The organism is Leifsonia sp. GW821-FHT13C05 (genome assembly GCF_058806515.1).
Genome location: NZ_JBXAPT010000008.1, coordinates 1 through 85,316, shown reverse-complemented (window position 1 = coordinate 85,316; position 85,316 = coordinate 1). Strand labels below are relative to the sequence as shown.

Sequence of the window (85,316 nt, the reverse complement as noted above, 5' to 3'; positions counted from 1 at the left end):
ACGCCCCCCCCCCCCCCCCCCCCCCCCCCCCGCCGGGATGGTGTTACGGAGTCGTTCCGCAGGCTCCGGTCGTGGCGCCGTTCGTCTGGTCGATGTGGAACTTGGTACCCGTCTTGCCGACACCGTCGATGCAGAATGCCGTTGCAGACGCAGCGGGCGAGGTAGCAAAGGCGATCGACTGGGTGTTGTCACTCACCGTGAATCCATACGTGGTGAGGGTGCCATCCGTGAGCGAAGGGGCGGCAGCCGTTGACCCCTTGTCGGTGTAGTACGCGACCACGGCGGTCTTGGCGTTCGCCAGGTCGGACTTGACGCCCGCGTCCTTGGCGTTGTTCTGGACCCCGATGTAGATCGGGATGGCGATGGCGGCCAGGATGCCGATGATGATGACCACCACGAGGAGCTCGATCAGGGTGAAGCCCTTCTCGTCCTCTTCGAGCAGGCCCTTGCGGCGAGCGTTCAGCTTGCCCATGAGTCGGAAGTACATTGCAGTTTCCAATCGGTCGGGTAGTGCGGGTCGGGGAGCGTTTGCGAGTGCCGCTCCGGTGATGACCATAATTCCCAGGAGATTTTGAGAAACATCCCACATTTGGGGGGTTTTCAGTCAGATTTCACCCCAGTGTAGGGGGATAAAACGCGTGGAAACCCCTGGTCGGGGGTCACTACTTGACGGCGGAGGCGATGCTGAAAATGGGCAGGTAGAGGGCGACGACCATGCCGCCGATGATCACGCCGAGGAAGGCGATCATGAGCGGTTCGATCATCGCGGTGAGCTGTTCCGTCGCCGCCTCGACCTCCTGCTCGTAGAAGTCGGCGATCTTGTCGAGCATGGATTCGAGCGAGCCGGCGTCCTCGCCGACCGCGATCATCTGCGTCACCATCGCGGGGAACACCGGCTGTTTCGCCAGTGGGGCCGCGATCGACTCGCCCTGCCGCACGGACTCGGCGACCTCCTCCAGGGCGTTCTGGATCACCCAGTTGCCAGAGGTCTCCCCCACGATCCTGAGGGCTTGCAGGATCGGCACACCCGCGCTGATCATGTTGGCGAAGTTGCGGCTGAAGCGCGCGATGGCGATCTTCTTCAGCAACGAGCCGAAGACGGGCAGCTTGAGCTTGACCGGATCGACCTTGCGCCGCACGGACTCGTCGTTCTTGTGCCTGCCCCACCAGACCGCGAAGACGATGCCGCCCACGACCAGCACCGGCGCTATCCAGACCATCGCGTGCGAGAGCTGCACCAGGATCTCCGTGGGCAGCGGGAGCTGGCTGCCCATGCTGGAGAACATCTTCTCGAAGATCGGGACGACGAACAGCAGCATCACCACGACGGAGACGACCGACATCAGCAACACGATCACCGGGTAGGTCAGCGCCGACTTGATCGAGGACTTGAGCTTGACCTCCTTCTCGAAGTTCGACGCGACCGCTTCCAGCGCGTCGTCGAGGAAGCCGCCCGTCTCGCCGGCGCGCACCATGTTGATCATGAGCGGAGGGAACAAGTCAGCGTGCTTGCGCATCGCCTCGGACGTCGAGACGCCGGACTCCACCTGATCCCGCACCTCGGAGAGCACGGCCTGCAGCTTCTTGTACGGCGTCTGCTCGGCCAGGATGTTCAGGGTGCGCAGCAGGGACAGCCCGGAGGCGATCATGGTCGCCATCTGCCTGCTCATCACGGCGAGCTCTTTGAGCTTCACCCCCGAGCCGAAGCTGATGTTGATGTCGCGGTTGAGTCCCGTGCCTCCCGGGGACTCGGCGATCGACACGGGCGAGAGGCCCATCGTCCTGAGCCGGGCTGCGACGGCGGCCTCGCTCGTCGCATCCACCCGGCCTTTGACGATCTTGCCGTCGGCGTCTCTGCCCTTGTACGCGTATGCGGTGCTTGCGGGCATGGCTCTACCTCACGGTTCCTGAGTATGTGTCGCCGAAGTCCGGCCCGCTGGATGCGATGGCCATCGCCGAGGAGTCTGTCGGAGACTCCGCGCGCTGGATGAGCCTGGTGATGCCCTCCACGTCGTGGGCCTTGTCCATGGCCGCCTTGCGGGTGATCTGGCCGGAGTTGACGAGGTCGGCGAGGTGCTGGTCCATCGTGCGCATCCCGGAGTCGCGGCCTGCCTGCATCATCGAGGCGATCTGGTAGGTCTTGCCCTCGCGGATGAGGTTGGCGACCGCGGGGGTCATCATCAGGATCTCGGTGGCCACCACGCGGCCGCGGCCGTTCGCCCGCTTTACCAGGGTCTGGCAGACCACACCCTGCAGGGTGGCGGCGAGCTGGGCGCGCACCTGGTCCTGCTGGTGCGGAGGGAACACGTCGATGACGCGGTCGATGGTCTGCGGCGCATCCTGGGTGTGCAGGGTGGCGAAGACCAGGTGGCCGGTCTCGGCGGCGGTGAGTGCGACGGAGATGGTCTCCAGGTCGCGGAGCTCGCCGATCAGGATGACGTCGGGGTCCTGGCGCAGGACGTGCTTGAGGGCCGCACCGAAGCTGTGGGTGTCGTGCCCGACCTCGCGCTGGTTGACGATCGACTTCTTGTGGGTGTGCATGAACTCGATCGGGTCCTCGACCGTCACGATGTGGTCTGCGCGCGTGGTGTTGACCAGGTCGATGAGGGCGGCGAGGGTGGTCGACTTGCCGGAGCCCGTCGGGCCGGTGACCAGCACGAGACCGCGCGGCAGTTGCGAGAACGAGCCGACGGCATCCGGGACGCCCAGCTCGTGCAGCTGCTTGATCTCGGTCGGGATGAGTCGGAACGCGGCACCGACGGAGCCGCGCTGCTGGTAGACGTTGACGCGGAAACGGGAGTTGGCGGAGATGGTGAACGCGAAGTCGAGTTCGAGCTCCCGGTCGAAGACTTCGCGCTGCCGGTCGGTGAGGAGACTGGTGAGCGCCGCCCTGGTGCGGTCGTGGTTCCATGGGGTCACGGAGCCCGCCGGCCGCAGGCTGCCGTCGACGCGCACCATCGGCGCCGTCCCGACGGTGACGTGCAGGTCGGACGCGCCCTGGTAGACCACCTCGTGCAGCGCCGCAACCAGCTCGGCGTCCGCGCGTTCGAGCGCTTCGCGCTCCACGGCGGTGAGCGTCTCGTCGATCGGCTCCGGCTCGTGCGGGTGCAGGGCGACGGGAAGCACGGGCTCGGGGAGCGGGTCGGCGGCGCGACGCCCGGACGGGACGAGCCGCTGCACCGGATACGCGTCGTCGACCACGGGGAACGGGACGGTGGGAAGCGGCACGGCGACCGGCGGGGCGACGACCGGCGGCGCGACCGGCGGCGCGACCGGCGGCGCCAGTACGGGCGGCGGCAGCAGCGGCGTGCCATCCCCCGGCGCCCAGCCTCCGGCGGTCGAGCCCGGTGGGGTCACCGGGATCTCGTACACCGGCTTCTGCTCCGGCGGGGGAAAGCCGCCCCAACTCGTGTCGTTGCTCGCATCCGATGCCATGAGCCCTCCTAGGCCACCACTCGCAGGATCTCTTCCACCGAGGTCAGGCCGAGTCTGGCCTTCTCCCAGCCGTCTTCGCGCAGGGTGAGCATCCCCTGCTCCCGTGCCGCCCGGCCGATCTCGGCGCTGGATGCCCGGCCGACGGCGAGCCGCTCGATCTCCTCGCTCACCGCCATCACCTCGTGCACGGCGATGCGGCCGCGGTAACCGGTGTTCGAGCAGGTGGGGCAGCCGACGGGCACGAACACCTGCGGCGGCTGCTGGTCGGCGGACACGGGGAATCGGAGCCGCTGCAGGTCGTCGACCGAGTAGACGGCCGGCTGCTTGCAGCGGTCGCAGAGCCTGCGCGCGAGACGCTGGGCGACCACGCAGTCCAGGGCGGAACCCACCAGGAACGGCTCGATGTCCATCTCGGTGAGGCGGGTGACGGCGCTCGGGGCGTCGTTGGTGTGCAGGGTCGACAGCACGAGGTGGCCGGTCAGCGACGCCTCGATGGCGATCTGCGCCGTCTCGTGGTCGCGGATCTCGCCGAGGAGGACCACATCCGGGTCGCTGCGCAGGATGCTGCGGAGCGCGCTGGCGAACGTGAGCCCCGCCTTCGGGTTGACCTGCACCTGGTTGATGCCCGCCATCCGGTACTCCACCGGGTCCTCGACCGTGATGACGTTGATCTCCGGTCGCGCGACGGCGTTGAGCGTCGTGTACAGCGTGGTCGACTTGCCGGAGCCGGTCGGGCCGGTGACCAGGATCATCCCGTACGGCTTCGAATAGGAGGCTCGGTACGTCTCGAAGTTGCGCTCCAGCAGATTGAGGTCGCGCAGCGTCATCCCGGTGTTGGTGTTGTCCAGGATGCGCATGACGACCTTCTCGCCCCACACCGTCGGCAGCGTCGCGACGCGCAGGTCGATCTGGCGGCCGCCGTGCACGACCGACATGCGACCGTCCTGCGGTTTGCGTCGCTCGGCGATGTCGATGTCGCTCATGATCTTGAGGCGCGAGATGACACCGTTCTGGATGCTCTTGGGCGCGCTCTGCATGGCGTGCAGCACCCCGTCGATCCTGTACCGCACGCGCACGTCGTGCTCGGCAGGCTCGATGTGGATGTCGGAGGCGTGATCCTGGATGGCCTGGCTCACCAGCAGGTTCACGAACCGGACGATGGGGGCGTCGTCGTCGCTCGACTCAGCGATGGTGAGGCTGGAATCGTCCGGGGTCGCCGACTCCTCCTCGAGCGTGGTGGTGAGGTCGCTCAGCTCGTCGTCCGCGCGGATGTACCTGTCGATCGCGGTGAGCAGGTCGCCGAGCTCCGCGACGGCGGGGGCGACGTTCATCCGGGCGGCCGCGCGCACGTCGTCGATGGCGAACACGTTTCCCGGGTCGGCCATCGCGAGGATCACGGTGCCGTCGGCGGTCCCGATCGGCAGGACGGAGTGGCGGCGGCAGATCGCGCCGGTCACCAGCGAGACGGCGGTGCGGTCCACCGGGTAGTCGCCGAGCTCCACGAACGGGAGGCCGGACTGGGCTGCGCGGGCGCGGGCCAGCTGCATCGCGCTGATGGCGCCGCGCGCGAGCAGGTCGCGCACAGCGGCCTCATCGGCTGTCGGCTCGCTCGTCACCGTGTCGAGATACTCGATCGGCAGATGGCCGTGCAGGATCAGGATTTCCGTCATCGACGCCACGGGAGCCTCCTCGCAAGGACGATGCCGGGGCGGGTCGGGTGTCTCGGCAGATGCGGCGGTACTGCAATATCACTTCTTCGGGTGAAGCGATGTCACACTATTCGCGCGTGTCACACACGCACCACTCCCACCTACAGGTGCCACACACCTGGGGGTCAGACGAAGTTCAGCGGCGGCGGATGTCCGCGCGCCGCGAAGCGAGGTAGACGAGGACGCCCGCGACGACCGCGGAACCCATCGTGGTGATCCAGAACGGCAGCGTGCTCGCGGCGTGGCCGGTCGTGGCCTGCACGATCCCGACCAGGAAGCTCCCCACGGCGACGACCAGCAGGGCCACCGCGACACCGACCATCGCGCGGCCGGTCGAGTCGGTGTATTCGAGGAGGTGACGCCACATGCATCCATTGTCGCGCATCCCTTTGGGTCGGCCGTCCACCCCCGCAAACGAGGACGGCCCCCGGTGCCGAAGCACCGGGGGCCGTCCGTCGTACGGAATCGCTTAGTTGTACGTTCCCGGGGTGTAGTCGTCCGAGCTGAAGCTGTCGAAGTCGACGAAGCTCAGGTCGTTCTCGCTGAAGGCCGAGTCGTCGGCGAAGATGCGGTTGGGGTACCGCTCCGCCTTCGCCTCTTCCGTGGCCTCGACCGTCACGTTGCGGTAGCGAGCCAGGCCGGTACCGGCCGGGATCAGCTTTCCGATGATGACGTTCTCCTTGAGGCCGATCAGCGGGTCGGACTTGCCCTCCATGGCCGCCTGCGTCAGGACGCGGGTGGTCTCCTGGAAGGACGCGGCCGACAGCCACGACTCGGTCGCGAGGGAAGCCTTGGTGATACCCATGACCTCCTGGCGAGCCGACGCGGTCTTCTTGCCCTCGGTGAGAGTGGCGCGGTTGACCTCGTTGTACTTCGAGCGGTCGACCAGCTCGCCGGGCAGCAGGTCGGTGTCGCCGTGCTCGACGACGGTGACCTTGCGCAGCATCTGGCGGACGATGACCTCGATGTGCTTGTCGTGGATCGGAACACCCTGCGAGCGGTAGACGCCCTGCACACCACCGACGAGGTGCTTCTGCACCTCACGGACGCCCTTGACGCGAAGAACTTCCTTCGGGTCGACGGCGCCGACGATGATCTGCGTTCCGAGCTCGACGTGCTGGCCGTCCTCGACGAGGAGGGTCGAACGCTTGAGCACCGGGTAGACGTGCGGCTCGTCGCCGTTGTCCGGGGTCAGGATGACCTTGCGGCTGCGCTCCGTGTCCTCGATGGTGATGCGTCCTGCTGCCTCGGCGATCGGGGAAGCACCCTTGGGGGTACGAGCCTCGAACAGCTCCTGCACGCGGGGAAGACCCTGCGTGATGTCGTCAGCGGATGCGGAACCACCGGTGTGGAACGTACGCATGGTCAGCTGGGTTCCGGGCTCACCGATCGACTGGGCCGCGATGATGCCGACGGCCTCTCCGATGTCGACGAGCTTTCCGGTCGCGAGCGAGCGGCCGTAGCAGGCTGCACACACACCGACGGCCGACTCACAGGTGAGCACAGAGCGCACCTTGATGTCGGTGACACCGGCGGCGACCAGCTTGTCGATGAGGACGTCTCCGACGTCGTCACCGGCCTTCGCCACGACGGTTCCCTCCGGCGAGACAGCGTCGGCGGCGAGGGTACGGGCGAACACCGAGTTCTCCACGTTCGCGTCGCGCACCAGCACGCCGTCGGCGCCGGCCTCGGCGATCGGAAGGTCGAGACCCTTGGTCGTGCCACAGTCGTCCTCACGGATGATGACGTCCTGCGACACGTCCACCAGACGACGCGTCAGGTAGCCCGAGTCCGCCGTACGGAGAGCCGTGTCGGCCAGACCCTTACGGGCACCGTGCGTCGCGATGAAGTACTCCGCCACCGACAGACCCTCGCGGTACGAGGAAATGATCGGACGGGGGATGATCTCACCCTTCGGGTTGTTCACCAGACCACGCATACCGGCGATGTTGCGCACCTGCAGCCAGTTACCACGGGCACCGGAGGTGACCATGCGGTTGATGGTGTTGTCCGCCGGGAAGTTGGCGCGCATGGCCTCTGCGACCTCGTTGGTCGCTTCGGTCCAGATCTTCACCAGTTCCTGACGACGCTCGAGGTCGGTCGTGAGACCCTTCTCGAACTCGGCAGTGACCTTGGCGGCCTTCTTCTCGTAGCCGGCGACGATCTGCGGCTTGTTCGGCGGCGTCAGGATGTCGCTCAGCGACACCGTCACACCGGACCGGGTGGCCCAGTAGAAACCGGCGTCCTTGATGCGGTCCAGCGCTGCTGCGACCTCCACCTTCGGGTAGCGCTCCGCGAGGGCGTTGACGATCGACGAGATCACGCCCTTGTCAGCGACCTCATCGACGAACGGGTAGTCCGCCGGCAGCGCCTCGTTGAAGAGGGCGCGGCCGAGGGTCGTCTCGACGATGGCGGTGACACCCTCGGTGCCGGTCTCGTTCGCGTCGGAGGGCACGTAGTCCTCGAGACGGATCTTGACCTTGGCGTTGAGGTGCAGCGAACCCTGGTCCTTGGCGAGGATCGCCTCGGAGACCGACGAGAACGCGCGCCCCTCGCCCTCGGCGCCTTCGCGCACGGTGGTGAGGTGGTGCAGACCGATGATCATGTCCTGCGAAGGCAGGGTGACCGGACGGCCGTCCGACGGCTTCAGGATGTTGTTCGACGCGAGCATCAGGATGCGGGCCTCGGCCTGAGCCTCGACCGACAGCGGCAGGTGGACAGCCATCTGGTCGCCGTCGAAGTCCGCGTTGAACGCGGCACACACGAGCGGGTGCAGCTGGATGGCCTTGCCCTCGACGAGCTGAGGCTCAAACGCCTGGATGCCGAGACGGTGCAGGGTGGGTGCACGGTTCAGCAGCACGGGGCGCTCGCGGATGATCTCCTCGAGCACGTCCCAGACCTGCGGACGCGAACGCTCGACCATGCGCTTGGCCGCCTTGATGTTCTGAGCGTGGCTCAGGTCGATCAGGCGCTTGATCACGAACGGCTTGAACAGCTCCAGCGCCATCTGCTTGGGCAGACCACACTGGTGCAGCTTGAGCTGCGGGCCGACGATGATGACCGAACGGCCGGAGTAGTCGACGCGCTTTCCGAGCAGGTTCTGACGGAAACGACCCTGCTTGCCCTTCAGCATGTCGCTGAGGGACTTGAGGGCACGGTTGCCGGTGCCGGTGACGGGACGACCGCGGCGGCCGTTGTCGAACAGTGCGTCGACGGCCTCCTGCAGCATCCGCTTCTCGTTGTTCACGATGATCTCGGGAGCCCCGAGGTCGAGCAGACGACGCAGACGGTTGTTGCGGTTGATCACGCGGCGGTACAGGTCGTTCAGGTCGCTGGTCGCGAAGCGGCCACCGTCGAGCTGCACCATCGGGCGCAGCTCCGGCGGGATGACCGGGACGACATCCAGGACCATCGCAGCAGGCGAGTTGCCGGTGGCGAGGAACGAGGAGACGACGCGCAGACGCTTGATCGCGCGGATCTTCTTCTGTCCCTTGCCGTTCGCGATCTGATCGCGGAGCAGCTCGGCCTCAGCGGCCAGGTCGAACGCGAGCAGGCGACGCTTGATCGCCTCGGCTCCCATGTACGCCTCGAAGTACAGCCCGAAGCGGTCGACCAGCTCGTTGAAGTCCGCGTCCTCCGGCTTGAGGTCGCCGACCTTGAGGGTGCGGAAGGACTCCCACACGCGCTCGAGACGGGCGATGTCCTCGTCGTAGGACTTGCGGATCTGGCCCATTTCCTTCTCGGCCGTGTCCTTGACGCGACGCTTCTGGTCGGCCTTGGCGCCTTCCTCCTCCAGTGCGGCGAGGTCGGTCTCCAGGCGCTGCAGACGGTCCGCGATGCGGCTGTCGCGCTGGTCGGACAGGGTCTTGATCTCGAGACGGAGCTCGTTCTCAAGGCCGGGCATGTCGGCGTGACGGCCCTCTTCGTCGACCTCGATCACCATGTATGCGGCGAAGTAGATGACCTTCTCGAGGTCCTTCGGCGCCATGTCGAGCAGGTAGCCGAGGCGCGAGGGAACACCCTTGAAGTACCAGATGTGGGTCACGGGAGCAGCGAGCTCAATGTGGCCCATGCGCTCGCGGCGGACGGAGGACTTGGTGACCTCCACGCCACAGCGCTCACAGACGATGCCCTTGAAGCGCACGCGCTTGTACTTACCGCACGAGCACTCCCAGTCACGGCTCGGCCCGAAGATCTGCTCTCCGAAGAGGCCGTCCTTCTCGGGCTTCAGCGTGCGGTAGTTGATGGTCTCGGGCTTCTTGACCTCGCCGTACGACCAACGACGGATGTCGTCAGCAGTGGCCAGGCCGATACGCAGTTCATCGAACGTTGTTGCGTCGATCAATTTTCCTTCTTTCCTGGAAAAAGTGTGTCAGTAGGTCTGGCGGCTTAGATCTCGTCGATCGACGACGACTCGAAGCGCGAGGAGATGTTGATGCCGAGCTCTTCCGCAGCGCGGAACGCTTCGTCGTCCGCGTCGCGCAGGCTGACCTGCTGGCCGTCGGCCGAGAGCACCTCGACGTTCAGGCACAGCGACTGCATCTCCTTGATGAGGACCTTGAAGGACTCCGGGATGCCCGGCTCCTGGATGTTCTCGCCCTTGACGATTGCCTCGTAGACCTTGACGCGACCGAGGATGTCATCCGACTTGATGGTCAGGAGCTCCTGCAGAGCGTACGCGGCACCGTATGCCTCGAGCGCCCACACCTCCATCTCACCGAATCGCTGTCCACCGAACTGCGCCTTACCACCGAGCGGCTGCTGGGTGATCATCGAGTACGGTCCGGTCGAACGCGCGTGGATCTTGTCGTCGACCAGGTGGTGCAGCTTCAGGATGTACATGTAGCCGACCGAAACGGGGTCAGGGTACGGCTCGCCGGAGCGGCCGTCGAACAGCTGGGTCTTGCCGGAGCCGCCGATGAGTCGGTCGCCGTCGCGGGTGACGGTGGTCGAGTCGAGCAGACCGGCGATCTCCTCCTCCTTGGCACCGTCGAACACCGGGGTGGCGACCTTGGTGTTCGGGGCGGCGGAGAACGCAGCCTCAGGGAGCTCTGCAGCCCACTTCGGCTTGCCCTTGACCTCCCAGCCGTTCTTCGCGATCCAGCCGAGGTGGATCTCGAGGACCTGACCGAAGTTCATTCGACCGGGGACACCCAGCGGGTTGAGGATGACGTCGACCGGGGTTCCGTCCGCGAGGAACGGCATGTCCTCGACCGGCAGGATCTTGGAGATGACACCCTTGTTGCCGTGACGGCCGGCGAGCTTGTCACCAGCGGTGATCTTGCGCTTCTGGGCGATGTAGACCACGACACGCTGGTTGACGCCGGAGCCGAGCTCGTCGTCGCCGTCCTGCGAGTCGAAGACCTTGACACCGATGATCGTGCCCTCTTCACCGTGGGGAACCTTGAGCGAGGTGTCGCGCACCTCGCGGCTCTTCTCGTTGAAGATCGCGCGGAGCAGACGCTCCTCGGCCGAGAGCTCGGTCTCGCCCTTCGGCGTGACCTTTCCGACCAGGATGTCGCCGGGGCGAACCTCGGCGCCGATGCGGATGATGCCGCGCTCGTCGAGGTCGGCCAGGAGGTCCGGGCTGACGTTCGGCAGGTCGCGGGTGATCTCTTCCTTGCCCAGCTTGGTGTCGCGGGCGTCGACCTCGTACTCCTCGATGTGGATCGAGGAGAGGGTGTCGTCCTTCACCAGGTTCTGGCTGAGGATGATCGCGTCCTCGTAGTTGTGACCCTCCCACGGCATGAACGCGACGAGCAGGTTCTTGCCGAGCGCCAGCTCACCGTTCTCGGTGGCTGGGCCGTCGGCGATGACCTCGCCTGCTTCGATCCTGTCGCCCTCGGAGACGATGACGCGGTGGTTGTACGACGTGCCCTGGTTGGAGCGGTCGAACTTGCGCAGGTAGTAGGTCTTCGTGCCGCCCTCGTCGAGCTGGATGGTGACGGCGTCAGCCGACACCTCCGACACGACTCCGGCCTTGTCGTTGATGAGCACGTCACCGGCGTCGATGGCCGCGTAGCCCTCCATACCGGTTCCGACGAGCGGGCTCTCCGAACGGACGAGCGGCACAGCCTGACGCTGCATGTTCGCACCCATGAGGGCGCGGTTCGCGTCGTCGTGCTCGAGGAACGGGATGAGCGAGGTCGCGACAGAGACCATCTGGCGCGGCGACACATCCATGTAGCCGATCTCGTCTGCGGGGATCAGGTCGACCTCTCCACCCTTCTGACGTGCCAGGACGCGGTCTTCCGCGAAGTGGCTGTCAGCGGTCAGCGGAGCGTTGGCCTGGGCGACGATGTAGTCGTCCTCCTCGCTCGCCGTGAGGTAGTCGATCTGGTCGGTGACCTTGCCGCCGACGACCTTGCGGTACGGCGTCTCGATGAAACCGAACGAGTTGATCCGCGCGAACGATGCGAGCGAACCGATCAGACCGATGTTCGGGCCTTCCGGGGTCTCGATCGGGCACATGCGGCCGTAGTGCGACGGGTGGACGTCACGGACCTCGACGCCGGCGCGCTCGCGGCTCAGACCACCGGGGCCGAGGGCCGAGAGGCGGCGCTTGTGGGTCAGACCCGCGAGCGGGTTGTTCTGGTCCATGAACTGCGACAGCTGGCTCGTTCCGAAGAACTCCTTGATCGCGGCGACGACGGGGCGCACGTTGATCAGGGTCTGCGGCGTGATGGCCTCGATGTCCTGCGTGGTCATGCGCTCGCGGACGACGCGCTCCATGCGGGACAGACCCGTGCGGACCTGGTTCTGGATGAGCTCGCCGACGGCGCGGATGCGACGGTTGCCGAAGTGGTCGATGTCGTCGACGTCGAGACGGATCTCGACCGGCTCACCGTTGCGGACGCCGTTGAAGGTGGTGCGGCCGTCGTGCAGCGCGACGAGGTACTTGATCGTGGCCAGGATGTCCTGGACGGTCAGCACGGAGTCGCTGAGCGGGGCGTCGAGCCCGAGCTTGCGGTTGATCTTGTAACGGCCGACCTTCGCGAGGTCGTAGCGCTTCGGGTTGAAGTAGAAGTTGTCGAGGAGCGCACGCGCAGCCTCGGCAGCGACCTGCTCGCCCGGACGCAGCTTGCGGTAGATGTCCTTGAGCGCCTCCTCCTTGGTGAGGATGGCGTCCTTCTCGAGCGTGAGCTCGATCGACTGGTACCCGGCGAACTCCGAGAGGATCTCCTCGGAGGTGAGGCCGAGGGCCTTGAGGAACACCGTGACCGACTGCTTGCGCTTGCGGTCGATGCGGACACCGACCTGGTCGCGCTTGTCGATCTCGAACTCGAGCCATGCACCACGGCTCGGGATGACGCGTGCCGAGTAGATGTCCTTGTCGGACGTCTTCTCGGGCGTGCGCTCGAAGTAGACGCCGGGGCTGCGGACGAGCTGCGACACGACGACACGCTCGGTGCCGTTGATGACGAAGGTGCCCTTCTCGGTCATCAGGGGGAAGTCGCCCATGAAGACGGTCTGCGTCTTGATCTCACCGGTGAGGTGATTCATGAACTCGGCTTCGACGTAGAGAGGAGCGGAGTAGGTCTTACCCTTCTCCTTGCACTCGTCGATCGAGTACTTCTTCTCTTCGAGGAAGGGGTTGGTGAAGGAGAGCTGCATCGTCTCACCGAGGTCTTCGATGGGAGAGATCTCCTCGAAGATCTCCTCGAGACCGGTGTTGCTCGGCAGATCCTGTCGACCCTGCTCCTGGGCTTCGGCGACGCGAGCCTTCCACGCGTCGTTTCCGACCAGCCAGTCGAAGCTCTCGGTCTGCAGTGCGAGCAGATCCGGAACGGTGAGGGTGTCAGTGATCTTTGCGAACGAGAGACGAGATGCGTTTCGTCCGTTCTTGGGTGTCTTGTCAGTGTTGGTTGCGTTGCGCGCAGCAGCCAAGGAAATAACCTCCGTGGGCCCCGTCGGGCCTCAGTTACTGTCTGTCAGTGTGTGTACTGTATGGACGAGAACTCCCAGGGGATCGTGCTGGCGCCCATCTGACCTGTGAACCAGGCCCAGGCGCGCACGGAAGATAAGCAAGGCCGACCGCAATATGAAGGCAGATGTTTGTCTGGGAGCGCAAAAGACAACTATATGTCAAATGGACGCGCCGTGTCCACTCTTTTCTTGACCCGACGCGCATCCTTGCGGTATAACCCGCGAAGGCTCTGCGATATTTCCGCGGAACGACGCGGATTTAGCCCGTCGGAAGCGAGTCGACCGTCGCCAGAATCGCCTCTTCGCGCGACCGCGGAGACCAGCCGAGCACCCGTTCCGCCTTGGCAGCGGACGCCCGGCGCACCACGCCGACGTCCGGGAGCGACCCCCGCACGGTGCGGCTGAACGGCGCCAGCGCCTTCAGTGCCCAGTCCGGCATCGTCTTGGTCGTGATGCGGGCTCCGCCTTCTCCGAGGTGGCCCCGGATGAGGAGGGCGACCTCCTGGGCGCTCATCACGTCGCCGGAGATGGCGAGGAAGCGCTGACCGGCCGCCTCCTGCCTGGTCATCGCGAGCAGGTGCAGCGCCGCGACGTCGCGCACGTCGACGATGCCGAAGCTGACGTTCGGCAGGCGAGGGAGCCGCCCATCCCGAACAGCCTTGATCAGCTGGACCGAGCTGGAGTAGTCGTGGCCGAGCACGGGACCGAGGATGCCGACCGGGTTGACGGTCGCCAGTTCGAGCGCCACTCCCTCGCGCTGGACGAAATCCCAGGCGGCGCGCTCGGCGAGCGTCTTGGACTTCACGTACGCGCTCACGGGAACGCCGCTGTCGAGGTCGGTCCAGTCGTCCTCGGTGAACGGGCGGTCCGTCGGCGGGTGGCCGTAGCCGATCGCGGCGAACGAGGAGGTGAGCACGACCCGCTGCACGCCGGCATCCCGTGCGGCACGCAGCACGCGGAGGGCGCCGTCGCGGGCGGGGACGATCAGCTCGTTCTCGTCCTTGGGCTGCGTCGCCGGGAACGGGGAGGCGACGTGCAGCACGAAATCGCAGCCGGCGATGGCCTCCGGCCAGCCGGTGTCGGCGGTGAGGTCGGCGACGGCGAAGGTCAGCCTGTCGCCTCCCGCGTCCTCCAGGCCGCCCGCGACCAGTTGCGAGCGGACGTCGGCGGCACGAGCCGGCGTGCGGATGGTCGTGCGCACCTCGTATCCGGCCTGCAGCGCCTGCAGCACGCAGGTGGCGCCGACGAAGCCGGAGCCTCCGGTGACGAGCACTCGTTGTGTCATGCGGCCCATCCTCCCCCAGAATCTAGGAACGGACGAGGGCGATTACCTGAGCGCGGTCGCGAACTGCCAGCTTGGCGAAGATCGCGTTGATGTGCGTCTTCACCGTGGCGACGCTGACGAACAGCGTGGAGGCGATCTCGCCGTTGCTGAGGCCGTCTGCGACGAGGGCGAGCACATCCACCTCCCGTTTCGTCAGTGTCGGGAAGCGGACGGAGAGCGAAGGTACCGGCGCCGGCGCTGCGGAGCCGGTCAGGCTGTTGACGAGCAGCGCGCCGACCTCGGGCGCGAACGTCGACTGGCCGCGGGCGACGGCCCGCACGGCGGCCGCGAGCTCCGCGCGGCCCGCGTCCTTGGTGAGGTAGCCGCGGGCACCAGCGCGCAGGGCGCCGAGGATCGACTCGTCGTCGGCGTACGTGGTGAGCACCAGGATCGCCGTTCCCGGTGCGTCGCGCACGATCCGCTCCGTGGCGGCGACCCCGTCGACGCCGGGCATGCGCAGGTCCATCAGCACCACATCCGGATGCTCGGCCACGGCGAGCGCGAACGCACGCTCCCCGTCCTCCGCAGCGCCGACGACCTCGATGTCCGGCAGCAGGCCGAGCACGGTGACGAGGCCGTCGCGGATGATGGCCTGATCGTCCGCGACGACGACGCGGATCCGGGGTTCGTCGGTCATGAGAGCCTCGCCTCCACGGTCACGGTGAAGCGGTCGCCGACGACACCGGCCGTCGCAGCACCACCGAGCGGGAGGGCGGCGACGCGTTCGCGCATCCCGTCGAGGCCGTGCCCTCCTCCGGTCGCCGCGAGTTCGCCGACGTCATCGGAGAGCGGGTTGGAGACGGTGAGGCGCACGCGACCACTCTGCCAGTCGATGTCGGCGCGCACCGGCTCGCCCTGCGCGTGCTTGCGCGCATTGCTCAGCGATTCCTGCAGGGCGCGCTGCAGTGCGGCGCCCTGGGCGGCGGTGAGCTCGGCCGGCTCGCCGTGGGTGGTGAGGTCGACCACGCCGCCGAGGGAGCGGTGGGCGGCGAGCAGGTCGTCGACCGCCGCCGCGAAGGCCGCTGGCTCGACGACCATTCCGGATGCGCCGCTCCCCGCTGGATCGCGCAGCGCGGCGACCGCGCGCCTGGCCTCGCTCAGCCCGCTCGCGGCGAGCGCTCGCGCGTCGGTCACCCTGGCTGTCGCGGCCGCGGTGTCCCCCGCTTCGAGGAGGGCCTCGACCGCATCCAGCTGGATGACCAGCCCGCCGAGGCTGTGCGCGAGCACGTCGTGCAGGTCACGGGCGATGGCGACGCGGGCCGCCTCCTCGCGCATCTCGCGTTCGCGCTCCTGCAGCAGCGCCGCCTGCTCCTCCGACTGGCGGAACTGACGGCGGCTGAGCCCGGCGAACACCGCGAGCACCACGCCGCCCATCATGGCGAGCACAGCGCCGACGCCCGTTCCGAACGGCACGGCGCCGGCGGCGACGAGCGCCAGCGTCACCACGGCCAGACCGAATCCCTCCAGAACCGGCCGACGCGGAGCGCCGACCGTGGCGAGCACGGCGATGGCGGCCGGGACGACGGAGAGCCCGTCCGACGGGGCTGCGACGAGTCCGCCGGCAACGGCGGCGACGACCAGAAGCGCCGTCTCCCCGGCGCGGACGCCCGCGAGCGCGATGGCGCCGCGTGCCACCCAGGCGGCGTCCGCGATCAGAGCGAGGACCAGCACCCAGACCGGCCGCTCCGCCGAGTGCGACACGATCAGCGAGAACCCGATGGCCAGCGCGCCGACGAGGTTCAGCGCGAAGGCCAGCGGGCTCTGCTGTCTGGGCGGGTTCACGATCCCATCATGCTGCGATTCGGGTCCGCGGCGTTGACGGTGGCCGCAGCGTGGCGGCCGAGCCGCTGGGCGAACACCGCGGTGCGCGCCGCCCGGTTGGCCGCGAGCATGAGCAGGATGACGCCGGTGGACGCCGCCAGGTGCGATCCGGCCATCCCGGCCAGCACGTCGATGCCGACGCGGACGACGATCACGAGCACCCAGAGCGCGAGCCCCCACGCACCCGTGCGCGACTCGTAGGTCGCCACGTCCCTGCGGTCCTTGCCGATGTCGATCGGCTCCGGAAGCAGCCGGAAGTGGGCGATGGCCCCCATCCACGCTCCGATGCCCAGCGAGATCGCGAGCTCGACGACCAGGACGCCGATGTCGAGAGCAGTGAGCGCGGTCGGCTTGGTGGTCTGCGCGATGAGGACGAGGCCGATGATGCCGAAGATCGCGGGGCCTCGCCACATGCGGCCGAGCGAGACAGGCCGCCAGGTCATCTGCCGGAAGCCGATCCAGCCGATCGCCGCGACGATGAGAAGAGCGTTTCCGAGCATTTGGATGGTCATGACCGGCCTTTCGTGAGCGTGTGGCGCCGGGAGGTTCCCGGCACTGTTCCAGCGTGCTGCGCGGGCCGCGCATCCGGCACCGCCCGTGGGTGGAGATGCGGGTGGAGATCAGGCGGGGGTCGGGCGGGACGGCGGGCGCGACTAGGGTGGATGCCGTGCCAGAGAACCCGTCCGTCGTGCTCAAGGAGAGCGGTTACCTCGCGACGATCGAACCGGACAGGTTCGTGCCGGGTTCGTACCAGCTCGTGGTCGACGGCACGCCCCAGTCGCACGTGAACCTCGACGACCCCTCCCAGCTGTTCTTCGAGTACGTGCAGCGGATGGGGAACGTCATCGACCTCATCGGCGATCCTGGCGAGCCGATCACCGCCGTGCACCTGGGAGCCGGGGCGCTGACGCTGCCGCGCTACATCGCGCACACCCGGCCGGGTTCCCGCCAGCAGGTGGTGGAGCTGGAGAGCAACCTCGTCGACCTGGTGCGCGAGAACCTGCCTCTCCCCCGCTACGCGCAGGTGCGCATCCGGCACGGGGACGCCCGCGAGGTGGTCGGCAAGCTGCCCGCCGGGCTGCGCGGTTCCGTCGACCTGCTGGTCATCGACATCTTCAGCGGCGCCCGCACGCCCGCACACGTGACGAGTGTGGAGTTCTACCGCTCGGCCGTCTCCCTGCTCGCCCCGGACGGGATCGTGCTGGTGAACGTCGCCGACGGTCCCCCGCTGTCGTTCGCCCGCAGCCAGATCGCGACGCTCGGCGCCGTGGTGGAGAACGTCGCTGCGCTGGCCGAGACGCAGGTGCTCAAGGGGCGGCGGTTCGGCAACGTGGTGCTGGTGGGCTCGAACGCCTCCCTGCCCCTCGACTGGCTGCCGCGCCTGCTGGCGAGCGGGCCGCATCCGGCCAAGGCGGTGGCCGGGGCCGAGCTGAAGACGTTCGCCGGGAAGGCGCCGATCGTCACGGACACGACGAGTGTGCCGTCTCCTCCCCCTGCACGCAGCATCTTCCAGACCGGGACACGGCGGGACTGACGCCCCGACCGACCGCGTCAAGCGTGCCGGAAGGTGACGGCCTGGCCGGGCCGCAGCTGCGCGAAGGCGTCGAGCGAGGTGTCGGCGACGACGGCGATCACCGGATAGCCGCCCGTGACGGGATGGTCGGCGAGCAGCACGGTCGGCCTGCCGTCCGGCGAGACCTGCACGGAGCCTGCGACCATCGGCTCGCTCGGCAGCTCCGCGGGGTTCGACCGTTCCAGCAGCGGCACGGGATGCGCATCCACCCCGGCGGCGTGCGCCGGGCGACGCGGAGGGTCGAGCCGCGCGCCGACCCGGTTGCTCGCCGCGCTCAGCCGCCACTCCGCGGTGTAGAACGCGTCGATGGCCGCCGGCGTGAACCAGTCGGCGCGGGGGCCGGGATGGGCGCGCACCTCCACCACGCCCGCCACCGGCTCCGCGACGGGCACGAAGTCGAGCAGGGGCACCTCGGCCCGTGGATGCTCGCCCATCGGCAGCACGTCCCCCGCCAGGACGGGCGCCGGCCCGAGGGCCGAGAGCAGGTCGGTGGAGCGCGACCCGAGCACGGGCTCGGCGATGACGCCGCCGCGGACGGCGAGATAGCTGCGCGCGCCGACCGCCGGCGGGGCGATCCGCAGCACGGCACCGGCTTCCGCGTGCTGCGCGAGGTGCGGATCGACGGGCACGCCGTCGAGCGTGTTCGGCCCGGCTGCGCCGGTCACCGCGAACCAGGCCGGTGCGTCGAACCGGGCGGTGAAGCCGCCGAACAGGATCTCCAGGCCGGCGCATCCAGCGTCGTTGCCGAGCAGGCGGTTGCCGAGCGACAGCGCTGCCCTGTCGAGCGCGCCGGACGGGCTGACGCCCAGGTGCGAGAGCCCGGGCCGTCCTCTGTCCTGGACGACGGTGAGCGGGCCCGGCTCGATGACGACGATACTCACGGCGCCTCCACGAACCGGACGACCGTGCCGGGCGACAGCAGCGCCGGGGTCTCGGCGGCCGCATCCCAGACGGTCGCGGTGGTGCTGCCGATCAGCTGCCAGCCGCCGGGACTCGACCGCGGGTACACGCCGCTGAACTCGCCGGCCAGGCCGACCGCGCCGGCGGGGACCGCAGTGCGCGGGGTCGCACGGCGGGGCACCACGAGGCGGTCGTGGTCGGTCACCAGATAGCCGAAACCGGGCGCGAAGCCGCAGAACGCGACCCGCCAGGTGGAGCCGGTGTGCAGCGCGACGACCTCGGCGGGGCTCATCCCGAGCAGGGCGGCGACCTCGGCCAGGTCGTCGCCGTCGTACCGCACGGGAAGCTCGACGGCGCTCCGGTCTCCTGTGGCCTGTTGGTCGGGGACGGCGTGCGCCAGCCAGTTCGCCGCGACGCTGAGCGGCAGTACGGCCGGGTCGACGGCGACGCCGATCGTGCGCGCGGCCGGCACCAGTTCGACGACCCCGGCCGGGCGGGTGCGCTCGAGCGTGCCGTAGAGGGCGAGCACCCCATCCAGGTCGTCGAGCTCGGCCAGCAGGGCACTGTCACCGTTCGGGAGCACGCGCACGGTCATCTCCACGCCTCCACGCGCACGCCGGCGTCGGTGAGTGCGGCCCGGACGGCGGCGGCCATCGCGACGGCGCCCGGGGTGTCGCCGTGCACGCAGAGCGAGTCGACGCGCACCTCGATGTCCGTGCCGTCGGCGGCGACGACGCGGCCGTCGAGCGCGAGGCGCACGGCGCGCTCTGCGATGGCGGCGTCTCCGGAGAGGACGGCGCCCGGCTCGGTGCGCGGCACCAGGGTGCCGTCGGCGCGGTAGGCGCGGTCGACGAACGCCTCGTTGACGAAGCGGAGTCCGGCATCCCGTGCCGCCTCCGCGATGGCGGAGCCGGCGAGACCGAGGATCGGGAGGGACGGGTCGAAAGCGGCGACCGCGCTCGCGACGGCGCGCGCCTGCTCCCGGTCGGTGACGATGCGATTGTAGAGGGCGCCGTGCGGCTTCACGTACGAGACGCGCGTTCCGGCGACACGGGCGATGCCGCTCAGCGCGGCGAGCTGGTACAGCGTCTCGTCATGCAGAGTGCCGGGTTCCACCTCCATGCTGCGGCGGCCGAACCCGGCGAGGTCCCGGTAGGAGACGTGCGCGCCAAGGGCGACGCCCTGCTCGGCGGCGAGGCGGCAGGTGGCCAGCATCGTGGATGCGTCACCCGCGTGGAACCCGCATGCCACGTTGGCGCTCGACACCAGTCGCAGCATGGCGGCGTCGTCGCCCATCCGCCAGGCGCCGAACGACTCGCCGAGGTCGCTGTTGAGGTCGATCGAACGTTCCACCCCTCCATTGTGCCGGGTGGTCGCTCGCGCAGCCATCGAGGTCAGGCGGAGGCGGGCGGGGTGGAGGCGGCGGCGCGGGCGCGGTGGGCGCGGACCTTGGCACGGTTGCCGCAGCGCTGCATCGAGCACCAGCGGCGGTTGCCGGAGCGCGAGGTGTCGAGGTAGACGAGGTCGCAGTCGTCGGCGGAGCACTCCCGGATGCGGCCGTCCGCCTCCGCGGAGAACAGCCGGACCGCATCCCGGGCGATGGTGCTGAGCGCCTGGTGCGGCCGCGCGTTCGTCCTGCCCGCCTGACGGCCGCCGCCCGCCAGCACGGGAGGGATGTCCGGGGTCGCCGCGAACAGGTTGACCACGTCGACGTCGTCGGGGCCGAGCGCCGCTCCGCCGCTCTGCTGCCTGGCGAGGCGGCCGATCGCGGAGCCGAGCGCCGACGCATCCCGGAACTCCCGGTCGCCCGCCGTCGGAGCGACCTCGGGGAAGCGGGTGGTCAGCCAGTCGTTCAGTTCTTTGGCATCATGGACTGTCTGCCATTCGCCGCCGTCCCGGTCGAGTCCGCCGGTGTACGAGAAGTCGAGCGCGAGCGATCCGGAGTCGAACCAGAAGTGCTGGCCGTCGGAGGAATCCATCCACTGCCCCGTGCCGCCGGTGAGTATCGCTTCGATCGCCATGTAACCAATATAGTCGGTTACTGTACCCTGGATGCGATACTGAGCGGATGGCCGCCACCCGCCCCGACCCCACGCACACCATCGACGGCAGCATCGTGCGCCTCCGCCCGCTGACGCGCGAAGACCTGCCGGACCTCTTCGACGCCATCGGGCATCCAGAGGTGTTCGCTGGAGGCTGGGGAGGCGGCCCTGCCGCATACCGGGACACCTACGAGGAGTGGCACGAGTTCATCTCGAACTACCTGCAGTGGGGCGCAGGCAACGTGACCGTCGTCTGCCTGCGCCAGGACGGCGACCGGGTGGTCGGGACAACCACGCTCGGCGACTTCGACCTCGTGAACGAATCGGCTCACATCGGCTGGACCGCGTACGCCCCGGAGGTCTGGGGCACCCTCGTCAACGCCGAGACCAAGCGTCTCCTGCTCGGCGCCGCCTTCGACAACGGCTTCGAGCGGGTCAAACTGCAGGCCGACGTGCTCAACACGCGCTCGCGGGCGGCGATCGCACGCCTCGGCGCGACGCCGGAGGGGATCCTGCGCCACATGCAGCGTCGCGCGGACGGGACCTGGCGGGACACCGCCGTATTCTCGATCCTGCGCGAGGAATGGCCGGAGGTGCGGGCCGGACTGGATGCGCGGCTCGCGGGAGCGGGCACAGGCACAGCTACCGGCACCGGCACCGACCGCTAAGCGCGCCCGGGCAGCTCGCTGCTCATCCCCTGCTCGCTCGCGGCCGACGCGGCCATCCTGCGCTGTGCAGGGGAGACCTCTCTGTGCTGCCACGAGATGAGGTTCGCCGCGTCGAAGCGGCGCGAGCACGCTCCGCAGGCGAGCGCTCTGGCCGGCTTGCGGTATCGGTAGTGCGTGTGGCCGCGCGGGCAGGTGCCGACCCACGGCGCGAGGTCGTCGGCGATGGCGCCGCCGTGCAGGCGTTTGCCCTCGTAACCGAGGTCGATCGCGGTGGAGCGCCAGCGCGGGCCGTGACCGGCGCGAGAGCCGGCAAGGGCGTGCGCGACCTCGTGCAGGAGGATCTGGTGGATCTCGTCGTCGTCGTACCGCGCCGCCAGATAGCGGGAGACCGTGATGCGCTTGGCCGTGTAGTTGCAGAGCCCGGCCCTGGTCTTCGCGTTGTCGAAGTCGAACGTCCACACGGCGGGGTCGAGATGCAGAGCGATCAGCGCGTTCGCCCAGCGCCTGACCCGCTCGAGATCAGCCATCAGCGCCCACCGAGAGGGGGATGCGCACGACAGCCGGACAACTCATATCAGAATCCTACGCGCGTTCCCCGCGGTCGTTCCAGGGCGGCGTCAGCGTGCGCGGTCGGACGACGGAGCGGACGACTCCGGCGGCTCGGGCGCGCGGTTGGCCGCATCCGGGCCCCGGCGCTCGGAGGCCGCGGCGGCCGCTTCGTCGCGCGCACCGCGGTTGGCGTCGGCGAACGACTTGACCACGGCGACCGCGATCAGCGAGCTCTCGATGTCGGCCGGAGACGCCCCCAGCTTCTCCCGCAGGAACACGGCGGCGGTCACGTCGGCGAGCGCGTTGTCGTACTCCTCGGCGTCGAAGTAGGCCTTGCCGCGGTTCTGCGTTGCGAAGGCTTCGAGGGCCGTCCACTCGTGCGCGTGGGCCTCGTCGACGCATCCCGTCAGCTCGGTGATCGCCTCGTCGAGCTTGCCCTGGAACTGCAGCACCTGCGCCCTGCGCACCCTGGCGCCGAGCAGCTGCTCCCTGTCGCCGGTGAACCTGGCCTGGCGCACGGCCTCGTTGCCGACCTGCATGGCCTCGTCCAGCCTGCCGAGCAGACGGAGCAGCACGGTCTTCTCGTTGAGCGCGCTGAGACTGCGCAGGCCGCCGAGTTCGTCGAGCCTCAGGCCGGCCGCGCGCAGGTCGACGCGCTCGCGCAAAGTGGTCGGGTCGTAGCCGAGGATGATGCTCAGGGTTCTGCTCCAGGTCGTGTAACCATCCCAGACTAACCCGAGAGGCGGATCAGCCGGGGTGCTTCACCGATTGCGCAGGGATGAGGGTGACCTGCACGAGCCTGTCGTCGCCGGGACGCGGGTCTCCCCTGCCGTCGGTGTTGTTCGTCAGCAGCCACAGCGTGTCGCCGTGCGCCACCGCATCCCGCAGCCGCCCGAACGTGCCGTCGAAGAACGGCTTCACGGTGACCGGGGCGTGGCCGTCCGTCGTCCAGATGGTCCAGAGGCGCTGCCCGCCGAGCCCGGCCAGGAAGAGGGTGTCCCCCACGACGGCCAGTCCGCTCGGGCTCGCCACGTCGGTCGGCCACTGGAAGACGGGATCCGTGTACTTCGGATCTCCGCCGATTCCCTCCACGTTCGGCCAGCCATAGTTGGACCCCGGCGTGATGATGTTCAGCTCGTCCCAGGTGTTCTGCCCGAACTCGCTCGCCCACATCGTCCCCCGCGAATCCCAGGCGATGCCCTGCGGGTTGCGGTGCCCGTACGACCAGACCGGCGATCCGGGGAACGGGTTGTCGCCCGGCACGCCGCCCTCCGGCGTGACCCGCAGGATCTTGCCGCCGAGGGATGCGACGTTCTGCGCGTTCGCGGGGTTCGAGGCGTCGCCGGCGGTGATGTAGAGCATCCCGTCCGGTCCGAACGCGATCCGGCCTCCGTCGTGGTTGGACGCCTTCGGGATGCCTGTGACGACGTTCTCCTGCGTGCCGAGCGCGTAGCTTCCCGGCACGCCGGTGACGGGCATCCGCACGACGCGGTTGTCGTCGGCCGTCGTCTCGTATGCGTAGAGGAACTTCGGCGCCTCCTCGTCCTGCACGGCCAGGCCGAGCAGTCCGCCCTCTCCGGAGTGCACGACTCCGGCGACGGTGCCGATCGTGCGCGTCCCGCCCTGCGGCAGGCGTTCGAGCACGGTGCCGCTGTCGCGTTCGCTGATCAGCACCGAGCCGCTGCGCAGCGGGACGACGGACCACGGAGCGACCAGCCCCTTTTCGAGATCCACGGTTTCGCCGGACGGCTCCCATGGGATCGCGGCGACCGCCGGGATGCTCCGCGTCGGCGACGGGCGAGGCTCAGGTGTCCGGGTGGTGGACGGCGGAGGAACGGGGGCAGGGGCGGTGCAGCCGGTGAGCGCCGTCGCGACGGCCAGCCCGGCTGCGAGCAGCGTCACGGTGAGTCTGTTCATCGCTCCGCCTCCCTCCCGAACGCGCGGACCGCCAGGGCCGTTGGGTCATGGTAACCCCACGGTCCTGGCGGTCGATCGGAGCGCTACGCCTGCCCGCGCCTGCGGCGGCTCACGAAGGCCGCGCCGATCAGCAGGAGGATGGCACCCCATCCGGCGACGAGGAGGTAGTCACCGGCCGATCCGGTTGCCGCCAGTCCACCGGCGGTGGTGCTGGGGGCCGGAGCGGGCACCGACGTGAACGTCGGCTGAGGCGTCGTCGTCGGCTTCGGCGTGGGCGTCGGCGTGACGACGGGACCGGTCGGCTCGCCGGGGCCGGCCGGGTCGACCGGCTTGTTCACGACCACCTGGGAGCAGGCGGCGTCCGGCAGACCGGAGCAGGTGCCACCCGTCGTCGGCGGCTTCCACGGCCCCACCGGCGGCGTGCTGACGGTCGCGATGTTCGCGTACGTCCCCGCGGCGGCGAAGGTGAGCGTGACGTGGACGTCGATGGATGCGCCCTTCGCCAGCAGCGGGATCGCCCAGCTCACCACACCGCTGCCTTCGGTGCCGCCGTGGTCGGCGGAGACGAACGTCGACCCCTTCGGCAGCGTGTCCGTAATAGTGAAGGCGGTCGCGTCGAGCGCGCCCTGGTTGGTGACCGTGATGGTGTACTGGACCGCGTCCTTCTCCATGACGCTCAGCGCCTTGGCGGTCTTGGCGATCGACAGCGCCCCGAACTCGTAGGTGTTCGTGATCGTCGCGGTCTGGGCGGCGGGGACGGCACCCGCCTGCTCGGTGGAGAGCACGTGGACGGTGCCTCCCGCGATCGAGCGGTCCGCCTCGCCGTAGCTGCCTGGAGCCCCGTGCTCGGCGACCGTGCAGTCCGCGCCGAGCGGGATGCCGTCGATCCGTGCGGTGAGGCCGGTGGCCGTCGCGAGCGTGAGCTGCGCCGCCGCCCCGAGGTCGACGGGCGCACCGGCCACCGTGCAGGCGACATCGGCGACGAACTGCGCGGGGGCGGACGATGCCGCGGAGCCCGTGACGATCTTGTCGACCTGCAGCGGACCGGTGACGATGGTCACACCCGCCTTGACGGGAGCGCGGCGCACCGTGCCTCCACCGGTCAGTGCTGCGGTCGCACCGAACTGGTTCCACGCGAAGGAGGGGGCGGACGCCATCGAGACGGGCGCCCCATCCGGAGCTGCCGAGGTCGCCGGGCGGTTCACCGTGCGGTAGGTCGCACCGACGGTCGCGCCGGGGGCGAGGGTGCCCGCCGCCGTCGTGCTGAAGTCGAGCGTCACGCGGAGGCCGGTGACGGCCGACCAATCGCCCGTGAACGCGGTGGACGGCGTCCACTCGGAGGCCACGGGGTTGGCGGAACAGGTGGGGTCGCTCGGCCAGGCGGTCGCTCCCGCTCCGACGCAGACGTCGGGAGCAGTGGTGACCTCCCACGTCACGGTCGTGCCTGTCGGCGCGTCCGCCACCAGGCCGTAGCCCTGATCGAACACCGGCCGGTAGGTGGAGCCACGGGCGGCGCCCGTGGCGAGCATCCTGTCGCCCGGGGTCGGCAGCGGCTCGACGAACACGAGGGCGTCGTAGGTGACGGTGCCGCTGTTCATCGCACGCAGGCGCCACTGGTCGGTTCCGCCGACGACGGTGTTCGCCGCGCACGGCGAGACGAAGTATCCGTCGGCGTCCGGGGTGCAGGTGGCGGACGGGCTGGACGGGTTGACAGCACCGGAGACGATGCCGCCGACCACGTCGCCCTTCACGCCCTTGCTGGTGTACAGCGACGGGCCGGAGATCGGCTGGACGTAGTTGCTCGTGCCGCAGGCGGTCGCGGCGAGACCGGAGAGCGTGCCCTGCCCGTTGCCGGACGTGTTGGTGCACGCATCCAGAGTCTGTGCCGTCGTGACCGAGAAGCTGTTGACCGCCTGCTGCGAGCCGGTGAGGCCCGGCTGCAGCACGAGGTTCAGCTGCACGGTGAACCGCTCGCCGGGCGACATCCGCGCCCCGCCGGCCGGCCAGGAGAGCGCGAGCTCTCGCGTCGCGGTGTCGAAGCCGGTCGCCGGCGTCACGGAGAGCGTGCCTCCCGGCGTCGTGCCGAAGGTCGGCGCCTCGCCGTCCCAGGCCAGGGAGGCCGGGAGGGTGTCGACGAGTTTCGTCACGTCGACGAACCCGGTGCCGGTGTTGGCGAAGGTCAGCGTCCAGCCGCCCGGGTCGCCCACGCTCACGGTGTGGATGCCGTTCTCCGGCGTCTTCGACACGTCCAGGCTGTGCGTGCCGGTCAGGAGCGCGATGCTCGCGGTGGCGTCCGCCGTCCTGTCGGCGTACACGGCCGGGTTGTCCGTCCGGTGCGTGAGAGCCGTCACGGTGTCGTCCACGGTGCTCGGGAACACGGTCGGCGAACCGTCGACGGACGCATCCCGCAGCTGCACGTGCAGGATGGCCGTCGCGGTGAAGTTCGCCGGCACGGCGGTGCGGCTGAACAGGTCGCCGTCCGCCCTGCTGAACACGAACCGGATGCCCGTGATCTGGTCGAGCGCGGTGGTCGGCAGGGACGCGGTCGCGGCGGTCGTGCCCGCGATCCAGGTGGAGGTGCCGCCGGTCTGCACGTCGACGCGCACGCGGTCGGCGCCCGCCGGCAGCGTCACGTCGCCCGCGGAGAGGCCGGTGAGCGCGAAGCGGTTCCAGAACCCGGAGTCGGTGTCGGTCAGCGTCACCTGGTGCGTGGCGGCCGTCGCCTGACCCTGGGTCGCTGTGAGGGTGACCGCGACCGGCGTGTGCCTGTCCTTCTCCAGCACCGACGGCGCGGAGAAGCTCTTGGCGGCCGTCACGTCGAGCGTCGCGGTCGTGAGCGTCAGGCTCGCGGTGTCGCTGTCGTTCGGCTGCGAGCCCTGACCGCTCGGGTAGAGCACGGGGTCGTAGCCCTGCGCGAAGGCGGCGTTGTCGACCCGGAAGGCCTTCACCTCTGCCGACGCGTCGCTGCGCTGGGTCACCCTGACCTGCGTGCTCAGCGTCATCACGAGGTTCTGGCCGCTGACGATCGTGCCTCCTCCTGTCACGGGATTCGTGCCCTGGTAGACGACGCTGACGCCGACCACATCCAGCAGGTCGGCGGGCTGGAGCCCAGCCGCCTGGGTCATCGACACCCTCGTGGTACTGAGCGTGCCGTCGGACGCGCGGTGCCACAGCGTCACCTGCGAGGCGACCGGATCGACCTGGGCGGAGGGTGCCGTGAAGCGGATCCTGGTGAGGGTGAGCCGCTCGAACGGGTTGGCGGTGCTGTAGCTCGCGGCGGCGAACGGGTCGGCCGACCAGGCGTTCGCGGCGGAGAGGCAGGCGCCCATGGATCCGCTGTCGCACGGCGACGGGTCCGTCACCCTGATGTACGAGGCGCGGGCGGCGGCGGCGTTCTTCGCCGTGATGGTGAAGTCGTTGGTCGGGTATGCGGACGGGTCGACGTCGCCGGCCTTGGGCACGACCATCGTGGAGCGCTGGCTCGTCTTCGCGACGTCGACGAGCGGCGGCTGGTCGATCAGCGCGAGGTTGTCAGCGGCGTCGACGGGGCCGACCGGGGTTCCGTTGTGGACACCGGACGCCGAGCTGCGGTTCCAGATCGTGCCGGCCGTCGAGTCGTTGAGGAGCGTGTCCGCGGAGGCGAACGGATCACTCGCGGCGGAAGGGTCGCGGAGCAGGTTACGCAGCTGCCAGACCAGGCCGAAGCTGCGGGACTGGCCGAAGGCGACCGTGGCGATGCCCGAGCCGGCCGGTGGTGCGGCCGGGTCGGTCGCCGTCGCTCTGGCAGGGTCGTTCGGGATCACGGTGATGCGCACGCCGGTGGTGCCGCTGAGCTCCGCGGGGGTGAGCGCGTATCCCTTGAAGCCGGTGCCGTTCATCCAGGTTCCGCCGGGTGCAGGGACGAGGTTCCATGCGCCGTCGTGGTAGAGGCGGATCTCGCTGACCGCATCCCATTTGAGCAGGGGCTGCGACGCGAAGCTGACCGGTGCGATGCTGACGAGGTCGAACGCCTGGAACACGGTCTGCGCCGGGTCGGCCTCGTTCGACGCGGGGTCGGAGATGGTCACCGAGCTGTATCCGGTGTCCGTGACGCCCCAGGAGAGCACCGTGCCCGCCTGCTGGCCGGACTGCGACGGCAGTTCGGTGAGGTCACCGGTGAGGTCGGGCTTCGTCCACTTCTTGGCGGTGCCGAGCGAACCGGAGCCGCTCTGGCTCTGGATCGCGGCGGTGGCCGTCGCGGTCAGCACCGGGCTGACGACGGGCGGCGCTCCGGCGATGACGCCGGAGGCGTGCGAGCTCGCGAGGTTCTGAGAGGTGCTCTTCGGTCCGTTGGCGACCGACGTGGAGCCGCTACCGTCGCGGAGGGCGGCGCGCGCCTGCGCGGTGATGTTCGGGCTCACCGTCGTGCCCTGCCCGAATCCGGCCGGGTTGGCGAAGGTGAAGCGCAGCCCGGTGATGCTGCCGACGAGCCCGGTGGGGAGAGCGGCGCTGTAGTTCGTCGCCGCGGTGGTGGCATCGACCACGGTGAACACCGAGTAGGTGGCGCCCCCATCGGTCGAATACTCGACCGTCAGCGTCGAGCCGAGCGGCACCTGCGTCGGTGCGATGGCGATCGGGTTGAACGCGTTGAAGAAGTCGTCTGCACGGCCGGAGCGCCAAGTGTCGTCGACCACGATGGTGTTCGGACGCACGTACGCGGAGTCGGTGGAGGTCGTCGCCGGCAGCTTGGCCACGACCGTCGAGCCCGGCGAGACCGCGCCGGAGGGCGCGATGGACTTCGACAGCTTCAGCGAGATCTCCGGGAAGAAGACCTTGAGCGGCGCCGTCGCCGTCCTGTTCGCCGTTCCGGCGGGATTCGTGCCGGTGACCGTGACGGTGTTCGTCACGTCGGTGGGGCTGTCGTTCTGCGCGACGTAGTCGGCGGCGGGAGCGATCAGGAACTGCGCGCTGCCGATGGCACCGACGGCGACGGCCCCCGTGTACGCCAGCTCGAAGCCGGTGAGGTGGGCGCCGGTCGGTGCGGCGGGCGCGACAGGGGTGGCGCCGTCGGCGAACGGTGCGGACACGCTGCTGCCGTCCGAGAAGATCCAGACGACGGAGGCGCCGGTCGCGCCGGACGGGTATGACAGCGGGGCGGCGAAGCCGCCGAAGCCGAGCGACGCGGTGAAGAAGTCGCGGTCGCCGAGCGTCAGCGTGCTCAGCGGGCCGTTCGAGTCGTTCTTGCCGGTGATCGTGGCGGTCGCGGTCGTGCCTGCCGGGATGCGGCTCGGCGCGATGGTCTTGCCCGCGCTGACGAGCACCGTGAGGCCGCCGACGGTGAACGGAGCCTGCGCGGTCTTGGAGACCGGCGGCTTGCCGGGCACGGTGACGATGCCCGTGAACTTGTTGGTGACCGTCGCGCCGCCGACGAGCGAGGCGGCGGTGCTGCGGTTGACCGCGCGCTGTGCGACGGAGACGGCGACGCTGCCCGCTGCCCCGTTGGCCGCGAGCGTGGTGCCCGTGCTGCTCGAGTACGTGAAACGGAGACCGGCCACGTTCGCTGCTGCGACGCCGGAGGGGAGCTGGATGTCGGCCACCGCGGTGGGGGGACCCGTCTGCCACTTCCACGCGTGGGAACCGCTGTCGTACACATACGCGTCGACCTGCACGAGGTCGGCGCCCGCGGGCAGGGTGACGGCGCCGAAGCCCGCGAAGTCGACGATCGCGAACGGGTTGGCCGCGTCGAGGGAGGCCGCGCCGTCCTGCGCGACCGTCGGGTCCTGCACGGACAGCGTCGCGGCGGGGACGTTGGAGGTGTTCTGGCTGGTCAGCGTCACGGTCGAGGTCGCGCCGGGCGCGAACTGCTGGTTCGCCGGGGCCCAGGTCTTCCCGACCTTCTCGTCCACCGACACCGGGATGCTCACGGTCACGTCGGCCGAGCCGCTGTCGTCGGGGGCGGTGCTCGACGTGCCGAGCGCGGTGTTGGTGACCTTCACGCCGTTGTACGCCCAGTCCGGCGCGAGGTTCTGCGGCGCCTTGAGCGTCACCGTCACGCGGTACGTCCCTCCCGCGGGGATGCCGACGCCCCCGGCGACCTGCTCGGTGAAGAGCACGGTGAGCACGCACGAGGAGGTGACCGTGTTCGTGCATCCGGTCAGCGACTTGGTGAAGGGCTTCGAACTCGGGGAGACGCTCGTGTCCAGGATGCTGAACCCGGCGAACTCGGCGGGGAGTGCATCCACCAGCTTGGCGTCGAGGCAGTCGTTATCGTCGCAGCCCACCATCACGGTGTACGTGAACTCGGACCCGTTCGTCACCGCGACCGCCGCCTTGCCGTCGACGGACTTGTCGACGGACAGGGAGGCGGTCGCGGCGAACGCCGGCCCCGCCAGCACACTCCCGCCCACCAGGGCGACGACGAGTGCGACGGAGACGGCACCGAGGCGCTTCAGCCTGCTGAGGGCGAGAGCGCTGCTGTCTCGGTGCTTTGCTGTGGTGCTGAACGGAATGCGGGCATGACGGAAGGCACGACGAATCACAGAATCGGGTTTCTGAGTACGCGGAAGCCGGGTAAGCACGCGGTGAGCACGATCGGGTCAGCTCACACGGCGCGACCCCCGGTTCGGGTTCCGGGAGTTTCTTCCGCCCTTCATGTATATCCACTCAGGCGGGGTGGGTGGAAGCACCTTTGTACCCCACTTTATGGGTACAGTCCCCAAAAATGAGGACACCGCCGGGGCATAGCCCTGACGGTGTCCTCTGATCCGAGCGGTCGGTCAGTCGACCACCTTCACGTCCTTCCAGAACGCGACGTAGTTGCTGTAGTCGGAGCCGACGCGGTCGAACGAACTCGGGTACGGGTTCGGGTAGCTCCACGCGCGGTCTTGCAGGAGCGTGTCGCCGTCCTTCACGGAGAAGTACTGGCACTCGCCCTTCCAGGGACAGGTGTACGGGGTGTCGCTCTTCTCCAGCAGGTCGGCGTTGACGCTCGCCGGCGGGAAATACCAGTTGCCTTCGATGCGGACGAGCTCCGACTCGGGAGCCTCGGCGATCACGGTGTCGTTCAGAACAGCTTTCATGGGTTGAAACCTCCTGCTGGGGCGAACGCGGCGCGGGGACGGATCATTCCGTGCCTGACGGGCCTCGCAGGATCGTCACGTCGTTCACGGTGTCCACATGGCCGGCCGGGGCGATCTCCGCGGGCGTCCTGCCTGATGCAACGTGCTCCTGACCGGACGCCGACGCGGTGAGCAGGTGCGCGACGGCGCCGCGCAGACCGGTGAACGCGGCACACGCCGCCGCGGCCTCCGGAGAGCTGTAGTCGATGCCGACGGCGGCGAGCGCATCCACGATCGCCCCTGCCGCGAGCTGGTCCTCGACGGCGAACCGCACGTCACCGGATGCGGTGGTCCCTCCCGCTGCGACGATCGCGACCATCGCGCGGCGGCCGAGCCGCACCTGCTCGGCGATGATCCACGCGGCGACGGCCGAAGCGGTGGTCAGGCCGCCGGCGACGACCGCGGCGGACTCGGGGATGTGGGGCAGCGCATCCCGTGCTGTCGCGTGCTGGTCGGCGCCCACCGGAGGGAGCACGTCGACCCAGACCACGATGTCGGCGTCGGAAGCGACCGTGGCGAGGCCGTCGTGCGCCCAGTCGAAGCGGAGCTGGTACTTGGCCTGCGCGTGGGCGGGGGATGCGGTGGTTGCGGCGGTAGTGGTGGTGGCTGTGGATGCGGTGGCGTGCTCGGTCACCGGGACATCGTAGCCCGGCGCGCGAGCGGTTTCGCGTGTGGGTCGTCCGGTGACGGACGGCGCATCTGACGGCGGATCAGCTCGAAGTCGTGGCGGGTGATCTCGATCAGCCCACGGCGCAGCTGGTAGCCCCAATCCGGCTTGTCCCTGGTGAAGTCGAGCACGGGCAGCAGGGGCCGGATGGGCGTCGCCTCCGCCTCGTGCTCCCAGTCGACGCGACGGCGCCACGGCTTGAAATCGCCGGCGGGACCGCGCATCGACGGACCCTGGGTGGTCTGGTAGACGTCGTCGTCCGCGATGCGGCCGATCGCGGTGAACTGCTTGAGCGGCTCGCCGTCCGGGAACGTGGTCTTGGGCGAGTAGTAGACGAAGCCGTCCGCCGCGCTCATGCGTTCGAGCGGCGCCTTGGCCCCGTGGTTGACCTGCGCGATGCCTGCGGCGACCCCGCGGAGCACATGGTCCTGCTGCACCACTCCCAGCCAGTACCGGATCGCCATGCTCCAGTTGTAGCGCACACCTCCGTCAGAGCCGCGATCAGCCGCGCACAGCCGCTCACACCGGCGACTTATCCACAGATTCTGTGCCTCGCTCGACGGGCGGGAGGCGCTCCCGCGAGACTGGCACGGAAGAAAACCTCCGCCGATGTCGATTCCGGGCCCGGTCGCTCGACGTGGAGGTGAGGGGCGCAATCGCCCACGGCACACGGCGGGGAATCGCCGGTCAGAGAAAGAGACAGCCATGAAGTACATGCTCATCCTCACAGCGGACGAGACGACGGAAGCGGGCGGCACCCCCAGCGAGGACGACCTCAACGCGATGGGCGCTTACAACGACGAGCTGGTCAAGGCGGGCGTGCTGCTCGCTGGCGAAGGTCTGCACCCCAGTTCGGAAGGCGCGCGCGTCGAGTACGCGGGCGACGAGCGCACGGTCGTCGACGGACCGTTCACCGAGAGCAAGGAGCTCATCGCCGGGTTCTGGATCATCCAGACGGCGAGCAGAGAAGAGGCGCTCGAATGGGCGCGCCGCATCCCGCTCACCACGGGCAGCGTGCAGGTGCGCAAGGTGTTCGACGTTGCCGAGTTCGACCAGGACAACGTCTACGTGCAGAAGGAGAAGGCCTGGCGCGAGGCCGGCGGAGAGCCCAGGACGGCGTAACGGGATGGGGGATGTGGGCGGCGAGGCGGCGCGCACCGTCGAGGCGGTGTGGCGGATCGAGTCGGGCAAGCTGGTAGCCGTGCTCACCCGGCTGGTCGGCGACGTTGGCTTGGCCGAGGAGCTGGCCCAGGATGCGCTGGTCGCCGCCCTGGAGCAGTGGCCGCAGTCCGGCGTGCCTCGCAACGCCGGAGCCTGGCTCACCGCCGTCGCCAAGCGCAGGGCGATCGACGGCTGGCGCAGGCAGGAGCGCCTGGGCGACAGGTACGCGCAGCTCGCCCACGATCTGGAGACGGAGCGCGGTGCAGACGATCCGGCCCTGCTCGCCGAGGAGACCATCGACGACGACCTGCTCCGGCTCGTCTTCATCTCCTGCCACCCCGTCCTCACCAAGCCGTCGAGGGTGGCGCTCACCCTCAAGCTGCTCGGCGGCCTGTCCACCGACGAGATCGCCCGCGCCTACCTCGTGCCGCCGCCCACCATCGCGCAGAGGATCGTCCGCGCAAAACGCACCCTCAGCGCCGCGCGGGTTCCGTTCGAGGTGCCGGACAGGTCCGAGTTCGCGGCCAGGCTCGGTTCCGTCCTCGAAGTGATCTACCTGATCTTCAACGAGGGCTATGCGGCGACGGCCGGAGACGACTGGATGCGCCCCAGTCTCTGCCAGGAAGCCCTCCGGCTCGGCCGCGTCCTCGCCGAGCTCACCCCGCGCGAGCCCGAGGTGCACGGGCTGGTGGCGCTGATGGAGTTCCAGGCGTCCCGGCTCGGCGCCCGCACCACCCCCGCCGGCGAGCCCGTGCTGCTGCAGGACCAGGACAGGTCGAAATGGGATCGCATCCTGATCACCAGGGGCGTCGAGGCACTGCGTCGCTCCGAGCGCCTGGACCGCGGCCGCGGGCCGTACGCCCTGCAGGCCGCCATCGCCGCCTGTCACGCCACGGCGCCGACAGCGGAGGCGACCGACTGGGAGGAGATCGTCGCGATCTACGGAGCGCTCGCCGAGCTGCAGCCGAATGCGGTGGTTGAGCTGAACAGGGCGGTGGCGCTGTCGATGGCGTATGGACCGGAGGCAGGCCTGGACGTGGTCGACCGGCTCGTGATCGACGGGGCGCTCAGCAGCTACCACCTCCTGCCGACGGTGCGGGCCGACCTGCTCTTCCGCCTCGGGCGGCTCGCGGAGGCCGAGCGGGAGTTCGAGCGGGCGGCGGCGCTCACCGGGAACGAGCGCGAGCGGACGCTGCTGCTGGCGCGGGCGGAGGAGTGCCGACGCGGCAAAGGGTGAGAGCCGAGGGGTGAGACGCGCGCGGGATGCGCGACACTGGGGAGATGAGGGTCCTGCTGAAGTTCCTCCTCGATTGCGATCCGGATGCGGCCTGGCGCGCACTGCAGAGTCCGACGGCGTTCCGCGAGGTCGCCCTGCCGTGGGTCGACTTCCGCTCGGACGAGCCTGCCGGGTTCCCCACCGTGTGGGGGAACGGCGAGCACCGCGTGGCCGTGCGGGCCTTCGGGGCGTTCACCGTCGGCACCCAGGCGATCCGGCTCAGCATCAGCGAGGTGGGTGATGCCGCTGCATCGGTGGGCGGCGATGCCGCCGCGCCGGTGCGCATCCTGAGGGACACCGGTGGCGGCACGGGCGGGCTGCTCTCCGCCATGCCGCACCTCGACCACCGGATGGCCATCGCTCCCGACCCGGCAGGGCCGGACGCGGACGGTCGGCTGAAGACGCTCTACCGGGATCAGCTGATCGTGAAGGCCGGGGTGCTCACCCCGCTGGCCTGGTACACGATGTGGGCGTTCTGGCAGTGGAGAGGGATGCGGCTGCGACAACTCGCGCCGACGTGGGCGTACGACCCGCCGGCGCGAGAAAATGAGGCGTCGGAAGGTCCGGCGGCAGAGCGGGAGGAACAGGCATGACGATCGAGACACCGCAGGCGGCGAAAGCCGTCACCGCCGTGCAGACGGCCGACTGGCGGCGGCGCGTGTTCGGGATGTACGCGTCCGTGCGCAGGATGGCGGCGACCGACCCCGCCACGGCTCACGCCCACTGGATCTCCTGCCGCAACGACCTGTTCTCCTCGCATCCGGCCACTCCCCTGCTGCCGGAGGACAGGGACACGTTCACCGGGCTCCCCGTCGTCCCGTACGACCCGGAATGGCGGTTCGAGCTGCCGATCATCCCCGCCGAGGAGCCGCGGAGGATGGATGTGGAGACCGGCACGGACGGCGTCGTGCCGTTCGAGCTGCTCGGCGCCGTGCACGTGCCGTTCGCCGGGTCGCTCGACGTGTGGCGGCTGTCGTCGTACGGCGGAGGGATCTTCGTCCCGGTGAAAGACGCGCTCGCCGGAAAGCCGGGAGGCACGTACGGCGGAGGGCGCTACCTGATCGACACCGTCAAGGGCGCCGACCTGGGGATCGACGCCGACGACGAGGCCACCCTGGTGCTCGACTTCAACTTCGCGTACAACCCGTCCTGCGCGTACGACCCGGCGTGGGCGTGCCCGCTCGCGCAGGCGGGGAACACCCTCGCGGTCGAGGTCCCGGTCGGCGAGCGGTACACCGGCGAGCACTGAGCGGCCGGGCGCCGCCGACTACGCCCGCGTCACCAGCGTGAGCCGTTGTGTCGGGCGCGTCATCGCCACGTACAGCGACGCAGCGCCGCGCGGGGTTTCGCCGGCCAGCGCATCCGGGTCGGCCAGCACCACCGCGTCGAACTCCAGGCCCTTCGCCTCGTAACCGGTGAGCACCGCGATCGGCTTCGACAGCCCGGCCGCCCCTCTGGCCGCCTCGTCGCCGAAGCGGCGCGTGACCGCGTCGGCCACCGCATCCACCGTCGTCGACGTCGCGATCACCGCCACCGTGCCGGAGGCGTCGATGCCGCGGTCGTGCCCGACCGCGTCCGCGACAGCGTCCGGGAGCGCGTCGGCCGCGGCGGCCACCCTGCGGATCGGCCAGTCGCCCTCGCGCACAGCGCGCGTCGGTGTGATCGGCAGACCGGCCTGCGTCGCCAGCGCCTCCGCCTCCCGCGTGATCTGCGCGGGGGTGCGGTAGTTGACCGTCAGCTCCTCCAGGCGCCACGCGTCCTTGAACGACGGGCGCAGCGCCTCGTCCCAGCTCGTCGCACCGGCGGCCGATGCCACCTGGGCGATGTCGCCGACGATCGTGAACGACTTCATCGGGCAGCGCCGCACCAGCATCCGCCACTGCATCGGAGACAGCTCCTGCGCCTCATCCACCACCACGTGTCCGTACGTCCACAGCCGGTCGGCCTCCGCGCGCTCGGCCGTCGTGCCGGTGTCCTCGCGTTCGGCGAAACCGTCGGCCAGCTGCTCCGCGTTCACGAGGCCCTGCACCCCCATGTTCCGGATGGCCGCCTTCGCGTTCTCCACATCCCGCTTCCTCTGCCGCTCCCGCTCGCGCGCTCCGGCATCCGGACGCCCGGGGAAGTCGCCGAGCAGGTCGGCCGCCTCGTCGAGCAGGGGAACGTCCGACACCGTGAACCGGCCGGTGCGCTCGCGGAACAGGGCGGCCCGCTGCGCGTCGGACCAGCGCGGCGTCAGCTCGGCGAGCCAGGCAGGCCGGGAGTACAGGTCTTCGAGGAACTTCTGCGGGGTGAGCGGCAGCCAGGCGGTGTTGAGCAGCACCCGCACGTCGTACGACGTGCGCAGGTCTTCCCGAAGCACCTTGAGGTCGGCATCGTCGATGGTCGAGCCGCCAGCCCTCAACTGCGCGGCCAGCAGCTCGACGAGCTCGCCGAGCGCGTGCTTCACGAACGTGACCCTCGCCACGTTGTGCGCCTTGCCCGTGCGCTGGGCCCGGGAGATCGCGCGCTGGATCAGCTCGGGCTGCACGGTCAGCCGCTCGTTGTCGACCAGCACCACCTGCTCGGCGTCCGGCGCTTTCTGCCGGGAGCGCACAGCACGCGACAGCAGCCGCACCATCTGCACGGAGCCCTTCAGCTTCGCAGCCTCCGGCTCGTCGTCGCCGCTCGCCTCCACGCCGGGGAACATGTCGCCGAGGGTGCGCAGCACCACTCCCGTCTCACCGAGCGACGGGAGCACCGCCTCGATGTAGCGCAGGAACGCGGGAGACGGACCGACGACGAGCACACCGGATGCGCTCAGCCGCTGCCGGTTCGCGTACAGCAGGAACGCTGCCCGGTGCAGAGCCACTGCCGTCTTGCCCGTGCCAGGGCCGCCCTGCACCACGAGGGCCCCGCGCAGGTCCGACCGGATGATGCGGTCCTGCTCCGCCTGGATGGTCGCGACGATGTCGTGCATCCGGCCGGTGCGCTGGGCGGTGAGCGCAGCGAGCAGCGCGCCCTCCCCCTGCACCTGCCCGCTGTCCGCGTCCTCCCCGTCGAGCAGCGCCTCGTCGAACACCTCGTCGTCGACGCGGACCACCTCGCGGCCCGTCATCGTCAGGTGCCGTCTGGCGCGGACGCCCATCCGCTCGTTCGCCGTCGCCTGGTAGAAGGCGCTGGCCTGCTGGGCGCGCCAGTCCACGAGCAGCGACCGCTGCTCGTCGTCGCGCAGCCCGATGCGGCCGATGTAGCGGTGGGCGGTGCCGTCGACCGGCTGTTCGAGCAGCAGCCTGCCGAAGACCAGGCGGGAGTCGACCTCGCGCAGCTGGGTCAGCTGGTCTTCGTAGAGCCTCGCGAACGCATCCCGCTCGCTCCGCGCCTGGTGGTTGCTCCCGACGCTCTCACGCCGCACACGGGTGAGCCGATCCTCGGTTTCCGCTCGGAGCGCATCCAGTCGCTCATACAGTCCGGAGACCACGGCGCGCTCACGTTCGAGTTCCGTTTCCTGCACGCAGACCACCCTCTCGATTCGGGCCGATAGTCTACTTCCTCCGGCCGGGAAGTCGCCTGTGCCGAGTTCCCAGCCTGATCCGGTAGGCTTTCAGTACTTGCGAGTCCGTGTCGGACTCCCTGCGTCGCAGAACGCACCACGCACAGCGCCGGGCATCAGCCCCGCCTGCGTCACTTTCTACGGCGAACGATCGTGCCGCTCGGCACCTTCGCCACTACTGCCCCGAACCCGCATCGACAGGATGCGCGGGGTCCTGATGCCCGAAAGGCACCACCTTTGTCTCAGAACACTTTCGCCGGTCTCGGCGTGCCCGCCCCTCTCGTCGCCGTGCTCGCAGCCGACGGCAAGACCGAGCCGTTCCCGATCCAGGCAGACACCCTGCCGGACACCCTGGCCGGCCGCGACGTGCTCGGCCGCGGCAAGACCGGGTCCGGCAAGACCATCGCCTTCGCCCTGCCGATGGCCGCGCGCCTCGGCACCAAGCTCGCCGGCGGCAAGCGTCGCGCCGGCCGTCCCCTCGGCCTCGTCCTCGCCCCCACCCGCGAGCTCGCCACCCAGATCTCCGCCACGATGCAGCCGCTCGCCGACGCGTACGGCCTGAAGACCACCACGATCTTCGGCGGCGTCTCCCAGCAGCGCCAGGTCGCAGCCCTGAAGGACGGCGTCGACATCGTCGTCGCCTGCCCCGGCCGCCTCGAAGACCTGATGAAGCAGGGCTTCGTCTCCCTCGACGCCGTCGAGATCACCGTGCTCGACGAGGCCGACCACATGGCCGACCTCGGCTTCCTGCCGGTCGTCACGCGCATCCTGGACAAGACGCCCACCGGCGGCCAGCGCCTGCTGTTCTCGGCGACGCTCGACAACGGCGTGGACAAGATCGTCAAGAAGTTCCTCAGCAACGAGGTGCTGCACTCGGTCGACGACGCGAACAGCCACGTGGATGCGATGACCCACCACGTCTTCGAGGTCGACTCCCTCGAAGCCAAGAAGGACCTGGTCGAGAAGCTCGCGTCCGGCGCCAGCCGCCGCATCCTGTTCACCAGGACCAAGCACCACGCCAAGAAGCTGGCCAAGCAGCTGACCGCATCCGGGATCCCGGCGGTCGACCTGCACGGCAACCTGTCGCAGGTGGCCCGCGACCGCAACCTCGCCGCGTTCGGCGCAGGGGATGTGCGCGTGCTCGTCGCGACGGACGTCGCGGCCCGCGGTGTGCACGTCGACAACGTCGAGCTGGTCGTGCACGTCGACCCGCCGATGGAGCACAAGGCGTACCTGCACCGCTCCGGCCGCACGGCCCGTGCCGGCAGCTCGGGCGACGTGGTGACGGTCATGCTGTCGTCGCAGAAGTCCGACGTGAAGACGCTGCTGCGCAAGGCGGCGATCGACGCGGCGCCCCAGGCGGTCACCGCGACTTCGGCCGCTGTGGTCACGCTCGTCGGCGAGACGGCCGCGTACGTGAAGCCTGCTCCGAAGGAAGCCGTGCAGCAGCAGCGCGGCGGCGGCCAGTCGCAGGGAGCGAACGCGCAGCGCAAGCGCGCCCAGCGCGACGGCTCGGGAGCTGACGGCGAGCGCGGCGGTCGTGGCGGCGGTCGTGGTCGTGGCGGACGCGGCGGCGACGCTGCACGCGGCGACGGCGGACGCGGACGCGACGGCGGCCAGGGCCGCGACGGCCAGGCTCGCGACGGCCAGGCTCGCGACGGGCGCGCATCCGGTGAGGCCGGGCGTCCGCGCCGCGACCGCTCAGGACGCCCGGCCGGCGCAGGCCGCGGAGCCGCAGCGACCACGTCGCACGGTTCCGGCTCGGCCTCGGCCGGCGGCCAGCGCAGCGGCGGCTCCGGCAACGGCGGCCAGCGCTCCGGTGGTTCCGGCAACGGCGGCCAGCGCTCCGGCAACGGCGGCGGCCTGCGCGTCGGCAGCCTCGTCGGCGGCAGCACCCAGCGCGGCAACGGCCCGCGCCGCGCGCGCGGCTAGTCCGCGGCTAGTCCCACCAACCCCTCATCACTCGAGCCCAGGGTTCTCGCCTCACGGAGGCGAAGATCCCTGGGCTCGACTGCGTTCGGCGCCGGTCAGGCGGGCGTCAGCGACTCGATGCCGCGGAGCACGCCGTCCATCAGGAACCTGTAGCTGCGGTCGAGGTCATCGGGGAGGCCGAAGCCGCCGCCGAGTTCCAGGGTGACGAAACCGTGGATGGCGCTGCGGAGCATCCGGAGGGCGTCGACCGTGCTGTCCTCCGGCAGGTCGAACGCGCGGAGGGCCGCCGTCAGGACGGCGAGCGCCTCTGCCGCCCGCTGCGCGAGCTCGGCGTCCGCGTCGTCGCCGAGGCGCGGCGCCACCTGCGTGGCCGCGTACCGCCCGGGGTGCGCGTGCGCGAAGGCGCGCATCGCGTCCGCCGCCGCGTGCAGGGCGTCGCCGCCCGAGCGTCCGATGGTCGCCGCCGCGAGCATCCTGGTCAGCTCGGCGACGGACTCGGTGGCGACCAGGCGGCGGAGGTCGTCGAGCGACGAGACGTGCTTGTAGAGGCTCGGCACCGCGACGCCAGCGCTGCTCGCGACGGCCGCCAAGGTGAGGCGGTCGAACCCGGCCGCGCCACCCGCATCCACCAGGTCGAGGGCGACGGCGGTGACCGCCGCCCGCGAGAGTCCCGCCCTAGGCACGGGCGGCCCAGGCAGCGGTGACCGCGTTCGCGCCCTGCTCGGACCCGTCGCGGAGGCGGGCGAGGAAGTCGACGGTCTGCGGCACGGTGATGTCCGGCCGCGCTGCGTGCGGGTAGTGTCCCGATTCGCCCACCAGCACAGTGGTGGCGCCGATGGATGCGATCCACGCGGCCTCGGCCACCGGGTCCTTGTAGTCGGGGTCGAGTTCGCCGACGAACGCGAGGATCGGGGCGTGCACCTCCGGCAGCCGGGGTTCGACCACCGAGTGGGTGAGTTGCAGGGTGAGGCGACGGAACGACGACAGGCGGCCCGGCTCCTTCATGTTCGTCTTGATGGCGGCGACGTGCTCGCCCAGCCACGGGGCCTGGCGGCCCTTGTTCAGCGTCGAGCGGTAGTAGCCGGACCACATGGATGCACCCCACGGCGCCGCGAACAGCACGCGGTACATCCCGTGGATCGACGCGACGGCGAAGGCGCTCATGGCCGGGTCGCGCAGGAGCGGGCCGTACAGGGCGAGCCCGGCGACCGCATCCGGTCGCTCGGCCGCCGCCCACGCCGCAGCTGCCGCTCCCATCGAGTTGCCGAGGATGACGGCCGGGCCGCCGAGCTCGTCGATGAGGGCGATGATGTCGCGGCCGGTGGCGATGTCGCCGAACTCGCGGAAGGTGGTGTCGCTGTCGCCGTGCGCCCGCAGGTCGGTGACGGCCACGCGGTATCCGGCGTGGACGAGCGGGCCGACGAGCTCGCGGTAGCTGGAGCGGAGGTCGCCCATGCCGGGCACGGCGACGACGAGCGGGCCGGAGCCCTCGACGGTGTAGCTCACGCGTCCCTCGGGGCGCTGGAGGAAGTGGACCTCACGAGCGATGGAAGTGTTCATAGCCGTAAAGCTAATACCATTAGCTGAAAAGTGCAACCCTCTTGTTCATTTGAGTAATTCTCATATAATCTGGCCGCGAACGGGGGCATTATGTCCATGTGGTCCGAGTTTGCTGAACGTCACCCCGAGATAGCGGAGCCGGTCTACTTTCTCGACGACTTTCTGCGCACACCTCCGACGCGAGACACCGGAGTCCTACCCTTTCCGGAAGACGGGCGCTGGGGAAATGTCCGTAGATACGCTTACGGCGCTGGGGCCTGGGTGCATGAGGACGAGGTCTTGCCTGTGGTCTTCGTGTCCTCGAAGTACGTCGGCGAGGGCCTCACGCCGCTGGAAGAGTCTCCCGTCGGCGAACTCCTCTCAGTGTCACGTCTTGATTCCCGCGTCTTCGCAGTGGGCATCGAGCCGCCCCGTCTCTTCGGCGGTCCGGTGCCAGGGGCGCGCATCAGTGTCGGAATGCGTAATGGGATGTCCGGAACGCTCGCTGTGCGGGACGGAGTTCCAGGTTTTCTGACCGCAGGGCACGTCGCCCCCGACATCGGCGCGCTGGTGCGCGACCTTTCCGGAACCGCGATTGGGATCGTCCGAGATTCGCGGTCCCTCGGCAACGACTCGCTCGACCCGGCGGCAGACATCGCCTTCATCGAATGCGACGCAGACACTGTGACCCGCACACCTCGGCTTCTACGGACGCTGGCCGAGCGGGATGCGGTCGCTTACAGCGGCCTTCGGGGTCCCGTAAACACCTGGATTCAGGCACTCTCGCCGAATTTCTTAGTCGACAGAACACGTGCAGGCTGGGCGGAGATCGCCATGACGGGCGATCCCGTCGCAAACGAAGGCGACTCCGGAGGTCCTGTCTTCTCTGAGGACGGCACCCTCGCTGGGCATGTGGTAGGTGGCACGAAGTCGAGCTACACCCTCGTGCAGGAAGCAGCGTTCCAGCTCGATGCGATCAGAGCCATAGCAATCGATTAGGAGCAACACATGACTGACAACATCACCAACGTGATTGCCTGGTTCTCGATGATCGCCGCCTCCATAGTCTTTGTGGCTGCAGTCATCGACCTCGTGACGACATGGTCGGGCAGGCAGAAAGCGACGAACGCCGTGGCGGCAGGATCCGAGAAGGTGAAGGACATCGCGGAAGCGACGCCGGGCAGCGAGAAGGCGAAGGAGTACGCAGGGATCGACTTCAAAGGCAGTTGGGAAGCTCTGGGAAGCCTTGCCACCGCACTGAAGGACCTCGATCGGTCGTCCAGACTCTTCATGCTGTCTCTCGCTTTCCTCGCCGTGGCGGGGGCGACCGTGGGATTGCAGGCCATCGGGACGGGACTCGCCGGCATCGGTTCCTGAGCGCAGAATGCACCTGGAACAGCGGAGAGAACTGGAGTAATCCCCGCGATCTACGCGGTTGCAACCCTGGTCGAACCCGGGACGACTGAGCAAATCGTGGCGAACATCAGATCGGCTCCGCCACATCCGGGCCGACGATGAGCACAGGGCAGCGCGCGTGGGACGCGCAGTGCACGCTCACCGAGCCGAGCAGAGCCTTGGTCAGCCCGCCCCTCCCCCGGCTTCCGAGCACCAGATACGACGCCGTGCGGCTCGCCTCGACGAACACCGCACCCGGATTCCCCGGCTGCGCCCGCGTACTGAACCAGTCCGGCGGCTTCGCGCCGAACGCCGCGGTCGACGCATCCTGGGCGTTCCGCAGCGCCACGCTGTGCGGCGACGACTCGGCATCCGGGTAGTACGCGTCGTACATGGAGGTCGACGGCTGCCAGACGGCGACGGCTTCGAGCGGCCGGCCGAACCTCTCCGCCAGGATGACCGCCTCCCTGAGCGCCGCCAACGCGCCGGTGGAACCGTCGATGCCCACCAACACGGGCCCGTGACCGTGGCCGCGATCGTTCATGGCACTCTCCCTCACCCGTCGAGAAGTCCCGCGCCTCATTGTCCACCCCCGCCCAGCGGACACCCAAGGACGTTTGTCCGGCGTGACAAGCCGCGCTGGGGTCATCCCTCCGATGGACACGGTTGCATCCGCGGCCGGACTCGGAGGGGCCGGTGCGGACGCGAGGCTGGTGGGGAACCGAAAGGACCGCACCGTGCGTCTCAGAAACCTCCTCGTCGCCGTGACGGCCGCGACCATCGTCGTCGCCATCGCCGGATGCTCCTCCCCGGGCATCCACTCGGGCGCCGGCTCGCTCGGGGCGGCGCCTCAGCTGCCGTCCGCGGGGTCTGGGTCGGGCGCAGGCTCGGGCTCGGCGCAGCTCGGCCAGGACGACGGGTACATCCCCACCGGCGAGACCGTCGCGCTCACCGACGACGTCCCCGCCGTGACCCGGCTCGACCCCCGGCTGCTGGAGGCGCTGGACAGGGCCGCGACGGCGTCCGCCGACCGCGACGTGACCCTCACCCTCACCGACGGCTGGCGCAGCGAGCGCTACCAGCAGACCCTCTTCGACGACGCCGTGCAGAAGTACGGCAGCGAGGAGGAGGCGAGCAAGTGGGTGAAGCGGGGAGACGAGTCGAAGCACGTGCGCGGCGAGGCGGTCGACATCGCGACGGCCGACGCGATGGACTGGCTCACCCGGTTCGGCGGGGAGTACGGGCTGTGCCAGGTCTACGCGAACGAGGCGTGGCATTTCGAGCTGACGGCCGACAGTGACGGGGTGTGCCCGGCGCAGCTGCCGGATGGGACGGCCGGCTGACGGCTCGGCGAACGCCCGCGGAATTCTCGCCCCCGCCCTTCCGGTGCGCGCATACAGGGCCGTATCGTCGGACGTGGCAGCACCGTCGCCGTCGTCCTGCAGCGAGTTCGCACAGCACCGAACCCAAGGAGATCGCACATGCCGTACATCACCACGTCCGACGGAACACAGATCTACTACACCGACCAGGGCGAAGGGCAGCCGGTCGTCCTGAGCCACGGCTGGCCGCTCAGCTCCGACGCCTGGCAGGTCGAGCTCAAACTCCTCGCCGACAACGGCTACCGGGCCATCGCGCACGACCGCCGCGGTCACGGGCGCTCGTCGCAGCGTACACCGGCAACGACATGGATACCTACGCCCGCGACCTCGCCGAGCTGGTCGAGCAACTCGACCTGCACGACCTCGTCGTGATCGGCCACTCCACCGGCGGAGGCGAGGTGGTGCGCTACGCCGCGCAGCACGGTGTCGGCCGCGTGACGAAGGTCATCACCGCTGGCGCCGTCCCGCCGATCATGGTCAAGTCGGACAGCAACCCGGACGGCACCCCGATCGAGGTCTTCGACGAGATCCGCGCCGGCGTGCTCAAGGACCGCTCGCAGTACTACCTCGACCTCGCCGTCCCGTTCTACGGTGCGAACCGCGACGGGGCGGAGGTGTCGGACGGTGCGAAATACGACTTCTGGCGCCAAGGGATGCTCGTCGGCCTGACCGCCGCGTACGACTGCATCAAGGCGTTCTCGGAGACCGACTTCACCGACGACCTGAAGGCGCTGGATGTGCCCATCCTCATCGCCCAGGGCGACGACGACCAGATCGTCCCGATCGCCGACGCGGCGCACAAGTCGATCGACCTCGTCTCCCACGGCACGCTGAAGGTGTATCCGGGCGCCCCGCACGGCATCTACGGCGCGTACCAGGAGGCTCTGGACAAGGACATCCTGGCGTTCATCGCCGGCTGACCGCCCGCCCTCAGGTGTGGGGGCCCTCCTGCGCCTCGACAATCTCCAGCCAGTTCCCCGGCACACGCCCAGCTGGGCCGGGGACCGGCTGCGAGTCCGGCCTGCTGGTCGGCGGCGCGAGCCGCGGCCCGTCGGCGAACTCCTGCGCGCTGTAGTCCCAGAACCAGTCCTCGCCGGGCTCGAAGCTCTGGATGTATCGGTGCCCCGTCTGCTCGGCGTGCGCGGTGGCGTGCCGGTTGATCGAGTCGTCGCAGCAGCCGATGTGCCCGCAGGTCGCGCAGCGGCGGAGGTGCACCCACCAGCTGCCGTCGCGGTCGCACTCCACGCATCCCGTGCCGGATGGCGGGACGTCCTGGTGGATTCCGGTGTCTCCCGCGCCCGTCGTGTCGCTCATGCAGCAGCCCTCCGTTGTGTCAGATGCGTCAGACCGGGTCAGACGATGCGCCCCACGGACGCCAGCGCGGCCTTGAGCAGGATGCCCCTGCCGCCCTCCATCTCTTCGCAGACCGAGGGGGACACCGCTTCCTCCGGGGTCATCCAGGTGAGTTCCAGCGCGTCCTGCCGCGGTTCGCAGGTGCCGGTGACCGGCACGACGTACGCCAGGGAGACGGCGTGCTGCCTGTCGTCGGTGAACGGCGTGACGCCCGGCATGGGGAAGTACTCCGCCACCTGGAACGGGATGGGACTCGCCGGCAGCTGCGGGAACGCCATCGGGCCGAGGTCTTTCTCCAGGTGCCGGAACAGCGCCTCACGCAGCGTCTCCCCGTACATCACCCGGCCGGACACGAGGGTGCGCGTCATCTCACCCACCGCGTTGGCGCGCAGCAGCACGCCGAGCTCCGTCACCTGCCCGAGCCCGTCCACCCGCACGGGCACCGCCTCCACGTACAGCAGCGGGAGGCGCCTGCGCACCTGCTCGAGCTCGATATCGCTCAGCCACGCCGGGCCCTGCTGGCGACCGTCGTCGGGCAGCGGGTCTGGGGTCGGGTCCGGGGTGCGTACGCTCATGCACCGATCCTACGGAAACGCCGGATGCTCGGGCACCCTTCCACCGGATGCTGTGGAAAAGACACGAGATTACCGCCCTGTGCAGAAACCACCCGCATCCCCGCGCCAGAATGAGGCATGCCCTTCCCGACACCCGACCTCCGCATCGACAGGGACGCCGTGCTCTGGTCCGCGTCGGAACGCGACAGAGCCGGCCGGCCGCTTCTCGTCCTCCTGCACGGCTACGCCTCCGACGAGGCCGACCTCTTCGGCATCTCCGCCTATCTCCCGCTGGAGCCGGTGATCGCCTCGGTGCGCGCGCCCATCCCCGAGGGCCAGGGGTTCGCCTGGTTCTCCCGGTACACCAACATGCCGGGCGACCCGCTCGCCGCCAACGCCGACGCAGCGGCGGCAGCCGTGCTCGACTGGCTCGACGAGCAGCCGCAGACCCCGACAGGCCTGCTCGGCTTCTCCCAGGGCGGCGCGATGGCCCTGCAGTTGCTGCGCAGGGCGCCGGAGCGCTTCGACTACGCGGTGCAGCTGTCCGGATTCGTCGTGCACGGTGAGCAGGACGGGGATGCGCACCTGGCCGCATCCAAGATCCCGGTGTTCTGGGGCCGCGGGACGCTCGACGAGGTGATCTCGTCCGACGCCGTCGACCGCACGACGGCCTGGCTGCCCGACCATTCGGCCCTGGATGCGCGCATCTACGAGGGCATGGGGCACAACATCTCCTCGGCCGAGCTCGCCGACGTCTCCGCGTTCATCCGGAGCGGCCAGCGTCGCTGAGTGGCGCTCCGGACAATGCTTCCGATGATGCCGACCACGATGTCGGTGGTGGGGTGTTGGATGGAGGGATGAGCGACGTGCTCGAACGGTTCTCCCCCGCCACCCGTGAGTGGTTCAGCGGGGCCTTCGACGCGCCGACGCCCGCCCAGATCGGAGCGTGGGATGCGATCTCGCGCGGCAGGCACGCGCTCGTCATCGCGCCGACGGGGTCGGGCAAGACGCTCGCCGCATTCTTGTGGGCGATCGACCGGCTGGCGGCCGCCGACCGCGCTGCGGAGGGTGGGGCCGAGAGCCCGTCCACCGCACCGGCCACCCGCGCCAAGGCAGCACCGGCGGCCAAGCGCGGCACCCGCGTGCTCTACATCTCGCCGCTGAAGGCGCTCGGCGTCGACGTGGAGCGCAACCTGCGCGCACCGCTCGTCGGCGTCACGCAGACCGCCAAGCGGCTCGGGGCGGAACCGCCGCACGTCACCGTCGGCGTCCGGTCCGGAGACACCACCTCCGCCGACCGGCGGGCGCTCGTGTCGACACCGCCAGACATCCTGATCACCACGCCGGAGTCGCTCTTCCTCATGCTGACCTCGGCGGCGCGGGAGACGCTGACCTCGGTCGAGACCATCATCATCGACGAGGTGCACGCGGTCGCCGCGACCAAGCGCGGAGCCCACCTGGCGCTGTCGCTCGAACGACTGGATGCGATGCTCGCCACCCCGGCGCAGCGCATCGGGCTCTCCGCCACCGTCCGGCCGCCGGAGGAGGTCGCCCGGTTCCTCGGCGGGCGCGCACCCGTCGAGGTGGTCGCGCCGCCCTCCGGCAAGCGGTTCGATCTGCGGGTCGTCGTCCCGGTCGAGGACATGAGCGAGCTGGGCACCTCCACCTTCGCGAGCGACAACGACGACGGCTCCGCGCCGCAGTCCGGCTCCATCTGGCCCCATGTCGAGGAGGCGATCGTCGACCGCGTGCTCGATCACCGGTCGTCGATCGTCTTCGCGAACTCCCGCCGCCTCGCCGAGCGCCTGACGGCGCGACTCAACGAGATCTACGAAGAGCGCATCCTGGGTGGCGGGGAGAACGGTCCGTCCGACGGTTTCGTGCCGCAGCCCCGCAGCCCGCGTCCCCCGGCGGAGCTGGCGGGAGCGTCGGGCCAAACGCGCGGATCGGATGCGGCGCGCGGATCGGATGCGGCGGCAGGCGCTGCGCCCGGCGCGCAGGACGCCCTCGCCGACGACCCAGGGTCGCTCGTGCTCGCGCGCGCCCACCACGGCTCGGTGAGCAAGGAGCAGCGCGCCATCATCGAGGACGACCTCAAGGCCGGGCGGCTGCGCTGCGTCGTCGCGACCTCAAGCCTGGAACTCGGCATCGACATGGGCGCTGTCGACCTCGTCGTGCAGGTCGAATCCCCACCCTCCGTCGCGAGCGGGCTGCAGCGGGTGGGGCGCGCGGGCCACCAGGTGGGCGAGGTGTCGCGCGGCGTGGTGTTCCCCAAGCACAGGGCCGACCTCATCCACTCCGCCGTGGCCAGCGAACGGATGACCTCCGGGCTCATCGAGACGCTCCGGGTGCCGGCCAACCCGCTCGACATCCTCGCGCAGCAGACCGTCGCCGCCACCGCGCTGGAGTCGATCGACGCGGACGAGTGGTTCGACACGGTGCGCCGCAGCGCGCCGTTCGCGACCCTGCCACGCAGCGCATACGACGCCACCCTCGACCTGCTGGCCGGACGATACCCGTCCGACGAGTTCGCCGAGCTGCGGCCGCGCATCGTCTGGGACAGGGATGCCGGCACGCTCACCGGGCGTCCAGGAGCGCAGCGCCTGGCCGTGACCAGCGGCGGCACCATCCCCGACCGCGGCCTTTTCGGCGTCTACATGGTGGGCGAGAAGGCCAGCAGGGTCGGCGAGCTGGACGAGGAGATGGTCTACGAGTCGCGCGTCGGCGACGTGTTCGCGCTCGGCTCGACCAGCTGGCGCATCCAGGAGATCACGCACGACAGGGTGCTCGTCACCCCGGCGTTCGGCGAGCCGGGACGACTGCCGTTCTGGAAGGGCGACGGTCTCGGCCGCCCGGCCGAGCTGGGCCGCGCTGTCGGCGAGTTCATGCGCGAGGTGAGCAGCGCATCCGAGACGGACGCCGAGCTGCGCTGTGTGGAGGCCGGGCTCGACACCTGGGCCACTGGCAACCTGCTCGCCTTCCTGAGCGAGCAGAAGACGGCGACGGGACATGTCCCAACCGATCGCACCCTCGTGGTCGAGCGGTTCAGGGACGAGCTGGGCGACTGGCGCGTCGTGCTGCATTCCCCGTACGGCATGCAGGTGCACTCGCCGTGGGCACTGGCCGTGCAGTCGCGGGTGCGCGACCGCTACGGCATCGACGGCGGGGCGATGGCGGCCGACGACGGGATCATCGTTCGTATTCCCGACACGGAATCCCAGCCGCCCGGCGCTGAGCTGTTCGTGTTCGAGCCGCAGGAACTGGATGCGCTGGTCACCGAGGAGGTCGGCGGCTCCGCGCTGTTCGCCGCGCGATTCCGCGAGTGCGCCGCCCGTGCTCTGCTGCTGCCGAAGTACAACCCCGGCAAGCGGTCGCCGCTCTGGCAGCAACGACAGAAGGCGTCGCAGCTGCTGGATGTCGCACGCAAGTACCCGAGCTTCCCGATCATCCTCGAGACGGTGCGCGAGTGCCTGCAAGACGTCTACGACCTGCCGGCGCTCGACGAGGTGACGCAGCAGATCGCTCAGCGGCGCATCCGGCTGGTGGAGGCGAGCACCGAGGTGGCGTCGCCGTTCGCGCGGTCGCTGCTGTTCGGCTACGTCGCGGCCTTCATGTACGAGGGCGACAGCCCACTGGCCGAACGCAGGGCGGCGGCGCTCTCGCTCGACGCCGGGCTGCTGGCCGAACTGCTCGGGCGGGCGGAACTCCGCGAGCTGCTCGACCCCGCGGTGATCGAGCGCGTCGAAAGAGAACTCCAGCGACTCGCCCCCGAACGACGGGTGCGCGGGATCGAGGGCGTCGCCGACCTGCTCAGGATGCTCGGCCCGCTGTCGGCGGAGGAGGTCGCGGAGCGGCTGCAGGGCGACGTGGTCGCGGCGGCTGCGATCGCAGAGACCGCCGAGCCCGAGTCCACCGCGGGCCCCGAGTCCACCACCGACCCGCTCCTCCCGCCCGCCGCCGACGTCGCCACCGCCGCCGCACACCTCGCGGCGCTGGTCGACACCAAGCGTGCTCTCGCCGTCCACATCGCCGGCGTGCAGCGCTACGCCACCATCGAGGACGCCAGCCGCTTGCGCGACGCGCTCGGCGTGCCGCTGCCGATCGGCGTCCCTGTGGCGTTCATCGAGCCGGTCGACGACCCGCTCGGCGACCTGGTCAGCCGGTTCGCCCGCACGCACGGTCCGTTCGTCACCTCCGACGTCGCAGAGCGTTTCGGGCTCGGCGCCGCCATCGTCCACGACGCGCTCCGTCGTCTCGCGCACGACCGGCGCGTGGTCGACGGCGAGTTCCGCCCGCACGCCCACGGCTCGGAGTGGTGCGACGCCGAGGTCTTGCGCCGGCTGCGGAGGATGTCGCTCGCCGCGCTCCGCCACGAGGTCGAGCCGGTCGACACCGCGACCTTCGCGCGGTTCCTTCCCGACTGGCAGCACATCGGCGGAACCCTCCGGGGCGTGGATGCGGTCGCCTCTGTGGTCGAGCAGCTGGCCGGGGCGCGCATCCCGGCGTCGGCGTGGGAGTCGCTGATCCTGCCCAGCAGGGTGAGCGACTACAGCCCGGCGATGCTCGACGAGCTGACGGCGACCGGCGAGGTGATCTGGGCCGGAGACGGTGCACTGCCGGGCAGCGACGGCTGGATCAGCCTGCACCTGGCCGACTCGGCGCCGCTCACCCTCGCTCCTCCCGGCGACCACGAGACCGACGAGCTGCAGCGCTCCGTCCTGGAGGCGCTCGGCCGCGGAGGAGGGTACTTCTTCCGCCAGCTGTCCGACGTGCTCGGCACAGCGGCGGGCGCTCCGGTGGACGACACCGCGCTCGTGACCGCCCTGTGGGACCTGGTCTGGGACGGCAGGGTGACGAACGACACCCTCGCCCCGCTGCGCACGATGACCGGAGCATCCGGAGCCCACAAGCGCCCGAAGCAGGCGCCGCGCTCGCGGCTCTACCGCGGCAGGGCGGCGACGCGCTCCGCGATGGTGACCAGGATGGGCCCTCCGACGGTCGCCGGTCGCTGGTCGCTGCTGCCCGAACGCGACCTGGAGTCGACCGTGCGCGCGCACGGGCAGGCCGAGACGCTGCTCGACCGCTACGGCGTCGTCACCCGCGGCTCGGTGATGAACGAGGGCTCCCCCGGCGGCTTCGCTTTGGCGTACAAGGTGCTGAGCGGGTTCGAGGAGACCGGGCGCGCCCGCCGCGGCTACTTCGTCGAGACCCTCGGCGCCGCGCAGTTCGCCACCGGCGCCACCGTCGACCGGCTGCGGTCGTTCGCCAGGGACCACACCCAGGATGCGCCGCTCGAGTCCGTCGCGCTGGCGGCCACCGACCCCGCGAACGGCTACGGAGCAGCGCTCCCCTGGCCGGGCGTCCCCGGCGACGCGGGCACCGGACACCGGCCGGGCAGGAAGGCGGGGGCGCTGGTGGTCCTGGTCGACGGCGCGCTCACGATCTACGTCGAGCGCGGAGGCAAGAGCCTCCTCTGCTTCGCCGACCAGGAGCAACCGGATGCGCGCCCGGCGCTGCTCGCCGCATCCCGGGCCCTCGCCGCGCTCATCACCCGGGGTCGCGTCGACAAGCTCGCCATCGAGACGGTGAACGGGGCGTTCGTGCTCGGCACCCCGCTCGGCGACGCCCTCGGCGAGGCCGGGTTCCTCCCCACCCCGCGCGGGCTGCGGCTGCGATCGTGAGCGAGCATCACGGTGCCTGAGGGCGACACCGTCTGGCGTGCGGCGAAGCGGCTGAACGCCGCCCTCGCCGGGAAGGTGCTCACCGAGACCGACTTCCGGGTGCCCGCATACGCGACGGTCGACCTGTCCGGGCGACAGGTGGATGCCGTGGTGAGCAGGGGAAAACACCTGCTGATGCGGGTGGGCGACGCGACCATCCACAGCCACCTCAAGATGGAGGGGTCGTGGGAGCTGTACGCGCCTGGTGCGCGCTGGCGGCACCCGGCGTTCGAGGCGCGGGCCGTGCTGCGCACGGAGGACGTGACCGCGGTGGGCTTCCTGCTGGGCGTCCTCGAGGTGATCCCGCGCGACAGGGAGGACGACGTGGTCGGCTACCTCGGCCCCGACCTGCTCGGCCCGGACTGGGACGCCGACGAGGCGCTGCGACGGCTGGCGGCGCACCCCGACCAGCCGATCGCCGTCGCCCTGCTCGACCAGCGCAACCTCGCCGGGCTCGGCAACGAATACGTCAACGAGCTGTGCTTCCTGCGCGGGATGCTGCCCACCCGTCCCGTCGCGGAGGCGGACCTGCCGGCGGCCGTGTCGCTCGCGCGGCGGCTCATCCTCGCCAACCGCGACAGGCCGAACCGCGTGACGACGGGCGACACCCGACGCGGGCGCACCAGCTGGGTGTACGGGCGGAGGGGCGAGCCGTGCCGTCGCTGCGGCACGCACATCCACCGGTCGGCGCTCGGGCGCACCGACCTGGAGGAGCGGGTCACGTACTACTGCCCGTCCTGCCAGACCTGACGCACGCGCCCGCTCCCCCGCCCGCTCCCCGATCATCGAGTCCGAAGTTGTTCACGCTGTGCGCGGCGTTTCGCGTGAACAACTTCGGACTCGATTGTGTGTGAGTCCGGGAAACGGGTCAGGCGGCGAGGGAGTCGGCCTGGGTGCGGACGGAGGCGAGGGCCTCCGACCAGGACTCGACCTGGTCGAAGAGCGGGGTGAGTGCTGCCTCCTGCTGGGCGGTGGGGTTGAGCGACCAGTTCTCGAAGTCGTGGGCGAGGCTGAGGCCCACGTGGGCGCTGACGGTCGCGACCTGCAGCTGCGACAGCACCAGACGCAGGTGCTCGACGGCGCGGGCGCCACCGAAGACGCCGTAGCTGACGAACCCGGCCGCCTTGTTGTTCCACTCGGCGCCGACGAAGTCGATCGCGTTCTTGAGCGCGCCGGAGGTGCTGTGGTTGTACTCGGGAGTCACGAAGATGTATCCGTCGAACTCGTCGATCTTGGCGGCCCAGGCCTTGGTGTGGTCGTTCGCGTACTGGCCCATCGCGGCGGGCATGGCCTCGTCGAGGTGGGGGAGGTTCCAGTCCATCAGGTCGACGAGCTCGTACTCGACTCCGTCGCGGGTGGCGGCGTGGTCGTAGACCCAGCGCGCCACGGCTTCTCCGTTGCGTCCGGGGCGGGTGCTTCCGATGATGATGGCGATCTTCGTCATGTCAGGCCTTTCGTGTTGGTGACGTGTCACCTAACGCGAACCCGGGATGCGCGCGGAACATTCCCGGCGCGGTCGGCGGCCTGGAAGCGGGCTGGAAGCGGCCTAGAAGAAGTCGCCTCCACCGAAGTCGCCCCCGCCGAAGTCCCCTCCGCCGAAGCCGCCGTCGCCACCGAAACCGCCGCCGTTGTCCCAGCCGCCGCCGTCCGCGGAGACCGTGCCCGCGTCGCCGCCCCAGCCGCCGGCGTCGGAGGAACCGGCGCCGCCGTCGCCCGAGCCGGCGTCGCCGGAGCCGGTGTCGCCGGAGCCGGTGTCGCCCGAGGCGTTGTCGGCGGAACCGTTGTCGCCCGGACCGTTGTCGCCATCGGTGGAGCCCGCATCCCCGGCCTGCTGGTCGACGGGAGACGGCAGGAACGCACTGACGAGCGCGGAGCCGATGACGTAGCCGGCGACGCTTCCGAGCAGCGAGCTGGCGAACATCCCGCCGAAGCCGACACCGCCACGTCCCCCGCCCATGCCGCCACCCATGCCGTTGCCGCCGCCGAGGGACCGCTCGAGGGTGCCCGGCTGCCGGATTTCTGCGCGGGTGGCGGACTGCGCGAGAGAGTGGGCGTCGTCGCCGCGCGGCTGCTCACCGGCGGGCGCGTTGGCGGAGAGCTGCTGGAACAGGAGGGAGCGCTGTTCGGGCGTCAGCTTCGCGAACGCCTCCTCGTGCACCTGCTCGATGGTCTCCGGCGGCGCGGTGCGCAGCAGGTAGCGGTAGCGCTCGACGGCGATCTCGTCCTCGGAGCGCTGCTCGGCTGCCACCTGGCCACCGGCGGGCGCGCCCGCGGAGGCGTTGACGGGCCGCCGCTGTGCAGGAACCTGCTGCGCGGGAACCTGTGCGGGAACCTGCTGCGCTGGCGCCTGCTGCTCGTCGCGTCCGAAGAGGCGGTCGAGGAATCCCATGGTGTTCTCCGTTCGAGTCGACGCTCGCGCGTCGGCGACAGTGTGTGAATCCGTACAGAGAAGTGTTCCGCGAGCGGCTGAGCGAGCGCTGTGTCCGTGCTGCGACCTCGCCGCGTGCCTCCCGGGTAGGCTCGATCCGCGCGGTGAGCGGTGCTGCGGCGCGGTGCCAACGGCTGCGGCGAGCGCGGGAGACGAGGATGGAATGGCCAGGCGAGACGAACCGAGCGACACGCGACTCCCCGACGACGCCACCCCGGATGAGCGCAGACAGGCGGGCGACCGGCTGCGCGAGCGGATCTACGCCACGTTCACCGCCCTCGCCATCCTGATGGCGCTCAGCAGCCACGGGGAGACGCTCGATCCGCTGAACGTGCTGCTCACGCTCCTCATCTCGGTCGGCGGTGTGCTGCTCGCCGGGCTCGCGTCCGACCTGGTGTCGCACATGATCGTGCACAACACGCTGCCGAGCGCGCTCGAGTTCCGGCACATGGTGGCTGTCGCATCCCGTGCGCTGACGGTGCTGTTCGTCCCCGCCGTGATGCTGCTCATCGCCGCGGCGGGCGGTGTGAGCGTGAAGGCGGCGATGACGACCGCCGTCGTCGCGCTGATCGTCTCGCTGGCGGTGATCGCGCAGATCGCCGTGAAGCGCACCAACCTCGGCACGGCCAAGCGCATCCTGGTGCTGGCGGCGATCGTCGCGCTCGGAGTGGCCGTGGTGACGCTGGAGCAGCTGGCGCACTGAACCCGTGGGAGGATGACTGCCATGTCCCCTATCCGCCAGCGGCCAGACCCGAGGAAGCTGAGCGACGAGGAGATCGAGCTCTTCAACGCGTTCTATGTGATGCGCCGCGGGTTCGACCGCACGCTCGACGCGCAACTGCAGCGGGATCACGGCATCTCCATCTCCGAACTGGAGGTGCTGATGGCGCTCGTGCGCGCACCGGGTCGGCGCCTGCGGGTGCGCGAGCTGGTCGACGTCACCGGCTGGGAGAAGAGCAGGGTCTCGCACCAGGTGACCAGGATGGCCGCGCGCGGATTCGTCGAACGGCAGGAGTGCGCGGAGGACAGGCGCGCGAGCTACATCCACCTCACCGGGGATGGGCGGAGGGTGCTGGTCCGGGCGCTGCCGGAGCACACGGCGACGATCAGGCGGGTGCTGTTCGACGTGCTCTCGGACGATCAGCAGGCGGAGTTCCTGGAGATCGCGACGAACATGATCGCCGCGAACGAGGCGGAGACCGCCGTCTGCGAGCGGGAGGACGCGGCGGAGGCCGAGCCCGCCGATGAACGGGTTCGCAGCGACGTCACCTCCTGAGCGGCGCCGATCTGGGAGCACGGCTCGGAAAGCCTGACGATTCGTCGAGAAACGCATGGATCGCCAGGGCTCTCGCAGGGTTGCACCCCTAGCGTTTCCCTGTGCGACGCCCGACCTTCCCCAGCCCCGAGGAACCCAGAGACCCTCGGCAGCACTCCGGCGACCCCGAACCGGCCACCGAGGTGTTCGGCCGGGTGCCCCAGCCTGACCCGCGCCGCCCGGTCCGCGCCACGCGGCCCGCCGACGGCAGGTACGGGGGAAGCCGAGCTGCCGGTGCAGCGGGAGCCGCATCCGGTGGTGGCGTCGACGCGCTGTTCGGCGGCGCAGGCGGAGGCTCCGGGCGCGACGGCGGCGGGCGCAACGGCGGCGGCGGCAACGGCCACGACGGCGGCGACGGCACCGGCGACGGTCCAGACTCCCCCACCCCCGGCGGCCGCAGAGGCCGCACACCCCGCACGCGGCGCTCCCGCACCAAGCGCATCATCGGCTGGACGGCCTTCGGCCTCGCCGTGATCCTCGTGGTCGTCGGCGGGTACGCCGCGTACAGCTACTTCCGGTTCGTCAACAACGTCAAGCACGTGGATGTGATCTCCGAGCAGCACAAGCCGAAGACCGACGTCGACGGCTCCGACCAGAACATCCTGCTCGTCGGTGACGACCACCGGCCGGACGGCGCATCGCAAGCCGAGCTCGACCAGCTCGGCACCACCGACGACGGGGGCGGCACGAACACCGACACGATGATGGTGCTGCACATCCCGGCCGACGGGAAGTCCGCCACCCTCATCTCCCTCCCCCGCGACTCGTGGGTGGATGTGCCCGGCCACGGCATGAACAAGCTCAACTCCGCCTTCTCCCTCGGCGGCGGCGCGACCGATGCGACCAGCGGCGCTAAGCTCCTCATCCAGACCGTGCAGAATCTCACCGGTCTGACGATCGACCACTACGTGCGCATCTCCCTGCTCGGCTTCTACGACATCGCCCAGGCGCTCGGCCCCATCCAGGTGTGCCTGAACAACGCGGTCGACGACCCGTATTCGCAGGCCAACTTCCCCGCGGGGGTGTCGACACTGGATGCGCACCAGGCGCTCGCGTTCGTCCGCCAGCGCCACGGTCTGCCGCAGGGCGACCTCGACCGCGTCGTGCGCCAGCAGTACTTCCTGTCGGTGGAGGCGCACAAGTTCCTCTCCGCCGGGACGCTGCTGAACCCCGGCAAGCTGTCGAAGGTCCTGGATGCGGTGAGCGGCTCGCTCGAGACCGACCCCGGCCTCAACTTCCTCTCCCTCGCCGCGCAGCTGCAGGGGCTCACCGGCGGCAAGATCCAGTCGGCGACCATCCCGATCTCCGGCACCCCGACCATCACCGTCGACGGCGAGGACCTGTCGATCGTGGAGGTGGACACGGCCGCGATGCCCGCGTTCATCCAGAGCCTGATGGGCACGCCGAGCGCGTTCGAGAAGGCGACGGCCGCAAAGCCGGCAGACACGGCCGTCACCGTGCTGAACGGCGGAGAGACGAACGGCGCGGCAGGAACCGCGACCGCGACGTTCGCCGCCGCCGGCTTCAAGACGGGCACGGCCGGGGATGCCGACACGCAGCCGACCACGGTGATCAAGTACCCGAGCGGGCAGGAGGCGCAGGCCAAGGCGGTCGCGGCGTACCTGCCCGGCGCGTCCGTGCAGGAGACGTCGTCGGTGTCCGGCGTCACGGTGGTCCTCGGCGACGACGGGCTGATGCCGGCGGCCCCGGCAGCCGGCGGGGCGCCCGCCTCCGGCGGAGCACCCGCGCCGACCCCGTCGTCGCCCGCGAAGAACTACAGCGACACGGTCTGCATCAACTAGCCGCGATCGACGACGCGCGCCCTAGTCGAAGAGCCTCCGGAACACGTTCGTGTCCGCCAGGTCGACGAGCTCGTCGCCGCGGCCGGACATGATCGTGCGCAGGGCGTAGAGCGTGAAGCCCTTGACCTGCTCGGCCGTGATCGCCGGCGGGATGGACAGCTCCTGGCGGGCGGTGACCACATCCACCAGGGCCGGTCCGTCGTGGTCGAAGGCGGCGCGGAGGGCGGCCTGCAGGTCGTCCGGCTTCTCGACCCGCTGACCGTGGATGCCCATTGCGTTGGCGACGTCGGCGAAGTTCGGGTTGTCCAGCCCGGTGCCGAAGTTGACGAAACCGGCCGCTTTCATCTCCACCTCGACGAAGTTCAGCGACGAGTTGTTGAACACGACGATCTTCACCGGCAGCTTGTTCTGCCGCAGGGTGAGCAGTTCGCCGAGCAGCATCGCCAGCCCGCCGTCTCCGGCGAGCGCCACCACCTGCCGGTCGGGGAACGCCGACTGCGCGCCGATGGCGTGCGGAACGGCGTTCGCCATCGTGCCGTGCGAGAACGAGCCGATCAGGCGGCGGCGACCGTTCATCTCCAGATAGCGGGACGCCCACACCACGGGCGAGCCCACATCCGGGATGAACACGGCGTCGTCGGTCGACAGGTCGCTGATCAGCTTCGCGACGTACTGCGGGTGGATGGGCGTGCGGTTGCGGTCGTTCGTCGCGAGGTCGTCGAGCCCCTTCCGGGACTTGCGGTAGTGCGCGGTGGACGAGTCGAGGTGCTTGGTGTCGGTGCGGTCCTTGAGCAGCGGGAGCAGCGCATCCACCGTGTCCCGGACGCTGCCCACCAGGCCGAGGTCGACCGGGGTGCGCCTGCCCAGGTTCTCGCCGCGGATGTCGACCTGGATGATCTTGGCCTTCGACGGGTAGAACTGCTGATACGGGAAGTCGGTGCCGAGCATCAGCAGCACGTCGCAGCTCTCCATCGCCCGGTAGCCGGAGGCGAACCCGAGCAGGCCGGTCATGCCGACGTCGTACGGGTTGTCGTACTCGATGAACTCCTTGCCGCGAAGCGCATGGACGACCGGCGCCTTGAGCTTGTCCGCGATGGCGACCAGCTGCGGGTGAGCACCCTCTACGCCCGCTCCGCCCAGGATGGTGACCTTCTTGGCCGAGTTGAGCAGGTCGGCTGCCGCGTGCAGCTCGGCGTCGGCGGGCCGGGTGACGCGCGGCGAGAACGCGATCGGCGCCGACTTGCGGCGGCCGGTGCTGTCCTTCAGGAAGATCTCGCCCGGGATGACGACCACCGCGACGCCGCGACGCTCGATGGCGGTGCGCATCGCGATCTCGAGCACCCGCGGCAGTTGCTCCGGCACACTGACCAGCTCGGTGTAGACAGCGGCCTCGCGGAACAGGTCCTGCGGGTGCGTCTCCTGGAAGTATGTGCTGCCGATCTCCGGACCGGGGATCTGCGCGGCGATGGCGAGCACGGGAACCCTGCTCCTGTTCGCGTCGAACAGCCCGTTTATGAGGTGCAGGTTGCCCGGCCCGCAGCTTCCCGCGCAGACGGCCAGCTCTCCGGTCAGTGCTGCCTCCGCTGCAGCAGCGAACGCCGCGGCCTCCTCGTGCCGCACGTGCTGCCAGGCGACCGATCCGTTCCTGCGCAGCGCATCGGTGAACCCATTGAGCGAATCGCCCGGCAACCCGTAGACACGTTTCACCCCCGCGTCCTCGATGATCTCGACGATGGTGTCGGCGACGGTCGGCATAGTGCACTCCCTCGGATCGGCGGATGCCTCCAACGTACGCCGAGGAAGGGTGCCAGCGGGAGAGGCGCTGGGACGATGTGCAGGGTGCGGGGTCGCGGGTGCGCGGAGCGTGGCCGGGGTGGCCCTCAGCGCAGGTCGGCGAGCGTCGCCACCCGCACGGTGCCGCTCGCGGCCTCGGCGAGCGCTGGATCGAGGGCGATCAGCGCATCCGCCTGCAACTGCGTCACGGCGATGTACTCCGCCGGGAGCGTGTCCGGGAGGCCGAGCGCGTCCGCCAGTTTCCAGGCCGTCGCCTGGGAGACGCGGTCGCTCAGGTACCGGATGCGCAGCCCGCGCAGGTAGTCGAGCCTGCGGGACGCGTCCTCCCTGGTGAGGTCGCCGCGCGCCACCGCCTGGTAGAGCTGGGACAGCACCTGCGATTTGAGTAGGGCGGGCGCGATGAGGCTGTCCGCCGCATCCACCACCGTCGCATCGGTGGCGAGGCGCAGCGCGGCGGGGGCGTCGATCACGAATCTGGGCATCCGGTGTCCTCCCGCTCGACGCAACGCTAAGCCTGTGGATGCGGCAGGGCAAGACCCGCGCGCAGACCGCACGGCCGCATCCATTGCCCACGGCCGAACATGCGCGCACAATCACTGCATGAGCAATGAGGTGGACTACTTCGAGATCGGGTCGCCGGACCCGGAGGCGAGCACGGCGTTCTACTCCGGGATGTTCGGGTGGGAGATCGGGCCGCCGTCCCCTGCCGGCTACAGCATGGTCGGCGGGGACAAGGGCGGGTTGTGGGACACGAACGGCGTCGGGGGCGGGTCGTGGGCCGTGTTCTATGTGCACGTCGACGACGTCGCCGCGGCGGTCGAGCGGGCGACGGCGCTCGGGGCGACCGTCGCGCTGCCGCTGGTGGACAACGGGTCGATCCAGTTCGCGCACCTGCTCGACCCGACGGGGAACCGGTTCGCGGTCTGGCGCCCCAACAACACCGACTGAGAGGGGGCGTGAGCCGACAGACAGGTCGTTTCGCTAGACGATGCGGTCCGCGCGGAGATTCGGACAATGCACACAAGTCTCGATTACGGTGTGCTTACCCCCGTTACTCTCCCACACGACACTCGTCGTCGTCCCCATAGGAGAACCCACCTCATGGTCAAACAGGCGCGCGCCCAAGCCACCAGAGACGCCATCATCCTCGGCGCAGCCGAGACGTTCGAGCGCTCGGGTTACGGCCTCTCCTCGATCGCCGACATCGCCACAGCATCCTCCGTCACGAAGGGCGCGCTGTACTTCCACTTCCAGTCGAAGGACGACATCGCCAGGGCGGTGATCGACGAGCAGCACGAGCGCGCGTTCGCCTCCGGCTCCGAGATCATGGCGAAGAAGCTGCCGGCCCTGCAGACGATGGTGCTGCTCTGCGCCGGGCTCGCCCAGCAACTGCTCACCGACCCGGTGGTGAAGGCCGGCATCCGGTTGACCACGGACAGGTCGGGGTTCGAGCAGCCCGTCAACGGCCCGTACGACGACTGGCTGCGCGCCGTCGAAGACCTCACCGTCCGCGGGATCGCGGAGGGCGACATCGTCGCGACGGTGGACCCGTCGATGTTCGCGCACTTCCTGATCCCGGCGTTCACCGGTGTGCAGCTGGTCTCGGAGACGCTCTGCGACCGCGCGGACCTGTTGCAGCGGGTCAGGGAGCTGTGGGTCGTGCTCCTGCCCGGCATCGTGCCGCCGGAGAGGTACGAGGCGCTGTCGACGCTTCCCCTGCTCGTCCCTGAGGGCTGAACGTCGCGCCCGCCGTTACACTGACAGCGGGGATCGCCTCTGAATCATGGTGGCGAACAGCGACACCGGGAGGGGCCGATATGAGCGCAGCACGGAAGGCGAAAAGCAAACGCGCAGTGATGCGCATGGTCTACATCGATTTCTGGTCGGCGCTCAAGCTGTCGTTCCTGGTGGCGGTCGTGCTGGCCGTGCTCACCGTGGTGATCGCCCTTCTGGTGTGGAGCGTGCTCGACAAGCTCGGCGCGATCGGCTCCCTCCGCGATTTCCTCGAGAGCATCGCGGGGACGCAGGGCTCTGCGCTGGTCTCCGACCTGACGTTCTCGAACATGCTCACGTTCACGCTGGTGGTCGCACTGCTCGAACTGATCGTGGTGTCAGCGCTCGGCGCGATCTTCGCCGCCCTGTTCAACCTGGCCACCCGCGTCGTCGGCGGCTGGAAGCTCACCTTCGGGAACGACTGAACTCCAGCCCGCCGACCAGCAGGTCGACGCCGAACCGGAACGCCGCAGCGGGGTCGTCCTCGTCGATGCTGGATGCGGTCACACCATCGGCGAGCACGCCGAAGCTGTCGTACTGCATCCGCTGCTGCTCGTGCGAGACGTGCCCGAGGATGAAATGCAGCAACGCGGTCGCCGCACGGCCGCTGGTGTGGTCGTCGAACCCGCCGAGCGCGACGGCGGAGGCGAGCCGGTCGACCGCCGCGGTGGACCCGAGGCCGAGGGCGAACGTGCTGGAGACCACCTCGGCTCCGTCGCGGTAGGCGAGCAGCGCATCCCGGAGCGCGGCGGCCTCGGAGCGGACGGCGTGCATCCAGTCGGTGGGCGCGGTGGCGGTGGGCGCGGTGGCGGTGGATGCGGTGGCGGTGGATGCGGGGGCCATTGCGGCGGGGCGGCCGTGGGAGACGATGCGGTCGGCGAGCTCGGCCAGCAGCGTCTGCTTGTTCGGGAAGTGCCAGTAGAGGGCGCTCGGCTGCACGTCGAGGGCCGCGGCCAGACGGCGCATGGTGAGATCGGGGAGGCCGTGGTCGTCCAGGATGCGCAGGGCCGTGCGCGCCACGTCGTCTCGGGTGTGCCGCCTGCCGGTGCTTTCCGTTTCCGTCACCCGATCAGTATAGTGAACGCTGTTCAGGTGAACAGTGTTCAGGTGCGAGCCTTCCGATGAACGGCGTTCCGGAGCAGCACCCGCACCCCGACCGTGAGGAAGCACCCATGTCCCGACCCGCCAGCACGCGCATCGACGCGACAGACATCGCCAGGATCGCGGTCTTCGCCGCCATCGTGGCCGTCCTCGGCCTCCCCGGCGGCTTCTCGGTGTTCGGCGCCGTCCCGATCACGGCGCAGACGCTGGGTGTGATGCTCGCCGGAGCGATCCTCGGACCGTGGCGCGGCGCCATCTCGATGCTGGTACTGCTCGCCCTGGTGGCGGTCGGCCTCCCCCTGCTCTCCGGAGGCCGCGGCGGCATCGGCGTCTTCGTCGGCCCGTCGGCCGGCTACCTGTTCGGCTGGGTGGTCGGCGCGTTCGTGATCGGACTGATCGTGCACGCGGGCGGCCGCACCCCGACCTGGACGAGGACGATCGTCGGCATCATCACCGGCGGCATCATCACGATCTACGCGTTCGGCATCCCGATCCAGGCACTCGTGACCCGCCTCCCCCTCGCGGAGACGGCACTGCAGAGCACGGTGTTCCTGCCCGGCGACCTCATCAAGGCGGCGCTGGCGGTGGCCATCACGATGACGCTGGCGCGGGCATACCCACGGGCGTTCCGGACGCGCGGGCGCGTGCGGGCGGACGAGGAGCGCGAGCCGGTGCGCGACGAGGCCGGGGTGTCGTGACCGGGGTGATCGTGCCGCTGGTGGGGGCGGGTTCGGTGACCGCGGGTGCGGCGCGCGAGCTGATCGACCGCATCCACTCGGTGCGGGCTGCGGGCGATGTGCCGCTGGTCGGCGACGACCGGTGGCCGGAGGAGCAGTGGCGGCAGGTGCGCGCGACCGCGGAGACGGCGGGGCCGCTGCCGGGGATCGGGTGGGCGACGCTCACCTCGGGCAGCACGGGTGCGCCGCGGATCGTGGTGCGCACCGCGGAGTCGTGGTCCGCGTCGTTCGCCGCAGTGGATGCGCTGCTCGGCGTGCAGGACGGGGACGTGCTGGCGCTCCCCGCGCCCGCGGCATCGTCGCTGTCGCTGTTCTCGATCGCCCGGGCGACGGAGGGCGGACCCGAGCTGCTGATGCCGGGAGGCCACGCGGTGGTCGTGAGCGACTTCGCCGACGCCACCCTGTTCCACGGGACGCCGCGCGCACTCCGCACGATCCTCGACGCCGGCCCGGCCGCGACACCGCTGCTGCGGGCGGCGCTCGTGGGTGGCGCCGACCTGGATGCGGGAACGCGCGCCCGCGCGGAGGAGCGCGGCATCCGGGTGGTGGCCTACTACGGCGCGGCCGAGCTGTCGTTCGTCGCGGTCGACCACGGCGACGGGCTGCGACCGTTCCCGGGGGTGGAGGTGGAGATCCGCGACGGCGAGCTGTGGGTGCGGTCGCCGTATGCGGCCTCGGGGTATCTGGGCGGCGACGGCCCGCTGCGGCGGGACGGCGCCTGGTGCACGGTGGGCGACCGGGCGGAGATCGTGGATGGGCGCATCCGGTTGTCGGGGAGGGCGGACGACGCGATTCTCACGGCGGCGGCCACCGTCGTGCCCGCGGAGGTGGAGGCGGCGCTGCTCGGGTTGCCTGGCGTGACGGATGCCGTGGTGTTCGGGCTGCCGAACGACGGGGTCGGGGCGCTGGTGGCTGCGGTGGTGGAGCTGGCGCGGGGTGGTGCGGAGGGTGAGGTGCTCGCTGGTGAACTGCGCGCACAGGCGCGGGCGGTGCTCGCGCCGACACACGTCCCTCGGCGGTGGTTCGCCATGGACGCGCTGCCCCGCACCGCGTCGGGGAAGCCTGCGCGGGCGGAGCTGCTGCGCAGCGTCCTCACGGGTGAAGTGAGCGGACTGTGAGCGGCGATCCCATCGTGGTGGCGGCACGCCGCACCCCGATCGCCACACGTGGCCGGGGGCTGGCGGAGGTGACGGTGGACCGGCTCGCCGCGCCCGTGCTGCGCGCGGTGCTCGAGGACTGGGCTGCCGCATCCACTCCCCCGCATCCCACCCCTACCGTCGCCGTCGCGGACGTCGTGCTCGGCAACTGCATGGGCCCGGGCGGCAACCCGGCCAGGGTCGCTGCACTGCTCGCGGGGCTCGGGGTCGAGGTGCCCGGCATGACCGTGGACCGGCAGTGCGGGAGCGGGCTGGCCGCCGTCATCGAGGCGGCAAACGCGATTCGCGGCGGCGACGAGCGGCCCAGGATCGCGGGCGGGGTGGAGAGCGCGTCGACGGCGCCCGTACGGTCGGTCGACGGCGTCCCGTACGACAGGGCGCCGTTCGCGCCGACCGGATTCCCCGACCCCGGCATGACCGAGGCCGCTGAGCGGTTGGCGGCGGAAGACCGCATCCCGCGGTCGCGTCAGGATGCGTACGCTGCGCGCAGCCGTCGCCGTTCGCTCGCGGCGGTGGCCGACGGGCGGTATGCGGGCGAGCTGGTTCCGGTGGAGGGGGTGTCGGGCGACGAGCTCGGCGCATCCGGAGCGGACGAGCGTGTGTTGGCCCGGTTCGCGCCGCTGTTCGAGGGCGGCAGCGTGACCGGCGGGAACTCGTGCCGGGTGAGCGACGGGGCGGCTGCCGTGCTGCTCGTGCCGGGGGCGCTGCGCGGGGTGGGTGTTCCCGGACTCGCGCTGCGGGCGGACGCGGTGGTCGGCTGCGATCCGGCGCTGCCCGGTGTGGGGGCGGCGGCGGCCATCCTCGAAGCGCTCGGGCGCGTGGGTGGCACCGGCCGCACCGTGGCCGACGTGGCGGCGTTCGAGATCGTGGAGGCGTTCGCGTCGCAGACCATCGCCGTGCTCGACCGGATCGGGGTGGCCGACGGCGACGTCCGCGTCTGCACCGACGGCGGTGCGCTGGCGCTCGGGCATCCGTGGGGTGCGAGCGGGGCGGTCGCCGTGGTGCGGCTGTTCAGCAGGCTCGTGCGCGGTGGGGCTCCCGCGGGGACGCTCGGCGTCGCGGCGGCGTCCGTCGGCGGCGGGATGGGCGTCGCGGCCGTGTTCGAGGTGGTGCGATGAGCGCCATCGCCCTCGACCACCTCACCGTGCGGCTCGGCGAGACCGTCGCGCTCGACGATGTGAGTGTCGCGCTCGACGCATCCAGGATCGCCGTGGTCGGCGCCAACGGGTCGGGCAAGTCCACGTTCGCGCGCGTGCTGGCCGGGCTCGTGGCGCCCAGCTCGGGGAGCGTCCGGGTGCACGGGCTCGACCCGGGCAGGCAGGCTTCCGCGTTGCGGCGGCTGGTGAGTGTGGTGTTCAGCAACCCGGATGCGCAGATCATCATGCCGACGGTGGCGGAGGACGCCGCGTTCTCCCTCCGCAGCGAGCGTCTGCCGGCCGCCGAGTCCGCCGGTCGGGTGGCCGACGCCCTCGACCGGTTCGGCCTGACCGGGCTCGCCGACCGTGCCGCCCACGACCTGTCCGGCGGGCAGAAGCAGTTGCTCGCGCTGTGCGGGGCGTTCATCCGGCGGCCGCAGCTGGTGATCGCCGACGAGCCGACGGCCTACCTGGATGCGCGCAACGCCCGCCGCGTGGCCGAGCACCTGTTCGAGGACGCCGGGCACCAGCTGGTGCTGCTCACCCACGATCTGCGGTTGGCGGAGCGGTGCGAGGTGGCCGTGCTGTTCGACGCAGGGCGCATCGCGGCGGTGGGTGCTCCGGCGGACGTGATCGCCGAGTACGAGGCGAGCCTGCGATGGTGACCCTCTACCGCCCCGGCACCGGGTGGATGCACCGCGCCCCGGCCGGACCGAAGGCCGCCGTGCTGCTCGCGGTCGTGCTCGCCGTCTCCTTCCTGCCGTCCACCTGGTGGGCGGCCGGGGTCGCAGCGGCGATCGCCGTGGTCGGCTACCTCGTCTGCGGGCTCGGGATGCGGGAGCTCGGCCGGCAGGTGGTCGCGGTCCGCTGGGTGGTGGTCATCACGCTGGTCGGTCAGCTGATCTTCCTCGACGCGGAGGCGGCCGTCGCGAACACGGCGCGGGTCGTCACCACGATCCTGCTCGCCGGGATGCTCGTCCTCACCACCCGCGTCGCCGCGCTCCTCGACGCGTTCGAGCGTGGGCTGCGACCGTTCGAGCGTCTCGGGGTGGACGCACAGCGCGTCGCCCTGATGCTCGCAGTCACCATCAACACGGTGCCGGTGCTGTCCCGGCTCGCGGCCGGGGTGCGGGAGGCACAGCGCGCCCGCGGAGCCAGGCCGGGTATCGTCGGCTTCGTGATCCCGTTCCTCGTCGTCTCACTCAAACACGCCGACGACCTCGGTGATGCCCTCACGGCGCGAGGCGTCCGATGACCGGGATGCGCGTGCTCGGGCCGACCGTCGACGACCAGACCCGGTGCATCCACTATCGGACGGAACTCGACGTGATCGCTATCCGGTTCGCGTGCTGCGGCGAGTACTACCCGTGCCATCTGTGCCACGCGGAGGCGGCCGACCATCCGGCGGAGCAGTGGCCGCTCGACCGGCGCGACGAACCCGCGGTGCTGTGCGGGGTGTGCGAGCACGAGCTGACCGTCGCCGAGTACCTCGGGGTGGATGCCTGCCCGGCGTGCGGCGCGGCATTCAATCCGGGGTGCAAACTGCACACCGAGCTGTACTTCGAGGTCTGACGCGACGGGTGGTCGGGGTCAACCCTCACGGAACCACGACCACCTTCCCGCGCACCGCGCCTGACGCGACCAGGTCGATGGCCTCGCCGGCGCGGTCGAGGGGGAGCACCGCATCCACCATCGGCGTGAAGGCTCCGGCGTCGACGAGGTCGGCCAGGTCGGCGAGGTCGGACGCGTTCTCTTTCGAGACCAGGCCGATCAGCCGCTGGCGGACGAACCGGTTGGCGACGGCAGCGGCGAGCACTCGCTCCATGCCGCCGAGGACCGGACCGCCCATCCCTCCGACGATGACCAGGCTGCCCGACGGCGCCAGGATGCTGCGCAGGCGGGAGAGACGGCGGTCGCCCGCCGTGTCGATGATCGCATCCCAGTGGCGGCCGGTCGCCGTGACGTCGGTGGCCCGGTAGTCGATGACCTCCGCCGCGCCGAGACCGCGCACGAACTCGGCCTTGGCCGTGCTGCACACTCCGGTGACCGTCGCGCCCGCGGCGACGGCGAGCTGCACGGCGTAGTGGCCGACGCCGCCGGATGCTCCGAGCACCAGCACGCTCCCTCCCGCGGGGACGGCCGCGGCGCGCAGCGCCTGCAACGCGGTCACCGCCGAGACGGGGACCGCGGCCGCCTGCTCGTAGCCGATGGATGCGGGCAGCCGCACGAGCGCGGACCGCGGCGCGCGCACGAACTCGGCGAACGCACCGTCGGCCGAGCCGAACACGTCGTCGCCGGGCCGCAGATCGGTCACCTCGGCGCCGACCGCCGAGACGCGGCCGGCGAACGCGAGGCCGCGCACCCGCGCCTTGGGGCCGCGGACACCGAAGCCGATCAGCCGCATCAGGTACGGGCGGCCGGTCATCAGGTGCCAGGTGCCCGCATCCACTCCGGCGGCGCGCACGGCGACGACGACATCGGTGGGGCCTGCAACGGGGACGGGGACGGTCTCGACGCGGAGGGCATCGCTGGTTCCGTACGCGTGCTGCACGACGGCGGACATCGTCGTCGCTGTTGCGGTGTCGCTCATGGGGTCCTCGATTCGGTGGAGGGGCGCGGGCGCGCTCAGCCTTCGGGGTACTGGAACACGTCGTCGAGCGGCACCCCGAAGACGCGCGCGATCTGGAACGCCATTTCGAGCGATGGCGAGTACCGGCCCTGCTCGATGGCGATGACCGTCTGCCTGGTCACTCCGACCCGCTCGGCCAGCTCGGCCTGCGTCATCTCGTCCGCCGCGAACCGTAACGACCGGATGCTGTTGGTCACCCTGGTGGGCTTCACCATGCCGGCAGCCCCTTGCGGTAGGCGACCAGCGTGGCGATGGAGCCGACGACCGCGGAGAGCACGAACATCAGGTAGACGACGTTGGCGATCCAGAACCAGTCGGCGCGGACCAGGGCGAGCAGGAGGGCGGCGACGGCGCCGATGATGACGAACGCCTGACCGACCCTGTCGCCGAACGCCTTGACCTCGCGGTCGCGCTGGTCGCGCTTGTCAGCGCCCTTCGGCGCTGCCAGGCCGATCACGATGCCGGCGACGATGCCGGCGACGATCGCGCCGCCCACCGTCCAGAGCAGGATGGGCGCGTAGTCCACCTCTGTGAGCGGAGCTCCGGCCGCGGTGCCGAACAGCACGGCCAGGTACGTGGCGTACCCAGCGACCGCGATCACCAGGAACGCCCACGCGTTCTTCTCGTCGAACGTCATCTCAACTCCTCATGTCAAACAAACCTGACATGCTCAAAGTAAAGCAAACTCCACTCCGTGTCAATGATTCTTGACACGTAATGGAAAGCGAGTGGCCCCGGACGTCCGCCGTGCGCGGAGGTCCGGGGCCACTCGGTGGGTTAGGCCTGCGAGCCGCGCCTGCGCGTGACGATCAGCAGCACGACGAATCCGCCGAGGATGCCGAGCAGTGCAGCACCGAACGCCGGCGCCAGGTCGGCGCCCGTGTTCGCGAGACCGGACTGGATGACGCCGTTACCGCCGCCCGAGCCCGCCGCGCCGTTGCCGGTGCCGGTGCCGGTACCGGGGTCGCCCGGCGTGCCCGGCGTGCCGGGGTCGCCCGGGGTGCCGGGGTCGCCGGGGCCGGTCGCCGCCGCCACCGTGATGGCGGTCCAGCCGATCACGTCGCCGTTGGCGTCCTGCACCGCGATCCGGTGCTCACCGGCGGGCAGGTCGGCGGGCAGGGTCACCGTGAGCTGACCGCTGGCCGGGACCTGCATCCACCCGCCGCCGAGCTTCTGCGGGGTGGAGTGCACCCACGCGGAGACCCAGCTGCCGGAGAAGGCCGAGCCGACGTTGATCGTCACCGTGCCGCCGGGGTGGAACACCCCGTGGTCGCTGCCGAGCGCCTGGATCAGGTCCTTGAGCGCCTGGATCAGCTTCTCGATGGCGGCCGCGATGGGGTTCGTCGGCGGCTTCGGGTGCGTGCCGGGTCCGGTCGCGTCCGCGACCAGCAACGGCACACGCACCGTCGTTCCGGAGTCGGGCGCGCGCAGCACGAGCACGCTCGCTCCCGCCGCATCCGCCGGGACCGTGAAGCTCACGGTCGCCGCTCCGTCCGCATCCACCGGGATGGACGGGAGCGTGGCTGCACTGCCCTGCCAGGTGAGGTCCAGCGAGGTGTTCGCCGGGCTGCCCAGGGAGGTCAGGTTGAGCTTCGACACCTGGAAGGTGACCTGCTGGCCACGGTCGAGGGTGCCGGTCGGCACGCCGGAGACGGCGACGCCGCGGCGCTCGAAGCTGGGCGAGAGCGGGCTGTTCGCGGTGATGTACGCGATCCAGGCGTCGCGGTCGATCAGGCCGGAGTCCTTCGTGTTCGCGCCCTGCGCGAAGGCACGGAAGTTGTCTCCGCCCTGCAGCAGGAAGCTGAACGACCCGATCCGGTAGGACTTCGCCGGGTCGATCGGGGCTCCGTTGACCAGGATGCTCGTGATGCGGTCACCGGGGGCGCGGGCTGCGTCGTAGGTGTAGCTCACGTTCTTCGACAGGCCGAGGTTGAGGAACGGACGGCTCGGGACGGACCCGTCCGCGTTCGTCTGCCACTGCTGTTCGAGCGCCTGCTTGAACTGCGCGCCGGTGAGGCTCGTGGTCCACAGGTTGTTCACGAACGGGAGCACCGCGTTGGCCTGTGCGTACGTGACGGAGCCGTCGGTGCCCTTCAGCAGTTCGGCCCGCAGTCCGCCCGGGTTGACCACGCCGATCTCCGCGCCGCCGAGGTCGGGGGCGGAGAGCGTCGACACCAGCGAGTCTGCGACGAGGTTGCCGAGCGTCGACTCGGACATCCGGTCGTCGCGGGCCGCGCCGATGTACGCCGTGGTGATGTCGGCGGTCACGGAACCGATCTTCTGGTTGCCGATCACCGCCGCGTCGGCGAGCGCCTTGTCGACGATGGTCTTCACCGCAGCGACCCGGGGGTACGCGGCGACGAGGTCGCTGTCGGCGTCGGTCGTGCGCGCCACGTTGGCCGCGGTGTATCCGGTGACCTTTTTGGTGTCGCCGTCGACCGAGAGGGTGATCTGGCCGATGTTCTCTCCGTAGCTCCCGGTCTGGACGATCGGCCTGGTGGCACCCGAGACGCCGGGGATCGGCGCATCCCACGCGTACTGCTTGTGCGTGTGACCGGTGAAGATCGCGGACACCTTCGCCGAGGTCTTGGTCACGATGTCGGCGAACGCTCCGCCGGCCGCGACCTCCTTGTCGAGCGTCGCACCGTCCGGCGTGCCGAAGCCTGCGCCCTCGTGGTATTCGGCGACGATCACGTCGGCCTCGCCGTTGGACGTGTTGCCGTCCGTCAGCTTCGCGGCGACGCGGTTGACGGCGGCGACGGGGTCGCCGAAGTCCAGCGATGCGACGCCGCCCGGCGACACGAGCGTCGGGGTCTCCTGCGTCACGGCTCCGACCACGGCCACCTTCAGCCCGTCCACGGTGAAGGTCGCGTACTCCGGCAGCGCCGGCGTGGTCGTGCCCTTCGTGTAGACGTTCGCACCGAGGTAGCTGAAGTCGGCGGCGGAGGTGACCCGGCCGGTGAGGTCGGAGAAGCCCTTGTCGAACTCGTGGTTGCCCACGGCGCTCGCCTTCAGGCCGAGCGTGTTGAGCACCTCGATCGTCGGGAGGTCACCGGCGGACGCCGAGGCGAACAGCGACGCCCCGATGTTGTCGCCGGCGGAGAGGAAGAGTGTGTTCTGCTCCCCCGCTGCCGCACGCAGCTTCTCGATGGTTCCGGCGAACTTGACCGTGTTGCTGTCGATCCGACCGTGGAAGTCGTTGATGTTCAGCAGGTTGACGGTCTTCGCGCCGGCGCCGAGCCCCATCCCGATGACGATCGGGTCGTGGTCGCTCGACCGGTACTGGTCTGCGACGTAGAAGTTGGTCGCGTTGTAGTTGTACCGGCTGTACTCGAGCGCGATGGACTCACCGGAGTTGATGTTCCAGACGTCCGCGCCGGTGATGACCGCATTGGCGGCAGGAGAGGCGAGGACATGGTCGAGCGAGCCGACCGTGCCACCGAACGAGTACGTCGCCTTGGTGGTGCGGGTGTGCACCTGGTCGATGTACCCGGCGTCGGTGATGACCTTGATCGGGTCTTCGTTGAGGTAGGCGTTGAAGTCGCCGATCAGCAGCACCTTGTCGGAGCCGAGCGTGGACTTCAGCGTGTTCGCGAACCCGACGAGCGCCGTCGCCTGGGCGACTCTGGAGGCGTTCGACGCACCCTGCCCGTCACCCTGGTCGGCGTCGGCTCCCGTTCCCGACCCCTTCGACTTGAAGTGGTTCACGACCGCGATGAACGCCGAGGAGTCCGGCGTGCCGACCTTCTTGAACGCCTGGGCCAGCGGCTGGCGCGCATTGGCGAACGCCGCATCCATCAGGATGCGCGACTCGCCCACCGGCACAGCGTGCGCCTTCTTGTAGATGAACGCGGTGCGGATGACGTCCTCGCTGGACGGCACGGCTGCCGGAGACGGCACGAACGCCCAGACCTGGCTGCCCGCCGCGGTGTTGAGCGCGGTGACCAGCTTCGAGAGGGTGTCGTCGCGGTTCTTGCCGAAGCGCGCGGAGTTCTCGATCTCTTCGAGGGAGACGACGTCGGCGGAGAGCCCGTTGATGGCCGCGACGATCTTGTCCTGCTGGCGCGTGAGGTTGGCGGCGTCCGCTGCTCCTCGCGCGTCGCATCCACTGTTCACCGTGATGTTGTTGCCGTCGCGGTCGGTGTAGAACGTGCAGCCGGTGAGCTGGTCGCCGGTGGTGGTGAAGTAGTTCAGCACGTTGAAGGTGCCCAGCTTCAGGTCGCCGCCCACGGCGGCCGGGGCGGCGGCGCGGGTGTTGCCGAAGGTGACCGGCTGCACCGTGGATGCGGTGGCCGGGGTCAGCTCGGAGGTGGGCTGGAACTTCCACACGTTGTTGCGGAAGTCGAGGACGACCGGCTTCGTGAAGGTGACCGGCGCGCCGACGCGCACGGGCGCGGTGACGGACAGGTACGGCAGCGGCTTGGCCTTGTTGGCCGCGCTGAGGAAGTTGGTGGACGCTCCGTCGTCGAGCGTGACGGCGCGGGCGGCGTTGTCCGCCACCGCCGCCGCGTACTCCGGCGTGCCGGGGCGCGCGGTCTCCGTGGGCTGGACCAGCGGCGTCTCTCCGGCCGCGAGGCCGATCTCGCCGTACTGGTTCGTGGAGTACACGTCGGTGGCGGTGAACGCGCCCTGCGGTGCGAGCAGCATGCCCTCGAGGGACTCGCGCTGCGCTGCGGTCGCCGGGAGGCCGACGGTCGCGGGAGCAGGGGCGGTGAGTCCTGCCGGGTCGAGCGCGACGACACCGGCAGCAGATGCCGGGGTGATCTCGGTCAGGCCGGCGAACTCGCTGACGGCGCCGGTGACCTGCACGTACTGGCCGACGGTGACCGCTGCGGTGGCCGCGGAGCCGTAGACGTAGACCGCGTCGGAGGCCTGGTGCGTCGCGAGGTCGATCGCGCCGCCCGTGCCAGGGGTCTGGATGTAGAAGCCGTTGAAACCGCCGGTCGCGTACGCGGCCGTCACGAATCCGCTGGTGGTGACCGTCGTGCCCGCCTTCGGGCTGACATCGGTGGTGCCCTGCACCTCGGCGATCGGGATGCTGTCACCGGCCGGTGGGCTCGGGTCGCCTCCCGTTCCGGGGTCGGTGCCTCCGGGCGCAGGCTCCGCGGCCGGGCCGCCCGCGGGCGTCGCGGCGTTCTGCGGCGTGATGGTGGCGGTCAGGGTGAGGTCAGCGCTGTTGTCGTCGCTGTCCCAGAACCCGGTGCGGGTGAGCGACTTCACGTCGGTGTTGCCCGCCGGCGCTGCGGCGGCCTTCGTCTCGAACGTGTTCGACGTGCCGTAGCCGACGAGGTCGACGATCCCGGATGCGTTCCTCGCGTCGCCGACGGGCGGCGTCACCGCGGTGGCGGTGTTCGAGAGGATGACGGTGCCACCGGAGCCGGACGGGTTGAGCGTGCCCGTCGCATCCGGAGTCGGAAGAGCCGCGCCGTTCGCCCCGTTCGAGCTGCCCTGCACGAGGTAGTAGCCGTACGCGGCGATGCTGCCGGTGAGAGCGGTGAGGCCGGTGGCCGCCGCCGTGCCCGTGGCCGGGCGGTACTGCACCGACCAGCCGTCGACAGTGACGGGCTGGCTCGACGGGTTGTAGAGCTCGACGAACTTGCTGGAGTACGCGGCGCCCGCGCTTCCCCCTGACAGGTACACCTCGTTGATGACGACGCTCGTGGCGTCGACGCTGGCGGTGGCCGGCACCGCGGTGAGAGGTGCGGCAGCGAGCCCGACCCCCACAGCGGCTGCGGTGGCGATCTGCCACGCTCTGCCGAATCTTCTCAACATGCTTCTCCTCGGTCGGGACTGGTCGGACGGCTGGGTCCTGGCACACCGTATGGAGCGCAGTGAACCGGACCGTGACTCCTGAGTGAACGTACAGACAACACCCCCTGTTCGAGGGTGCTCATTCGAGCACGGGTTCCGGCTGATCTACTCACATGTGACATTGAATCACGGGCCACCGACACACGAAGGGGCGATGGTCCGGCATGATGGCAGCATGCGGATCGAAGAGATCGCCCAGTTCAGAGCGCTGGCGGCAGACGGACATCTCGCCGACACAGCGGACACTCTCGGCGTCTCCCAGTCCACGCTGACCAGGACTATCGCCAAGCTCGAGGCGGAGATGGGCGTCGAGCTCTTCGACCGCAAGAAGAACCACCTGGAGCTGAACCAGTACGGCGAGATCCTGCTCGCCCACGGCATCCGGGCGCAGACCGAGCTGGAGGAGGCCCGCGCGCGCATCGACGCACTGCGCGACCCCTCGGCGGGCACGGTGTCCGTCGCGTACGTGTCGTCGTTCGGCCACTGGCTGATCCCGCGCGTGGTGAGCGAGTACCGCGCGCTGTTCCCGGACATCCGGTTCGTGCTGCGCGGAGGGACGGCGGACACCGTGCTGGATTCGCTGCGCGAGGGAGCGGCCGACCTCGCGTTCACCAGCCCGGACCCCCGCGACCGCGAGATCGAGTGGCGACCACTGACCTCCGAACGACTGGCGGTCGGGGTGCCGGATGCGCATCCACTGGCCGGACGCGCGGTGATCGACGTGGACGACCTCGAACCGTTCGAGTTCGTCGCGCTGCGCACCGGATCCGGGCTGCGGCACATCGCCGACGCATACTTCGCCCGGCGCGGGATCGTGCCGAACATCGTGCTGGAGGTCACCGAACTGGTGACGCTGCAGGCGCTGGTGCGCGACGGGGTCGGGATCGCGCTGCTGCCGGACTCCTCGACCGAGCCGGGCGTGACGCTGGTGCCGCTGGCCGAAGAGGCGGTGCGCGTGATCGGGCTCGCCAGGAACCTGGCGCGCAGCGAATCGGCCGCCGCGTCGCAGTTCGCGCGGTTCGTGCGCGAGGAGCTGGGGCTGGACGGGCGGCGGTAGGACGGCCAGCGGTATGGCGGGCTGCGACAACGCTGCTCGCGCCGGTGTCGGTCGCCGCCGTTACGCTTCCCGCATGACAGGCACCACCCCGTGCGCCGTCGTCACCGGTGGCGTCGCGTGCACGAACCCCGCGCATCCCGGGGCACCGCTGCCGCTCTGCCTGCAGCACCTGCTCGTCGCGGCCGACTGGGTGACCGACGAGTATGGCCAGGTGGATGCGCTGCCGTCGCCGTGCGCGCTCTGCGGCTCGCGGCTGGGGGTGCGCTACCCGTCCGGCTGGCTGTGCGCGGTGTGCGAATGGCGGGTGGGCGAGACCGTGTCCGGCGAGCTGCCGCCGCCGCGGGTGGACGTGGTCTACTACCTGCGATTCAGGGACAGGGTGAAGATCGGCACCACTGCCAATCCGCGCGTGCGGTTCTCGAGTCTGCCGCACGACGAGGTGCTCGCGTTCGAGCGCGGCGACCGGGCGCTCGAACAGCGCAGGCACGCGCAGTTCGCCGCCCACCGCATCCCGCGCACCGAGTGGTTCGAGCGCAGCGACGAGCTGGATGCGCACCTCGCCGCCGTGCGCGCCGGCGTCACCGATCCGTGGTCGCTGCTGGCGCTGTGGCGGAGTCAGGCGATCGCGTTGCGGGGATAGGAGACGCGACGGTCGACGTCACCGTAGCGATCAGCCAGTCCCGGTAGCGCTCGTAGGTCCACCCGCTCTGCTGCACGAGCTGCTGGTGACCCTCCGGCGACATGAGGAAGGAGAGCACGTCGGCGAGCGCCTGGAGGTCGTCGTCGGACGCGGCCCGCGCATCCACTGCCCCGCGGGAGGTGAGGAGGCCGACCAGGCGGCGGTAGTCGGCGTGGCGGCGGTCGAGCAGGGAGGCGAGGACCTCTCCGACGTGGGCGTCCTCTGCCGCGGCAGCGAGGAAGGCCGCCCAGAGGCCGCTGGTCCTGGCGTTCGCCTCGGCGATCATGCCGACCATCGCCGTGAGGAATTCGCCGGTGTCTTCGATGCCCATGATCGCGGCGACCTCCGGCCGCTCGCTCAGCGACTCCTCGCCGGCGCTGCCGGCGAACGCGAGCTCGAACGCGCCGAGCAGCAGGGCGCGTTTCGGGCCGTGCACCTTCACGCTTTCGACCGAGACCCCGGCGCCCGCGGCGATGTCGGCGAGGGAGGCGCCGGTGTATCCCTTGGCCGAGAACACCTCGAACGCGGAGGCGAGGATGCGCTGCCTGGTCTGCCGCGCCTGCTCCTCGCGGAGCGTCGAGCGGTACTGCCGCGGGGCGACGTTCTCCGAATCAGCCATTGACTACCCTTCGTGTGTAGTGAATACTATCAGCGTTCATCAAACTCTAAACCCGAATGCGAGCATCCCATGACCACCCTCCTCCTCTGCAGCACACCGGTCCACGGCCACGTGACCCCGCTGCTCGCCGTCGCCAGGCACCTCGTCGACCGCGGCCACCGCGTCCTCTTCCTCACCGGCGGCCGCTACGCCGCGCGCGTCATCGCCACCGGCGCCACCTTCCTCCCGCTCCCCGCCGAAGCCGACTACGACGACACCGACATGGATGCGGCCTTCCCCGGCCGCGTCGGACTCACCGGCCCGGCGGGCATCCGGTACGACATGACCACGATCTTCCTGCGCCCGGCCAGCGCGCAGCTCGCCGCCGTCGACGCGATCGTCGCCGAGCACGGGGTGGACGTCGTGCTGGCGGAGAGCCTGTTCCTCGGCGCCGCCCTGCTCTCCACGCGGCCCCGCGCATCCCGGCCCGCTGTGGTCAACCTCGGCATCGTGCCGCTCGGGCTGAAGAGCAAGGACGTGGCTCCGTTCGGGCTCGGGGTCCAGCCGAAGCCCGGGATCGGCGGGCGCCTGCGGAACGCCGCCCTCACCGCCGTCGCGGAGAAGATCATCTTCGCGCCGGTGCAGAAGGCCGCGAGCAGGATCGCGCACGAGGCGACCGGCGCATCCCTCGACGGGTTCATCCTCAACTGGCCGGCGCACGCGGACGCCGTGGTGCAGTTCACCGTCCCGGAGTTCGAGTACCCGCGCTCCGACCTGCCGTCGACGGTCCACTTCGTCGGGCCGGTCTCCCGCACCCGGCCGTCGGATACGCCGCTCCCGGCCTGGTGGGACGACCTCGCGGACGGGCGCCCGATCGTCCACGTCACCCAGGGGACCGTCGCCAACCGCGACTTCGGCGACCTGCTGCTGCCGACCATCCGGGGCCTGGCGGGCGACGACGTGTGGGTGGTCGCCAGCACGGGAGGGCGGCCGGTCGCCGAACTGGAAGCGGACCTGCCGCCGAACGCTCGCGTCGCCGCCTACCTGCCGTACGACGCGCTGCTCCCGCGCACCTCGGTGTACGTGACGAACGGCGGGTACGGCGGCGTGCACTACGCGATGGAGCACGGCGTCCCCGTCGTGATCGCGGGGACGACGGAGGACAAGGTGGAGGTGTCTGCGCGCGTGGCGTGGTCGGGCGTCGGCGTGAACCTCGCGACGAACCGCCCGACGGACGCGGCGGTGGCCGGGGCGGTGCGGACGGTGCTCGCGGAGCCGGGATACGCCGAACGCAGCGCGGCCATCGGGGACGCGATTCGCGCATCCACGGGGCTGGCCGGACTGGAACGCGCGGTCCTGGGGCTGGTGGATGCGGCGCGCGGCACCCGCACTCATTCGTCGCGTCGCTGAATCGCAGAAACGCGCGCTGTTGGATTCGATGAATGGCGCTGCGTACGATCGGAGAAGGCAGACCACCGTCGCTCGGCCACCCCACCACCGCCGAACGATCTTCGAGGAGTCGCCATCACCGAGTTCCGCATCGAGCTGGTCTCTCGCGACGAGCTCGGCTCCATCGTCACCCTGTTCACGTCGCACGGCGCCGTCGACGCCGCGACGGCCGCCGCCGAGATCGCGAACGGCACGGCCACATACGTGACAGGACCGGACAGCTACGTGCGCGCCGTCGTCAGCCCCATCTCGTCGCCGGTCGGGCCGTATCTCTACGTGAACTGGGACGGCACCCGCCGCAACAACCTGCACGACCTGTCGACGGGCAGGCGGGCGCCGCTGCCCCGCCGGTCGGCGGCGGCGGCGCGTGCGGCAGCGCGGGATGCGGCGGCTGCAATGGCGCGGGACGCCGCGGCGCAGGGCGCGACGGCGGCGCAGGGCGCGTGGATGCGCATCCTCACCTCCCTCACGCGCCCGGCGACCCTGCCGCGCCGGCGCCCCGCCCTCTTCGCCCCGCTCTTCCTCGACCTCCTCCGCCCCCACGGCGTCACGCCGCGCCGCCGCACGAGACACCAGTAACTGCGCCACATCCCGGGCGTTTCGCGACAGTTACTGGCGTCTCGCCGCCGCGGCAACGGGAGGCGGCGCCGCTAGGCTCTGCCGCATGGATGCGACATGGCTGCGGTCCCCGGAGGAACCGACCTGGGATCGCGGAGGGCAGACGGTGTACCGCGTGCGCCTCTGGGCTCGACCGCCGGAGCCGTACACCGGCTGGAACCTCGACGACTGGGAGGTCACCGGCGCCACCGCCGTGACAGAGGTCATCGCCTGGGGGGAGCAGGAGGCCGCGCGCCTCAGGGGCGGGCGGTGCGAGGTCTTCGTGCAGGCGACAGACCACGGCACCCTCCGCGACGGCACGCTCGCCGAGCAGGTGCACCACATCCGGGTGTACGGCGAGCCAGCGGACACCGCCGCGACGGAGACCGCGGTGACCTTCTGGGCGGAGTGAACCGCGCACAGTATGATTATGGACGGGTATTCCGAAATGAGGGGCACGTGAGCACGATCGAAGGCGCGGCAGTGGAGAACGATCCCAAGCGCAAAGGTCCGGACGGGCTGCGGGCTCTGGAGCGGGTGATGAGCATTCTTTTCCTGCTCGCGGCGCACCCGCAGGGCATGACGCTGGCCGACATCGCCAGGGAGACCGGCATCACCCTGAGCACCGTGCACCGGATGGTCGGCGTGCTCAAGCAGCACAGGCTTGCGCGCGAGACCCCCACCGGAATGCAGGCACTCGGTTCCGCCTCGCTGGTGCTGGCACGCGGTTTCCTGGGCGGCCTGGACTTCCGCGTCGAGGCGTTGCCCGTGATGTCCGAGCTTCGGGAGCGCACGGGCGAAGCGTGCCATCTCGGAACCCTGGCCTCGCCGCACGTGGTGGTGGTCGACAAGCTGGAGACCGTGCACGCGGTGCAGACCTCGTCGCGGATCGGCGGGACGTCCCCGGCCGCGCTCACCGCTCTGGGGCGCGCGATCCTCGCGTACTCGCCTCAGACAGTCGTCGACGCGGTGCGCGTGGCGACGCACGACCTCCTCGGCAGGACCATCGACGAAACGACACTCGCCGAGGCCCTCGCCGCGACGCGCGAACGCGGATACAGCGTCGACCGCGAGGAGAACGAGCCGGGCGTCGACTGCGTCGGCGCACCGATCTTCGACGACAGCGGGCGCGCCATCGCAGCCATCAGCGTCTCGGTGCCCGCCGAACGATTCGACGACGACCGGATGGAGGAGATCGGCGCACTCGTGGCCGCCTCCGCCCGGCGCGTCTCCCAAGCCCTCGGTCACCCCGGCTCGATCGGATGAGCGACCCGTTGCGCGTCGTCGTCGCCGGAGCCGGACGTTTCGGCGAGTTGCACGTGCGCGCGTGGCAGGAGGCCGGCGCGCGCGTCGTCGGCGTGGTCGACGTGGATGCCGGTCGCGCAGAGGCCGTCGCCCGGCGATGGGGCGCCGCTCGCCACGGCACCGGCCTGTCGGAGGTGCGCCTCGACGACGGTGTCGACGTGGTCGTGGTCGCGTCCGACGAGTCGTCGCATTCCGCGCTGACCGACGAAGCCATCGGCGCGGGATGCGACGTCTTCGTCGAGAAGCCGTTCGCCCTGAGCGCCGCTGCGGCAGAGCGCACCGCCGCTGCTGCGACGGCGGCGGGCAGGGAGATCGTGGTCGGCCACATCTCGCGGTTCGCCCAGCCGTATCGCTACCTGCGGTCCGCACTGCACGACGGGATGCTCGGCACGCTCTGGGCGACCCGCCTCCACCGCGATTTCAGCCGCTCCTGGTTCGCCGACTTCGGCGACCGGGTGCATCCGGTGTGGGAGTCCTGCATCCACGACATCGACCTGGCCGTGTTCTTCCACGGAGAGCCGGCGGCGCGCGTGTTCGCGACGGAGTCACGGGCGGCAGGCGACGCTGCGCCCAGCGTGATCAGCGCCATCGTCGAGTTCGCCTCGGGCGCGACGAGCACGATCCAGTCGGCGTGGACCGTTCCGCTGCGCGGCCCCCAGAGTCTCGCCGGGCTGCTCGCGCTGGACGGCACCATCGATGGCGAGGCGCAGCTCATCGGTTCGTTGGGCACCGCCAGGCAGCGGCTCATCGGCGATGCGCTCACCGTGTGGACCGACGACGCGAGCCTCACCCCCGACCTCTCGCTCTGGCCGGAGGAGGACGGCCGCGTCGGCGGGGCGCTCCGCGCGGAGATCGCGTACGCGTCCGCCGTCTTCCGGCGCGAGCGGGCGAACTCGACCATGCCGGTCGAGCAGGCCGTCTGGGGTGTTGCCATCGCCGAGGCGGTCGTGACGTCGTCCGCCACCGGTGAGCCCGTCACTCTGTGAGCCACTCCGGCTGAAGCAGATTGGGCGGAGGCATCAGCCTGCCGAACGACTCCGCGGCCCGTTCGATGTCGCTCGAGGCCCCGTCGAGCACCGGCGCCCCATGGCCGGGGAAGAGTTCATCCACGTCGAGTTCGGCGAGACCGCGGACAGTGTCGCCGTAGAGGTCGAGCCGGCAGTCGGGGATCGCCTGCATGCTCACGCGCCCGCCCGCGAAGATCACGTCACCGCTGAACAGGGAACGCCGTCCTGCCGCATCCACGAGGAAGACCAGGTGACCATCGCAGTGACCTGGCGCCTCCAACGCCGTGACCGTCAGCGAGCCGAGGTTCAGGACCGCAGAGCCGGGCAGCACCCTGACACCGGTGGCCGGCTGCAGCCGGAAGTCCGAGGGGTACACCCCCGCACGCCTCGCCCTGGCCAGCTGCGTGGACTCCTCATCCCCCGCCTCGAGCGCGGCGACCGTCACCTCGTCGGCGTAGACGTCGATGCCCGCGCGGAGCGCCGCCGCTGCTCCCCCGGCGTGGTCGGCGTGATAGTGGCTGAGCAGCACACCGAACGGCACGGCGTCCCCGCAGACCGCCTCGACGTTGGCGAGCCACGCCTCGCTTCCGAGACCCGTTCCCGCATCGATGAGCACGCCGGTGGTGCCGTCCCAGACGAGGTACTGCAGCCCGTCGTAGCCGCTGGTCGCCTCCGGCCCCGACGGCCCTCCGACCACCCACACCGTGTCGGTGAGCTGCCGAGCAGGCATCAGGCGACGCCGCTCTGCACACGGGACGGCTCTGCGATGCAGAACTCGGCGGCGATCCGCTCGTAGATGTCGGCCGCCTCGGCCAGCTGCCCGACCCCGACGCACTCGTTTGCGCCGTGCGCGACGCTGATCCATCCCGGTCCCAGACTCGTGACGGTCGGGACGCCACCCACCCCGAGGAAGTATGTGGCGTCCGTCCCTCCGGGAAACGCTGCGACAGGAACCGTGCGGCCGAGGACGTGCTGCGCCGCCTCGCGCGCGGCGACGGCGACCGGTTCATCCGGAGCGAGCTCGACAGCGGGCATCCAGCCCTGCCCGCTCTGCACATAGTGGATGCGGTAGTCGACACCCTCTGGCAGGTTCGACCGGACGAAGGCGTCGATCTCCGCACGCACCGTCTCGCGGTCCATGCCGGGCACCAGCCGGATCTCGACCCCCACCCGGCAACTGCCCGGCCAGGTGCCCCAGCTGACGCCGCCGCTCACGAAGATCCCAGGATTGACCGTCGGCGCGCATTCCACAGCTCCGGTATGCGAGACGGTCGGCTGGAACGCTTCGAACGCCCGGAGCAGATCTCCGGCGACCAGGGTCGCGTTCCGGCCGAGGCGATGCGAGAGACCGCTGTGACCCTGGTGCGTGATCACCTCGACCTCGAAGCAGCAGATCCCGCGGGAGACGAGGTGAAGCGCCTCCCACGGCTCGTCGATCCCGCTCGGCTCGCCGATGACGAGCCCATCCAGCCTCGGGATGTTGCCGGTCTCCGCGAGCGCCTTGGCACCAGCGTCCGAACCCTGCTCCTCGTCCGCGGTGAGCACGAGGCTGAGCGCGCCGCCGCCTCGGCCGCCCGAGAAGCGTTCGAGCGCGACCATCATGGCGGCGACGGCGCCCTTCATGTCTGTGGCCCCCAGCCCGTACGCCAGGTCGCCGTCGACGGTCAGGACGAGCGGATCGGTGTTCCACAGGGAACGGGCGTCGCCGATCGGCTTGGTGTCCAGGTGCCCGGAGAGCCCGAGGCGCCGTCCCGGTCCGCGGTCGACCGTGATCACGAGGTTGGGGCGGCCCTCGCGGAGCTCGATCCGCTCGGCCGCGAAGCCTCTCGCGCCCGCCCATTCCAGAAGGAAGTCCGCCATCCCCTGCTCCTGCCCTCCGGGATTCTGCGAGTCGATGGCGACAAGTTCTCGTGTCAGCTCCAGCACCTGCACGGGGTGCCTCCGTTCGGGGATTTGAGGGTCGGACGATCGTGAGTGTAGCTTTTAGAATACCTTTCCACAATCATCGGTCCGAGGGAGAACACATGACCGTGGACAGAGCCTCCAGCCCCCGCGGCCACCGTTACCTGTGCGCGGACGGCGACTGGTCGGGGCCCCGGTTCCGGTATGACTGCCCCCGGTGCGGCGGCGCGGTCGTCGTCGAGGCGGACCCGCTGACTGCCCTGCCGGTGCCGGATGCGGGCGCGACGGGCATCTGGCGCAGGGCCTCCCTCTTCCCGCCCGTCACGGCCCGGGTGAGCCTGGGAGAGGGCGAGACGCCGCTGCTCGACTGGCCCGGATCGGATGGACGGGTGCTCCTCAAACTGGAGGGTGCGAATCCGACCCTGTCCTTCAAGGACAGGGCGATGGCCCTCGCGGCGTCGTTCGCCGTGGACGGCGGGTACGAGGGCATGGTCGTCGCATCGACGGGGAATGCAGCTGCCTCGGCGAGCGCCTATGCCGCTCGCGCCGGACTCCGCTGCCGCGTGATCGTCGGCTCGGAGAGCAACGCCGCCGCCAAGTTGCGCGCCTGTCGGGCGTACGGCGCCGAGGTCACGGAGGTCGCGGGCGACTACAGCGCGGCGTATGCCGCAGCGCTCGCGGCCGAGGGCGACGGATGGCTGAACGTCTCGACGACTTTCCGGAACCCCGTGCCGGCCGAGGCGTACCGCGGGGTGGCCTTCGAGCTGACCGAGCAGCTGGGCGGCATTCCGGAGGCCGTGTGCATCCCGATCGGCGCCGGCCCCCTATTGCGCGGGATCGAGCGGGGCTTCTCCGATGTCACCGCAACACAGGGCGGCGTCGCCCCGCGGCTCATCGGCGTCCAGGCGCGAGCCGTCTCGCCGATCGTCGCGGCTTGGGAGGCGTCACCCGACTCACCGTCGGCGTGGGAGGCTGCGCTGACCACCCACCGGACCGACTGGCAGCAGACGGCGGCGACAGCCATCGCCGACCCGCTTCGCGGCTATGAGCGGCAGGGCATGCTGACGCTGGCGGCGATCCGCTCGACGCGGGGCGGCGCCGTCGCCCTCGACGAGAGCGAGATCGCCGAGGCGACGACACGGCTGCGCACCGCGGGCATCTGGGTGGAGCCGTCGTCCGCCATCGCCCTCGTCGCCGCGGAGCGCACTGCTCGCACGGCGGACGGCCCGGTGGTCGCCATCCTGACCGGCCACGGCATCAAGGTCCAGGATGCGTCCTGAGCGGTGGTCAGCGGGCCGCTCCCGGCAGCCGGTCGATCTTGCTCAGCACCTCGTACCTGTCGAACCGGTATCGGGTGCGGACATGCTGGAACGGCTGACTCAGCGCGTCCGAGAAGGTGTCGCTGATCTCCAGGGCGGGAGACGCGACGGGCAGCCCGAGGAGCTCGCATTCGCGGTCGGGCGCGACGACGGCCCGCACCCGACGGAACGTCGAATACGGAGCCGTGCCCGCCGCAGCGAGCGCCTCGTGCACCGAGCCGGCGAGATCGGCACCGGCCAGCGCGTCTGCAAGACGGGAAGGGAAGACGCTGATCTCGTGACACATCGGCTCGCCGTCCGCGAAGCGGAGACGTTCGAGCACGATCGCCTGTTCCGTCGGCCGGAGGGAGAGACGGGTGACCGTCTCGAGATCCGGCTTGACCGTTTCGAACCGCAGCACCTCCGACGACGGCTGCAGGCCGAGCCGCCGCATGTCCTCCGTGTACGAGGTGAGGCTCGGTCCCATCGTGACGGTCGGGCGACTCACATAGGTGCCGCTCCCCTGCGAGCGGTGCACCCAGCCTTCTTCCGCGAGTTTGGCGAGCGACTGACGGACCGTCATCGCGCTCACGTCGAACTCTTCCGCCAGGGCGCGCTCCGAAGCGAGGCGACTACCGGGGGCGAGCCCTGCGCAGCGTTCGCGAAGCTGGTCGAGGATCTCGATGTAGCGGGGTGCGCTCACGAATTCTGCCTCCTTGGCCTGGGTGCCTGAAACAAAAGGTTACTCTCCCGAAATCTAATTGATACAAATGTGTGGCCAGATTGCTCTATAGCAGTTATCGTAGATGAACACCGGCAGCCCAACCCCACCCGCCACACAGTAACAGCGACACTCCCCGAATCGGGCACCGGTCTCACAGAGAGGTGAAACGCAATGCGTTCTAAAGCACTTGCAGCGATTGCTCTAGCAGCCGCAACAGCGCTCGGACTCAGTGCCTGTGGAGGGAGTCCCTCCGGCAATTCCGCTGACAAAGAGGTCGTCCTCTGGCACATGGAGAACACGCCATCCCGCGAGAAGGCGTTCCAGAAGCTGGCGGACGAGTACAACGCGACCAACCCCGAGTATCCGGTCAAGATCCAGGTGCAGGACTGGGGCCAGGTGTACACCAAGATCGCCGCAGCGGCGCAGTCCGGAAAGCAGCCGGACATCCTGTTCGCCATCCCGGACTTCGCGACATACGTGCGCGGTCTCGGTCTCGGCCAGCCGGTGAACGACGTGGTCGACGACATCACGAGCAAGGACGGACTCATCAAGGCCGCCACCGCTCCGTACACGGACGACGGCGACGTCTGGGCCGTCCCGCTCTACGGCATGGTGCAGATGCTCTGGTACCGGGCCGACATGTTCAAGGCCGCCGGAATCGATGCAGCGCCCGCCACCTGGAGCGAGCTGGTCGCCGACGCCGAGAAGCTGTCGGCCGGGAGCACGTCCGGCATCGCGGTCCCGTCCGGCAAGAACCTCGCAACGGACCAGGTGCTCTACAGCTTCATGGTCACCGGCGGAGCGGCGAACATGTTCACCAAGGATGGAAAGGTCGCGATCGACAACGACAAGACCGTCGCCGCTTTCGAGCTGTACAAGAAGTTGGCTGCGCTCTCGCCGAAGGATGCGGGGAACTACTCCTGGCCGGAGCCGCAGGCAGCGCTGAACAGCGGAGCAGCGGCGATGGCGGTCGAGAAGGGCCAGTACCTGGCACCGTTCGAAGAGGAATCCGGACGACCGGCGAGCGACCTCGGCTGCGCGCCGATCCCCGTGGCGGACGACGGAGGCAAGACCGGCAGCATCTACTACTCGAATGGCGGCATGATCCTGAGCAAAGACAAGGCCAAGCAGGAGGGCGCGGGCAAGTTCCTCGAATGGGTGCTCGATCCGAAGCACTACGGCGACTTCCTCAACGCGGAACCCGGCCTGTTCCTCCCGGTGACCGAGAACGGCGCAACGGAGAGCAACTGGCGCGAGAACCCCGTCATCAGCACGTACAAGACCTGTGTGGATGCGATGCTCAAGCAGTCGGAGACCGGTGAACTCTTCGGGTTCGTCGACGGTCAGTACATCTCCTCCATCGGAGAGATCTCCGGGCAGAACATCCTGGCCCAGGCGGTGCAGCAGATGACCGTGAACGGCATGAGCGCCAAGGAAGCAGTGGCGTGGGCGCAGAAGCAGATGCAGGACGCGATCGCCAAATGACCGCTCCCGTCTCGACCCGGCCGGGGGGGGGGGGGAGAGCCGACATGACTCCCCCTTGGCGGG

The 85,316-nt window shown here is 70.1% G+C and carries 75 protein-coding genes and 1 pseudogene; 35 read left to right on the top strand and 41 right to left on the bottom strand.

Annotation, left to right across the window (positions count from 1 at the left end; all coding sequences use genetic code 11):
• Positions 1–43: 43 nt before the first annotated feature.
• The 11 genes from AC1ROC_RS18220 to AC1ROC_RS18170 form a co-directional block, all read right to left on the bottom strand.
• Positions 44–487 (bottom strand): type II secretion system protein, encoded by a 444-nt coding sequence (locus tag AC1ROC_RS18220; protein WP_493001807.1) that lies wholly within the window; start codon positions 485–487, stop codon positions 44–46.
• Between the two features lie 175 nt (positions 488–662).
• The gene (locus AC1ROC_RS18215; RefSeq protein ID WP_493001806.1) at positions 663–1,889 is read right to left on the bottom strand and encodes a type II secretion system F family protein; all 1,227 of its coding nucleotides are present in this window, start codon (positions 1,887–1,889) and stop codon (positions 663–665) included.
• 4 nt (positions 1,890–1,893) lie between these two features.
• Entirely contained in the window at positions 1,894–3,435 is a 1,542-nt protein-coding gene (locus AC1ROC_RS18210) for a type IV pilus twitching motility protein PilT (protein WP_493001805.1), read from the bottom strand.
• 8 nt (positions 3,436–3,443) lie between these two features.
• Positions 3,444–5,114 (bottom strand): GspE/PulE family protein, encoded by a 1,671-nt coding sequence (locus AC1ROC_RS18205; protein ID WP_085368839.1) that lies wholly within the window; start codon positions 5,112–5,114, stop codon positions 3,444–3,446.
• A gap of 166 nt (positions 5,115–5,280) precedes the next feature.
• Complete coding sequence (locus AC1ROC_RS18200; RefSeq protein ID WP_085368840.1) at positions 5,281–5,511, bottom strand: hypothetical protein; 231 nt, start codon at positions 5,509–5,511, stop codon at positions 5,281–5,283.
• Between the two features lie 102 nt (positions 5,512–5,613).
• Complete coding sequence (locus AC1ROC_RS18195) at positions 5,614–9,489, bottom strand: DNA-directed RNA polymerase subunit beta' (protein ID WP_168690063.1); 3,876 nt, start codon at positions 9,487–9,489, stop codon at positions 5,614–5,616.
• A gap of 44 nt (positions 9,490–9,533) precedes the next feature.
• Positions 9,534–13,031: a DNA-directed RNA polymerase subunit beta gene (gene rpoB / locus AC1ROC_RS18190; protein ID WP_085368842.1), complete on the bottom strand. Its 3,498-nt coding sequence runs from the start codon at positions 13,029–13,031 to the stop codon at positions 9,534–9,536.
• A 298-nt stretch (positions 13,032–13,329) separates the two neighbouring features.
• On the bottom strand, positions 13,330–14,355 hold the full coding sequence (locus AC1ROC_RS18185) for an SDR family oxidoreductase (RefSeq protein ID WP_493001804.1): 1,026 nt from the start codon (positions 14,353–14,355) through the stop codon (positions 13,330–13,332).
• Between the two features lie 22 nt (positions 14,356–14,377).
• The gene (locus AC1ROC_RS18180) at positions 14,378–15,031 is read right to left on the bottom strand and encodes a response regulator transcription factor (protein WP_493001803.1); all 654 of its coding nucleotides are present in this window, start codon (positions 15,029–15,031) and stop codon (positions 14,378–14,380) included.
• On the bottom strand, positions 15,028–16,176 hold the full coding sequence (locus AC1ROC_RS18175) for a sensor histidine kinase (protein ID WP_493001802.1): 1,149 nt from the start codon (positions 16,174–16,176) through the stop codon (positions 15,028–15,030). The genes AC1ROC_RS18180 and AC1ROC_RS18175 overlap by 4 nt, the downstream gene beginning before the upstream one ends.
• A complete protein-coding gene (locus AC1ROC_RS18170; protein ID WP_493001801.1) occupies positions 16,173–16,727 on the bottom strand; it encodes a hypothetical protein in 555 nt (184 codons plus the stop codon). The genes AC1ROC_RS18175 and AC1ROC_RS18170 overlap by 4 nt, the downstream gene beginning before the upstream one ends.
• 155 nt (positions 16,728–16,882) lie before the next feature.
• Between AC1ROC_RS18170 and AC1ROC_RS18165 the strand changes: the two genes are divergently transcribed.
• A complete protein-coding gene (locus AC1ROC_RS18165; protein WP_493001800.1) occupies positions 16,883–17,749 on the top strand; it encodes a spermidine synthase in 867 nt (288 codons plus the stop codon).
• Positions 17,750–17,766: 17 nt separating this feature from the next.
• Here the strand turns inward: AC1ROC_RS18165 and AC1ROC_RS18160 are convergent, their stop codons facing one another.
• From AC1ROC_RS18160 to AC1ROC_RS18145, 4 genes are read right to left on the bottom strand one after another with little or no spacing between them, the layout of a single operon-like run.
• Positions 17,767–18,669, bottom strand: coding sequence for a 5-oxoprolinase subunit C family protein (locus tag AC1ROC_RS18160; protein ID WP_493001799.1), 903 nt, complete (start codon positions 18,667–18,669; stop codon positions 17,767–17,769).
• Entirely contained in the window at positions 18,666–19,283 is a 618-nt protein-coding gene (gene pxpB, locus AC1ROC_RS18155) for a 5-oxoprolinase subunit PxpB (protein ID WP_493001798.1), read from the bottom strand. Before pxpB ends, AC1ROC_RS18160 begins: the two co-directional genes overlap by 4 nt.
• Positions 19,280–20,041 (bottom strand): LamB/YcsF family protein, encoded by a 762-nt coding sequence (locus AC1ROC_RS18150; protein ID WP_493001797.1) that lies wholly within the window; start codon positions 20,039–20,041, stop codon positions 19,280–19,282. Before AC1ROC_RS18150 ends, pxpB begins: the two co-directional genes overlap by 4 nt.
• A gap of 41 nt (positions 20,042–20,082) precedes the next feature.
• Positions 20,083–20,709, bottom strand: a complete 627-nt coding sequence (locus AC1ROC_RS18145; protein ID WP_256921901.1) for a CGNR zinc finger domain-containing protein — start codon at positions 20,707–20,709, stop codon at positions 20,083–20,085.
• Positions 20,710–20,756: 47 nt separating this feature from the next.
• Here AC1ROC_RS18145 and AC1ROC_RS18140 point away from each other — a divergent pair, with 47 nt between their 5' ends.
• Positions 20,757–21,398 (top strand): GNAT family N-acetyltransferase, encoded by a 642-nt coding sequence (locus tag AC1ROC_RS18140; protein ID WP_085368849.1) that lies wholly within the window; start codon positions 20,757–20,759, stop codon positions 21,396–21,398.
• Here the strand turns inward: AC1ROC_RS18140 and AC1ROC_RS18135 are convergent.
• The 7 genes from AC1ROC_RS18135 to AC1ROC_RS18105 all read right to left on the bottom strand — a co-directional run bounded on the left by AC1ROC_RS18135 (position 21,395) and on the right by AC1ROC_RS18105 (position 32,092).
• Positions 21,395–21,925, bottom strand: a complete 531-nt coding sequence (locus AC1ROC_RS18135; protein ID WP_168690071.1) for a SprT-like domain-containing protein — start codon at positions 21,923–21,925, stop codon at positions 21,395–21,397. The genes AC1ROC_RS18140 and AC1ROC_RS18135 overlap by 4 nt on opposite strands.
• A 90-nt stretch (positions 21,926–22,015) precedes the next feature.
• Positions 22,016–22,612 (bottom strand): hypothetical protein, encoded by a 597-nt coding sequence (locus AC1ROC_RS18130; RefSeq protein ID WP_247597136.1) that lies wholly within the window; start codon positions 22,610–22,612, stop codon positions 22,016–22,018.
• Positions 22,613–22,694: 82 nt separating this feature from the next.
• Positions 22,695–23,864 (bottom strand): PQQ-dependent sugar dehydrogenase, encoded by a 1,170-nt coding sequence (locus AC1ROC_RS18125; RefSeq protein WP_493001796.1) that lies wholly within the window; start codon positions 23,862–23,864, stop codon positions 22,695–22,697.
• An 83-nt stretch (positions 23,865–23,947) separates the two neighbouring features.
• A complete protein-coding gene (locus tag AC1ROC_RS18120; RefSeq protein ID WP_493001795.1) occupies positions 23,948–30,382 on the bottom strand; it encodes a DUF5979 domain-containing protein in 6,435 nt (2,144 codons plus the stop codon).
• Positions 30,383–30,619: 237 nt separating this feature from the next.
• Positions 30,620–30,922 (bottom strand): DUF427 domain-containing protein, encoded by a 303-nt coding sequence (locus tag AC1ROC_RS18115; RefSeq protein ID WP_168690074.1) that lies wholly within the window; start codon positions 30,920–30,922, stop codon positions 30,620–30,622.
• Positions 30,923–30,965: 43 nt separating this feature from the next.
• Entirely contained in the window at positions 30,966–31,595 is a 630-nt protein-coding gene (locus AC1ROC_RS18110) for a 2-phosphosulfolactate phosphatase (RefSeq protein WP_493001794.1), read from the bottom strand.
• On the bottom strand, positions 31,592–32,092 hold the full coding sequence (locus AC1ROC_RS18105) for an EVE domain-containing protein (RefSeq protein ID WP_434949411.1): 501 nt from the start codon (positions 32,090–32,092) through the stop codon (positions 31,592–31,594). Before AC1ROC_RS18105 ends, AC1ROC_RS18110 begins: the two co-directional genes overlap by 4 nt.
• 241 nt (positions 32,093–32,333) lie before the next feature.
• Here AC1ROC_RS18105 and AC1ROC_RS18100 point away from each other — a divergent pair, with 241 nt between their 5' ends.
• The 4 genes from AC1ROC_RS18100 to AC1ROC_RS18085 are packed head-to-tail and all read left to right on the top strand — an operon-like array spanning position 32,334 to position 35,314.
• Complete coding sequence (locus tag AC1ROC_RS18100) at positions 32,334–32,750, top strand: YciI family protein (protein ID WP_085368856.1); 417 nt, start codon at positions 32,334–32,336, stop codon at positions 32,748–32,750.
• A gap of 4 nt (positions 32,751–32,754) precedes the next feature.
• Positions 32,755–34,026, top strand: coding sequence for an RNA polymerase sigma factor (locus AC1ROC_RS18095; RefSeq protein WP_434949412.1), 1,272 nt, complete (start codon positions 32,755–32,757; stop codon positions 34,024–34,026).
• Between the two features lie 44 nt (positions 34,027–34,070).
• Positions 34,071–34,658: a hypothetical protein gene (locus AC1ROC_RS18090; protein ID WP_493001793.1), complete on the top strand. Its 588-nt coding sequence runs from the start codon at positions 34,071–34,073 to the stop codon at positions 34,656–34,658.
• The gene (locus AC1ROC_RS18085; protein ID WP_493001792.1) at positions 34,655–35,314 is read left to right on the top strand and encodes a DUF1684 domain-containing protein; all 660 of its coding nucleotides are present in this window, start codon (positions 34,655–34,657) and stop codon (positions 35,312–35,314) included. Before AC1ROC_RS18090 ends, AC1ROC_RS18085 begins: the two co-directional genes overlap by 4 nt.
• 18 nt (positions 35,315–35,332) lie before the next feature.
• Here AC1ROC_RS18085 and AC1ROC_RS18080 read toward each other — a convergent pair whose 3' ends face one another.
• On the bottom strand, positions 35,333–37,555 hold the full coding sequence (locus AC1ROC_RS18080) for a HelD family protein (protein ID WP_493001791.1): 2,223 nt from the start codon (positions 37,553–37,555) through the stop codon (positions 35,333–35,335).
• A 276-nt stretch (positions 37,556–37,831) separates the two neighbouring features.
• On the opposite strand from AC1ROC_RS18080, the gene AC1ROC_RS18075 reads away from it, so the two are divergent.
• Positions 37,832–39,526 carry a DEAD/DEAH box helicase gene (locus AC1ROC_RS18075; protein WP_434949415.1) on the top strand — a complete coding sequence of 565 codons (1,695 nt, stop codon included), beginning with the start codon at positions 37,832–37,834 and terminating at the stop codon, positions 39,524–39,526.
• Between the two features lie 95 nt (positions 39,527–39,621).
• Here AC1ROC_RS18075 and AC1ROC_RS18070 read toward each other — a convergent pair whose 3' ends face one another.
• Positions 39,622–40,209, bottom strand: a complete 588-nt coding sequence (locus AC1ROC_RS18070) for a TetR/AcrR family transcriptional regulator (RefSeq protein WP_085368862.1) — start codon at positions 40,207–40,209, stop codon at positions 39,622–39,624.
• Positions 40,202–41,086 (bottom strand): alpha/beta fold hydrolase, encoded by an 885-nt coding sequence (locus AC1ROC_RS18065; protein ID WP_168690081.1) that lies wholly within the window; start codon positions 41,084–41,086, stop codon positions 40,202–40,204. Before AC1ROC_RS18065 ends, AC1ROC_RS18070 begins: the two co-directional genes overlap by 8 nt.
• 90 nt (positions 41,087–41,176) lie before the next feature.
• Between AC1ROC_RS18065 and AC1ROC_RS18060 the strand changes: the two genes are divergently transcribed.
• On the top strand, positions 41,177–42,064 hold the full coding sequence (locus AC1ROC_RS18060) for a hypothetical protein (RefSeq protein ID WP_493001790.1): 888 nt from the start codon (positions 41,177–41,179) through the stop codon (positions 42,062–42,064).
• Positions 42,065–42,073: 9 nt separating this feature from the next.
• Positions 42,074–42,442: a hypothetical protein gene (locus AC1ROC_RS18055; protein ID WP_493001789.1), complete on the top strand. Its 369-nt coding sequence runs from the start codon at positions 42,074–42,076 to the stop codon at positions 42,440–42,442.
• Positions 42,443–42,548: 106 nt separating this feature from the next.
• Here the strand turns inward: AC1ROC_RS18055 and AC1ROC_RS18050 are convergent, their stop codons facing one another.
• Positions 42,549–43,004, bottom strand: coding sequence for a universal stress protein (locus tag AC1ROC_RS18050; protein WP_493001788.1), 456 nt, complete (start codon positions 43,002–43,004; stop codon positions 42,549–42,551).
• A 193-nt stretch (positions 43,005–43,197) separates the two neighbouring features.
• Here AC1ROC_RS18050 and AC1ROC_RS18045 point away from each other — a divergent pair, with 193 nt between their 5' ends.
• Positions 43,198–43,803 (top strand): M15 family metallopeptidase, encoded by a 606-nt coding sequence (locus AC1ROC_RS18045; protein ID WP_493001787.1) that lies wholly within the window; start codon positions 43,198–43,200, stop codon positions 43,801–43,803.
• Positions 43,804–43,941: 138 nt separating this feature from the next.
• Positions 43,942–44,762, top strand: a pseudogene (locus AC1ROC_RS18040) (alpha/beta fold hydrolase).
• Between the two features lie 10 nt (positions 44,763–44,772).
• Here AC1ROC_RS18040 and AC1ROC_RS18035 read toward each other — a convergent pair.
• Both AC1ROC_RS18035 and AC1ROC_RS18030 read right to left on the bottom strand, forming a co-directional pair.
• The gene (locus tag AC1ROC_RS18035) at positions 44,773–45,156 is read right to left on the bottom strand and encodes a UBP-type zinc finger domain-containing protein (protein WP_168690084.1); all 384 of its coding nucleotides are present in this window, start codon (positions 45,154–45,156) and stop codon (positions 44,773–44,775) included.
• A gap of 38 nt (positions 45,157–45,194) precedes the next feature.
• Entirely contained in the window at positions 45,195–45,770 is a 576-nt protein-coding gene (locus tag AC1ROC_RS18030) for an NUDIX hydrolase family protein (protein WP_085368872.1), read from the bottom strand.
• 117 nt (positions 45,771–45,887) lie between these two features.
• On the opposite strand from AC1ROC_RS18030, the gene AC1ROC_RS18025 reads away from it, so the two are divergent.
• From AC1ROC_RS18025 to AC1ROC_RS18015, 3 genes are all read left to right on the top strand, one after another.
• Entirely contained in the window at positions 45,888–46,538 is a 651-nt protein-coding gene (locus AC1ROC_RS18025) for an alpha/beta hydrolase (protein ID WP_493001786.1), read from the top strand.
• 68 nt (positions 46,539–46,606) lie between these two features.
• A complete protein-coding gene (locus AC1ROC_RS18020) occupies positions 46,607–51,430 on the top strand; it encodes an Lhr family ATP-dependent helicase (protein ID WP_493001785.1) in 4,824 nt (1,607 codons plus the stop codon).
• A gap of 12 nt (positions 51,431–51,442) precedes the next feature.
• On the top strand, positions 51,443–52,219 hold the full coding sequence (locus tag AC1ROC_RS18015; protein ID WP_493001784.1) for a DNA-formamidopyrimidine glycosylase family protein: 777 nt from the start codon (positions 51,443–51,445) through the stop codon (positions 52,217–52,219).
• Between the two features lie 118 nt (positions 52,220–52,337).
• Here AC1ROC_RS18015 and AC1ROC_RS18010 read toward each other — a convergent pair whose 3' ends face one another.
• Positions 52,338–52,913 (bottom strand): NADPH-dependent FMN reductase, encoded by a 576-nt coding sequence (locus AC1ROC_RS18010; RefSeq protein WP_085368876.1) that lies wholly within the window; start codon positions 52,911–52,913, stop codon positions 52,338–52,340.
• A gap of 102 nt (positions 52,914–53,015) precedes the next feature.
• A complete protein-coding gene (locus tag AC1ROC_RS18005; RefSeq protein ID WP_493001783.1) occupies positions 53,016–53,858 on the bottom strand; it encodes a hypothetical protein in 843 nt (280 codons plus the stop codon).
• A gap of 202 nt (positions 53,859–54,060) precedes the next feature.
• Here AC1ROC_RS18005 and AC1ROC_RS18000 point away from each other — a divergent pair, with 202 nt between their 5' ends.
• The 3 genes from AC1ROC_RS18000 (at position 54,061) to AC1ROC_RS17990 (ending at position 57,014) form a co-directional block, all read left to right on the top strand.
• On the top strand, positions 54,061–54,600 hold the full coding sequence (locus tag AC1ROC_RS18000) for a hypothetical protein (protein WP_493001782.1): 540 nt from the start codon (positions 54,061–54,063) through the stop codon (positions 54,598–54,600).
• Positions 54,601–54,621: 21 nt separating this feature from the next.
• Positions 54,622–55,173: a MarR family winged helix-turn-helix transcriptional regulator gene (locus AC1ROC_RS17995; RefSeq protein WP_493001781.1), complete on the top strand. Its 552-nt coding sequence runs from the start codon at positions 54,622–54,624 to the stop codon at positions 55,171–55,173.
• A 101-nt stretch (positions 55,174–55,274) separates the two neighbouring features.
• On the top strand, positions 55,275–57,014 hold the full coding sequence (locus AC1ROC_RS17990; protein WP_493001780.1) for an LCP family protein: 1,740 nt from the start codon (positions 55,275–55,277) through the stop codon (positions 57,012–57,014).
• A gap of 21 nt (positions 57,015–57,035) precedes the next feature.
• On the opposite strand, the gene poxB is transcribed toward AC1ROC_RS17990, so the two are convergent.
• Both poxB and AC1ROC_RS17980 read right to left on the bottom strand, forming a co-directional pair.
• The gene (poxB, locus tag AC1ROC_RS17985; protein ID WP_434949431.1) at positions 57,036–58,769 is read right to left on the bottom strand and encodes a ubiquinone-dependent pyruvate dehydrogenase; all 1,734 of its coding nucleotides are present in this window, start codon (positions 58,767–58,769) and stop codon (positions 57,036–57,038) included.
• Between the two features lie 125 nt (positions 58,770–58,894).
• Positions 58,895–59,290: a hypothetical protein gene (locus tag AC1ROC_RS17980; RefSeq protein WP_493001779.1), complete on the bottom strand. Its 396-nt coding sequence runs from the start codon at positions 59,288–59,290 to the stop codon at positions 58,895–58,897.
• 118 nt (positions 59,291–59,408) lie between these two features.
• Here AC1ROC_RS17980 and AC1ROC_RS17975 point away from each other — a divergent pair, with 118 nt between their 5' ends.
• From AC1ROC_RS17975 to AC1ROC_RS17965, 3 genes are all read left to right on the top strand, one after another.
• Positions 59,409–59,756, top strand: coding sequence for a VOC family protein (locus AC1ROC_RS17975; RefSeq protein WP_085368883.1), 348 nt, complete (start codon positions 59,409–59,411; stop codon positions 59,754–59,756).
• Between the two features lie 153 nt (positions 59,757–59,909).
• Entirely contained in the window at positions 59,910–60,545 is a 636-nt protein-coding gene (locus tag AC1ROC_RS17970) for a ScbR family autoregulator-binding transcription factor (RefSeq protein ID WP_493001778.1), read from the top strand.
• Positions 60,546–60,625: 80 nt separating this feature from the next.
• Positions 60,626–61,006, top strand: coding sequence for a DUF3566 domain-containing protein (locus AC1ROC_RS17965; protein WP_493001777.1), 381 nt, complete (start codon positions 60,626–60,628; stop codon positions 61,004–61,006).
• Here AC1ROC_RS17965 and AC1ROC_RS17960 read toward each other — a convergent pair.
• Positions 60,987–61,646: a TetR/AcrR family transcriptional regulator C-terminal domain-containing protein gene (locus AC1ROC_RS17960; RefSeq protein ID WP_493001776.1), complete on the bottom strand. Its 660-nt coding sequence runs from the start codon at positions 61,644–61,646 to the stop codon at positions 60,987–60,989. The two genes, AC1ROC_RS17965 and AC1ROC_RS17960, sit on opposite strands and share 20 nt — an antisense overlap.
• A gap of 107 nt (positions 61,647–61,753) precedes the next feature.
• On the opposite strand from AC1ROC_RS17960, the gene AC1ROC_RS17955 reads away from it, so the two are divergent.
• Genes AC1ROC_RS17955 through AC1ROC_RS17930 form a run of 6 tightly spaced genes read left to right on the top strand, consistent with a single transcriptional unit; the run spans position 61,754 to position 66,284 of the window.
• Complete coding sequence (locus AC1ROC_RS17955; protein WP_493001775.1) at positions 61,754–62,380, top strand: biotin transporter BioY; 627 nt, start codon at positions 61,754–61,756, stop codon at positions 62,378–62,380.
• Complete coding sequence (locus tag AC1ROC_RS17950; RefSeq protein ID WP_493001774.1) at positions 62,377–63,537, top strand: class I adenylate-forming enzyme family protein; 1,161 nt, start codon at positions 62,377–62,379, stop codon at positions 63,535–63,537. The genes AC1ROC_RS17955 and AC1ROC_RS17950 overlap by 4 nt, the downstream gene beginning before the upstream one ends.
• Entirely contained in the window at positions 63,534–64,694 is a 1,161-nt protein-coding gene (locus AC1ROC_RS17945; protein ID WP_256921904.1) for a thiolase family protein, read from the top strand. Before AC1ROC_RS17950 ends, AC1ROC_RS17945 begins: the two co-directional genes overlap by 4 nt.
• Positions 64,691–65,377: an energy-coupling factor ABC transporter ATP-binding protein gene (locus AC1ROC_RS17940; protein WP_493001773.1), complete on the top strand. Its 687-nt coding sequence runs from the start codon at positions 64,691–64,693 to the stop codon at positions 65,375–65,377. The genes AC1ROC_RS17945 and AC1ROC_RS17940 overlap by 4 nt, the downstream gene beginning before the upstream one ends.
• Positions 65,371–65,967: a CbiQ family ECF transporter T component gene (locus tag AC1ROC_RS17935; RefSeq protein WP_493001772.1), complete on the top strand. Its 597-nt coding sequence runs from the start codon at positions 65,371–65,373 to the stop codon at positions 65,965–65,967. The genes AC1ROC_RS17940 and AC1ROC_RS17935 overlap by 7 nt, the downstream gene beginning before the upstream one ends.
• Positions 65,964–66,284: a CHY zinc finger protein gene (locus AC1ROC_RS17930; protein WP_210723963.1), complete on the top strand. Its 321-nt coding sequence runs from the start codon at positions 65,964–65,966 to the stop codon at positions 66,282–66,284. The genes AC1ROC_RS17935 and AC1ROC_RS17930 overlap by 4 nt, the downstream gene beginning before the upstream one ends.
• Before the next feature lie 25 nt (positions 66,285–66,309).
• On the opposite strand, the gene AC1ROC_RS17925 is transcribed toward AC1ROC_RS17930, so the two are convergent.
• From AC1ROC_RS17925 to AC1ROC_RS17910, 4 genes are all read right to left on the bottom strand, one after another.
• Positions 66,310–67,302 carry an NAD(P)-dependent alcohol dehydrogenase gene (locus AC1ROC_RS17925; protein WP_493001771.1) on the bottom strand — a complete coding sequence of 331 codons (993 nt, stop codon included), beginning with the start codon at positions 67,300–67,302 and terminating at the stop codon, positions 66,310–66,312.
• Positions 67,303–67,337: 35 nt separating this feature from the next.
• Entirely contained in the window at positions 67,338–67,556 is a 219-nt protein-coding gene (locus AC1ROC_RS17920) for a helix-turn-helix transcriptional regulator (RefSeq protein ID WP_210723964.1), read from the bottom strand.
• A complete protein-coding gene (locus AC1ROC_RS17915; RefSeq protein WP_493001770.1) occupies positions 67,550–67,978 on the bottom strand; it encodes a hypothetical protein in 429 nt (142 codons plus the stop codon). The genes AC1ROC_RS17920 and AC1ROC_RS17915 overlap by 7 nt, the downstream gene beginning before the upstream one ends.
• A gap of 140 nt (positions 67,979–68,118) precedes the next feature.
• Positions 68,119–73,113 (bottom strand): ExeM/NucH family extracellular endonuclease, encoded by a 4,995-nt coding sequence (locus AC1ROC_RS17910; RefSeq protein WP_493001769.1) that lies wholly within the window; start codon positions 73,111–73,113, stop codon positions 68,119–68,121.
• A 214-nt stretch (positions 73,114–73,327) separates the two neighbouring features.
• Here AC1ROC_RS17910 and AC1ROC_RS17905 point away from each other — a divergent pair, with 214 nt between their 5' ends.
• Together AC1ROC_RS17905 and AC1ROC_RS17900 are read left to right on the top strand one after the other, a co-directional pair.
• Positions 73,328–74,209, top strand: a complete 882-nt coding sequence (locus AC1ROC_RS17905) for a LysR substrate-binding domain-containing protein (RefSeq protein ID WP_493001768.1) — start codon at positions 73,328–73,330, stop codon at positions 74,207–74,209.
• 73 nt (positions 74,210–74,282) lie between these two features.
• On the top strand, positions 74,283–74,849 hold the full coding sequence (locus AC1ROC_RS17900) for a GIY-YIG nuclease family protein (RefSeq protein ID WP_493001767.1): 567 nt from the start codon (positions 74,283–74,285) through the stop codon (positions 74,847–74,849).
• Here the strand turns inward: AC1ROC_RS17900 and AC1ROC_RS17895 are convergent.
• Entirely contained in the window at positions 74,788–75,507 is a 720-nt protein-coding gene (locus AC1ROC_RS17895) for a TetR/AcrR family transcriptional regulator (protein WP_493001766.1), read from the bottom strand. The genes AC1ROC_RS17900 and AC1ROC_RS17895 overlap by 62 nt on opposite strands.
• Before the next feature lie 69 nt (positions 75,508–75,576).
• Between AC1ROC_RS17895 and AC1ROC_RS17890 the strand changes: the two genes are divergently transcribed.
• The 5 genes from AC1ROC_RS17890 (at position 75,577) to AC1ROC_RS17870 (ending at position 79,823) form a co-directional block, all read left to right on the top strand.
• Positions 75,577–76,896 carry a glycosyltransferase gene (locus tag AC1ROC_RS17890; RefSeq protein WP_493001765.1) on the top strand — a complete coding sequence of 440 codons (1,320 nt, stop codon included), beginning with the start codon at positions 75,577–75,579 and terminating at the stop codon, positions 76,894–76,896.
• A 243-nt stretch (positions 76,897–77,139) separates the two neighbouring features.
• Entirely contained in the window at positions 77,140–77,514 is a 375-nt protein-coding gene (locus AC1ROC_RS17885; protein WP_493001764.1) for a hypothetical protein, read from the top strand.
• 85 nt (positions 77,515–77,599) lie between these two features.
• Positions 77,600–77,944 carry a hypothetical protein gene (locus AC1ROC_RS17880; RefSeq protein ID WP_493001763.1) on the top strand — a complete coding sequence of 115 codons (345 nt, stop codon included), beginning with the start codon at positions 77,600–77,602 and terminating at the stop codon, positions 77,942–77,944.
• A 47-nt stretch (positions 77,945–77,991) separates the two neighbouring features.
• Positions 77,992–78,798: an IclR family transcriptional regulator gene (locus tag AC1ROC_RS17875; RefSeq protein ID WP_493001762.1), complete on the top strand. Its 807-nt coding sequence runs from the start codon at positions 77,992–77,994 to the stop codon at positions 78,796–78,798.
• Positions 78,795–79,823, top strand: coding sequence for a Gfo/Idh/MocA family protein (locus AC1ROC_RS17870; RefSeq protein ID WP_493001761.1), 1,029 nt, complete (start codon positions 78,795–78,797; stop codon positions 79,821–79,823). The genes AC1ROC_RS17875 and AC1ROC_RS17870 overlap by 4 nt, the downstream gene beginning before the upstream one ends.
• Here the strand turns inward: AC1ROC_RS17870 and AC1ROC_RS17865 are convergent.
• On the bottom strand, positions 79,813–80,574 hold the full coding sequence (locus AC1ROC_RS17865) for an MBL fold metallo-hydrolase (RefSeq protein ID WP_493001760.1): 762 nt from the start codon (positions 80,572–80,574) through the stop codon (positions 79,813–79,815). The genes AC1ROC_RS17870 and AC1ROC_RS17865 overlap by 11 nt on opposite strands.
• The gene (locus AC1ROC_RS17860) at positions 80,574–81,776 is read right to left on the bottom strand and encodes a M20 family metallopeptidase (protein WP_493001759.1); all 1,203 of its coding nucleotides are present in this window, start codon (positions 81,774–81,776) and stop codon (positions 80,574–80,576) included. Before AC1ROC_RS17860 ends, AC1ROC_RS17865 begins: the two co-directional genes overlap by 1 nt.
• A gap of 92 nt (positions 81,777–81,868) precedes the next feature.
• Between AC1ROC_RS17860 and AC1ROC_RS17855 the strand changes: the two genes are divergently transcribed.
• Positions 81,869–83,026, top strand: a complete 1,158-nt coding sequence (locus tag AC1ROC_RS17855; protein WP_493001758.1) for a pyridoxal-phosphate dependent enzyme — start codon at positions 81,869–81,871, stop codon at positions 83,024–83,026.
• Between the two features lie 7 nt (positions 83,027–83,033).
• Here AC1ROC_RS17855 and AC1ROC_RS17850 read toward each other — a convergent pair whose 3' ends face one another.
• Entirely contained in the window at positions 83,034–83,747 is a 714-nt protein-coding gene (locus AC1ROC_RS17850) for a GntR family transcriptional regulator (protein WP_493001757.1), read from the bottom strand.
• Between the two features lie 309 nt (positions 83,748–84,056).
• On the opposite strand from AC1ROC_RS17850, the gene AC1ROC_RS17845 reads away from it, so the two are divergent.
• Positions 84,057–85,253 (top strand): ABC transporter substrate-binding protein, encoded by a 1,197-nt coding sequence (locus AC1ROC_RS17845; protein WP_493001756.1) that lies wholly within the window; start codon positions 84,057–84,059, stop codon positions 85,251–85,253.
• Positions 85,254–85,316 lie beyond the last annotated feature (63 nt).

Excerpts from the sequence above, each read along its gene's own strand:
- AC1ROC_RS18095 (WP_434949412.1), top strand. The coding sequence starts at position 32,755 with ATGGGGGATGTGGGCGGCGAGGCGGCGCGCACCGTCGAGGCGGTGTGG.
- AC1ROC_RS18030 (WP_085368872.1), bottom strand. The coding sequence starts at position 45,770 with ATGAGCGTACGCACCCCGGACCCGACCCCAGACCCGCTGCCCGACGAC.
- AC1ROC_RS17865 (WP_493001760.1), bottom strand. The coding sequence starts at position 80,574 with ATGCCTGCTCGGCAGCTCACCGACACGGTGTGGGTGGTCGGAGGGCCG.
- AC1ROC_RS18050 (WP_493001788.1), bottom strand. The coding sequence starts at position 43,004 with ATGAACGATCGCGGCCACGGTCACGGGCCCGTGTTGGTGGGCATCGAC.
- AC1ROC_RS18145 (WP_256921901.1), bottom strand. The coding sequence starts at position 20,709 with ATGGCGATCGAAGCGATACTCACCGGCGGCACGGGGCAGTGGATGGAT.
- AC1ROC_RS17915 (WP_493001770.1), bottom strand. The coding sequence starts at position 67,978 with ATGACGTTCGACGAGAAGAACGCGTGGGCGTTCCTGGTGATCGCGGTC.
- AC1ROC_RS18180 (WP_493001803.1), bottom strand. The coding sequence starts at position 15,031 with ATGACCGACGAACCCCGGATCCGCGTCGTCGTCGCGGACGATCAGGCC.
- AC1ROC_RS18135 (WP_168690071.1), bottom strand. The coding sequence starts at position 21,925 with ATGGCTGATCTCGAGCGGGTCAGGCGCTGGGCGAACGCGCTGATCGCT.
- AC1ROC_RS18000 (WP_493001782.1), top strand. The coding sequence starts at position 54,061 with ATGGCCAGGCGAGACGAACCGAGCGACACGCGACTCCCCGACGACGCC.
- AC1ROC_RS17920 (WP_210723964.1), bottom strand. The coding sequence starts at position 67,556 with ATGGTGAAGCCCACCAGGGTGACCAACAGCATCCGGTCGTTACGGTTC.
- poxB (WP_434949431.1), bottom strand. The coding sequence starts at position 58,769 with ATGCCGACCGTCGCCGACACCATCGTCGAGATCATCGAGGACGCGGGG.
- pxpB (WP_493001798.1), bottom strand. The coding sequence starts at position 19,283 with ATGACCGTGCGCGTGCTCCCGAACGGTGACAGTGCCCTGCTGGCCGAG.
- AC1ROC_RS17895 (WP_493001766.1), bottom strand. The coding sequence starts at position 75,507 with ATGGCTGATTCGGAGAACGTCGCCCCGCGGCAGTACCGCTCGACGCTC.
- AC1ROC_RS18010 (WP_085368876.1), bottom strand. The coding sequence starts at position 52,913 with ATGACGAAGATCGCCATCATCATCGGAAGCACCCGCCCCGGACGCAAC.
- AC1ROC_RS17845 (WP_493001756.1), top strand. The coding sequence starts at position 84,057 with ATGGAGAACACGCCATCCCGCGAGAAGGCGTTCCAGAAGCTGGCGGAC.
- AC1ROC_RS18105 (WP_434949411.1), bottom strand. The coding sequence starts at position 32,092 with ATGGCGATCCGGTACTGGCTGGGAGTGGTGCAGCAGGACCATGTGCTC.
- AC1ROC_RS17900 (WP_493001767.1), top strand. The coding sequence starts at position 74,283 with ATGACAGGCACCACCCCGTGCGCCGTCGTCACCGGTGGCGTCGCGTGC.
- AC1ROC_RS17955 (WP_493001775.1), top strand. The coding sequence starts at position 61,754 with ATGTCCCGACCCGCCAGCACGCGCATCGACGCGACAGACATCGCCAGG.
- AC1ROC_RS18055 (WP_493001789.1), top strand. The coding sequence starts at position 42,074 with ATGACTGACAACATCACCAACGTGATTGCCTGGTTCTCGATGATCGCC.
- AC1ROC_RS18005 (WP_493001783.1), bottom strand. The coding sequence starts at position 53,858 with ATGGGATTCCTCGACCGCCTCTTCGGACGCGACGAGCAGCAGGCGCCA.
- AC1ROC_RS18125 (WP_493001796.1), bottom strand. The coding sequence starts at position 23,864 with ATGAACAGACTCACCGTGACGCTGCTCGCAGCCGGGCTGGCCGTCGCG.
- AC1ROC_RS17975 (WP_085368883.1), top strand. The coding sequence starts at position 59,409 with ATGAGCAATGAGGTGGACTACTTCGAGATCGGGTCGCCGGACCCGGAG.
- AC1ROC_RS17940 (WP_493001773.1), top strand. The coding sequence starts at position 64,691 with ATGAGCGCCATCGCCCTCGACCACCTCACCGTGCGGCTCGGCGAGACC.
- AC1ROC_RS17935 (WP_493001772.1), top strand. The coding sequence starts at position 65,371 with ATGGTGACCCTCTACCGCCCCGGCACCGGGTGGATGCACCGCGCCCCG.
- AC1ROC_RS17980 (WP_493001779.1), bottom strand. The coding sequence starts at position 59,290 with ATGCCCAGATTCGTGATCGACGCCCCCGCCGCGCTGCGCCTCGCCACC.
- AC1ROC_RS18170 (WP_493001801.1), bottom strand. The coding sequence starts at position 16,727 with ATGACCATCCAAATGCTCGGAAACGCTCTTCTCATCGTCGCGGCGATC.
- AC1ROC_RS17890 (WP_493001765.1), top strand. The coding sequence starts at position 75,577 with ATGACCACCCTCCTCCTCTGCAGCACACCGGTCCACGGCCACGTGACC.
- AC1ROC_RS17910 (WP_493001769.1), bottom strand. The coding sequence starts at position 73,113 with ATGTTGAGAAGATTCGGCAGAGCGTGGCAGATCGCCACCGCAGCCGCT.
- AC1ROC_RS18200 (WP_085368840.1), bottom strand. The coding sequence starts at position 5,511 with ATGTGGCGTCACCTCCTCGAATACACCGACTCGACCGGCCGCGCGATG.
- AC1ROC_RS17855 (WP_493001758.1), top strand. The coding sequence starts at position 81,869 with ATGACCGTGGACAGAGCCTCCAGCCCCCGCGGCCACCGTTACCTGTGC.
- AC1ROC_RS18185 (WP_493001804.1), bottom strand. The coding sequence starts at position 14,355 with ATGACACAACGAGTGCTCGTCACCGGAGGCTCCGGCTTCGTCGGCGCC.
- AC1ROC_RS18025 (WP_493001786.1), top strand. The coding sequence starts at position 45,888 with ATGCCCTTCCCGACACCCGACCTCCGCATCGACAGGGACGCCGTGCTC.
- AC1ROC_RS18100 (WP_085368856.1), top strand. The coding sequence starts at position 32,334 with ATGAAGTACATGCTCATCCTCACAGCGGACGAGACGACGGAAGCGGGC.
- AC1ROC_RS17905 (WP_493001768.1), top strand. The coding sequence starts at position 73,328 with ATGCGGATCGAAGAGATCGCCCAGTTCAGAGCGCTGGCGGCAGACGGA.
- AC1ROC_RS17870 (WP_493001761.1), top strand. The coding sequence starts at position 78,795 with ATGAGCGACCCGTTGCGCGTCGTCGTCGCCGGAGCCGGACGTTTCGGC.
- AC1ROC_RS17930 (WP_210723963.1), top strand. The coding sequence starts at position 65,964 with ATGACCGGGATGCGCGTGCTCGGGCCGACCGTCGACGACCAGACCCGG.
- AC1ROC_RS17995 (WP_493001781.1), top strand. The coding sequence starts at position 54,622 with ATGTCCCCTATCCGCCAGCGGCCAGACCCGAGGAAGCTGAGCGACGAG.
- AC1ROC_RS18115 (WP_168690074.1), bottom strand. The coding sequence starts at position 30,922 with ATGAAAGCTGTTCTGAACGACACCGTGATCGCCGAGGCTCCCGAGTCG.
- AC1ROC_RS18090 (WP_493001793.1), top strand. The coding sequence starts at position 34,071 with ATGAGGGTCCTGCTGAAGTTCCTCCTCGATTGCGATCCGGATGCGGCC.
- AC1ROC_RS17970 (WP_493001778.1), top strand. The coding sequence starts at position 59,910 with ATGGTCAAACAGGCGCGCGCCCAAGCCACCAGAGACGCCATCATCCTC.
- AC1ROC_RS18035 (WP_168690084.1), bottom strand. The coding sequence starts at position 45,156 with ATGAGCGACACGACGGGCGCGGGAGACACCGGAATCCACCAGGACGTC.
- AC1ROC_RS17880 (WP_493001763.1), top strand. The coding sequence starts at position 77,600 with ATGGATGCGACATGGCTGCGGTCCCCGGAGGAACCGACCTGGGATCGC.
- AC1ROC_RS18210 (WP_493001805.1), bottom strand. The coding sequence starts at position 3,435 with ATGGCATCGGATGCGAGCAACGACACGAGTTGGGGCGGCTTTCCCCCG.
- AC1ROC_RS18215 (WP_493001806.1), bottom strand. The coding sequence starts at position 1,889 with ATGCCCGCAAGCACCGCATACGCGTACAAGGGCAGAGACGCCGACGGC.
- AC1ROC_RS18085 (WP_493001792.1), top strand. The coding sequence starts at position 34,655 with ATGACGATCGAGACACCGCAGGCGGCGAAAGCCGTCACCGCCGTGCAG.
- AC1ROC_RS17965 (WP_493001777.1), top strand. The coding sequence starts at position 60,626 with ATGAGCGCAGCACGGAAGGCGAAAAGCAAACGCGCAGTGATGCGCATG.
- AC1ROC_RS17925 (WP_493001771.1), bottom strand. The coding sequence starts at position 67,302 with ATGAGCGACACCGCAACAGCGACGACGATGTCCGCCGTCGTGCAGCAC.
- AC1ROC_RS18220 (WP_493001807.1), bottom strand. The coding sequence starts at position 487 with ATGTACTTCCGACTCATGGGCAAGCTGAACGCTCGCCGCAAGGGCCTG.
- AC1ROC_RS18020 (WP_493001785.1), top strand. The coding sequence starts at position 46,607 with ATGAGCGACGTGCTCGAACGGTTCTCCCCCGCCACCCGTGAGTGGTTC.
- AC1ROC_RS18060 (WP_493001790.1), top strand. The coding sequence starts at position 41,177 with ATGTCCATGTGGTCCGAGTTTGCTGAACGTCACCCCGAGATAGCGGAG.
- AC1ROC_RS18065 (WP_168690081.1), bottom strand. The coding sequence starts at position 41,086 with ATGAACACTTCCATCGCTCGTGAGGTCCACTTCCTCCAGCGCCCCGAG.
- AC1ROC_RS18140 (WP_085368849.1), top strand. The coding sequence starts at position 20,757 with ATGGCCGCCACCCGCCCCGACCCCACGCACACCATCGACGGCAGCATC.